This window comes from Nostocoides sp. (genome assembly GCF_037045025.1).
GTDB lineage: Bacteria > Actinomycetota > Actinomycetes > Actinomycetales > Dermatophilaceae > Nostocoides_A.
The window spans coordinates 114,313-227,585 of sequence record NZ_JBAOHM010000007.1; the positions used below are offsets into that span (position 1 = coordinate 114,313).

At 69.1% G+C, this 113,273-nt stretch carries 110 protein-coding genes and 3 pseudogenes (2 of these 113 only partly in view); 57 read left to right on the forward strand and 56 right to left on the reverse strand.

What is annotated here, in order from left to right; all coding sequences use genetic code 11:
- Together V9G19_RS05155 and V9G19_RS05160 are read left to right on the forward strand one after the other, a co-directional pair.
- A protein-coding gene (locus V9G19_RS05155; protein WP_462284421.1) for a PIN domain-containing protein crosses the window boundary here: on the forward strand, positions 1-127 show its 3' end. Its footprint begins 296 nt before the window's first position; only the last 127 of its 423 coding nucleotides appear in the window; the start codon falls outside the window, past its left edge; the stop codon is at positions 125-127.
- 284 nt (positions 128-411) lie between these two features.
- Positions 412-900 (forward strand): 2-phosphosulfolactate phosphatase, encoded by a 489-nt coding sequence (locus tag V9G19_RS05160; protein WP_462284422.1) that lies wholly within the window; start codon positions 412-414, stop codon positions 898-900.
- 221 nt (positions 901-1,121) lie between these two features.
- On the opposite strand, the gene V9G19_RS05165 is transcribed toward V9G19_RS05160, so the two are convergent.
- The 4 genes and pseudogenes from V9G19_RS05165 to V9G19_RS05180 form a co-directional block, all read right to left on the reverse strand.
- The gene (locus V9G19_RS05165) at positions 1,122-1,514 is read right to left on the reverse strand and encodes a hypothetical protein (protein ID WP_462284423.1); all 393 of its coding nucleotides are present in this window, start codon (positions 1,512-1,514) and stop codon (positions 1,122-1,124) included.
- Positions 1,515-1,764: 250 nt separating this feature from the next.
- Positions 1,765-2,067, reverse strand: coding sequence for a hypothetical protein (locus tag V9G19_RS05170; protein WP_462284424.1), 303 nt, complete (start codon positions 2,065-2,067; stop codon positions 1,765-1,767).
- A 29-nt stretch (positions 2,068-2,096) separates the two neighbouring features.
- A complete protein-coding gene (locus V9G19_RS05175; protein ID WP_462284425.1) occupies positions 2,097-2,417 on the reverse strand; it encodes a hypothetical protein in 321 nt (106 codons plus the stop codon).
- Between the two features lie 214 nt (positions 2,418-2,631).
- Positions 2,632-3,401: pseudogene (locus tag V9G19_RS05180) on the reverse strand (SDR family oxidoreductase).
- Positions 3,402-3,496: 95 nt separating this feature from the next.
- Here V9G19_RS05180 and V9G19_RS05185 point away from each other — a divergent pair.
- The 3 genes and pseudogenes from V9G19_RS05185 to V9G19_RS05195 form a co-directional block, all read left to right on the forward strand.
- Positions 3,497-3,727: pseudogene (locus tag V9G19_RS05185) on the forward strand (helix-turn-helix domain-containing protein); the annotation flags it as partial.
- The gene (locus V9G19_RS05190; RefSeq protein ID WP_462284426.1) at positions 3,696-4,367 is read left to right on the forward strand and encodes an MmyB family transcriptional regulator; all 672 of its coding nucleotides are present in this window, start codon (positions 3,696-3,698) and stop codon (positions 4,365-4,367) included. The pseudogene V9G19_RS05185 and the gene V9G19_RS05190, both read left to right, overlap by 32 nt.
- Complete coding sequence (locus V9G19_RS05195) at positions 4,364-5,122, forward strand: SDR family NAD(P)-dependent oxidoreductase (protein ID WP_462284427.1); 759 nt, start codon at positions 4,364-4,366, stop codon at positions 5,120-5,122. Before V9G19_RS05190 ends, V9G19_RS05195 begins: the two co-directional genes overlap by 4 nt.
- 53 nt (positions 5,123-5,175) lie before the next feature.
- On the opposite strand, the gene V9G19_RS05200 is transcribed toward V9G19_RS05195, so the two are convergent.
- A complete protein-coding gene (locus V9G19_RS05200; RefSeq protein WP_462284428.1) occupies positions 5,176-5,514 on the reverse strand; it encodes a MerR family transcriptional regulator in 339 nt (112 codons plus the stop codon).
- Positions 5,515-5,575: 61 nt separating this feature from the next.
- On the opposite strand from V9G19_RS05200, the gene V9G19_RS05205 reads away from it, so the two are divergent.
- Positions 5,576-6,769 carry an MFS transporter gene (locus V9G19_RS05205; RefSeq protein ID WP_462284429.1) on the forward strand — a complete coding sequence of 398 codons (1,194 nt, stop codon included), beginning with the start codon at positions 5,576-5,578 and terminating at the stop codon, positions 6,767-6,769.
- Positions 6,770-7,047: 278 nt separating this feature from the next.
- Positions 7,048-8,337 carry an MFS transporter gene (locus V9G19_RS05210; RefSeq protein WP_462284430.1) on the forward strand — a complete coding sequence of 430 codons (1,290 nt, stop codon included), beginning with the start codon at positions 7,048-7,050 and terminating at the stop codon, positions 8,335-8,337.
- Between the two features lie 34 nt (positions 8,338-8,371).
- Here the strand turns inward: V9G19_RS05210 and V9G19_RS05215 are convergent, their stop codons facing one another.
- Complete coding sequence (locus tag V9G19_RS05215) at positions 8,372-9,268, reverse strand: NADP-dependent oxidoreductase (protein ID WP_462284431.1); 897 nt, start codon at positions 9,266-9,268, stop codon at positions 8,372-8,374.
- Positions 9,269-9,365: 97 nt separating this feature from the next.
- Between V9G19_RS05215 and V9G19_RS05220 the strand changes: the two genes are divergently transcribed.
- Together V9G19_RS05220 and V9G19_RS05225 are read left to right on the forward strand one after the other, a co-directional pair.
- The gene (locus V9G19_RS05220) at positions 9,366-9,764 is read left to right on the forward strand and encodes a winged helix-turn-helix transcriptional regulator (RefSeq protein WP_462284432.1); all 399 of its coding nucleotides are present in this window, start codon (positions 9,366-9,368) and stop codon (positions 9,762-9,764) included.
- 183 nt (positions 9,765-9,947) lie between these two features.
- A complete protein-coding gene (locus V9G19_RS05225; RefSeq protein ID WP_462284433.1) occupies positions 9,948-10,382 on the forward strand; it encodes a nuclear transport factor 2 family protein in 435 nt (144 codons plus the stop codon).
- A 233-nt stretch (positions 10,383-10,615) separates the two neighbouring features.
- On the opposite strand, the gene V9G19_RS05230 is transcribed toward V9G19_RS05225, so the two are convergent.
- Positions 10,616-11,800 (reverse strand): MFS transporter, encoded by a 1,185-nt coding sequence (locus V9G19_RS05230; RefSeq protein ID WP_462284434.1) that lies wholly within the window; start codon positions 11,798-11,800, stop codon positions 10,616-10,618.
- Positions 11,801-11,904: 104 nt separating this feature from the next.
- On the opposite strand from V9G19_RS05230, the gene V9G19_RS05235 reads away from it, so the two are divergent.
- A complete protein-coding gene (locus V9G19_RS05235) occupies positions 11,905-12,219 on the forward strand; it encodes an ArsR/SmtB family transcription factor (protein ID WP_462284435.1) in 315 nt (104 codons plus the stop codon).
- 74 nt (positions 12,220-12,293) lie between these two features.
- Here the strand turns inward: V9G19_RS05235 and V9G19_RS05240 are convergent, their stop codons facing one another.
- The gene (locus V9G19_RS05240; protein WP_462284436.1) at positions 12,294-13,658 is read right to left on the reverse strand and encodes an MFS transporter; all 1,365 of its coding nucleotides are present in this window, start codon (positions 13,656-13,658) and stop codon (positions 12,294-12,296) included.
- Between the two features lie 109 nt (positions 13,659-13,767).
- Here V9G19_RS05240 and V9G19_RS05245 point away from each other — a divergent pair, with 109 nt between their 5' ends.
- The 3 genes from V9G19_RS05245 (at position 13,768) to V9G19_RS05255 (ending at position 15,715) form a co-directional block, all read left to right on the forward strand.
- A complete protein-coding gene (locus V9G19_RS05245; protein ID WP_462284437.1) occupies positions 13,768-14,310 on the forward strand; it encodes a TetR/AcrR family transcriptional regulator in 543 nt (180 codons plus the stop codon).
- A 327-nt stretch (positions 14,311-14,637) separates the two neighbouring features.
- On the forward strand, positions 14,638-15,474 hold the full coding sequence (locus V9G19_RS05250) for an oxygen-binding di-iron domain-containing protein (RefSeq protein WP_462284438.1): 837 nt from the start codon (positions 14,638-14,640) through the stop codon (positions 15,472-15,474).
- A gap of 16 nt (positions 15,475-15,490) precedes the next feature.
- The gene (locus tag V9G19_RS05255) at positions 15,491-15,715 is read left to right on the forward strand and encodes a hypothetical protein (RefSeq protein WP_462284439.1); all 225 of its coding nucleotides are present in this window, start codon (positions 15,491-15,493) and stop codon (positions 15,713-15,715) included.
- 216 nt (positions 15,716-15,931) lie between these two features.
- Here the strand turns inward: V9G19_RS05255 and V9G19_RS05260 are convergent, their stop codons facing one another.
- From V9G19_RS05260 to V9G19_RS05280, 5 genes are all read right to left on the reverse strand, one after another.
- Positions 15,932-17,251 (reverse strand): MFS transporter, encoded by a 1,320-nt coding sequence (locus V9G19_RS05260; RefSeq protein ID WP_462284440.1) that lies wholly within the window; start codon positions 17,249-17,251, stop codon positions 15,932-15,934.
- Positions 17,252-17,435: 184 nt separating this feature from the next.
- Positions 17,436-20,075, reverse strand: a complete 2,640-nt coding sequence (locus V9G19_RS05265; RefSeq protein ID WP_462284441.1) for an ATP-binding protein — start codon at positions 20,073-20,075, stop codon at positions 17,436-17,438.
- Positions 20,072-20,653, reverse strand: a complete 582-nt coding sequence (locus V9G19_RS05270; RefSeq protein ID WP_462284442.1) for a dihydrofolate reductase family protein — start codon at positions 20,651-20,653, stop codon at positions 20,072-20,074. The genes V9G19_RS05265 and V9G19_RS05270 overlap by 4 nt, the downstream gene beginning before the upstream one ends.
- Entirely contained in the window at positions 20,650-21,228 is a 579-nt protein-coding gene (locus V9G19_RS05275) for a pyridoxamine 5'-phosphate oxidase family protein (protein WP_462284443.1), read from the reverse strand. Before V9G19_RS05275 ends, V9G19_RS05270 begins: the two co-directional genes overlap by 4 nt.
- Positions 21,225-21,659: a DoxX family protein gene (locus V9G19_RS05280; RefSeq protein WP_462284444.1), complete on the reverse strand. Its 435-nt coding sequence runs from the start codon at positions 21,657-21,659 to the stop codon at positions 21,225-21,227. Before V9G19_RS05280 ends, V9G19_RS05275 begins: the two co-directional genes overlap by 4 nt.
- Before the next feature lie 218 nt (positions 21,660-21,877).
- On the opposite strand from V9G19_RS05280, the gene V9G19_RS05285 reads away from it, so the two are divergent.
- Positions 21,878-22,456, forward strand: coding sequence for a dihydrofolate reductase family protein (locus V9G19_RS05285; protein WP_462284445.1), 579 nt, complete (start codon positions 21,878-21,880; stop codon positions 22,454-22,456).
- 66 nt (positions 22,457-22,522) lie between these two features.
- Here V9G19_RS05285 and V9G19_RS05290 read toward each other — a convergent pair whose 3' ends face one another.
- Both V9G19_RS05290 and pdxR read right to left on the reverse strand, forming a co-directional pair.
- Positions 22,523-23,167, reverse strand: coding sequence for a hypothetical protein (locus V9G19_RS05290; RefSeq protein ID WP_462284446.1), 645 nt, complete (start codon positions 23,165-23,167; stop codon positions 22,523-22,525).
- 85 nt (positions 23,168-23,252) lie between these two features.
- Positions 23,253-24,653: a MocR-like pyridoxine biosynthesis transcription factor PdxR gene (pdxR, locus tag V9G19_RS05295; protein ID WP_462284447.1), complete on the reverse strand. Its 1,401-nt coding sequence runs from the start codon at positions 24,651-24,653 to the stop codon at positions 23,253-23,255.
- A gap of 202 nt (positions 24,654-24,855) precedes the next feature.
- Between pdxR and V9G19_RS05300 the strand changes: the two genes are divergently transcribed.
- Entirely contained in the window at positions 24,856-25,449 is a 594-nt protein-coding gene (locus V9G19_RS05300; protein ID WP_462284448.1) for a hypothetical protein, read from the forward strand.
- Between the two features lie 140 nt (positions 25,450-25,589).
- Here V9G19_RS05300 and V9G19_RS05305 read toward each other — a convergent pair whose 3' ends face one another.
- Positions 25,590-26,225 (reverse strand): NADPH-dependent F420 reductase, encoded by a 636-nt coding sequence (locus V9G19_RS05305; RefSeq protein ID WP_462284449.1) that lies wholly within the window; start codon positions 26,223-26,225, stop codon positions 25,590-25,592.
- Between the two features lie 559 nt (positions 26,226-26,784).
- Here V9G19_RS05305 and V9G19_RS05310 point away from each other — a divergent pair.
- The gene (locus V9G19_RS05310) at positions 26,785-27,108 is read left to right on the forward strand and encodes a hypothetical protein (RefSeq protein WP_462284450.1); all 324 of its coding nucleotides are present in this window, start codon (positions 26,785-26,787) and stop codon (positions 27,106-27,108) included.
- 417 nt (positions 27,109-27,525) lie between these two features.
- Here V9G19_RS05310 and V9G19_RS05315 read toward each other — a convergent pair whose 3' ends face one another.
- The 4 genes from V9G19_RS05315 to V9G19_RS05330 all read right to left on the reverse strand — a co-directional run bounded on the left by V9G19_RS05315 (position 27,526) and on the right by V9G19_RS05330 (position 35,632).
- Complete coding sequence (locus tag V9G19_RS05315; RefSeq protein WP_462284451.1) at positions 27,526-29,340, reverse strand: SIR2 family protein; 1,815 nt, start codon at positions 29,338-29,340, stop codon at positions 27,526-27,528.
- Between the two features lie 142 nt (positions 29,341-29,482).
- Complete coding sequence (locus V9G19_RS05320; RefSeq protein ID WP_462284452.1) at positions 29,483-32,935, reverse strand: DEAD/DEAH box helicase; 3,453 nt, start codon at positions 32,933-32,935, stop codon at positions 29,483-29,485.
- Positions 32,936-33,020: 85 nt separating this feature from the next.
- Positions 33,021-33,515, reverse strand: coding sequence for a hypothetical protein (locus V9G19_RS05325; protein ID WP_462284453.1), 495 nt, complete (start codon positions 33,513-33,515; stop codon positions 33,021-33,023).
- Between the two features lie 611 nt (positions 33,516-34,126).
- Positions 34,127-35,632 carry an IS1380 family transposase gene (locus V9G19_RS05330; protein WP_462284454.1) on the reverse strand — a complete coding sequence of 502 codons (1,506 nt, stop codon included), beginning with the start codon at positions 35,630-35,632 and terminating at the stop codon, positions 34,127-34,129.
- Positions 35,633-35,841: 209 nt separating this feature from the next.
- Here V9G19_RS05330 and V9G19_RS05335 point away from each other — a divergent pair, with 209 nt between their 5' ends.
- The 4 genes from V9G19_RS05335 (at position 35,842) to V9G19_RS05350 (ending at position 39,085) form a co-directional block, all read left to right on the forward strand.
- On the forward strand, positions 35,842-36,450 hold the full coding sequence (locus V9G19_RS05335; RefSeq protein ID WP_462284455.1) for a dihydrofolate reductase family protein: 609 nt from the start codon (positions 35,842-35,844) through the stop codon (positions 36,448-36,450).
- Between the two features lie 141 nt (positions 36,451-36,591).
- Entirely contained in the window at positions 36,592-37,398 is an 807-nt protein-coding gene (locus V9G19_RS05340) for a MerR family transcriptional regulator (RefSeq protein WP_462284456.1), read from the forward strand.
- Entirely contained in the window at positions 37,395-38,300 is a 906-nt protein-coding gene (locus V9G19_RS05345) for an ABC transporter ATP-binding protein (protein ID WP_462284457.1), read from the forward strand. Before V9G19_RS05340 ends, V9G19_RS05345 begins: the two co-directional genes overlap by 4 nt.
- Entirely contained in the window at positions 38,297-39,085 is a 789-nt protein-coding gene (locus V9G19_RS05350) for an ABC transporter permease subunit (RefSeq protein WP_462284458.1), read from the forward strand. The genes V9G19_RS05345 and V9G19_RS05350 overlap by 4 nt, the downstream gene beginning before the upstream one ends.
- A 25-nt stretch (positions 39,086-39,110) precedes the next feature.
- Here the strand turns inward: V9G19_RS05350 and V9G19_RS05355 are convergent, their stop codons facing one another.
- The gene (locus V9G19_RS05355; RefSeq protein ID WP_462284459.1) at positions 39,111-39,554 is read right to left on the reverse strand and encodes an ester cyclase; all 444 of its coding nucleotides are present in this window, start codon (positions 39,552-39,554) and stop codon (positions 39,111-39,113) included.
- Positions 39,551-40,159 carry a class I SAM-dependent methyltransferase gene (locus tag V9G19_RS05360; protein WP_462284460.1) on the reverse strand — a complete coding sequence of 203 codons (609 nt, stop codon included), beginning with the start codon at positions 40,157-40,159 and terminating at the stop codon, positions 39,551-39,553. Before V9G19_RS05360 ends, V9G19_RS05355 begins: the two co-directional genes overlap by 4 nt.
- Positions 40,160-40,229: 70 nt before the next feature.
- Between V9G19_RS05360 and V9G19_RS05365 the strand changes: the two genes are divergently transcribed.
- Positions 40,230-40,862 (forward strand): TetR family transcriptional regulator, encoded by a 633-nt coding sequence (locus V9G19_RS05365; RefSeq protein WP_462284461.1) that lies wholly within the window; start codon positions 40,230-40,232, stop codon positions 40,860-40,862.
- Positions 40,863-41,033: 171 nt separating this feature from the next.
- On the opposite strand, the gene V9G19_RS05370 is transcribed toward V9G19_RS05365, so the two are convergent.
- The 10 genes and pseudogenes from V9G19_RS05370 to V9G19_RS05415 form a co-directional block, all read right to left on the reverse strand.
- A complete protein-coding gene (locus V9G19_RS05370; protein WP_462284462.1) occupies positions 41,034-42,146 on the reverse strand; it encodes an alpha/beta hydrolase in 1,113 nt (370 codons plus the stop codon).
- A 133-nt stretch (positions 42,147-42,279) separates the two neighbouring features.
- Positions 42,280-43,068 carry an SMP-30/gluconolactonase/LRE family protein gene (locus V9G19_RS05375; protein ID WP_462285028.1) on the reverse strand — a complete coding sequence of 263 codons (789 nt, stop codon included), beginning with the start codon at positions 43,066-43,068 and terminating at the stop codon, positions 42,280-42,282.
- A gap of 30 nt (positions 43,069-43,098) precedes the next feature.
- Complete coding sequence (locus V9G19_RS05380) at positions 43,099-44,214, reverse strand: DUF6058 family natural product biosynthesis protein (RefSeq protein WP_462284463.1); 1,116 nt, start codon at positions 44,212-44,214, stop codon at positions 43,099-43,101.
- Between the two features lie 61 nt (positions 44,215-44,275).
- On the reverse strand, positions 44,276-44,656 hold the full coding sequence (locus V9G19_RS05385; RefSeq protein ID WP_462284464.1) for a hypothetical protein: 381 nt from the start codon (positions 44,654-44,656) through the stop codon (positions 44,276-44,278).
- Positions 44,656-45,774: a hypothetical protein gene (locus V9G19_RS05390; protein WP_462285055.1), complete on the reverse strand. Its 1,119-nt coding sequence runs from the start codon at positions 45,772-45,774 to the stop codon at positions 44,656-44,658. Before V9G19_RS05390 ends, V9G19_RS05385 begins: the two co-directional genes overlap by 1 nt.
- A gap of 1 nt (position 45,775) precedes the next feature.
- Positions 45,776-46,156 (reverse strand): annotated as a pseudogene (locus tag V9G19_RS05395) (TniQ family protein); the annotation flags it as partial.
- A complete protein-coding gene (locus V9G19_RS05400; protein ID WP_462284465.1) occupies positions 46,153-47,493 on the reverse strand; it encodes a TniQ family protein in 1,341 nt (446 codons plus the stop codon). The gene V9G19_RS05400 and the pseudogene V9G19_RS05395, both read right to left, overlap by 4 nt.
- Positions 47,490-48,548 (reverse strand): hypothetical protein, encoded by a 1,059-nt coding sequence (locus V9G19_RS05405; RefSeq protein ID WP_462284466.1) that lies wholly within the window; start codon positions 48,546-48,548, stop codon positions 47,490-47,492. Before V9G19_RS05405 ends, V9G19_RS05400 begins: the two co-directional genes overlap by 4 nt.
- Complete coding sequence (locus tag V9G19_RS05410) at positions 48,545-50,743, reverse strand: Mu transposase C-terminal domain-containing protein (protein WP_462284467.1); 2,199 nt, start codon at positions 50,741-50,743, stop codon at positions 48,545-48,547. Before V9G19_RS05410 ends, V9G19_RS05405 begins: the two co-directional genes overlap by 4 nt.
- Complete coding sequence (locus V9G19_RS05415; RefSeq protein ID WP_462284468.1) at positions 50,725-51,441, reverse strand: hypothetical protein; 717 nt, start codon at positions 51,439-51,441, stop codon at positions 50,725-50,727. Before V9G19_RS05415 ends, V9G19_RS05410 begins: the two co-directional genes overlap by 19 nt.
- 654 nt (positions 51,442-52,095) lie before the next feature.
- Here V9G19_RS05415 and V9G19_RS05420 point away from each other — a divergent pair.
- A complete protein-coding gene (locus V9G19_RS05420) occupies positions 52,096-52,629 on the forward strand; it encodes a hypothetical protein (RefSeq protein WP_462284469.1) in 534 nt (177 codons plus the stop codon).
- Here the strand turns inward: V9G19_RS05420 and V9G19_RS05425 are convergent.
- Positions 52,617-53,669, reverse strand: a complete 1,053-nt coding sequence (locus V9G19_RS05425) for a DUF4238 domain-containing protein (RefSeq protein ID WP_462284470.1) — start codon at positions 53,667-53,669, stop codon at positions 52,617-52,619. The genes V9G19_RS05420 and V9G19_RS05425 overlap by 13 nt on opposite strands.
- Before the next feature lie 480 nt (positions 53,670-54,149).
- Here V9G19_RS05425 and V9G19_RS05430 point away from each other — a divergent pair, with 480 nt between their 5' ends.
- From V9G19_RS05430 to V9G19_RS05455, 6 genes are all read left to right on the forward strand, one after another.
- Complete coding sequence (locus tag V9G19_RS05430) at positions 54,150-54,314, forward strand: hypothetical protein (protein ID WP_462284471.1); 165 nt, start codon at positions 54,150-54,152, stop codon at positions 54,312-54,314.
- Between the two features lie 600 nt (positions 54,315-54,914).
- A complete protein-coding gene (locus tag V9G19_RS05435; RefSeq protein WP_462284472.1) occupies positions 54,915-55,409 on the forward strand; it encodes a hypothetical protein in 495 nt (164 codons plus the stop codon).
- A 75-nt stretch (positions 55,410-55,484) separates the two neighbouring features.
- Positions 55,485-55,784: a hypothetical protein gene (locus V9G19_RS05440; protein WP_462284473.1), complete on the forward strand. Its 300-nt coding sequence runs from the start codon at positions 55,485-55,487 to the stop codon at positions 55,782-55,784.
- Between the two features lie 240 nt (positions 55,785-56,024).
- Positions 56,025-56,795 carry a methyltransferase domain-containing protein gene (locus V9G19_RS05445; protein WP_462284474.1) on the forward strand — a complete coding sequence of 257 codons (771 nt, stop codon included), beginning with the start codon at positions 56,025-56,027 and terminating at the stop codon, positions 56,793-56,795.
- Between the two features lie 51 nt (positions 56,796-56,846).
- Complete coding sequence (gene dinB, locus V9G19_RS05450; RefSeq protein WP_462284475.1) at positions 56,847-58,106, forward strand: DNA polymerase IV; 1,260 nt, start codon at positions 56,847-56,849, stop codon at positions 58,104-58,106.
- A gap of 128 nt (positions 58,107-58,234) precedes the next feature.
- Positions 58,235-58,654 carry a DUF3040 domain-containing protein gene (locus V9G19_RS05455; RefSeq protein WP_462284476.1) on the forward strand — a complete coding sequence of 140 codons (420 nt, stop codon included), beginning with the start codon at positions 58,235-58,237 and terminating at the stop codon, positions 58,652-58,654.
- A gap of 3 nt (positions 58,655-58,657) precedes the next feature.
- Here the strand turns inward: V9G19_RS05455 and V9G19_RS05460 are convergent, their stop codons facing one another.
- Complete coding sequence (locus V9G19_RS05460; RefSeq protein WP_462284477.1) at positions 58,658-59,170, reverse strand: DUF456 domain-containing protein; 513 nt, start codon at positions 59,168-59,170, stop codon at positions 58,658-58,660.
- 13 nt (positions 59,171-59,183) lie between these two features.
- Positions 59,184-59,402, reverse strand: coding sequence for a DUF7455 domain-containing protein (locus V9G19_RS05465; RefSeq protein WP_462284478.1), 219 nt, complete (start codon positions 59,400-59,402; stop codon positions 59,184-59,186).
- A gap of 193 nt (positions 59,403-59,595) precedes the next feature.
- Here V9G19_RS05465 and V9G19_RS05470 point away from each other — a divergent pair, with 193 nt between their 5' ends.
- Entirely contained in the window at positions 59,596-61,710 is a 2,115-nt protein-coding gene (locus tag V9G19_RS05470) for a DNA gyrase/topoisomerase IV subunit B (RefSeq protein ID WP_462285029.1), read from the forward strand.
- A gap of 149 nt (positions 61,711-61,859) precedes the next feature.
- Entirely contained in the window at positions 61,860-63,305 is a 1,446-nt protein-coding gene (locus V9G19_RS05475; RefSeq protein ID WP_462284479.1) for an APC family permease, read from the forward strand.
- 16 nt (positions 63,306-63,321) lie between these two features.
- On the opposite strand, the gene V9G19_RS05480 is transcribed toward V9G19_RS05475, so the two are convergent.
- From V9G19_RS05480 to V9G19_RS05490, 3 genes are read right to left on the reverse strand one after another with little or no spacing between them, the layout of a single operon-like run.
- Positions 63,322-64,356 carry a LacI family DNA-binding transcriptional regulator gene (locus tag V9G19_RS05480; protein WP_462284480.1) on the reverse strand — a complete coding sequence of 345 codons (1,035 nt, stop codon included), beginning with the start codon at positions 64,354-64,356 and terminating at the stop codon, positions 63,322-63,324.
- Entirely contained in the window at positions 64,353-66,803 is a 2,451-nt protein-coding gene (locus tag V9G19_RS05485) for a DNA gyrase/topoisomerase IV subunit A (protein ID WP_462284481.1), read from the reverse strand. Before V9G19_RS05485 ends, V9G19_RS05480 begins: the two co-directional genes overlap by 4 nt.
- A 6-nt stretch (positions 66,804-66,809) precedes the next feature.
- Positions 66,810-67,493, reverse strand: a complete 684-nt coding sequence (locus tag V9G19_RS05490; protein WP_462284482.1) for a nitroreductase family protein — start codon at positions 67,491-67,493, stop codon at positions 66,810-66,812.
- 102 nt (positions 67,494-67,595) lie between these two features.
- Between V9G19_RS05490 and V9G19_RS05495 the strand changes: the two genes are divergently transcribed.
- The 4 genes from V9G19_RS05495 to V9G19_RS05510 are packed head-to-tail and all read left to right on the forward strand — an operon-like array spanning position 67,596 to position 72,867.
- Positions 67,596-70,307: a bifunctional acetate--CoA ligase family protein/GNAT family N-acetyltransferase gene (locus V9G19_RS05495; protein WP_462284483.1), complete on the forward strand. Its 2,712-nt coding sequence runs from the start codon at positions 67,596-67,598 to the stop codon at positions 70,305-70,307.
- Between the two features lie 39 nt (positions 70,308-70,346).
- Entirely contained in the window at positions 70,347-70,952 is a 606-nt protein-coding gene (locus V9G19_RS05500; protein WP_462284484.1) for a DUF5998 family protein, read from the forward strand.
- Positions 70,953-70,961: 9 nt separating this feature from the next.
- Positions 70,962-72,119 carry an alkaline phosphatase family protein gene (locus tag V9G19_RS05505; protein ID WP_462284485.1) on the forward strand — a complete coding sequence of 386 codons (1,158 nt, stop codon included), beginning with the start codon at positions 70,962-70,964 and terminating at the stop codon, positions 72,117-72,119.
- A 52-nt stretch (positions 72,120-72,171) separates the two neighbouring features.
- On the forward strand, positions 72,172-72,867 hold the full coding sequence (locus V9G19_RS05510; protein ID WP_462284486.1) for a thymidine kinase: 696 nt from the start codon (positions 72,172-72,174) through the stop codon (positions 72,865-72,867).
- Positions 72,868-72,996: 129 nt separating this feature from the next.
- On the opposite strand, the gene sepH is transcribed toward V9G19_RS05510, so the two are convergent.
- Positions 72,997-74,256, reverse strand: a complete 1,260-nt coding sequence (sepH, locus tag V9G19_RS05515; RefSeq protein ID WP_462284487.1) for a septation protein SepH — start codon at positions 74,254-74,256, stop codon at positions 72,997-72,999.
- Between the two features lie 121 nt (positions 74,257-74,377).
- Between sepH and V9G19_RS05520 the strand changes: the two genes are divergently transcribed.
- The 7 genes from V9G19_RS05520 to V9G19_RS05550 all read left to right on the forward strand — a co-directional run bounded on the left by V9G19_RS05520 (position 74,378) and on the right by V9G19_RS05550 (position 79,076).
- Positions 74,378-75,448 (forward strand): ferrochelatase, encoded by a 1,071-nt coding sequence (locus V9G19_RS05520; RefSeq protein ID WP_462284488.1) that lies wholly within the window; start codon positions 74,378-74,380, stop codon positions 75,446-75,448.
- Positions 75,445-76,329: an inositol monophosphatase family protein gene (locus V9G19_RS05525; protein WP_462284489.1), complete on the forward strand. Its 885-nt coding sequence runs from the start codon at positions 75,445-75,447 to the stop codon at positions 76,327-76,329. The genes V9G19_RS05520 and V9G19_RS05525 overlap by 4 nt, the downstream gene beginning before the upstream one ends.
- Positions 76,330-76,465: 136 nt before the next feature.
- Positions 76,466-76,765, forward strand: a complete 300-nt coding sequence (locus V9G19_RS05530) for a DUF4193 domain-containing protein (protein ID WP_462284490.1) — start codon at positions 76,466-76,468, stop codon at positions 76,763-76,765.
- Positions 76,762-77,256 carry a dUTP diphosphatase gene (gene dut, locus V9G19_RS05535; protein WP_462285030.1) on the forward strand — a complete coding sequence of 165 codons (495 nt, stop codon included), beginning with the start codon at positions 76,762-76,764 and terminating at the stop codon, positions 77,254-77,256. Before V9G19_RS05530 ends, dut begins: the two co-directional genes overlap by 4 nt.
- Positions 77,257-77,298: 42 nt before the next feature.
- Entirely contained in the window at positions 77,299-78,036 is a 738-nt protein-coding gene (locus tag V9G19_RS05540; RefSeq protein WP_462284491.1) for a DUF3710 domain-containing protein, read from the forward strand.
- Positions 78,037-78,417 carry an OB-fold nucleic acid binding domain-containing protein gene (locus V9G19_RS05545; protein WP_462284492.1) on the forward strand — a complete coding sequence of 127 codons (381 nt, stop codon included), beginning with the start codon at positions 78,037-78,039 and terminating at the stop codon, positions 78,415-78,417. It abuts the gene before it with no gap.
- The gene (locus tag V9G19_RS05550) at positions 78,414-79,076 is read left to right on the forward strand and encodes a DUF3159 domain-containing protein (RefSeq protein WP_462284493.1); all 663 of its coding nucleotides are present in this window, start codon (positions 78,414-78,416) and stop codon (positions 79,074-79,076) included. Before V9G19_RS05545 ends, V9G19_RS05550 begins: the two co-directional genes overlap by 4 nt.
- A gap of 8 nt (positions 79,077-79,084) precedes the next feature.
- On the opposite strand, the gene V9G19_RS05555 is transcribed toward V9G19_RS05550, so the two are convergent.
- Both V9G19_RS05555 and V9G19_RS05560 read right to left on the reverse strand, forming a co-directional pair.
- On the reverse strand, positions 79,085-79,768 hold the full coding sequence (locus V9G19_RS05555) for a potassium channel family protein (RefSeq protein WP_462284494.1): 684 nt from the start codon (positions 79,766-79,768) through the stop codon (positions 79,085-79,087).
- A 15-nt stretch (positions 79,769-79,783) separates the two neighbouring features.
- Positions 79,784-80,449 carry a potassium channel family protein gene (locus V9G19_RS05560; RefSeq protein WP_462284495.1) on the reverse strand — a complete coding sequence of 222 codons (666 nt, stop codon included), beginning with the start codon at positions 80,447-80,449 and terminating at the stop codon, positions 79,784-79,786.
- A gap of 103 nt (positions 80,450-80,552) precedes the next feature.
- On the opposite strand from V9G19_RS05560, the gene V9G19_RS05565 reads away from it, so the two are divergent.
- The 7 genes from V9G19_RS05565 (at position 80,553) to V9G19_RS05595 (ending at position 91,586) form a co-directional block, all read left to right on the forward strand.
- Positions 80,553-82,508: an APC family permease gene (locus V9G19_RS05565; RefSeq protein WP_462285031.1), complete on the forward strand. Its 1,956-nt coding sequence runs from the start codon at positions 80,553-80,555 to the stop codon at positions 82,506-82,508.
- A complete protein-coding gene (locus V9G19_RS05570; RefSeq protein ID WP_462284496.1) occupies positions 82,505-83,704 on the forward strand; it encodes a class I SAM-dependent RNA methyltransferase in 1,200 nt (399 codons plus the stop codon). The genes V9G19_RS05565 and V9G19_RS05570 overlap by 4 nt, the downstream gene beginning before the upstream one ends.
- A 71-nt stretch (positions 83,705-83,775) precedes the next feature.
- Positions 83,776-84,777 carry a helix-turn-helix transcriptional regulator gene (locus V9G19_RS05575; protein WP_462284497.1) on the forward strand — a complete coding sequence of 334 codons (1,002 nt, stop codon included), beginning with the start codon at positions 83,776-83,778 and terminating at the stop codon, positions 84,775-84,777.
- Between the two features lie 143 nt (positions 84,778-84,920).
- Positions 84,921-87,755, forward strand: coding sequence for a S8 family serine peptidase (locus V9G19_RS05580; RefSeq protein ID WP_462284498.1), 2,835 nt, complete (start codon positions 84,921-84,923; stop codon positions 87,753-87,755).
- Positions 87,756-87,965: 210 nt separating this feature from the next.
- Positions 87,966-90,632, forward strand: coding sequence for an aconitate hydratase AcnA (gene acnA / locus V9G19_RS05585; protein WP_462284499.1), 2,667 nt, complete (start codon positions 87,966-87,968; stop codon positions 90,630-90,632).
- A gap of 132 nt (positions 90,633-90,764) precedes the next feature.
- Complete coding sequence (locus V9G19_RS05590) at positions 90,765-91,067, forward strand: hypothetical protein (protein ID WP_462284500.1); 303 nt, start codon at positions 90,765-90,767, stop codon at positions 91,065-91,067.
- A 195-nt stretch (positions 91,068-91,262) separates the two neighbouring features.
- Positions 91,263-91,586, forward strand: coding sequence for a hypothetical protein (locus V9G19_RS05595; RefSeq protein ID WP_462284501.1), 324 nt, complete (start codon positions 91,263-91,265; stop codon positions 91,584-91,586).
- 78 nt (positions 91,587-91,664) lie between these two features.
- Here V9G19_RS05595 and V9G19_RS05600 read toward each other — a convergent pair whose 3' ends face one another.
- The 4 genes from V9G19_RS05600 to V9G19_RS05615 form a co-directional block, all read right to left on the reverse strand.
- Complete coding sequence (locus V9G19_RS05600; RefSeq protein WP_462284502.1) at positions 91,665-92,231, reverse strand: RNA polymerase sigma factor; 567 nt, start codon at positions 92,229-92,231, stop codon at positions 91,665-91,667.
- Between the two features lie 116 nt (positions 92,232-92,347).
- Positions 92,348-92,596, reverse strand: a complete 249-nt coding sequence (locus V9G19_RS05605; protein WP_462284503.1) for a hypothetical protein — start codon at positions 92,594-92,596, stop codon at positions 92,348-92,350.
- Positions 92,597-92,625: 29 nt separating this feature from the next.
- Complete coding sequence (locus V9G19_RS05610; RefSeq protein WP_462284504.1) at positions 92,626-92,808, reverse strand: hypothetical protein; 183 nt, start codon at positions 92,806-92,808, stop codon at positions 92,626-92,628.
- A 67-nt stretch (positions 92,809-92,875) separates the two neighbouring features.
- Positions 92,876-93,619: a GAF and ANTAR domain-containing protein gene (locus V9G19_RS05615; protein WP_462284505.1), complete on the reverse strand. Its 744-nt coding sequence runs from the start codon at positions 93,617-93,619 to the stop codon at positions 92,876-92,878.
- A gap of 107 nt (positions 93,620-93,726) precedes the next feature.
- On the opposite strand from V9G19_RS05615, the gene V9G19_RS05620 reads away from it, so the two are divergent.
- On the forward strand, positions 93,727-94,122 hold the full coding sequence (locus tag V9G19_RS05620) for a nitroreductase family deazaflavin-dependent oxidoreductase (protein WP_462284506.1): 396 nt from the start codon (positions 93,727-93,729) through the stop codon (positions 94,120-94,122).
- Between the two features lie 55 nt (positions 94,123-94,177).
- Positions 94,178-94,774, forward strand: a complete 597-nt coding sequence (locus V9G19_RS05625) for a dienelactone hydrolase family protein (RefSeq protein WP_462284507.1) — start codon at positions 94,178-94,180, stop codon at positions 94,772-94,774.
- Positions 94,775-94,790: 16 nt separating this feature from the next.
- On the opposite strand, the gene V9G19_RS05630 is transcribed toward V9G19_RS05625, so the two are convergent.
- Genes V9G19_RS05630 through V9G19_RS05645 form a run of 4 tightly spaced genes read right to left on the reverse strand, consistent with a single transcriptional unit; the run spans position 94,791 to position 98,993 of the window.
- The gene (locus tag V9G19_RS05630) at positions 94,791-95,624 is read right to left on the reverse strand and encodes a carbohydrate ABC transporter permease (protein ID WP_462284508.1); all 834 of its coding nucleotides are present in this window, start codon (positions 95,622-95,624) and stop codon (positions 94,791-94,793) included.
- A complete protein-coding gene (locus tag V9G19_RS05635; RefSeq protein WP_462284509.1) occupies positions 95,621-96,658 on the reverse strand; it encodes a carbohydrate ABC transporter permease in 1,038 nt (345 codons plus the stop codon). The genes V9G19_RS05630 and V9G19_RS05635 overlap by 4 nt, the downstream gene beginning before the upstream one ends.
- A gap of 20 nt (positions 96,659-96,678) precedes the next feature.
- Positions 96,679-97,938 carry an extracellular solute-binding protein gene (locus tag V9G19_RS05640; RefSeq protein ID WP_462284510.1) on the reverse strand — a complete coding sequence of 420 codons (1,260 nt, stop codon included), beginning with the start codon at positions 97,936-97,938 and terminating at the stop codon, positions 96,679-96,681.
- Positions 97,939-97,976: 38 nt separating this feature from the next.
- Positions 97,977-98,993: a LacI family DNA-binding transcriptional regulator gene (locus V9G19_RS05645; protein ID WP_462284511.1), complete on the reverse strand. Its 1,017-nt coding sequence runs from the start codon at positions 98,991-98,993 to the stop codon at positions 97,977-97,979.
- A 270-nt stretch (positions 98,994-99,263) separates the two neighbouring features.
- Here V9G19_RS05645 and V9G19_RS05650 point away from each other — a divergent pair, with 270 nt between their 5' ends.
- The 4 genes from V9G19_RS05650 (at position 99,264) to V9G19_RS05665 (ending at position 103,079) form a co-directional block, all read left to right on the forward strand.
- A complete protein-coding gene (locus tag V9G19_RS05650) occupies positions 99,264-99,857 on the forward strand; it encodes a hypothetical protein (protein WP_462284512.1) in 594 nt (197 codons plus the stop codon).
- A 71-nt stretch (positions 99,858-99,928) separates the two neighbouring features.
- Entirely contained in the window at positions 99,929-100,309 is a 381-nt protein-coding gene (locus tag V9G19_RS05655; RefSeq protein ID WP_462284513.1) for a hypothetical protein, read from the forward strand.
- A gap of 153 nt (positions 100,310-100,462) precedes the next feature.
- Complete coding sequence (gene dxs, locus V9G19_RS05660; RefSeq protein WP_462284514.1) at positions 100,463-102,325, forward strand: 1-deoxy-D-xylulose-5-phosphate synthase; 1,863 nt, start codon at positions 100,463-100,465, stop codon at positions 102,323-102,325.
- 25 nt (positions 102,326-102,350) lie between these two features.
- A complete protein-coding gene (locus tag V9G19_RS05665) occupies positions 102,351-103,079 on the forward strand; it encodes a lysophospholipid acyltransferase family protein (RefSeq protein WP_462284515.1) in 729 nt (242 codons plus the stop codon).
- Here the strand turns inward: V9G19_RS05665 and V9G19_RS05670 are convergent.
- The 7 genes from V9G19_RS05670 to V9G19_RS05700 form a co-directional block, all read right to left on the reverse strand.
- The gene (locus V9G19_RS05670; protein WP_462284516.1) at positions 103,064-103,522 is read right to left on the reverse strand and encodes an SRPBCC family protein; all 459 of its coding nucleotides are present in this window, start codon (positions 103,520-103,522) and stop codon (positions 103,064-103,066) included. The genes V9G19_RS05665 and V9G19_RS05670 overlap by 16 nt on opposite strands.
- A 42-nt stretch (positions 103,523-103,564) precedes the next feature.
- Positions 103,565-103,936 (reverse strand): ArsR/SmtB family transcription factor, encoded by a 372-nt coding sequence (locus V9G19_RS05675; RefSeq protein ID WP_462284517.1) that lies wholly within the window; start codon positions 103,934-103,936, stop codon positions 103,565-103,567.
- A gap of 66 nt (positions 103,937-104,002) precedes the next feature.
- Entirely contained in the window at positions 104,003-105,535 is a 1,533-nt protein-coding gene (locus tag V9G19_RS05680; protein ID WP_462284518.1) for a helix-turn-helix domain-containing protein, read from the reverse strand.
- A 51-nt stretch (positions 105,536-105,586) separates the two neighbouring features.
- Complete coding sequence (locus V9G19_RS05685) at positions 105,587-107,701, reverse strand: 3-hydroxyacyl-CoA dehydrogenase NAD-binding domain-containing protein (RefSeq protein WP_462284519.1); 2,115 nt, start codon at positions 107,699-107,701, stop codon at positions 105,587-105,589.
- A gap of 3 nt (positions 107,702-107,704) precedes the next feature.
- Positions 107,705-108,916, reverse strand: a complete 1,212-nt coding sequence (locus V9G19_RS05690; protein WP_462284520.1) for a thiolase family protein — start codon at positions 108,914-108,916, stop codon at positions 107,705-107,707.
- 99 nt (positions 108,917-109,015) lie between these two features.
- Positions 109,016-110,227: an HRDC domain-containing protein gene (locus V9G19_RS05695; protein ID WP_462284521.1), complete on the reverse strand. Its 1,212-nt coding sequence runs from the start codon at positions 110,225-110,227 to the stop codon at positions 109,016-109,018.
- Positions 110,228-110,232: 5 nt separating this feature from the next.
- Complete coding sequence (locus V9G19_RS05700) at positions 110,233-110,814, reverse strand: DUF3000 domain-containing protein (protein WP_462284522.1); 582 nt, start codon at positions 110,812-110,814, stop codon at positions 110,233-110,235.
- 100 nt (positions 110,815-110,914) lie between these two features.
- On the opposite strand from V9G19_RS05700, the gene V9G19_RS05705 reads away from it, so the two are divergent.
- The 3 genes from V9G19_RS05705 to V9G19_RS05715 form a co-directional block, all read left to right on the forward strand.
- Positions 110,915-111,748, forward strand: coding sequence for an EamA family transporter (locus V9G19_RS05705; protein ID WP_462284523.1), 834 nt, complete (start codon positions 110,915-110,917; stop codon positions 111,746-111,748).
- Between the two features lie 206 nt (positions 111,749-111,954).
- Complete coding sequence (gene hemE, locus V9G19_RS05710) at positions 111,955-112,992, forward strand: uroporphyrinogen decarboxylase (protein ID WP_462285032.1); 1,038 nt, start codon at positions 111,955-111,957, stop codon at positions 112,990-112,992.
- A gap of 52 nt (positions 112,993-113,044) precedes the next feature.
- Positions 113,045-113,273 carry the 5' portion of a type II toxin-antitoxin system Phd/YefM family antitoxin gene (locus V9G19_RS05715; RefSeq protein ID WP_462284524.1) on the forward strand. 17 nt of this gene lie beyond the right edge of the window, so 229 of the gene's 246 nt are visible here — the first part of the coding sequence; it begins with the start codon at positions 113,045-113,047; its stop codon lies beyond the right edge, outside the window.

Here is a 113,273-nt window from a genome sequence, read left to right on the forward strand (position 1 = left end):
GGCTACCTACGACGGGTTGGTGGCACTTGCGGCTCGGGAGCACGACCTCCTCCTGGCCACCCGGGATGCCCGCGCCCGCCCCACCTATGAGGCGATCGGCGTCCGTGTGGAGATCGTCACCGGCTAGGGAACGCTGATCAACGGGAAGTTCGTGTCCGGGGCGTGATCGCGGCCGCTCACCGGCCGCCGGAGCCCAAACCTCGCCGTCGAGAGGAGCCGGCCGGCACGGTTTTCGCCGCCAGGCGTACCGGGAAGCTTCTCTCGACGTGACCGGGCGGCCGATCACCTCCGCTCGAGGACACCCACCGTGTCGCGCCCGACGCATCGCGAAATCCGAGCATCGTGGAAATCGGAGCGTTGCGGAAATCGGAGCGTTGCGGAAACCACAGCGCGCTTTCATAGCCTTCCGGCATGGGCGTTCGGATCAGTCACATTCGCGACCTCGGGGAGGAGCTCTCGGGTGGCGATTGGGATGTCGTTGTCGTCATCGATGTGATCCGGGCCTTCACGGTCGCGCCGTGGGTCCTGCGGCAGGGGGCGCGCCGATTGCTGCTGGCAGCGAATGCCGAGGCCGCCGTGTCCGCACGCGATGCGCGCTTCCCGGAGGCACTGCTGCTCAAGGACGGGGCTCCCGACCCGCGCTTTGACCTTCCCAACGCTCCGGGCCGGATCGCCTTGGTGAATCTATCCGGGCGAATCGTCATCCAGGCCACCGGAAACGGCACTCGGGCGGCTCACGAGGTGAGCGAGGCGCCGCAGGTGTTGTGCGCATCGTTCGTCAACGCGGGTGCGACGGCGGCGGTTTTGGCGGGCCACGAGCGGATTCTCCTCGTCCCCACCGAGGGGGATGAGGATCACGCTCTCGCGGACTATGTCGCTGTCCGCCTCGAGCGAAAATGAGACTCAGCCGTGCTCCGTGCGAGGACTTTGAGACGGGTCTTGGACGAAGACTCTGAGACTGGCAATTCGGAGCAGCGGAGGACCGTCGTATGAGTTCCCCGGGGTGGTGGGCTTTGAGGTCATCGATGCCGACCGGTTACCCTCCGTGAGCTGCTGATGGTGTGCGTCTGCCCTGTCTTGCAGATCTTGGCCCCGGGGTGGGCGGGGGGAACTGCTGATCTTCAGCCGGATCCGTGATCTCTCCCGAGTGTGTTCTCGGGCGTGGCGCCGGGACGAGTCCATTGTGCGGTGGGACGACTGGTCGGACCCCATGTCGCAACCCCGTCGGCGTCCGTCCGCCAATACCAACAGCTTTCGGCTCCCTCGGGCCAGCCGTCTGGACTGTTCTCCCAGCCCTCGCGGCGACCATAGGGGGTCATGTCGAGCAGTTTGCGTCGGAGTCGGTGGGCCACCGTGACCGCAATTGTCGGGTCGCCACCGGTTCCGTCCCGATGTACCCCGGCGTAGTGCACGACGACGGTGGCGCCGCGTCTCGCGAGCCCGTGCGCATAGGCTCGCCCGAGCCCACCTCCCGCGCCGGTCACGACGACGATCTGCTCGTCGAACCGGATCATTACGCCTCCTCGAAAGGGTGTGGCGTCGTCGACCCCGGTGCGCCGGGAAGAGCAGGGGTACCCCACTCTGCCTGCGGGCATCTGGTCGCTCTCGGCCGGACGGAGGGCCGGCAGCGCTCACCCACCGGCCCGTGGGGCGTCCCTCGGAGGAAGAGCGAGCCCAATGGTGCCGGCGGGTCGCGACGTCCGGGCGTGTCCGCCCGCACGCGTCTCGCACGTCGTATGCGTGATGACCCGACGCTTAGCGCTCTCACACGGTTCGGCGTGCCCAGAGGGTCGCGTGCGCGGGGTACCTGTAGGTGTAGGCGCAGGCGTAGGTGCTGATCTTGCCGTGCGCGCGAAGGTAGCGGGCGTACTCGTCGCATTTGGCACAGGCGGTGCCCTTGCTTGCGTGGAACGTGCCGAGGGGAACGGATCCGCTGACGGGTCGCACCGACGTGCACCAGTCACCGGACGCGGTCGCAACCCGTGGCTCAGCAGGTGCCCTCGGCGTGCTGGTCAGTAGCGTTCCGAGCATCAACAGCACGGCCGTGATGATGCGTCGCTGTGTCATGGAGGTTCCTTCGGTGTGAGGTCGTGACGTCATCGCCGCAGGGCGGCCAGGAGCTCGGTGTGGCCGGTGTATCGGATGCAGGTGAAGTCGTCGATGCGACCGTGGGCCACGAGGTAGCGGCCGTACTCCATGCACTTCGCGCAGGCCGTTCGTTCCGGGCCCCAGTAGGTTTCCTTGACAAATCTCCAACTGGTGCTGTGCGACCCGGCGCACAGGTGCGGCTCGGCGAGCAGGGCAGAGTTCGAGGCCGGGGCCGAGCCGACGGCCGCTGCGGCAGAGCCAGCATTCGCGTGCGCGGGTGCGAAACCGAACAGCGCGAGCGCGAGGGTGATGACTGCGGTAAGTCGCATTTTTCTGATCTCCTTGGGGTTGATTCGGGGAACAGGGCAGGCTCAGGTCAGACCGTTGCCCAAGCATTGAGAGCCGGAGAACCGTCGGGCCGTAACGACGCTACGGAGGCATCCGGGTGATTTGGGAGGGCCGGACACTCGGGGACTGCACTGGGCCGGTGACGCAGCGGCGCCGCCGGGGCTAGGGACGGCAGATGACCAAGCCGCTCGGTGCCTAGACCTGCTCGGTGGGCAGGACCACGACGTGTCGGAGGTTCACGTGCGGGGGCCGGGTCACGATGAACTCCACGAGGTCGGCCACGTCCCCGGCGGTCATCGGCGGGATGGTGGCAAGCATGTCCTGCAGTTCCGCTCGGAGGCGTGGGTTGTCTATGTGGGTCCCCAGGTCGGTGTCGGTGAGCCCGGGTTCGACGTTGGTGACGCGCACCCCGTGCCTGCCGATCTCGCTGGGCTGCATCGCTGACAGGGTGGTGACTGCGGCCTTGGTCGCGGCGTACACGGCGTAGTCCGGGAACGGGACGTGCGCGGCGATGGAGGAGATGTTCACGATGTCCGTGACTGGTTTGCCTGCGTGAGAGATCAGGTCCGGCAGGAATGTCTTGGTCACGCGCAGGACCCGGTCAGGTTCGTGCTGATCATGGTGGCCCACTGGTCACTGCGTGCATCGACCAGTGGGTTGGGCAGCATCACCCCTGCGGCGTTGACCAGCACGTCCACCTTTCCCAATTGGTCATGGATGCGCGCCAGTGCGGCCTGGACCTCGTCATCGGAGGTGATGTCTGCACTGACTGGGAGAATTCGGCCATGCGGCGCGTCGCTGGCGAGGCGTCGCAGTTCGTCGCTGCGCCGGCCGAGCGCGTCGGCGCCCGCGCTGGCGAGGCGTTCGGCGATGGCTGAGCCGATTCCGCTGCTGGCGCCGGTCACAACCGCGACGCGGCCGGCCACGGACTGCTTGCTGCTGGTTGTGTCGTTCATGGGTGTCATCGTGTTCCGGTGCACCGTGGGGCGGCAGTGCCCTGCTGATCCTGGGTCTGGCAGGGCTACCCCGCAGCACGGTTGGGTTCGCGGATACTGAGGGGATGGCTTCGGATATCGGTGAGTTCCTGCGCGTCAAGCGTGCGCGGTTGTCCCCCCGCGACTGCCAGCTGCCTCAGGTGGGCCAGCGACGAGTGCCCGGTCTGCGGCGTGAGGAAGTCGCTCTGTTGTCCGGGGTGAGCCCGGACTACTACATGCGTCTGGAGCAGGGTCGCGCGCGTTCGGTCTCGGCTCAGGTGCTGGATGCGATCGCCCGTTCGCTCCGCCTTGATCCGGTGGAGACCCGAGCACCTGCATCGTCTGGCCCATCCCGAGGCAGCCGTGGGACCTGGTTCGGTGTCGCCAGGGCGCGCACGTCACGGTTTGCGTGCCCTTCTCGAGGCGATGGATGTGCCCGCGTTCGTCCTGAGCACCTGCATGGATGTCGTTGCGGCCAACGGGCTCGCGGATGCGGTCCTGGCCGTGCCTCCCGGATCGGCTTCGCGGAATGCCGCCAAGCAGGTCTTTCTGGACCCGGCGGCTCGCGCGCTCTACCCGGACTGGGCGAAGGTGGCCGGCGACACTGTGGCCCACCTGCGACTGATGACCGGACGGCATCCTCACGATCGTGCGCTGTTCGCTCTAATCGGAGAGCTCACGATCGGCAGCGATGACTTCGTGCGACTGTGGTCCCGACAGGAGGTGATGGTCAAGTCGCATGGCACGAAGCTGCTCGCCCATCCCAGCGCTGGTCGGCTCGGTTTCGCGTACGAAACCTTCGTACTGCCGGAGGACCTCGACCAGATCCTGGTGACGTACACACCAACGGATCCTGAGACGCATGCCGCCCTGTCCGTGCTTGCATTGGGAGACCGGGCCGCGGTCCACGCATCGGCGCCCGCCGCTGCGCTTCCCACGGTTAGGGTCGCCGAATGAGGTTGCGGGCGAAGCGGTGTCTGGTCGTCGGGGGCGGCGGTGAGGGGATCGGACGGGCCATCACGCGCGCTTTCGGGCAGGAGGGAGCCCGCGTCGTCGTCGCGGATCTCGATGGCGACCGGGCGGTCGAGGCGGCCCGCGAGCTGGCTGATCGTGGCTTGCCGTTGACTGTGGACGTGCGGTCCCGGGCCGAGCTGACCGGCCTGGTCGATCAGGCCGTGCGGTGGCTCGGCGGCCTTGATGTCGTGGTCACCGTCGTTGGCGGTCAGATGGCACATGTTCCTGCTGTGACGCTGCACGACATCGAGGACCAGGACTGGGACACGATGTACGAGCTGAACCTCCGCTACGTCGCCCGCCTGCTGCGGCTGGTCCTGCCCGTCCTTCAGCGTCAGGGCCGCGGGGGCGTGATCGTGAGCGTCGGATCGGTCGCGGGCGTGATGGCGGCACCGCACCAAGCCGGGTACGGCGCGATGAAGGCGGGCCTGTTGAGTTTGGCGCGGACGGTCGCGGCGGAGTACGCGCACGCCTCCATCCGGATGAACGTCATCGTCGCAGGGGCCATCGCAACGGCCGCGTCGTCGAACGAGCCCACCGACGAGTGGATCGCGGAGGTGCCGTTGGGGCGTTACGGCACGAGCGCAGAGGTGGCTGCGGCCGCCGTGTACCTGGCGTCGGACGACGCGAGGTACATGACCGGTCAGCAGTTGGTCCTGGACGGTGGCGTCTCGGTTCGAGGCCCATTCTCCTCATAGTCCCCGAGGATCATGCTCGTCGGAGTTCACGTCTCCCGACGGCGGCGGACGGGTCAGGTTGTGCTCTCGAGCAGTTCGTCCAGGGTGGCCCGGGCCGAAACCAGTGATGCGATCGTTTCCGTCATCCTGGCGCGCTCTGTCAGGAGGCGTTCTCGGCAGTCGACGAGTAGCAGCTCCTCGCCTGCCATGCATGTCAGGATCTGGCGGATGAGGTCGAGGTTCAGGCCAGCGCGAAGCAGTGTCTGCACCAGGTGCACCACGCGCAGGTCGTCGTCACTGTAGACGCGGTACCCGCTAGGGGTTCGTTGGGGTCTCAGCACGCCAGCGTCCTCGTAGTGGCGCAGGGCCCGCGGGCTGGCTCCGGTCCGGCGGGCGGCTTCGCCGATCCTCATCCTGGGGCCCTCCGCTCAATCGCTTGACCTTCACGTTGACGTGAGACTTTACCGTTCCTGCATGTCACGCGTTCTACCGTTGGGGTTCTGCGTCTTCGCGATCACGTCCGGAGAGTTCGTCGCCGCTGGGCTCCTGCCGGTTGTGGCTGGCGACCTCGCCGTGTCGCCCGGTGTCGCGGGCCTGATCGTGACCGCCTACGCCCTCGGGATGATCATCGGCGGCCCGATCCTGACCGCCCTGGTGGCACGCACCGACCGACAGCACGTCCTGCTAGGCCTGTTGGCCGTGGCCTTGGTGGGCAACATCGCGTCCGCGGTCGCCTCGACGTTTTCGATGCTCCTGGGTGCGCGGTTCGTGTCCGGGTTGGTCACCTCGACTTTCTTCGCCCATGCCCTGGTCATCGCCGTCGAGCACGGCCCGCCGGACAGGGCGGCGACCACCGTTTCACGACTAACGTTGGGCATGAACTTGGCGATGGTCGTGGGGGCACCGGCGGGAACGGTTCTCGGTGGCCTGGGGGGCTGGCGCGTCACCTACGCCCTGATCGCCGCCGGGTGCGCCGTCGGCTTCCTGTGGATCGCACTCCGTGTTCCACGCCAGCCGGTACAGCGCCGCGGATCGGCGCTGACCGAGCTTTGGGCCCTGCGCGACCCGCGGGTTGTTCGCGCCCTCGCCACGACTGCGGTCGCCAACTGTGGTGCCTTGATGGTGTTCGTCTTCCTGGGCCCGTTCCTGGGACGCGTCGCGGGGGTGGCGGGCGACCAACTGCCGGCGGTGATCCTCACCTTCGGACTGGGAGGAGTGGCCGGGAACCTGATCGGCGGGCGCCTGTTCGATCGTCATGGTCGCGGCTACCAGGTCGCCGCGCTCACAACGCTGGCTTTCGTCCTGGTCCTGTTCTGGGTCGCCGTGGCGGTGCCGTGGGTCGGCCTCGTGATGACCGGCGTGTTGGGAGCAGCCTCGTTCTCGGTCATCCCCGGGATGCAGGCCACCGTCATGGCGGCCGCCGCCAAGGCACCGACGCTGTCGCTGGCGGTCAACGCATCTGGCTACCAGGTGGCGGCGTTCAGTGCCGGGATCGTGGGTGGTGCGATCGTCGACTCCGCCACGGGTCCACGCCCCCTTCCCGTTGTGGGGGCGATCCTGACGCTCGCCGGCCTGGCCCTGTATGTCACCGGTGCCGCGGCTCGGGCCACCACGCAGGAGGCGTCACGTGCTGATGGCCACGCGCGACCACCTCGACCCGGTGCCTGAGCCTGCTTCCGACCGTGCTCATGCTTGAGATGACCGGTGGGAGCGAGTGGCGGGTCGTTGTGGCCCACCACGAAAGGGACTGAACTGGGTCTCTTCGTGCCCCGTCGATCTCCCCTACCGTTGGGTTTGCGGTCAGGAGAGACCGCTGGCCCTTGGACATGCTCTCAGGGGTCGCCGCACGCGCGAGAGGGAGGCACGCACAATGACCGTGCCACATCGCCGGCGGTGACGGGCACGCTCGCAGCTGGGGACCGCACCCCTGCCGTCGTGCCGCGACGGTGAAAGGGGACCGGCATCGCCCACCGCCGGGGATCCGGCGGCGGGCGTGGCCGGATGCCAATTTCCGTCGCCTGTGGGTCGGGTCCAGCGCCTCCTGGTTCGGAGCCGAGATTGGAGAACTCGCCCTGCCACTGCTGGCGTTGATCACCTTGTCAGCAACCCCTGGCGAACTGGGTCTGCTGCGCGTGCTGCAGTTCCTGCCGTTCCTGCTGTTCACCTTGCCCTTCGGCGTCGTCGTCGACCGCTGCCGCAAGCGTCCCCTGATGATCGGCGCCGATCTGGGGCGGTTCGTGCTCGTCGCGGCCATCCCTGTCGGGATCTGGCTGGGTGCCGGGCGGATCGAGCTGGTGTATGCGATTGTCTTCGCCGCGTCGGTCCTGACCGTTCTCTACCAGCTGTGCGACTTCGCCTTCCTTCCCCACGTCGTGGAGAGCGGAGTCCTGCTGGATGCCAACAGCAAGCTGACCGCAACCCAGTCGGCCGCGGAGATCGGCGGTAAGGGCCTCGGGGGCCTCTTGGTCCAGGCCTTTACCGCGCCGTTCGCTGTCCTGGTCAATGCGACCGGCTATCTCGCCTCCGCGATCGCGATCGCGCGCATCGACGCAACCGAACCGCCGCGGCGGGCCCCCGCCCGCCCCGCGTGGCGCGACGTCGCGGATGGTATCCGCGTCGCAGCGCGCGACAAGTACCTGCGTCCCTTGGTCGCGGAGTCCACGACGTTCAACTTCTTCTTCGAGCTCTTCCTGGTCGGTCTCATGGCGTACGCAGTCCGAGACCTCGCGATGAGTCCGGCCTTGATCGGTCTGGCATTCACGATCGGAGCGTGCGGGACCTTCCTCGGTGCCTGGTTCGGGGCACGGGCGACGGGCCGCTACGGATACGGCCGTGTCCTACTCGTCACGATCCTGGTCGGCAACTCGGCATCGGTCCTGTTGATCCTGTTCACGGACCGGTCCACGGCGATGGCGGTCCTTTCGCCGGTCTTCTTCCTCATGGGACTGGGAACGGGGGTCGCCAACGTGCACGCCACGAGCCTTCGCCAGACGGTGGTCCCCAACGCGCTCCAAGGGCGCGTCAATGCTGCCTACCGGATGGTGTCCTGGGGTGCCGTCCCGCTCGGGGCTGGTCTCGGAGGCACCATCGCCGCCCAGACCGGGTCCCATGCAGCGATGCTGGTCGGCGCGTTGGGCATACCGACCGGCACGATATGGATTGCGATGTCGGCGATCCCGCGCCTTCGCACCATCGAGGACGCAGCCATCACGCCGACGAGCGGGGAGCCGGCGTAGGCCCGCGGTCGGGGGCTGCGCTAACGGGGCCCGCTCAGGGGATCAGCATCCACCGTCCGCGCTGGCCACCGCCTGCTACGCGCTGGTAGCCGCGCGCCGCTTCGCTGAGAGGGGCCCGGCCGGCTATTCGGGGCAGCAGGTCGCCAGTGACGGTCATAGCCAGGAGCGCTTCGAGCAGGTCCCCGTCCTCCTGGACGAACAGGGACTCGACCGTGACCGACCGTTGAGGGGTGATCGGTGCGGCCGGAGCGACGCCGACGATGACACCCCGGTCGCGGACAGCCGCGATGGCGTCATCCGGCAGGACGGCTGCGTCGAGGACGGCGTCGTAGGACGTCGCCTCGATACTGGTCGCCAGGGTGGCCCCGCTGCGCGTCACGAACTCCTCGTCGGCTTCCCTGGCGAGACCCGTGACCACCCAGCCCGCGCGCCGAGCGAGCGAGAGCGCGTGCCCGCCGAGTGCCCCGGCGGCGCCGGTCACAAGCAGGGAGCGCCCCTCACCGGGACCCAGGAGCGCCACAGCCTGGTACGCAGACAGCGCGGTCAACGGCATGGATGCGGCATCCACCAGGTCGAGCGTCGCCGGGACCCGGGCGACCGCCTGTCGTGGCAGGACGGTCGAGTCCGCGTGGGTCCCGACGCCTGGCTTGCGGGCAATCACGTTCAGCATGCCCGCGACCCTGTCCCCGACCTCCAGGTCGGTGACAGCGCGGCCGACCTCGGCGATCGTGCCGCTGACGTCCCAGCCCAGCCCGATCGGCTCGGGAAGGTCAACTGCCGCGCGAACGGGTCCGGCGACGATGCCGACGTCGACGGGGTTGATCGCCGCGGCCGCAACGCGGATGCGGACATCGGTGGGTCCGAGACCCGGCTCCTGGACGTGGTCGAGAACCGGTGAAGTGCTGGTGGAGTAGGCGACCAGAGCGCGCATGAAGACCTCCTGTGTTGTGGTGATCTCAGCATCCGTGAGCTACTCTCTAATGGGAAGTAGGCACCTGATTGTGCGGTAGAGCCTTGGAGGAGAGCGCGTGGCGACCCAGACGGCGCAGCAACGACGCGACGACGCCAAACTGCGATTCGACGCCTACCTTGCGGGGTGTCCGAGCCGGCGCCTGCTGGACCGGATCGCCGACAAGTGGGTCGCGCTTGTTCTCAAGTCGTTGGCTGCGGGACCCCAGCGCTACTCCGACCTCGCCCGGCAGCTGGCCGGTGTCAGCCAGAAGATGCTGACGCAGACACTGCGGAATCTGGAGCGCGACGGCCTCCTCACCCGCACTGTGACTGCGGAGGTCCCCGTGCGGGTCGACTATGAGCTCACCCCATTGGGGTCCTCCCTCGGACAGCTCCTCGGCGACCTGAAGTCGTGGGCAGAGGAACACATGCCTGACGTCGACGAGGCCAGGCAGCGCTACGACCGTCGCACCTAGGGTCCAGTCCCGGCAGATCGGGCAGACCTCCGAGTCGGGTGCGGCCGCCCGCTGGCGGGGCCCGGATACCCGACATCGGGCGTCGTGGCGTCCCCAATGGGCAGCACGGGGTTTCTGGTCGCCTGAATGGCATCACCAGCTGCCTTGGGGGCCCTGGTCGGGTTCTGCCCGCACAGTTGCGCGTTGCGCGCGGTTCGGGCGACGGGTCAGCATGGTGGCGTGAGTGATGAGGTGGACCGGATCCACATCCACGAGACCATCAACCGCCATGGGCACATCGTGGACGTGGGTGCGTTCGATAGCCTGGCCGAGGTCTTCACCGAGGACGTCGTCTACGACGTGTCGGCGCTGGGCGGCGGTGTGCTGTCCGGGCCGGACGCGGTTGCCCGCGCGGGCTTGGCTCTGGGTGACCGCAACCCCTTGGGCCATCACGTCACGAACATCGTGGTCCTCGAGATCGGGCTCGACCGAGCGCACGCACACAGCAAGGGCCTGGCGGTGATGTCGGACGGAACCACGGGCAGCGTGGTGTACGAGGACGAGCCACGCCGAACCGACAAGGGATGGCGCATCGCGGTACGACGCGTGCTGCCCCGTCGGCAGCCACTGTCTCCGTGACGCAGCCGCCGGCTCATGACAGGCTCGACACCCCGGACCAACGCTCTCGTCGGCTGCGAGCCGTGGGCCCCGTACTCGATGAGCGCGCCAGCCTGGCGTGGGGAGAACCCGCTTGGGCCTCCATCAGTCACGGCGGTCCCGTGGTGATCGGGAGCGTAGTCGCGAGGGACACCACCCACCGGGGTGACCCGGCTTCGCCCTGAGCGAGCGAACCGCCGAGCCTGTTTCCACCCTCACCGCACAGGGTCCGCGCCGGCAACGCAGGTCGCAGTGGTGCTCGGTCGTGGGTTCGATCGGCGTGAGGTAACGAGGGTGAGCGGGAGGGCCATGGCCGTGAGTGCTGCTGCCGGCAGGCCGAGGGCCGACGCCGGGAACCAAGCTTGCGCGAGGCCACCCAAGGCAGCACCCGCGGCGATGCCGAGGTAGATCGCAGACGAGTTGAGACCCAACAGCACCGGGGACGCGGCGGGCGCGAATGTGACGAGCTGTTGCTGTTGCGGCACGGTGGGCAAGCCGACCGCGACACCCCACGCCACTATCCAGATGAATGTCGGCGGCAGACCGTGCACCATCATGGGGCTGGCGCCCAGAGTCGCCGTGAGTGCGACCAGGGCCCCGGCCACGACGGTCTGCGGGGGAAAGCGATCGGCGAGGCGCCCAGCCAACACAGTCCCCGCCAGGACTCCGACACCCCACGCGAACAGGAGCAGAGTGAGGGTCCAGGGCGAAGGCCCGATGGTGCCGCGCAGGGCGGCCCCGATGTAGGTGTAGAGCAGGTATGGCCCCGCCATCGACATCAGCGTCACCATGAGGACCCGCAGCACTCGGGCGTCACGCAGCGGCGTCAGCCTCCCTCGGAATCCGGTCCCGGGCAGTCGAACCAGAGGAACACCAAGGGCAACGCCGACGGCGGCCACCGTCCCGACTGCTCCGACCGCCCAGAGGGTCAACCGCCAGTCCGCGCGTCCGATCAACGTGCCCAGCGGGAGCCCGGTGGTGGTCGCTAGCGTGAGACCACTGAGCACCAGGGCAAGCGCGCGGCCACGGCGAGCCGGATCTGCTAGGGCCACGGCGGTGCTCGAGGCCGAAGAGGTGATCGTGGCCGCCCCCAAAGCCGTGAGCATCCTGGCCGCGAGCACGAGCGCGAATACGGGGGCGAGTGCTGTCAGGGCATTTCCCACGACGAAGACCACCAAGGCGCCGAGCAGCGCCGTACGACGGTCAAGACCACTGGTGACCCAACTCAGTACCGGTGCGCCGACGGCGAACGTCACCGCGAACGCTGTGACGAGCTGTCCTGCGGTGGCGACGGACACTCCCAAGTCAGCCCCGATCGCGGGCAAGAGCCCGGCGATCACGAAGCCATCAGTTCCCACGGCGAAGGTGGCCAATGCGAGCGGCCACATGTGACGCGACACGTGAGCCTCCCTTCCAGTCAAGTACAGTTAGACACTGGTCAAACTAACTCGATGGTTGGATGGGTGTCCAACTGTTGATCACCATGCGAGCCGGGAGGCGTGTAATGGGTGAGCCCTGGCAGCCCGCAACGGAAGACATCGGTCTGGTCGGCCTGCTGCAGGCCTTCGCCGACCCGATCCGGATCGCGATCATCGCGACCCTCGACGAGGTCGGTACCGAGACGTGCTCGGCCATCGGGGAGGGCCTGGAGCTGCACAAGTCGACGCTGTCGCACCACTATCGTGTGCTGCGCGAAGCGGGCGTGACGTTCACCGAGGTGCGAGGTCGGACTCGGTTCGTCCGCCTGCGGCGCGACGACCTCGATACTCGATTCCCAGGCCTTCTCGAGCGTGTGCTGACCGCGGCGCGCATCGATTAGGGCGGTAGATGACCGAGCCGGGACCGAGGAGGTCAAGGTGAAAGGGTCTGGCTCGCGTTGGTTCCTGTCATCCGCTACGGGGGTCCTGGTGAGTTCAATTGGGTTCTCGGTTTCCGGAGCAGGTACGCCGCGCAGACCGTGACGGCGACGCTGAGGACAGTGCCCCAGCTCACGGTGGTCGCCAGCGCGCGAGCCAGAACCGGTTGGGTCCGGCCGGTCTCGGTGAGGACTCCGACGAGGATCGCCACTCCGAGAGCGGATCCGGTGTACTGGGCGGCTTGGAGGACTCCGGACGCGGACCCGGCCAGGTCTGGGGGTACCTCGGCGAGGATGATGCTGGACAAGGGGACGAAGGTCAAGCCTCCTCCGACACCGAGGACGACCATGGGTGCGAGCATCTCAGTCAGGTAGCTCGAGGCACCGTCGAGGCGACCGAGCCACAGCATGGCGGCGCTCATCAGGAGCGTTCCTGCGAGTACGAGCTCGTGCGCTCTTAGGCGTTTCATGGCGTGCGGAACAAGGCGGGCCAGGACCAACTGGGGGATCATCACGGCCAGGAACGCCAGTCCAGCGTGAATTGCGTCGAACCGCAGCACCAACTGCAGGAACTGAGTGAGCAGGAAGAAGGTGCCGAACATCGCGCCGCTGGCCAGGAGGGCCGCCAGGTAGCCGGCACCCCGGCGTGGATGTGCCAGAAGGCGCAGGGGAACCAGGGGCCGGGCAGCGCGTCGTTCGATGAGGGTGAACGTAGTGAGCAGGGTCGTGGCGGCGACCAACGGCAGGACGGCTGTCGAAGCGGTCCAGCCGCCCGAAGCGGCGTTGGTGAGCCCGAGGACCAGGCATGCCAAGCCGATCGCCGAGGTCCCGATCCCGGCAAGGTCGACCGGTCCGTCCTGCCGCTCGGTCTCGGGCAGCGCACCGGGGGCGAGCAGGCACAGGATCAACCCGACGGGGACGTTGATCAGCAGGCCCCACCGCCAACTGGCCGCTGCGGTGAGCACCGCACCTAGGATCAGTCCGAGCGACGCTCCGGTGCCGAGCACGGCGGAATAGACGCCCAGGGCGTGGTTGCGCAGGGGCCCGGCCGGATGGGTCAGCATGAGCAGCGCCATGGTGTTCGGGCCAGCCAACCCCGCCCCGGCCCCCTGGAGGACCCTGCAGCCGATGAGCCAGGCGCCGGCAGGCGCCAACCCTCCGGCCAGCGAGGCGACGGTAAATAGCGCCACGCCGGTCATGAGCATTCGGCGACGTCCCACGACGTCCCCGAGCCGGCTACCCAGGAGCAGGAATCCACCGAGCGTGACGACGTATGCCGTTTGAACCCAGGCCTGTCCCACCAGGCCCAGATCCAGGTCTCGCCCGATGCTGGGCAGGGCGACGGTCACCACGGTGGCGTCGATGCCGAACATCAACTGGGCGGCGACGATCAGAATGAGCACTCTTCGCACACTGAACCTCCGACTTTCCCTGGATCTGAACCGGAGGTAGACTCCGGTTCAGATTGGAATATACGGAGACAGGCTCCGTTTAGTCAAGGAGGTCAGCGCTGTGCGTTCCGACGCCCGCCGTAATCGGGAGTGTCTGCTCGCAACCGCGAGGGATGTGTTCGCTGAGCGCGGCCCGGACGCGTCGTTGGATCAGATCGCCAAGCGGGCTGGGGTGGGGGTGGGCACCCTCTATCGGCACTTCCCAACCCGAGAGGCGCTGCTGCAGGAGGCTTACCGTGACGCGGTCGTGGAGCTCGCGGCTCGTGGCGCGTCCGCTGCTGACACGCTGACGCCGAAGGAGGCTGTCCGTGCGTGGCTCGCCTTGCTCGTCGAGCACATGCGCGAGCGGAAGGCTCTTTCTACGGCCGTGGTCGCGGCGATGGGACAGGACCATGACGTGTTCGCGGAGAGCCACGCTCCCCTGTACGACGTTGGGATCCGGATCCTGGCCGGGGGTGTCGAGGCTGGCGTAGTCCGCCAGGACGTCGACGAACGAGACCTGCTGTGGCTGGCCCACGGCATCTCGCAGGCCACCGACGGCACCGGTGACGCGAAGCGCGCCGACCGGCTGCTCGATGTGGTCCTTCAGGGGCTCTGGACGTGACACCCGAGGTGTCGCTGCGGCGTGCGGAGCCGGCACCTCGCTCGTGCCCATGAGGCGGACGCTCTCGTGGCCTCTCGGTCTGTTCGCCCTCCGGGACCGCACCGTGGGGTCAGCGATGAGTGGATCGACGCGACGGACGAGCCGGCCCTGACGTCGAGGATCTCACCGCCGGCATCCTCTTCGGCTTCACGATGTTCGAGCAGACCCGGCGCCGCGTTGGCCCAACTGAACAGGGGTCGTTCTGGCCCGTTATTTCGGCACGTGTGATTCCTACGGTCGAGGACGGGCTTTCCGCCACCCGACCACCGACCGTCAAGGACTTCGATCATGACCTTCGAACCGGCTGCACCGACCATCATCCGTCGCCCCGAGCGGATCGCGGATGAGACGTGGTTGATCCACCAGGTCCAAGAGGCTCTGGGGGCGCCGCTGCGCGTCTACCTCAACTCCATGGTGATTCGAGGGCCCGAGCCCGTCATCATCGATACCGGCACCGTGGCCAACCGGGCCCAGTGGCTCGAGGACGTGTTCGGTCTGGTCGAACCCAAGGATGTGCGTTACGTCTTCATCTCCCACGATGACGTGGACCACACCGGCAATCTCGCCCAGGTGATGGAGCAGTGCCCGAACGCGACTCTGCTGGCGTCGTGGGCGCTGGTCGAGCGATTCTCCAACGCGTTCGAGTTCCCGCTGGAGCGTTGCCGCTGGGTGGATGACGGTTCGCATCTGGACCTCGCCGATCGGCGATTGCACTTCGTGCGGCCACCGTTGTGGGACTCGCCCACCACGCGTGGGGTCTTCGACCCCGCAACCAAGGTGTACTGGGCGGTCGACGCGTTCGCTGCCCCCTGTTCGACGGAGGTCGAGGAGTCCGTCGACCAGCTCGACCCGGAGGCGTGGCGGACCGGCATGGCCACCTTCGCCCGGCACGCGGTGGCCCCGTGGTTGTCCTTGGTCGACGGGGCTCGCTACCGTGACAACGTCGAAGGAGTGCGGGCATTGGGTGCCACGACGATCGCGTCCGCCCACAGCCCACTGATCAGTGGCGCCATGATCGAGCCTGCCTTCGACCTGCTGGCAGACCTGCCGAATGTCACCGTCCCTGCGGCGCCAGACCAAAGCGTCCTTGACGCCATCATCGCCGACACCGCCGGTGGCGAGTGACTCAAGAGGCAAGTCTGTGGCCGCCTACCTGATCTCGGAAGTCCACGTGCTCGACGAGGAGCTTGGCCAGCGATACCGCGACCTCGCCGCGTGTTCGATCGAACAGCCATGGTGGAAGTTATCTCACGCCCGCGCAGGTTCCCGGGAGTTGTCGAAGGCGACAGGGTTCAAGGCCGCCAACTCGTCGTGGTGGGTTCCCAACGTGGCAGGGCGGCGGGCGTGGTACGACTCGGCCGACTAGCCGCGGCGCGCAGGGTGGCCAGCGAGGCTCTGACGCGGCGAGTGCTGTTCGTCGAAGGACCCTGATCACGACACCCCGGGCACGGCTGGCCCTACACCGCATAGTGCCACGTCGATGGGCTCTCGCGTCCCGCTGAGTAGGTCCGCGATCGGCGTGTGTCTTCGAATGTGCGCGCAGCGGTCACACGCCCGTGCGACCCGCACGGTGTGGGTGGAGCTATCCGGTCTTGGGTCCCTCGAGGGAGTACCGCAGCCCGAGGATGCCTCCCGCGGCAAGGGCCGCGACGGCGGAGGTGGCCAGCCACGGGACCGCTGGAGCCCAGCCATAGGTCAGCGCGAAGACGCCCGGTGCAGCCATCGTCGCCACGGCGAAGGAGTACTGGAACCACGACAGGTAGACGGCTCGAACTGCGGCGGGAGCCGCGTCGGCGGCTAGGCTCATCGAGAAGGGTGCGTGGAGCAGCTCGGCGATCGAGTAGAGGATCACCGTCAGGACCAGTCCGGGTATCGCCACCCAGAGGGTGGCCAGGGTCAGTGAGGCCGTCGCTACTCCCCAGGCGAACCATAGGAGCCCAGAGACGGCGAGCATCGTCACCCTGCCGAACCGTGCGGTCCTGCGGACGGCCAGACCTTGACAGGTCGCGCCAAGGAGAGTGTTTAGGGCGAGCAGGGGCCCGATCAGCCAGCCGGGCGCTTCCAAGCCGTCCACGACGAACAGGGGCAGTCCGACCCCGAGGATGGTGCTGCAGAATGCGAAGAGCGTGTTGACCAGGATGAACATCATGTACGGCAGGGCCCGATGGATCCGGACCTCGGGGGTACCCCGGTGATTGGTCGCGGGGTGGCCCGGGTCGCGGGCGACGAGCAGTCCGGAGACTGTAAAGCCTGCGGCACCGGCCGCCATCCCGATCAGGTAGGACCCAGGTCCCGGCGCGATCAGGAGGGCACCTCCGAGCAGGGCTCCCACGCTGAACCCTGCGCCCTGCAACATGCCGGCGAGGGCGAACCACTCGTCGGTGGATCCGCGACCGGTGTCTCCGCCCGGCCGGGTCGAGGTGGGGTCTGCGGCATCGGCGATCAGCGCGAAGATCGAGGACCAGAACGCGCGTTGGCCCAGGCCCAGCAGCAGGCAGCAGGCCGCCAGCACCGCGGTGTGGGCGTGGTCCGGGAGGCCGGCCAAGGCCAGACCCGCTGCACCGCACGCTTGGAGGGCTTGTGCGGCGACGACGACCGTGCGGGCCCCGAAGCGGCGCGAGGCGCTACCGGCTATGACGGGAACGGTCAGGGCGATCAGGCCCGAGGCGGTCATCAGCGCCCCCGCGTCGCGGAGGGCGAGCCCCGCGACCTTGGTCAGGTAGAGCAGCAGCAGCGGGCCTGCTACGCCGGCGCCGACGGCGCCGCAACCGATGGCGAGGACGAGAGGTCCGTGTCCTCGAAGCGGCGGAATCCCTAGGGCGCGACCCCAAGGGCCGTCAGAGGCGAGGGTGATTTTGGGCAGCAACAGACGGCGCACGTGGATGCTTCCGTTGGTGCCCACTCGCCGCTTGTCGTGGACGCCATGGGGGCGTACTCGGACGAGACCACTCCACCGGGCCGTGGCCGCGGCTACAGTTGGGGCTGCGAGTGATCCATGTTACACGCCCGTCGAGCCCGTCCCTACCGCGGTGTCGCGGGTCGCTGGGCGGTCGGCCCGGTTGAGGTTGACCTCACCCCACCCTCACTCAGCCCTGGATGACGCTGCGGGTGGTGTCAGCCTCGAAGGTGGCGCCGATGCGGGTCCAGAGCGCGAGTGACGCGTTGGCGGGTCCGGGATCGCGGTTGAGGCGGGCCTGACAGCGCAGGAGCGTGGCGTCGACCCAGTCGGATTGGTCGGCGTACGGCCGCACCTGCTGTAGCAGCCTGGACCGGTTGTTGAGTTCGGCGGCGACGGCGAGCTCGGTCCCGGCGCATCGGGCGAACCCTTGGTACCAGCGGTCGGGGAACGAGGCGTGGCAGGCGCGGACGATCCGCTCGGCGTCATCGTGGTCGCGGCGGTGGACGGCGAGGCGGGCGTCGACGTAGGCGGACACGGCAGCCAAGGTGGGGGACTGGTCAGGGCGGTCGACGCCGGCGAGGCGCAGAGCCCGTTCCCGCCACTGGTGTTCGTCGGCGCCGTTCAGCCCGGCGGCCAGGGCGGCGAGGGCGGCGGCGGTGGACATCCACGTCCGAGGCGGCGATCCGTCGCCGAGCCAACGGGCCCACATGACCTCGGCTGTCTGGAGGGCTTCGGGGAACCTGCCCAGCATGGTGAGTGCTCGGACTTCGCGGGGGAGGTTGGCGCCGTGGTGGGTGAGGTCGGGGCGCAGGTCGTCGACGGTCAGGGCCTCCTGCACCTGGCCGGTGACCAGCGCCGTGGTGGCGGCGGCGTGCAGCAGGTCGGTGGCCTCCTCGATGGCTCTGGGCGTGGTGGCCGGCCAGGCGCGCAGCAGTGAGATCCGGCGGTGTGCGGCACGGTAGGCATCACGGAGCCGGTGTGCATTCGCGCAGGCTGTGACGTAGGCGTCGAGGGCGGCGGCTACTCGCACGGGGTCGTGTGTGGCCTCTGCCGCGTTCACGGCGTGGGTTGCAGCGTCGATCGTGCCGTGGTGCCAAGCCGCTGCGGCCGCGCAGGCGGCCATGGCGCTGTGGTCGGTGCCCGCGGCGGTGGTGGCTGCGGCGAGGAGGTGGTCGATGTTCTCCCCCGGTGGGGCGGGTGCGGCGGGGTTGTTCGGGTAGCGGTACCAGCCGATGATCGACTGGGCCACTGCGTGGCTGCGGATGCTTGCGTCGCCTGCGTCGTGGGCCCGCTCCCGTGCCTGTCGCAGCAGACGGTGCGTCCCGTCATCCCCGTACAGGGCGGCCGAGATGCTGGCCGCGTCGAGAAGGTTGGTCACCGCGCTGCTGGCATCGGGCGCGGCGCCGGCTGCTTGCACGAGGCAGGCGATGGCGTCGTTGAGGCTTCCGATTCGTGCGCACAGCGCACCCATCGCGTCAGCCAGCAGGTAAAGGGCAGGGTCGGGGCCACCGACCGGCGGCTGGAGCGTTGTGTCGATGAGATCGGGCAGGTCCGGCGACATGACGGTGACCGCTTGGGCGAGCAGCTCGTGGCAGCGGGTCGTTGCCCACGCGGCCACACGTTCGGCATGGCCAGCGGGTGGGGCGGAGCCCAGGGCCACTTGTCGGACCATTTCCAGCATCCGCCACCGGGGGGTATCCGGCTCACCTGCCGGTTGCAGGAGGCTCCGCTCGGTCAGGCGGGTCAGGGTGGCACGTGCCGCGTCGAGCCCGAGGTTGCCGATAGCGCTGGCGGTCGCGAGGTCGAAGGCGTGCGTGAGAGTGGCCACCTGTCGCAGCAGCCGCCGCTCGTCCAGAGGGAGCAGCGCCAGACTCCAGGACACGGTGGCGGCGGCGGAGCGGTGCCGCGGGTCGGGATCGCGGCCACCGGACAGCGCCGGAAGGCGGGCACCCAGGCCCGCCCGGACCCCGGTCAGTCCGAGGGCGCCGACCCTGGCGGCGGCGAGCTCGATCGACAGCGGAATCCCTTCAAGGGCGGCGACGACGCCATCCAGGTCCGGGCTGGGTGGCATGCCTGAACGGTCACGGAACAGGCGGATCGCGTCGCCGCCGGGGTCAACGTCCAGGGCGGGAACGCGAATGACCCACTCTTCGGGGACCCGCAACGGTTCGCGGCTGGTGGTGACCACCGTCGTGTGTGGACACCCGCGGTGGACGCGACCGACGAGATCAGCCACCTCTCCCAAGAGGTGTTCGGCGTTGTCGAGAAGCAGCAGTACGTGTCGCGCGCCGATAGCCCGGACGACGGTGGCTGCGGCGGGCACGTCGGCCTGCAGGGGCGCCGCGAACACGGCGGCGACGGTGGCAGCGACCCGACCCGGGCGCACTGGCAGGAGGTCGACTGCGACCAGCGGGTCCCAGGTGTCGTCGGCTCGCACCAAGGTCTCGTGGGCTAGGCGCGTCTTGCCGATCCCTCCGGGCCCGATCAGGCTGACCACCCGCCGGCGTGTCAACGCCGCCTCGATGCGGCCGGTCAGGTCATCGCGACCGACAAACGTGCTGTCGAACGTGCGCAGCCCAACCCTCTCGGGTGCGGCGGCCAGGAGTTCGGCCAGCCGGGCCAGTTCGCGCCGGTCCGCGGCACCGGCCTTGCGCAGCAGCGCCGAGACGTGGGTTTCCACGGTGCGCACCGAGATGTACAGGTCGTCGGCGATCTGGGCGTTGGTGGCGTGCCCCCGGACGCCGGCGAGGACGTCGGCCTCCCGGGGGGTAACCGTGGACCACCATGGTGTGGTCACGTGCTTCGCGGGTGGGACGGCATGGGTCAACGATGCACCGTGTAGCGCAGGTGGACTGCCCGTGGCGCGGGGACGGCTTCGATCAGCTCCAGTTGCACGTGCTGGTCGGGCAGGTTGTCGAACATGCGGGTCCCTTGACCGAATAGGACGGGGACGACGTGCAAGGAGACTTCGTCGATGAGTCCGGCGGCGAGGAATGCCTGCCCGAGCCGGGCGCCGCCCATGACGGTGACGTCGTGGCCCTGCGCGAGGTGGACGGCGGTGTCGACCGCGGCCTGCAGCCCTCCGGTCTCGAAGGTGTACACGCCGTGTGCGGGTGCGTCCGTCGGGGGTGTGTGGGTGACCACGACCACCGGGAGTCGACGCTGACCGGTCGGCCCGTCCGCGCCCCACCAGGGAAGGGAGTCGTCGTAGTTCGCCCGTCCGGTGATCACGGCACCGTTGGCCTGGGAGACCCGGGTGAAGTAGTCCAGGCTCGTCGTGTCGTCGCCGAAGAGCCACTGGTGCAGCTGCTCTCCGTTCCGGCCCAGCGGCTGTTCGGGGGTTCGGTGCGCGGCGGCGATGTAGCCGTCCAGGGACTGGCTGATGTCGAAGACGATCTCGCTCATGGGAGGGTTCCTTTCGCGGGTGCTGTCGGGTGGGTGAGGCGGGTGTCGCAGGGTTCGGTGTGCTGTGCGTCGAGTGTCCGCTGCGAGGACCCTGTGTCGACGCGGATGCGCCGGTCGGGTCCGTCGCCGGTGGCCAGGATCCACAGGGCCGTCACTTGGGCTCGGTACAGGCGCAGCTCGGAGGGGCCGGTAACATCCAAGGCGGTCCAGGCCCGGACCTGGTCGTCTATGGACCGCTTCGAGTAGAGGTGCACCTCGTCAGCTGCCAGCTCCGATGAACATTCTTGCGCCCAGGCTTCGGCGTACACCGCGGAGGCGTGACCGACGGGAACGCTGGAGTCGAAGATGGTGATGGCCACCTGTGGGTTGGCAGCGATCAGGCGGGAGTGGCGCGTCGAGGGGCGCGACACCCACCACAGGGTGTCCAGCCCCTGGTGCGCGAAGTAGACCGACGTCACCCATGGCGCGGCACCAGGAGTCGCCGTGGCCACGACCAGGTACCGGTTCGAGGTCAGGATCTGCCGCGCTTGCTCGGCAGGTGTGGCCGCTTGCCCGCGCAGCTCGGCGGAGGTCATCGCGCGTCTGCCGCGGCCTGCTGGTGACCTGCGGGCGTTGCCCGTGACCTGAGCTGAGCCAACTGGGACCGGCGGGCGTACGCGATCGTCGAGGCCAAGGCCAGGAAGACCAGGGGCGGCAGCGGCGACGCGTGCAGGATCAGCAGGTCGGTGACGGTAGCACCGAGGAGCACCCCGGACAGGCCGAGTGCGGCCAGGCCCCAGATGCGGGGTGTCAGCACGCCGACCGCGCCCAAGATCTCCAGGGTCCCGACGACCACCCTCAGCCACTGTCCGGCCCCGATGTCGTGGAACATGTCGACCATGGTGGGGTCGCCGAGCACCTTCTGGATCCCGCCGACCCCGATGGGCACGGCGAGCAGGACGTGGACCGCGCCCAAGGCCGCCGTGGCTCGCCGAGGCCGCCGCGATTTCCGTGTGGGGGTGTTCATGATGGTTCTCCTTCGTCGTGGGGACCTCACCGTCTCAACGGCCGACCCGGGCAGGGATCCGTGGTCAGCACGGAGATTTCCTCCCCGCCTGCATCCGGCAATGGAGGTGGCCCAGTCCGACAGGCCCGGATGTGGCCCGCGCGGTGGCCGGGATCAGCCTCGTACCGTCGGGTGTCAGGGCAGCCGCCCTGGTCGAGATCAGGCAAGAGGAGTATTCGATGGGCAAGGTCGTCTTCGACATCAGCATGTCGCTGGATGGTTTCGTGACCGCCTCCGGTCGCAGCGCGGAGCAGCCCACCGGGCTCGGCGGGGAGCAGCTGACCCAGTGGGCCTTCGGGCAGGACGAGCGCAACCGGTCCTTCCTGGCGGACGCCGTGGCGGACCTGGGTGCGGTCATCGCGGGCCGAGAGACCTATGACACCTCACTGCCATGGTGGGGCACCGACGGCCCATCGGGGGAGGCGCGCCGCCCGGTGTTCGTCGTGACCCACCGGGAGGGAACCCCACCGGAGGGCGGGGTGTACCAGTTCGTGACCGGTGGCATCGAGCAGGCGCTGCAGCGGGCGCAGGACGCGGCCGCTGACCAGGTGGTCTGCATCATGGGGGGCGCGGAGATGGGACAGCAGTACCTCGAGGCCGGTCTCTTGGACGAGATCTCCCTTCACGTCGTCCCGGTCCTCTTCGGGTCCGGAACCCGCCTGTTCGACAACGTGCCATCGCGTCACGTCCAACTCGCCCTCGCGGACAGTCTCTCCACACCTGACGCGGTCCACCTCCGGTATCAGGTCGCCAAGTGACCCGGGGCGGGGCTGCGTGGTCGTAGCCCCACCCCCGGCGGGCGCATCTGCCGGCTCCGTGGGCGCTCAAGAACGGCGATGATGGCCACCGGGCCTCCCGCCTGCCTCAGATGCGGGGCTCAGGCGAGGGCGGTCGGTGCGTTGGCGGACGCCGAGGATGCGCTCGAGGCAGCCACCCTGAAGAGTGTCCGGGCCTGGCGCAACGGTCCGCACACAGCGCCACCACACGCCGGGATAGAGGCTGGCCCATAGCTGGGCCTGTTGGCAGGCGTCCCAGTCCAGGGTCGCCGACGCGGCCGCTGTAGCCGCCAGTTCGGTGGCGTGGGTGAGCTGGTCCAGTGCGTGTAACCCGATCGCATGGGTGACGGGCACGACGCCGACGGCCGGGAGTGCGGCCAGTTTGCTGAGGCGTGGCCTGGCGGAGGCGGCCGCGACCACTCGGCGCGCGGATTCCCACCAGTGTGGTCGGGGGTCGAGGCCAAGGTCCAGACCCTCCCACACGCTCACGTCCGGGGCTCGACCCTCCAGTTGAACCGCCAGCCCGCGGTTGAGGCCGATCATGTGCCGCAGGACATGGCGGACGCTGACCGCCTGCCCCGGCAACGTGGCGTCCAAGGCCTGCCTGCTGACATCGCGCACGACGAGGTCGGCGGCGTACAGCGCCGCCCACTGCAGCCCACGAGAGTCTTCCCGGGCCCGGACATCAGTCACGAGGTGACGGTATGCCGGTCTCCGCGGAGACGGCAGGAGCCACAGGACAAGCAACAGCGGTGGGCCAGTACTTCGCGTACTGGGCTCAGTCGAGGATCGCAGCCTGCAGGGCATGCATCGCCGCAGGAACGCGATCCTCCCCGAGGGCTCCGAAGCCGAGGACCAGCCCCGGCATCGTCGGCCGGACCGCGAAGTCGGCCACGGTGTGCAGGAGGAGCCCGAGCCGCCTGGCGTTCTCAACCCACCGGTCGACGTCGGCGGTCTCGGAGCGGGCCCACGCGGCCAGGTGCAGGCCCGCATGCGACGGGATGCGGGCCAAGGCCCCGGCCAGGTGTTCGTCGAGGATGCGGGCCAGGGCGTCCTTGCGGGCGGCGTACCGGTGCCGCATTCGTCGGATGTGTCGATCGAGTCGCCCCTCGTCGATGAACGCCGCCAAGGCCGCCTGCAACGAGGTCGGGCTGTGCCAGTCGGTCGCGAACTTGGCCCGGCGCATCGCCTCGACGAGGCCCGGAGGGGTGACGCAATAGCCCAGCCGCAGGGACGGCATCATCGTCTTGGAGAACGAACCGACGTAGATCACCCGGCCGGCCCGGTCGAGGCTATGCAGGGTCTCGATAGGGGGTGCGGTGAACCGGAAGTCGGTGTCGTAGTCGTCCTCGATGATGGCGGCGTCGTGGCGGCTGGCCCACTCCAACAGCTCGAAACGGCGGGCCAGGGGCATTCGGCCACCGAGCGGGAACTGGTGCGCCGGTGTCACGTAAACCAGGCGGGCGTCCTCGGGCAGCTGCGAGACGACCAACCCGTCTCCGTCCACCGGGACCGGGACCGCTTCGGCGCGGGCAGCCTGGAACGCCCGCCGTGCGGGTGGGTAGCCCGGATCCTCGAAGGCTGCGACGGTGCCGGGGCCGAGCAACACCTGAGCCAACAGAGCCAGCGCCTGCTGGACACCGTTGGTGACAACGACCTCGCTGGATCGGATCCGCAGGCCGCGGCTGACCGCCAGATGGCGGCTGATGGCTTCACGCAGAACAGAGAGTCCCTGCGGATCGGCGTACCGCCCATGTTCGGTGGAGCGGCGACTGGCGTCGTCGAGGAGTCGACGCCACGTAGGGAACGGGAAATCCTTGACGTCGGGTAAGCCGGTGCGCAGGTCGAACGGACCGTCGAGAGCAGACATGTCCGGGGGCGCCCAGTCCTCCAGCCACGCACGGTTGGGACGCAGCGCCGACGGCGGAACGATGCCGTGGCGGACGGCGTGGACGTCGGCACTGACGAACGTGCCGACTCCCGCTTGGGTCCTAAGGTACCCCTCCGCCCGCAGGTGGTCGAACGCGACGGCGACAGTGTTGCGTGCTACCCCCAGAGTGAGCGCCAGGTCGCGGGTGGAGGGGAGGGCGTCGCCGGCGCGGAGCCGGCCATCGACGATGGCGTCACGGATCTGGTCGAACAGCTGCCGGGCGATCGGGGCCCCGGGCTGAAGGGTCACGTGCACGTCCATGTCAGCGTCGCCATCCCCGCGCTGGCCAGATCGTCATGGATCCCACCGTACGGTCCGTGTCCCACCGGCCCCCAAACCTCGTTCGTGGCCCAGTGCAATCCCCTTCGCCCTGGCCCTGCCCCGGCCAGACGCCGGTTTCTACCGTCGAGACCGCCACCCATCGGGCCGCTTGTCATCAGGGAGCAGGATCATGATCACCTTCGTCCGAACGTTCGCTACCGCCATGGCTCTGACGGCGACCTTCAGCGCCGGCACCGCCTCGGCCACCGCTGCGAACCGAACGCCGACAGCCAGATCCGAGGCCGCCGCACGCTCCACTGGCGAGTTTCGCGATCTGATCACCTTGGCGCTCACCACCGCCCCCTTCCACGACGTGGACAACGCCTTGCGGGCCGGATGGACCGAGCAGCCGATGTGCATGACCTACCCAGAGGGATTCCACGGGGAAGAGCCCGGCACCATGGGCAACCACTTCTACAACGTCGCCTACCTCACCGACGGCGGACACGTCGAGGCATCACAGCCCGAACTGCTCCTGTACGAAAAGCGCAAGGACGGCAGTTGGCGACTCAACGCCGTGGAGTACGTCATCCCCGCTGGGGATCTACCCGGTACGGCGACCCCGCCGGAATTGTTCGGGCAGAAGTTCACGTTCTACCCGGAGGTCGGCGCAGCCGGCATCTGGGGCCTTCACGTGTGGCTGTGGCGGCACAACCCTCGAGGCATGTACGTCAACCTCCACCCCACCGTCACCTGCGCATACGCCGACATCGTCGGGCCCTAATCGCGGGACAAGTCCGGCCCTGCGATGCCCGGTCTCTGTTGAGGCGGGGCATCGCAAGGCCGTGTGCTGTGAGTCCGGTGCTGTCCGTGTCTCCTGACCGCTGTGCAGGCTGCGCCGGGTGCGTCGCTCATTGTGTTGAGTCACCGACGCACGTCAGGGATCGCGAAGCGTGGATTGGCTCCGGATGCGACGATACGCATGACGAAGGCGGCAGTCTCTTCGGCCTGTCGGGCGGTGGCCAGACCTCCGAGCACCGCCGTTCGTGCGCCCAGATCGTGAACGAGCTCTGCAGTCGTGTCGAGTGCGGTTGCGTCGTCCCCGCTCAGGGCCACCACGGGTGAGCTGCCTGGGTCCCCGATGTACGGCCACGTCGCGCCGGAGAACAGGTGCAGGGCCTTGACCACGTTCGCCCCCAGAGCTGCCGCCGCAACGACGTCGGCAGCCGACCCGGCAGAGGGGATGAGGCGACCGGTGGCGGAGTCGACAGCGTTGGTGCAGTCGATGACGGTCTTGTCGGAGAGCGAGCCATCAGGGCCACCGACCAGTGTCAACGCCTCCGTCAGGCCGTCCCAGGACACGGCAACGACGACGACGTCTGCCTGTTCCGCGAAACGATCCGGCGGGACGGTGGTCACCCCGGGAAACCCGATCTTCTCGATGGCGGCTGCGGCATGCTCCCGGCTTCTCCCGGTGACCGTGATCGCGTGCGCCTTCGCCGCCCAAGCGCGCCCCAGAGCTGTGGCGAGATTGCCCGTTCCCAATAGGCCGACCTTCATGTATGACTCCTTCGTGTGCATGGGTTTACGTGTGCCCGGTCCGGTTTGCTGTGCCCGCCAAGCAGGCACCCTTCGACGCTAGAGCGAGGTCTCCGGTCTCCGGGAGGGCCAGATCAAGACGCACTCGGCTGGGCCACAGCAGGTGTTGTCGGACCAAGAGTTCTGCTTGGTCGTCTGATGCGGTGTGTCATGGCTTGGCTGGGACGGACCGGTCTGCAGGCGTTGCTGAGGCTGCTGCGGGCGGGATGTGGCAGGCAACCAGGTGGTCCTCCCTGGCGATCCAGGGAATCAAGGGGCGCTTGCGAGCGGGCCACACCCACCGACCCGCGCCCCGCACCTGTGCCTGGAACGCCGAGCGCGCGACCCGGGTCGCGCCAGGAGCAGCTACCGACGGGCGGTTTGCCGGGACCACCGTTTGCCTTAGGAGTCGGCGGGGCGACGACCTCGGCGCAGACCCATGAAGTCCGGCGTGTGCGTCGGAACGGCTGACTCACTGACTGCCCAGCCTGTGGTTCGATGCCGCTGGCCAAAATCATGACGAATTCGTCATGATACTGATGTGACTGAGACCGCCGAGGAACCGACCATCGCCCCGTTGGAATGGAACGCCGACTACGTCGAACTCCCTATCACCACCACAGAGCTGAACCAGCTCGTCCGACACGTGACATGGGAACTGTCTCGATACGGTGGAGTCGACGAAGCCGCCATAATGGGCCTCCTCCCCATGGAGCCCACGCCGCCTCTAGCAGTGGCCCTGCGCAACCTCACACCGGGCCCCCATCCTGACGATCCCAAGGTGGACGCCTCCGAGCACGCATTTCGGAGCGCGACGGCCCAATTCCATGAAGGACGCCGACGATACCGTCGACTCTACCCGTGACGACGCCTCGCCCGAAACCCTCGTCGGCCCGCTGCGCACCTTGATCGACCCGGCTTACAGGAGAGGCGATGGCTGGGTTCGCGTTGCCCGGCCTTTACTCGGGGACCCGACGGCTTGTGCATGGGCGCCGTTGAGCTCGCTGGGACGGGATGCAGAGTTCCTGCGACTCGCGCCCAAGCCCCAAGGAAACGCTCTCTCAGATTCCACGCGCGGGGGCATCGAGCGCTCTCACAAACTCTCAAAATGAGCGCCGAGCTCTCGATTTCACTTGTGTCGGACACTGACAGGACGGCTCTGGTGTCTAGCTCGATCGATTCTGAGACCAAGGCAAGGGTGCAAGCGGCGATTTGAGACTGGGCCTGGCCGAGCATTCTGAGACCCGACTTTCATGCGCGTCGTCCGAGCTGCTGAGGCGAATCAGGTGTGGTCGGCCGGCAACCATGTTCCGGAGGGGAGAGTTCCGCCGCCGTGCTTCCACGCCGCTCGGTCAGCCAAATTGTGCAGTGCGGCGTCTGTGGCGTCGATCGCCTTTTCGACCGCATCGCTAAGACCCAGGTTTCTGATCCACTCCCCCCGCGGGTCTTCGAGGAGTCGGTGGGCCCAGATAGTCGGGACGGGCAGGTACTCGCGACGTTCAAGGTCCGTGACTCGGATGAATGGCCCCAGGTCCAGCCGGTGCCTCCCCCGGACCAGCGCCGCAACGATGTCCAGGTAGGCGAACTTCTCCCACCCGTCCCGGACTGCGTTCGGGTTGAGGGCGAGATGTTCTTGGCAGACACGACAGACGAAGTCGTGAATCGTACGACCGGCTTCTGCGCCGAGGGCCTGGGTTGGGATGAGGATGTCGGCGATGTTCGCAGTGGCGCTCGTGTATATGTCGGTTGCGTGGAGGTCGGTCAGCAGGGAGGTGACGAGATCCCAGCGGCCTGCAGCGGCGGCGGCCGCCCCGGCTGTGTAGAAGAGCAATGTCGCCGGAGCCATGGCGAGCCCGATCAGGGCTGTGGATCCCCCGACATGCGGATGAACGGCGAGGTTCTCCAAATCGTGCTTCCACCAAGGATCTGTCCCGGGCGTGCCCCAATACGCCAACGTGGCGACCAGTGCAGCCACGGTATCCGTATCGGCCAGAACGATGGCGCGCCGACGGTCGACCTCCGCTGGAACGTTCTGAGAGTCCCACGCTTCAGGGTTGAGGACCTTGGACGTCTCGACCTTGGCGAGTTCGGCCCGCAAGAGGTCGTGGGCGCGGATGGGTGTGGGTTCAGTGGCCAAGAGCTTCTTGGTCAGGTTCACGGCTGCTGCTGTTGTGGCCGGGTGGCGGATGCCGGCTTCAGCAATGCTCTCGACGGCATCGGCAGTTCGGGTAAGGAAGCTGTCGGCGTGATCGATGACCACGACCACTCCACGCCGGGTTGCCAGGTCGTTCGCGACATCGCCGAGTGGGTAGGGGTCGACCCAGAACGACGCGAACCTGCGGTTCGCCGCGCGACTCCACGCCTCGCGCAAGGCGACGTCGTAGTTGGCAGACCACCCGAGGATGACCATGCCATGCTCGTCAAAGACCCGGTCGAGGAACGCGTTGACTTGCTTGGGGTACTCGCCGAGCTCCTCGGGGGTGTTCAAGAGGGTATCGGCGCGAACGTAGTCGCCATGCAGGTGGACCACGAGGCAGCGCATCGTGTGAAGCGGGGCAAGACCGGCCAGATCGGCCGCACTGCTGGCGACCACCGGCTCAATACCAATCGCCCGTAGCGCGGTCTCGACGAGGTGGTCGAAGTTCGTTGTGAGAACAACGCGGATGTGACCTAGGGCCACGAGGCGAGCCAGGGCATGGTGCACGGCGGTGGGCTGCCGCGCACCGTCGCCGCCTGTCGGGTCGGGCTCGAAGTAGCCACGCAGGAGCTGCTGTCGCGTGTCTGGGGTGTGGGTAAGCGAGTCAAGAAGCGCGTCGTAGCTCGAGTCGGTCCCGTAGCGCTCCCGGTACCACGAGAATGGATCTTCGGGCTTGGCTCCTTGGGCCGCTGCAAGTTTGCTGATCAGATCTTGTTGGATTTCCCAGGCGGCGTAGATGCCTGCCGCGGTCGAGGTACCAGCTCCGAGCATGGCGACATGCGAACCCGGGGAGCTGTGCAAGGCAAAAGCCAAGGACAGGTGCGGTTCAACGACGGTCATCTCATCGGCCTCGCTAGCGGTCGCCTCAAGGAGTGAACTTACGGTGATCGCCATTGCCATCATGATGACGAAACCCCTAGTTCCGAGCGAGCGACACTACCGCTCCGCGCCGTCATTGCGTCGACCACGGTGATCAGGACGAGCGCCCACTGGCTGAACTCAGGGCCACAGGTCTGATCAGGTGTCTGGTGCCGCAGCTCGGTTAGTTCCCACGCGAGCTGACTGCAAGAGCCTGCGGTCCCCGGTAGTGGACTTCGATGCCAACGCCGCTCGGGGAACGACGTGCTGCCATGACACCCTCTGGGATGGCGCCGAATGGGACCGTGGCTTGCCCTAGCCGCTCGAAGCCGGCTGTCCAGATGTGGACCTGTTGGGGTCCCGCATCCGTCAGGCGTAGCCATGTGCCGGCCGGCGGTGCGTCCCCAAACCACATCACGTCATCGATCCGCAGGGTGCGGCGACGCCATTGGCGTACACGGCGGCGCCCGGCCCGGTTGACGAACGTGGCCCACGCATCGTGTGACTCGGCTGTCGGCCAGTCCGGTGAGTCGGACAAGGCCGGATCGAGCTCGCGGATCCAGGTCCGCATGTCACTGGTCGATTCGAAGGTTGCAGAGGTCTGTTCGACGGCCGAGATGGCTGCTGAGCGGTGGTCGAACCCCGACCTGATGAGGGTGGCTGCCGCGACGTTGAACGTGCCGGTTTCTATGGCTGTCAGCGCCGTCCCCAGAAGTACGTCCGCCTCTTGGTTGCCTTGTGCACTCTCGTAGACGCAGCATGCCTCCATGCCCCAGACGAGGCGGTAGATCAGGTCGGCTTCGACGAACTGCGCGACAGCGACGCGATCCTGCGTTCGCTCGACATCCCGGTCGCCCAAGGGGCGACCGTTGACCCAGTCTTCGAGAATCTCCGGCCAGTTGCTCAGGCGGGTCTCGGGTTGGAAAGTCTGTGTCGCGAACAGGATCTGCGCCACCTCTTGGAGTCGGCCGGTGGCGCTCCGAAGATTGCCCTCGGCGATGGCCAACTCTGCGGCCGCGGTCAGGTCGATCACCTCGCTGGAGACCCCGGCGAGTTCGACGCCGGCGTTCGCACCCAGACCGGCCAGGTACCAGCCCCGCCGCTGGCTGGGCGTCGACGTGCTCCAGATGTGCTGTGCACGGCGTGCGACGACCTCATGCAAGGCCTCTGCAGAATCCTCGCCCAAACGCTTCAGTTGTCGATCAAAGAGGGAGTCCCGCAGCCCGTCGATCATGACCTGCGTGATCTCGTCCGGGTCACAGTCCACGTCGCCGACGACACTGAGGATGGCCGTGTCAAGCAAGGCCAAGTTCCCGTTCCAAGACTGGTCCGCGTCGAGGCGGTCCTGGTCGGACTCGGCGGGCACGACAGGCAGTGCCCAGTCGGCGCCCCCAGTGAGGTAGTCAAGGAGCGGTTCGAGGTGATCGGATCCCGTTGACTCGATGATCCGAAGGATCAGTGCAATGCCGACCGTGATCATTCCGGAGCGCAGCGCCTTGCCCGCGTCGCCGGTGGTCAGGCGCATCCATTCGCGCCGGCGCCATTCTGCGGGTTCGAAGACGGGGTACAGCACGAGCCCCTCGGTGTCGACGAAGGCGCGTCCGGCGCGTCCGATGACGTTCGAGAATTCGGCACCTGTGAGCGGCGTCTGGCCGCGTCGCAGTCCGTGAAAGAGCACGACCGACGCTGAGAGGTTGAGACCCTGTGCCAGCGTGGGCGAGGCGACGGTCACCCTGATGGCTCCCTCGTGGAGCAGTCTCTCCACCTCACGGCGAAACGGGCCAGGCAGGGCGCCGTGGTGAATGGCGACGCCCAGACTGAGGCACTGCAGGATCGGATGATCGTCGCCGAACCATTCCGCGCCAACGGCCAGTGCATCGGCAATGTCGACGTGATCGGCCAGCACGGATTCGATCAGGCCTTGTCGGTGGAGTCGGATCACCTCTCGCGCGTAGGGCTCCACGGAGTTGCGCTGCGGACAAAAGATCAGGACCGTCTGACCTTCTTGGACGAGCGTCCATGCCGTCGCGATCACGAGTTCTCGACTGTCGTTCGGGAACGGATTGCGTCGCGGCTTTCGAGGTTTCTTTGCCTCGAGGAAGCGGGGGATGAAGGGCTGATCCTGACCGAGGGTCATCGTGAGTCGGGCGTGGTCGCCACGCCACTCCACGAGACCAAAGCGCTGGTGCGTGGGGCGCCATTCCTCCCGGTGCAGGCCGTCGGAGGTGTCGTCGGTCACCCAGGCGACAAAGTCGTCCAGATCCTGCCCGGAGGGGAACACCGCCGACAGACAGACGATCCGGCGGGAGGGTGCGTCCGGCCGTCGCAATAGCCGTTGGATCTGGGCTTCGTAGCGGACTTCGCGTTCGGAGGGTCCGATCATGTGACCCTCGTCGAGCACCACCAAGCCGACATCGTCGAGAACGCTGGCGTCGGAACGCAGCGCGAAATCGAGTTTCTCCGGTGTTGCGACCACGATCTGACTTGTACGCAGCGCGTCGTCGTCGACGTGGCTGACCCCCATGCTGCCGTACAGGGACGAGACACGCACACCCAGTGCCGCGAAGGTCCGGTCGAGAATGTGTTCGGTCTGGGCTGACAGGGCGCGCAGCGGAGTGACGTAAACGACGCGCCGATCCTGGGCCAGACACGCGAGGATGCACAGTTCGGCGATCCTGGTCTTTCCTGCACTCGTGGGGAGTGCGACCACCAAGTCCTGGGTGCTGCCGAAGATGCGCTCAACCACGTGAAGTTGCGAGGGCCACAAGTCGATTTCCGAGCGCCCGCGCGCGAACAGCGACGCGACGAACGTGCGCCGAAGGTAGCGCCACCGACGGCGTTGCGTCGTCGTGGGGGCGGATGGAGGGTCGGCTCTGGCGGCGGGCGGGGTGGTCTTGGGGATGTTGGTGCGGATGCTGCTGTGGTCCAGGTCTTGGACGAGGCGCCGAGTGAGGCGGTACACCCACCACGGTCCGGGAACACGGATGTCCTGAGACGCCTCCTGTCCCTCTGCGAGATCCTCCAGTGCGGCGGCAAGGGCCTGCGGCAGCCCGTCCGCCAGCGCGAAGAGCGACTGCGATACCGCGGCCACATAATTCTCCGTGAGCAGCAGGCCAACCGGCCCAAGCATCTCTGACCACTCGTCACGGTCGATGTCCTCGGCAGCGGTGCTGTCCGGATCAAGCAGTTCGATGAGCAGGGTCTCGTCCGACACACTTGAGGACGATCGCAAACTCTGGGCCAGCTGTTCAATGCCGTCCAGGTCGCGCGTGATCAGGTCGGCAAGGGTGAGTTCCATGGGCGTCAGCCGGCCCGACTCGAGGCTCGCCTGAACCAATGAGTAGGCGCGGGCTCCATACCCGGCGAGGTGACTGGCCGCACCGGCGATCAGCCGGTGAAACGCGAGGTCGTCCGTGACCGAGGCATTCCTGGTCGCAGCCTCGATGGCGTACGAGGCGTGGATAAAGCCTTGCCGCAACAGGTCCTCATTGTCAGATTCGGACGCATCGTTGTCGTCATCCTCGATCATCCGAAGGCTCGTCGAGAGGAGCCCATACCCGTATCCCAGCAGGTCCTCGTCCAAAGTTGCTGCGAAGTTGGGGGCGTCGACGGGAAGTTCTCCGTCGCGGCGGATCATGGACTTAGCCTGCCCTTGCGCCAAGAGCCGACCGCGGAACTGAGGCGCAGTCGCGGCTTGCAGGTGGTGGCGGAGTTGTGTGACGTCACGCATCTGGGTCGATCGCCTTCTCGAAGGTGGCGGCGATGAACTCCGGGTGCGCACCCACCTGCACGATCATCGCTCGCTGCGCGCTTTCGCCGGCATAGGCGAGCAGATCGTCGATGACGTGTGGGCTTGGGTCGTTTCCGGCGAAGAGGAACATCAGATGTGTCACTCCCGCGGCTCGCACTCCTTTGTCGATCTCAAGCTCCAGAATGGCCTCGCCCAGCGCATCGTCTTCGGTTCCCAGGAGTCGCTCAGCGAACTGAATCAACGAATGCGGCGAGGGCAGCCCGCCCGTGCGCTGCAGGCCATCACGGGCCTCTCTGACGGTGCTGGCGTAGGCGCGTTCCCGGCTCTTGGCCTCGCCTTTGACCAAGGACACCGTGGAGGCCGAGTCGAATCGTGCGCCGAGGACGTCGTCCCCTCGCATGGCCCACTCCTGGTGATCGCGCTGGATGAGTCGGCTCGGACCCACCACATAACCGGAGATCTTCACGGAGGTAAGCCGTCGCAAGGATCTCGCCGACGTCGCCAGATCGCGCACCCGGCGTGCCGGGAAACTTCTGACGCAGGAACTCGGACACGCCGGGTTTTCCGCGCCGGGCTGCGATCCTGACCAAAGGGCTTCAGCGTCAGCCTTAACCGCAACGGGGAGATCTATATCGGGTACTTGAAGTACCGCTCCTGCTGATCACAGTTGCGTACCCTGCACCGACCTCCGAACGGCGCACCCGTCTGAAGGATTAGGCCCCTCTGTCGCACAATGCCCGTCGCGCTGTCGCAATTCTCACGACTCCCATCGTCCGCGTCTCACGCGTCTCGTTTGGCGCCGCCCGGTCTCACTTTCGCTGATCATGGACAGCTGTCCGGCGCGCGGGAAAATGAGACTGAGTCGTGCGCCGGGCGCGGATTTTGAGACTGCTTCTGAACGAGGAATCTGACCCGGATCCGCGAGTAGCTTGCGTGTGGGTTGGGCGGCCAGTGAACGGCGGATAGATTTTGTGTTGTGGCAGTGTGTTTTTGGGTGCGGGCAGCGCGGATGGCCCGGTGGCGCTCGGGTGGGCGGGTCTTCGGGGTCCTGGGTCGTCGGGGCAGGGGCGCGGCGGGTTAGGCCGCGGTGGGTAAGGCCCGGATCCGGGCCAGGACGGTGGGCAGGAGCTGGCGGTCGGGCGGCAGCCGCAGGATCAGCTGGCGGCCGTGGCGGACTATGCGGGCTGGGACGCAGAGCAGTTCGTGGCGTAGGCGGGCGCCGTGGGCGCGGTGACGCTGGTCGATCCCGGTCAGGGCTTGCAGCAGAACGGAGATGTTCCCGGCGAGCAGGGCAGCCCACATCCACACCGTGTTGATGGCGTGGTCGCCCGACGGCAGATGCCGCAGCGCGGCCCCGAGTTTGGCTTCCCGGATCCGGTCCTCAATGTCGGTGCGGCGGCGGAACCAGGACTCGACCTGCGTGATCGAGGCAACCGGTGCGGCCGCCTCACCCGGCTCCGCCGGCTCCGCCGGCTCGGCCGGCTCGGCCGGCTCGGTGGGGTTGGCCGGGTGGTCGTTGGCGGGGATATTGGTGACGATGAAGGAGACCGCGTGGGCGTGGGTGGCCGCGCCCTCCAAGGCGAGGGTGAGTTGGTTCTTCTCGATGGTGCGTCGACGCCGTGAGCGGGGGTCGTCGGAGATGTCCTCGGCCTCGATGCGGACCCGGCGCACGATGGTGTACGTGTGCGGCGGCCACCCCTGCGGGGCGTAGTCGACCGCGGCGACCTGCGCGCCGGGCATCCCCTCCGCCGCACCCCAGGCGTCCTCGGGGATGGCGGCGTAGGCGCGCCACATCGCGGTGTTCCGTTTCGCGGCGATGGCGAAGTCACACCCGGCCTCCACCGCGGCGTGGGCCAGGTCGGCGGTGAAGTAGCCGGCATCCGCGCGCACCCGCAACCGATCCCAGTCGGCCGCGGCCGAGCGGATGTCCTCGGGGATCCCGGCCAGGGTGCGGCGCAGCAGGTCAGCGGCCCGGGGCCTCACATCCTCATTCCCCGCGAGCAACTCCGCGGCCAGGGTCAGCCCGGCCTCGGCCCAGGTCCCCAGATGCGGACGGCCCGCGCGCTGACCGTGATAGTTGTAGGCCACGCCCTGCTTCGTCGGCCCGTACACCTCCACATCGGTGGAATCCAAGTCCACCGTCACCGCCGCGGCCAGCACCGCCCGGCGGGACGCCGGCAACAACCCGACCGCATGACCGGTCAGGTCCGCGACCGCACCCTCCAGGCCGGCCAGCTGCGCCGGCCCGAACCGGCGGGCCAACCCCGCCGCCGTGCTCGAGGCCAACACCGGCACCGCCGACAACGCGGACCCGGCCACATCCTGGCGCTGCCGGTCCAACGCGGCCAGCACATCCCCGCCGAGCAGCTGGCACTGCGCCAGCGACACCAGCACCTGCCCGGCCGTCGCGCCCCGCTCCCGCTCCTTGATCGCACCGATCCCCCGGTCCAGGCGCCCGACCAGATCCAGTTTCTCGATGAACTCCGCGAGCGCTGCCACCCCCGAGGTCCCGGTCAACGACGGATCCGGCGCGCCGATCCGCACCCGCTTCCGCACCCGGCCACGACCACGTACTCTCTTCACCGACAAGGTGCTTCTCCTCGCTGGCCAATCGAAGGCTTCGTAACCCCGATTCTCCCAGTAGGACAAGCACCTTCGTCACATCACACGCCGATCACCCCACCACTACTCGCGGATCCGGGTCTGAGACTGCGGATCTCGCCGCCGGCCGTCCGAATTCTTGAGCGGTAGTGACTGTGGTGGATTCGCGACGAGAGGCTGGTCCAACCCGCATGACTGTCATCAGCGCCATGGCCATGTCCCTCGACGGGTTCGTCGCTCTGCCGGATGACGACCCGGGCCCCATCTTCGACTTCTACGACGCCGGCGATGTGGAGCTCAGCGTCGCGGACGGCTGGCCCACCTTCCACATGTTCGAGCCGAGCGCGAGTTACTTCCTCGGCCAAGTGCGACGAACCGGCTGCCACGTGGTCGGGCGCAGGCTGTACGACCTGACGACCGGCTGGGACGGGCACCCCGGCAACGAAGCCCCGATCGTCGTGCTCACGCACACTCCACCAGACGACCATCCGCGCGGCGGCGTCGACTATCACTTCGTCTCCGGCATCCACGAAGCCATCACCATCGCGACCGCCCTTGCGGCAGAGCTGGATGTCGCGGTCGCTGGAGCCACCGCGGGCCGTGCCGCTCTCGACGCTGGGCTCCTCGACGTCATCGACGTCGCTCTCGTGCCCGTGATCCTCGGTGACGGCATCCCATGGTTCGCAGGCTCGAAAGGCCCGGTAGGACTGTCTGACCCGATCGTGACGCAGTCGCGCGGCGTCGTTCACCTGCGTTACGAGGTCCTGCGACGCGCCATCGATCCTGGTCGACAGGCGTGAGAGCAGGGCCGCACCCCAACTCGCATCGCGTCGCACAGGCCTCGCAGACGGGCTCGAGGTCCAGCTCCACGTGCTGACGGCGGAGGCGATCTCACGCTGCCTCTTGACTGTGACGTCACGTCACACCCGACGATGGTCGCTATGCGCGCGAAGGACCTCGCGGAACTGTCCGACACCACGGTGCGGACGATCCGGTACTACCACCAGTTGGGGTTGCTGTCAGTCCCCGAGCCTGGGACGACCTGGCGTTCCTACGGATTCGCACACCTGACCCGGCTCATGCGGATCAGGTGGTTGGTCGAGTCCGGCGTGCCGCTGGCCGAGGTGCGGCACATGCTCAGGCCGCCCGACGGTGACGACGAGCGCACCCTGGTCCTCGAGGACCTCCACACCGTCCTGGGCTCCATCGATGAGCGGATCACCGCGCTGCGCTCCCAGAGGGCGCGGGTCGAGACCCTCCTGGCCCGGGTCACCGAGCACGGCCGACTCTCGCCCCTTCCGCCGCCGCTCGTCCGGATGTATGCCGCGCTGCTTGACCGCCCGTTGTCGCCGGCGGTCGTCCACGCGGTCACCAAGGAGCGTGACCTGCTCGAGCTGGCCGCCTACCGTGACGCCCTGCCAGGGGATCTGCTGGTCCTCGTGGATGCGTTGTCCGACGGCGACATCGTCACCTTGTGCGATCTCTGGGAGCAGATCCTTCGGCTGGACGAGGAGACGAGCGGTGACTTGACGGGTGACCTGCGAGCCCGCATCCGTGACCTCGCCGCCCGCACCGTCGCCGTCGCCGAGGACGCGGACCCGGTGGCGACCCGTCGCCTCCTGGAACGGGCCGCCCGGCTGCAGGGATCCCGTGCCCGCGCCATCCTCGACCTCGCCTTCCCGTCGCCGATCTACCGGGCCCTCCTGCGCGACATCGCCGCCATCGCCGACGAACGAGGTGTCCGATGAGCACGCCCCCGATCAGCCTCGACCGGCTGACCAAGGCCTTCGGTTCCCGCCGGGCCGTCGATGAGGTGTCGATGACCGTGCCGGAGGGACAGGTGTTCGGATTCCTCGGGCCAAACGGCGCCGGCAAGTCGACGACGATTCGGTGCCTGCTCGGCCTCTACCGCCCCACCAGCGGCACCGCCCGGGTGCTCGGCAGCGACCCGGCGACGCGCAGTGCGGCCTTCCGGCGAGATGTGGGCTATCTGCCGGGCGAGCTGCACCTGCCCGATCGGCTCGACGGCGCTAACCTACTCGCGCGTTTCGGCCGGATCCGCGGCCTGCGCGACACGGCATACCGGGACTCCCTCGTCGACCGGTTCGGTGCCGACCTGACCCGCCCGCTCGGGGTCCTGTCGAAGGGCAACAAGCAGAAGCTCGGCCTCGTCCTGGCCTTCATGGCCCGGCCCCGGCTCCTCATCCTCGACGAGCCGACGTCCGGCCTGGACCCGTTGCTGCAGGACGAGTTCGACACCCTGCTCAAGGAGACGGTCGCCGACGGGCGCACCGTCCTGCTGTCCTCACACGACCTCAACGAGGTGCAACGGGTCGCCGATCGCGTCGCCATCATCCGGGCGGGACGGGTCGTCGTCGACGACACCATCGAGTCGTTGCGCGCGCGTGTCCCGCACACCATGGAGGCGACCTTCGACCACGACGTCGACACCTCCTGCCTCGCCGACGTCCCTGGGGTCACCGTCACCTCGACGGCACCACGAACGGTGCGGCTGGGCTGGTCCGGCCCTGTCGGCCCGCTCCTGTCCGCTGTCTCCGCGCTCGGGCCGCAGGACGTCGTCGCCCGGCCGGCCGACCTCGACCAGCTCTTCCACGACTACTACCGAGACACCGACGGAGACGCCGCATGAGCACAGAACTGGCTCGGCTCGACCTGCGGCTGCGACGCCGGATGCTCATCGGCACCGCCGTTGGTGCGGCCGCCTACCTCCTCGTCGTGGTCGCGGCATACCCGGCCTTCAAGGACGACACCAGCCTCAGCGACATGCTGCAGTCCAACCCAGCGGCCGCAGCCGCGTTCGGCATCAACGGCTCGATCACCTCACCCGCCGGCTGGCTCAACGCCAACATGTACGCCAACTTCGGGCCGCTCCTCGCGCTCATGCTCACCATCGGCTACGGCGCCACCGCGATCGCCGGACAGGCCGGGGACGGACTGCTCGGCCTCACCGCCACCCAGCCCGTCACCCGAGGAGCCCTGCTGCGACAGAAGACGTTCGCGCTCGCCCTGACGGCGGTCGTCGTCCCGGTCGTCTCCTATGCCGTGTGCCTCGCCGGCCCCCAGTTCGACCTGACCCCCGACTGGGCCCACCTCGCCGCCGTCACGGTGTCCACATCCCTGCTCGCCTTCGACTTCGGGGCCGTCGCCCTGCTCGTCGGGGCGCTGACCGGCAGCAAGGGGGCCGCGCTCGGCGTCGCGAGCGGACTGGCCGCGGCGGCCTACCTCGTCAGCTCACTGGCGCCGACCATCGATGTGGTCCACCGATTCCGGTGGGCCTCACCGTTCTACTGGGCCGTCGGCGACGGGCAGATCACCACTGGCGTGACCTGGGCGGATCTGCTCGTCCTCGTGGCCATCGCCGGCATCCTCACGGCCGCGCCACTGCCCAGCTTCCGTCGCCTCGACATTCCCTGACCTTCGCGTTCGTTCGGGGCTCCGCCTAGGTCGTCCTCGGCCCGGGCGAGAACGAGAAGTGCCCGAGCTGGAGGAGCAGGCCGAAGCGGTCGGGCACACCCCAGTGCTCGACCATCAAGCCGTCGACGAACCGGGCGATGTCGATGACCGTGATCTCGAAGGGCCGACCGGTCGGTGCCCGACCGAGCTGGCCGCCGGTGTCGGTGCCGGTGGCCCGCAACCGGGCCCAGACGACGTCACCAGAGACGCTCGAGTCCTCGATGGCGAGGTGGAAGTCGGCCCCACCGGAGCGCAGCTCGGTGATGATCCGCACGAGACCGCTCGTCCCGACAACCGGCGCCGGCCGGCCCGGTCGCTCGAACTGGTGCTCCACGCATTCGGGGTCGACGACCTCGTCAAGAACGCTCAGGTCCCCGCTGTTGAAGCCCTGCTCGATCAGGCGGGTGAACTGGCCCAGCGGCGTGCTCACGACGTCGCTCCGGGTCCATCGTGCGCGGTGCGGGTGAGCGTCACCCAGCGGAAGGGAACACCCCGCAGCGGGCCGCCGCCGTCCGTCGTCGAGGGTGACGACACGAGGGTCCACCCCGGCCCGAAGGCGTCCCGAATGCCGTCGTCGTCGACGCCCTTGGGCCCCGGACCGCGCCGTGGCCCCACGACATGGAGCAGGACGACCGCGCCGGGCTGGCAGCGAGGGATGACCGCGGTCGCGAAGGCGGCGCGGCCCGACGGGCTCAGGCCGTGGAAGCAGCCCAGGTCGAGGACGAGGTCGAGGTCCCCGGGCGGCAGCACCTCGTCGAGCCTGGTCACGTCCCCCACGAGGAAGGTGGCGCGATCGGAGACGCCCGCCCGGCTGGCCCGATCGCGAGCCCGTGCCAGGGCCCGGGGAACCCCGTCGACGCCCGTCACCGTCCACCCCTGCTGGGCGAGGGCCACGGCATGGCGTCCGGTGCCGCACCCGGCGTCGAGCGCACGCCCCGGCGGGCGGTCGCCGAGGATCGCCCCCAGAGGACCCGTGTCCTCGTTGCGCTCCCACGGGGTCAGGCCGAGGCGGTAGAGCAGTCCGTACATCGACATCTCGTCTCCTTCACCGTCGCCGCACTCAGTGCAGTGAATCTGCAATGAATGCACTGCTACTGTGGCCCTCGTGTCCTCTCCTGTCAAGCCCTCCCTGACCTACCGCCAGGAGCAGGCCGCGGCGACACGCACCCGCATCGCGGCCGCGGCTCGACGGCTCTTCGGGGTGTCGGGCTACCAGATGACCTCCGTCGCGGCGATCGCCGCGGAGGCCGGGGTCGCCGAACGGACCGTGTATGCGGCATACGGGGCCAAACGCGAGATCCTCTCGGCGATCTGCGACGCGTGGCTCGAAGAAGCACACGCCCGAGAGCTCGTGCAGGCGGCCGTGACGGAGACCGACCCGGAGCGAACCGTCGCGCTGGCGGCGCGCTTCCTGCGATCGCTCTTCGAGACCGGGTTCGACGTCATGGTCCTGTTCGAGGCGGCCTCGGCGGAGGACCCGGAGACCAGGGCGATGCTGCGGGCCAAGCTCGCCGGCCGCAACCACGTCCAGAACCTCATCGTCGAGTCCATCCGCGACCACATCGTCATCCCGGTCGGGGCCGCCCAGGCGATCTACCGAGCCCTCGCCGCGGTTGGCGTCTATCAAGAGCTTGTCGTCGAGTCCGGCTGGTCCATCGACGCCTATGAACAATGGATCCTCGGCCAGCTCCGGACCCAGCTCCTCGGGCGACCGCCGGCGGCGCGGGGTGAGTCTTGACCATCTGGGCGGGGACCGTGGGCGCCCATCAGTGGTGAGGAGGGGCGGAGATCCGGTCGTTGGCGCAGTGGGCCGGGGCGACGCCCTCGATGAGCCGGAACGCGTCGCTCGCTGCGTGCACGCGATTCGGGTCCCTCGGGTGCGCGCGAGAGATCCAGCGCTGCAGCGCCTTCAGCAGGGCCCCGCCGACGCCCGAGGCCGGTCACCTGGTGTCGGCTGGCGCGCTTCGGCGTTGCCGACCGGCGAGACCCCAGAGCAGCTGCGGACCCAGGCGCAGAAGGCCTCGACACCGTCGACGGTCAGGCTGCCACGGACCGAGTTGAGCAGGTCGAAGGTGTGCTGCGCGCCGGGCAGCTCGGCATACACCACCGGCCCTCGCCATCCCGCCCGGAGCCGCCTGGCGAAGGAGCGCGCCCACGCGACCGGGACGTTCGAGTCGTGGTCGCCGTGGACCAGCATGATCGGCGGGGCGTCCGGGTGGAGGTGGTCCGCCGGGCTGGAGCCGACCAGTGAGGAGTCCGTGCGGCCGTAGTACCCGTAGAGGCCGACGGCCGCGCTGACGGAGGTGTCGGCGTCCTCGAACCCGGGTTGGTAGGCCGGGTCGCCCGGGGTAAGCGCCGCGGTGACGGCGAGGTGCCCGCCGGCGGAGTCGCCGGCCACGACAAGCATCTCCGGCGCCGCACCAAACTCCCCACCGTGCTCGCGCACCCATGCGATCACCCGCTTGACGTCGACGAGGTGGTCGGGGAAGTCGACGTGGCGGCCGATGCGGTAGTTGGCGCTGATGCACAGCCACCCCTGGGAGGCGAACCGGTGGATCAGCGGGAGCGACTCGTGGTCCTTGCGGCCGGACACGAAGGCGCCGCCGTGCAGGTGGATCAGCACGGGCGCCCCGGCAGGGTGGGAGCGGTGACGGTAGACGTCTAGACGGTTGTGGCGGCCGTGGGGTCCGTAGGAGAGGTTGCGCCGGTGCTCAACATCGCGACGCCGGCGCCGCAGCCGGAGCAGCAAGGTGCGCACCCAGCTGGTCCTGCTGCGCGGCTGGCGACGCAGCTCCGGGTCGATCTGCGCGCGCCAGTCGGCCCCGAGACCTGCATCCAGGGCTCGGTCGAGGGCGTCCCGGGATCGCCGGGCGCGCAGGGTGAGCCCCACGAGCGCGACGATCGTCAGGCCAGCTGCAACGGCCCCGACCATGCCACCGGGGGTGGTCAGATCCCCCTGCGCGAGCGCGACGATCGTCGACGCGGTGAGTCCGGCCATGGCATACAAGGGCACTTCGTTCACGACCATCGTGGCGAGGTACTGGACGGTCGCGCCCGGGCCTCGTCGACGGGGCACCAGAAGCTGGCTCCGGTGCAGCACGCGACGATGCCGACACCGACGAGGTAGCCGACCGGCATGGACCCGATCATGCGGGCTACCTCGCTGCGCGGACGTTGAGCCGGATCGAGAGCAAGGCGTTGCTTGCGGTGACGAACAGGACGTTGCCCTGGGTCCCGCCGAAGGTGAGGTTCGAGCACACCTCGGGCAGGCGCAGCTTGCCGAGCAACGTGCCGTCGGGGTCGAAACAGTGCAGCCCGTCGTGGGCCGCGACCCACAGCCGGCCGAGCTCGTCGACCCTCAGGCCGCCGAAGCTCCCCGCGTCACAGGTCGCGAGCACCTCGCCCCCGCGCAGACGGCCCGCGGGCCCGACGTCGAATCGCCGGACGTGGGCGCGTCCGGTGTCGACGACGTACAGCTGGCGCTCATCGGCGGCGAAGGCCAGCCCGTTCGGCTTGTCGAAGTCGTCGGCGACCCGCTGCACGGTGCCCCCGGGGTCGACCCGGTACACGTGGCATCCCTCCTGCTCCCGCTCGGCACGATGCCCTTCGTAGTCGCTCGCGACGCCGTAGTCCGGGTCGGTGAACCACAGGGAGCCGTCGGAGTGCTCCACGACGTCGTTCGGACTGTTGAGCCGGCGCCCGTCCCAGGAGTCGGCCATGGCGGTGACCCTGCCGTCCGGTTCGATGCGCGTGACCGAGCGGGACCCCTGCTCGCAGGACACGATACGGCCGGCCCGGTCGAGGATGCGGCCGTTGGCGAATGCCGCGGGGCTGCGCCAGACGCTGACCTCGCCGGTCACTTCGTCCCAACGCAGGATGCGGTCGTTCGGGATGTCGCTGACGAGGAGGCAGCGCCACACCGGCGAGTAGGCGGGGCCCTCCAGCCAACGTCCGCCGTCGAAGAGTCACACCAGTCACAGCAGTATCAACTTTGAACTGACCCTGGGGGTCAGTTCGGTCGGCTCGTACGTTGCGACGTCATGGCCCTTGATCTGGTCCATGATCGCGTCGAGATCGAGCTCGAGGGCGGCTCGTTGCAGCGTGGCGGAGGTGTCGCCGATCGGCCGTCGGGCGCGGGACTGGACCGTGATGGTCTTTGCGATGGAGAAGAGCGAGAGCTTGCCGATCCCCTTGCGTCCCATCACGGGTCGGTTGCGCATCGTGCTGCTGGCGGCCACGTTGTGTTGGTCCTCGCGGCGCCGGTATCCGACGTTGAGGTAGCGCTGGTTGATCTCGCGTCGGGTCATCCCGATTCCATTGTCGCTGACGGTGACGATGTCGTTCTTGGGGTCGATGTCGATGTCGACCCGGGTCGCGTCGGCGTCCCAAGCGTTCGCGACGGCCTCGGACAAGACAGCCGGGAGGTTGCTGTAGAGGTTGATACCCAGGTGGTTGAGGACGTTGAGGCTCAGCGACATCCGGTACGAGTCGTCGTCCTGGAGGTACGTGGAGCGGACGCGATCGATCTGGGACTCTCGGACCAGCGGGCCGTCAAACCGCTGGCGGTCGTATCCGGTCATCGGGAGGAGTATCAGGTCCAGTTGGTCGACCGCGGACCTCAGCGCAGCGCGCGCATCGGCGTCCTCGGGGTCGTCGTCGAGGCGCTGGGTGAGCTCGGCGATGGCAGCGGTCGACCGTGCCATTGTTTGGATGTTCTTCGGTGTCACCTCCCGCAGACACACGTACTGGCCGGACTGGAAGGCGTCCCACTCTGCGGCGGCCACGGCCTGCTCGTTCTCCTCCCAGTGTCCTAGGAACCACGCGCGCAACTTGTCCGCTCCGCCGGCGGTGGCGATCTGGCCTGCGAGGTCGGGGTACACCATCATCGTGGCTCCGTCAGCGAGGACGTATGACGGCAGGGGAATCTGCTCGGCGCGAATTGCCTGAAGGGCTTCGACGCGACTGAGGTCGGTGATGTCGCCGAGCTCAGCGAAGAGCCGCCGGGCGTACTCATCGTCGACCGGCTGCATTTCGTGGGTCCCGTTGACTTTCAGGTACTCCTCGAGCACTGCCTTACCGGGGTCGGTCATCGCAAATCCTCGCTCTTGGGCGGACAACTCGACCATAGGGGCTTTCGGGCGGTGGCTTTGCTCAGTTTGGTTCGGCGACCCATACCGCGGTGACGGCTAACGAGGCAGTTCTCTCGCCCAGGTCGCCCTGTCGAGGCCCCCGCTGCATCTCGAGAGCGGCCTCAGCACCCTCACGGGTCGAATGAACGCCGAGCAGCTGCTGTCCCTCCCAGACGAGCCAGACTTGCACCGGAAGTTCAACGGCCTGTCGGCGGAGGGACTCGTGCGGTGACTCCTCGACGGTCACGCCGGCCGCGATCTGTGCGGGGCCGAGGTCGGGGGCTTGGTCTCGGATCCGGTGGATGAGTTGTTGGCGGTAGTGGGCGGCGTCGGGGGTGTAGACGAAGCGGGCCATGCATTGGTCGGCGACGTAGACGGCGTAGTCCAGCGGTGGAGTGATCATCAGGTTCTCCTTGGGTGGGTGCATGGGCACCAGGGGCTGTCGGGGTCCTCGAGCCGACACGCGGGCTGTTGTGCCTCGTTAAGGGCGAGGACGCCGTAGCCAGCTAGGGCTGGCCGGGCTACCCACGTGTGCCGCGTGCTCTGCTGGGCCAGGAGACGCTGGAGGTTCACCGCCGCCCGCAGGAGGGGCACCTTCAATCCCCATCGCCCCGCGTAGACGTGCCGAGCCCATGTGCGAGCCTTCGCTGGCGGCATTCCGAGGGCAACGCCGGCGCTGGCCCAGTCGGGCACTTCGACGCGCCAGCGAACCAAGGTGAGGGCGAGGACGGCGCGCAGGAACCGCTGGTCGGGTCGGGTATGTCGCCGCAATGGTTCGGGGAGGGCGCACCGCCAGACCAGTTGTGGGAGGTCATCGAGGTCCCAGTCCGGCGCGGCGATGGCGGTGCCATCGCCGTGGGTGAGTCGCCGCTGGATGAGGGTGTGGGCGCGGCCGTGGCGCAGGAGGAGCTCGTCGATGATGGGTTGGAGGGCGGCGCTGGGTTGGGTGATCCGGTTGAAGGTGCCGGCGTGGGGGGTGGTGATTCCGGCTCTCGCGCACCACGTCTGCAGGACGTCGGCTGCCTCGGTCGGGGTCTGTGCGTCGATGAGCGGTTGGACGGCCTCGTGAAGGCTGTCGAGCAGGTCGGGGTCGCGGGGTGGGTTGCCCCAGCGGTGGGTTCGGCCCCAGTCGCCGGCGTCAACGACCCCGAGGCGGACTGCGATGCCGATGGCGCACTGCCACCCGCGCAGGGCTTGCAGGGACGTGTAGCTGGTACCGGAGATGGTCCCGCGATGACCCTTGAGCAGGGCGGTGAAGCGTTCACTGCGGGCGAGACGGGAAGCGGATGCTGGGGAGGTCGGGGCGCTGCTCAGGTCAGCACCGCAGACCCCTCCGGAGGCGGCTGTCTGGGTGCATCGACGGCCGTCTGGGGCAACGAGGAGGCGGGTGGGGGCGCTGGTGTGAAACTGGTTGCCGAGACCGGGGACGCCGTCGCAGGTGGGGCAGGTTCCGAGGAGGTTTGACCTGGTGAATCGGACAGCTGGTGATCCACGGCAACCGCCAGGGGAGGCACCACGCACCGTCGGATTGGGCGAGGCAGGGCGGGCAGAAACTTGATCCGGCTAGCCACACCCAGGCTGCGTGGACGGTTGCGCGGGCGGCGTCGATGGCGTGGGGTTTGCTCAGTCCGGTCAAATCGATCGCGAGCTGGTCGTAGCGGGCCAGGTGCATCTGCTCGACCTGGGTCGGGGTGAGTCGTAGTTGGGCGGCGACCCTGTCGCGGGTGGTGGGGTCGATGGTGACGCCGTACCAGCCGGGCCAGCGGCCACGGGGGCCGCGCAGGGCGAGGTGGTCTGCGAGGAGTGCGACGGTGCAGTGGTGTTGGGCGGCGCGGCGGGTGAGGTAGGAGGGCCAGGTCTCCTCGGGGAGCGGGTCGAGGGTGAGCGGCAACGCAGCGGTCACGCGGCCTCCCGGTTAAGGATTGTTTCGAGGGCTGCGGTGATGGCGGGGCCGTGTTCCCGGTCGTAGTTCTCGAGGCGGCCGTCGCGGGAGGTGGTGCGTTCTCGGCTGCTGGTGTAGGTGCAGGCCCATTGGTCGACCAGCCATGACTTGGCCATTCCGGAGGCGACGATGACGATCTGGTTGGCGACGGCTATGAGGTCTGGGCGGCTCGCGTGTAGGGCGCGCTGGGGGTAGTCGATCTGTTCACCCAGCAGGGCATGGCTGGCGCGGCCGGTGGCGTCGAGGAAGTGGCCGAGTCGGCCCTGGCTTTGTAGCCGGCGCAACGTGTGGTGGATGGCGGCTGGTGTGGTGGGGCGTTGTCCCAGGACGCTGCAGGCGGCTGTGGCGCTCTCCCCGGTCAGGCTCATCCGGGCGGCGCAGGCCGCGACCTCACGAGCCCGGCGGATGGGAAGCGGGTAGAGCAGGTCGGCCAGGTGGGGGATGAGGTGGCGGGTGGGTAGCAGGGGTGGGATCCAGCGGGGGTCGACTGGTTCGGTGCTGATCCGGGGGAGGGTGATGTGGCCGAGCCTGTTGGTGGTGTCGAGGGCGTAGCTGAGAGCGATGCTCGGGTCGGGGTCGGCCGCGAGTGGGACCACTTCCGGCAGTGCCTCGGCGAGGCTGGTCGTCTTGGCGTTGAGCCGGTGGGGTCGGCCTTGGGCGACGCGAGCGGTCAGGATGAGCTCGAGGGTGGTGAAGAAGCGCCTGTTCTCTGGGTGGGGCGTGAGTCGCTGCAGGATGAGGGCTTGTGCGTCGATGGTGTTCGTGTCGGCGGGGATCGGTGTGTGTCGGTCGAGCGGAACGTGCAGCAGGCCGTGGTGGACACAGGCGACATGGAAGGTGAGATGCCAGCTGAGGGGTCGGTGGTCAGGTCGGCCTCGGAGGCAGTCGGGGCACCCCCTCGGTTTGCGCACGGAGACGAGTCGCCCGATGGACCCCAGCGAGGCGTTGGCAGGGTCGGTCTCGGTGCTCAGTGGATCCAGGGCGAGGGTCAGTTGCGCAGGGAAGTCGAGGGCAGACCCGTGGTAGCGACTGAGGTGCATGTCGGCGACCTCGCTGGGCTCGAGACGGAAGAACGCGGCGAAGGTTTCGCGCGTGGGGGTTGTTGCGGCATACCCGGCGAGGCGGGGCATGTGCCAGTACCGCAGCGAGTGAGGGTCGTTGAGGATGAGGTGGCGCATGAGGGTCCGCCAGGGCAGGTGGTAGAAGGCGGCGACCCGGTGGGTGTAGCCGAGCCATGACTCTCCGTCGACTGGGGGGATTCGGATCGGGAGCCGGTCGAGGCGAGCCGGATCGGTCATCGGGGGCCTCCACGGCGTGGGTTGGCGGGAGCGACCGTGGTAGCTGGTGGGCTGGTGGGCGCGGTGGCCAGGAGCGTCTCCAACCCGAGGGTGCTGTCGGTCATGGCCGCCAGGGCGGCTGCTTCCTTGACCCACACGATCGCTGAGCCGGGCAGGCCGGCGGTGCGTTCGTACAGCAGGGTGTTGACTCTGCGGCGGTTGAGTTGGATCTGGCGGGCACCGCGGGGCATGACGAGTTTGCCAATGAGGTCGTACATCATCCGTTCCCACGCTCCGGGTACGCCAGCGGGCGCGGGAAGGGGTTTGAGGTGGACGATAGTGGCCCTGGTAAGTAGTTGTTGCGTTGCCGAGGGCGCGTTGTGGCCATCGATCAGAGGCGTCCCCGGGATGGCTGTGAGGACGACGGTGAGTGGCAGTGAAGTCACCATCGCCTTCAGGACCCCGGCGAGGTCGATGATCTGGTTGCCGTGCACATTCATCGAGCCCAGGTCGTCGATGTGGACTCCGACGATGCCGAGCGGTCCGATCAACGACCGGTAACGCTGCAGCAGAGTGCTGGTCGTGTCCGTGGTCCGGGACTGTGGGATGGAGTGGAAGCCGCAGATCCCGGCGAGCATGGCGCGTCCCAGCCCCTCACCGTCCATCAGACCCCACGTCCAGGGCAGGTAGGGATCGACGCCCGGTGGCGCGGTGGGCAGCAGCCGGCGGTAGTCGGCGAGCAGCGCCTGAAGGACGGCGAAGGATTTCCCGATGTGGGATGGGCCAAGGACGATGACGCAGCGGCGGCCCCCGGGCGGGGCGTGCCGGTTGTATAGGACCGCGCGATCGATCGCGCGAGCGACCATGACCAGGTCGGGTAGTTCGACGAGGACAGCGTGGTTGTGCTGAATGAACCGGCGAGCGACGCTGTCGGCGACCGACCCCGTGACCGGCTGCGGCGGGGGAGGCGCGGCAGAAGCCATCAGACCCCAGTCGAGTGGACACTGGGGTTCCAGGACCCGTTCAACCGCGCCGTCCAGGTCCTCGGACAGCGACAGGTGCTCGGTACGCGTCACGACGCGGCCTGGTCCTGGCCGGACAGGTTCTCGTCACGGTCGCCGAAGATCTCGTCGTAGTCCAGGATGTCGTCCTCAGGTTCGGGATCCTCGCCGTAGCTGACTTCCTCGGGGTCCACCGGATCTGGGTAGGCCACGGCGCGGAACTCAGCGTCAGTGTCAGCCAAGTCGTGGGCCAGGCTGTGCGCACGACTGGCCTCGATCGCGGCCATGCGGGCGTCGCGGCGACCGGTGAACGCGCCGTACCCCCAGGCCAGGTGAAACTTGACTTCTGCGTGATGGATGGCCTCGGGTGTGAGCGGTTGGGCGTCGGTCTGCTGTTGGACGGCGAGCCGTGTTAGGAGGTCGCTGTACGGCGGCAGGGCGGTGGTGGAGGCACCGGCGCGGGGGATGACCATCCAGTCGCCGGTGATGACGTGGCGCAGGTAGATCCGCGAGACGTCGTAACGGTCGAAGTACGCCGTCAGGACCCGGCTCTTGAGGCCGATGCCGCGTTGGACGTACTGGCGCAGCTCGACCAGTTCGGGGCAGTTGTAGCGGCGCCGGTCGATCGTGATGCCTCCGTCTTGGATGGTGACCTCCCGTGTCTCCAGCGCGTGGACGAAGGACCACGGGTCCGTGGGGACGTCCAGGGTGCCGCCGTCGAGGAGGTACTCCTCGAGGATCATCGCGGGAGTGACCGGGCCGGTGCGGCCATGTGCTTCGCGCAACCCGTCGTGGGGGGTGTGCATGTAGATGTCGAGCAGGTAGGTCCAAAAGATGTCGTGCAGGTCCCCTGCGGTCATGACGACGTTGCCTTCGACGTCGCGGGGCCGATTGGTGGGGCGGTTCCCGGTGAATTGCGGTCCGCCGAGGAGAGCCTCAATGTGCGCGTAGGTCAGGTGGAGGCGCTCGACGATGCCCTTGTGGTGCGGACCGGCGGGGGGGCAGAACAGCACGTCAGTACCCATCCGGGCGGCGGCCCCGAGGAAGTGCGCGCTGGTGAACTCAGACCCGTGGTCCAGGATGACCAGCGCAATGATGCCCGCCAGTTTCATGCCGATGGTGGGGTCGAGGGCTGCGTCGGCCGCGCTGATCGAGGGGACGTGCACCAGGTGGGGTATGCCGTGGTGGTAGCGCATCTCGTAGGGCCAACCGGCCCGAGTGATCGCGGGCCGACCGATGTCCCACAGGAGGCCGGCTGCGTCACGGGCGGTGACTCCGGTACCGGTGGAGGGCAGGACGCGCAGCGCGAGGGGTGCATGAGTGTAGACGTCGACTGCCGTGAGGATGGTGGCGGTGGACCAACCGGCCTCGGCCGACCACAGCGCGATCCCGGTACGGTAACCGTCGATCTGCACGTGATCACACGGGCCTGCGACGCGCCAACGGTCATAGGCGAGCAGGGGCTTCTTGGCGTCAGTGCGCCGCCCGGCGGCGTCCTTGTGCAGACCGCGGCCGCGGGTGAGGTCGCCGAGCAGTCGGCGGACTCCGTAGCCGGTCAGGTCCTGACCCAGGTCGTGGCGGTGGAGCTCGCCGTGCAATTGGACGGCGAGGGCACGTTGGTCTACGCGCGCCTCGGTGGCGTGGCGGTCGACGAAACCGCGCCCGAGTTCGACGACGCGCGGGTCGTGCCGGGCCAGGCGGTCGCGGCCCAGTACCCGGTTGCCGTGGACGAAGCCAGTCATGCCCTCCGTGGCGAGGGTGGCCAGCCCACGATAGATCGAGGCAGGTGAGTGCGGCCTGTGGCCTGCGGCGCGCAACTCGGCCGACTTGGCCTTGACTCGCCCGGTGAGGGTTGTGGTCAGCGGGTCGTAGCGGGGATCGACGCGGCCGGTGGTCCGGTCCAGCTCTGGTGTGCCGTTCAGGCTGCCGGTGTCGACCTGCAGCAGGTGTCGTACGTAGGCGAGGATGCGCTCTCGTGCGGCGGGGGGCAGTTCCTCGAACTCCGGGGTGGAGGGCGGAAGGAGGCGAGGGTCGGCCGGCGGCACGGTGGGTCCGTCGAGCGTGAGGCGTGTCATCAGGTCATTCAGGGTGAGACGTTCGACGTGGTCGCCGTGGTCGAGGAGCGCGCAGAGCGCGCCGTAGGCATCCCGGGTCCAGCACAGCAGTTTGGCCGTGCCGTCGCCTCCGACGTGCATCAGTTCGTTCGGACCGACTGGTGTTCGGTGAGGATCGAGATCGGGGTTGTAGACGGCTAGAGGGGAACGAGCCATGCGGGGTCGCCTTTCGCGAGCTGCGGTTGCTGGTGGATGGACGTGTCGGGCTCGAGTGGTTGATCTAGGTCCACGAACAGGGCACGGGCGGCGATCAGCTGGTAAAGGCGAGTCAGGCCGGCGGGTAGTCCGCCGAGACGCTGTACGACGGTGTGGGCCTGGGCGGGGAATCGCAGGTCCCCAAGGACATCCGCCGCGAGGGCTGTCTCGGGCGGACTCAGGCGGTGCCGACGAAGCGCGTCTAGGTTCGCGACACGCTGCTGAGGGAGTTCGGTTCGAAGCTGGTAGTGCCACCCAGCGGCTGCGGCCGTCGCGGCAGTCAGCGCGAACACGGCGAGGGCGCCGGTGTCGGCGAGCTTGTGGCGGGTAGTCACGTCGATGAGGGTTCGGGGGCCACCATCGAGATCCACCAGCGCATCGGGGTAGTGATGGCGACTGCCGTCGCTTAGTGCCCAGGTCACGCGCATCGGCTGGGTGGCCATCGCGGTGGCAGGCCCGCATAGGACGAGGTCTCTCAGGTGCGTCAGCTCGTTGCGGGACTCGAACCACACCGACCGCGACCGGAAGGTGACCGTCGGCGCTTCCATCCGCCCGATGTAGCTACGCATCCCGACATAGGAGGTAGGACGGCGAACCTCCAGCAGCAGATCGGGATGGAGTCGTGGGAGGTCGGCGACAGGGTGGCTATCGATGCTCACGGCGCCCGTGACCGGATCGATCCGCCGGGTGGTCAGCCACGCGTCGCCTGCGACTGCCGCACATGCATCGGTGTCCGCAGCTGTCTCAATCGTCGCCGCCCAGGAAGCGACCCGACCTGTCGGCGGCGGTATCAGCAGAGTCCGCCGACCTCGGCGGTGGGGTACGGCGGTGGGAGGGGCGTCCATGCCAGGGACTGAGATCTACGGTGCCAGCCGTCGCCCGCTTGTCCCACCTGATGGGCAGGAGCCTCCACGCAGGTAGGCGACAGCGTGTGTGGCGGCAGATAGCATGGCCATCAGGTAGTCCTTCGAGCTTCTTGGACGACGTTCGTATCAGGACCTACCGCTGGGGCGTCGCTTTGCAGAGCGGCGCCCCTTCCTTGCGTCCGGGGCCCCAGGGTGTCCAGTGCGACGATAGCGGCAAACCGTGGCCTGCGCCATCATTTCGTCTCTTCTCGCGCCCCGACGGTGCGAAACGGAAGATATGTCACGCTGCTAACTACAGCAAGCAAACCTCGGCACTCGCGCGTCTCCCTGTACCGGGAGCGGGGAATCGCGTGGGTGCCAAGAGAAGTCCCGCCCCACCAGCGGACGCCGCTGACCTCGATGAACGTTTTGATTGCACGACACTAGTCAATGTGGGACCGTGGCCACATGAAGCCGCCGAGACGACTCACCGAAGAACAGTTCGAGGCGTACGCGGCCGACACAGCGGCCGTGGCCACGTGCCTAAACCCTGACTGCCGAAAGACCTGCACGTACGAGAACAACGGTCGCGGACGAAGGCGGCGCTTCTGCACCGAGCACTGCCGCCGGCACTACTTCCAGGCCAGGCAACGTCTTGCTCGTCGATGGGCCGACATCACGTGGACCCTCACGTTTGATGACCTGCCAGCACGGCGAGAGAAACTCGTCAGTCTTCAACGCCGACTCGAATGGCTACTGGATCGGTACGGCGGCATCACGGAGGACCTGCTGCCAACGATCCCCGCATCTCCGCACCTCCCGCTCGGGCTGGCTCTGCACAACTTGGCGGCAGGACCCGAGCTCAACGAGGCTGAAGTCGCTGAGCTCTGGCGGCTCTTTCGTGACCGCATGGACTCCTATCTGGAGGGCAGGTCGCCGAACGCCCAGCAGCGCCACGAGGAGCTCCCATTTCACCGCCGCGTCCAGCCCTACGAGAACTGACCGCTCTCCTCCGTCGGGGAAGCCTCCACGGACTGCCTTGGCACGGGGAGTCTCCGGTGTACCCACAGTTCTCGGCGTTCGAAAGTGGACTCCTGCACGGCGACGAGTTCGTCGGCCCACTCGGTCCTCGGCGCCAGGGTCAGGCTGTCAAGCGGATGGTCAGAGGGGTGGTGGACGATCCACCGGTGGCTCTGACCGGCGACCAAGCCGTTGACCAACCTGACAAGGTCGTCACGGCCGCGAGGTGAGTTGTCCGGCAATCCCAGCGATTCCGGGGTTTCATCGTCCACCACCAGCTGAAGGATGCGCCTGGGTCCGAGCGGCACCCACACCACCGGAGCCGTGGCATATCCGATGGGTCCATCTCCTGGACCCCACCAACACACGGGTTCGTCACTACTGAGCACCGCCCCTCGGCTCTCGATGACGCTCCAGCGCCGTCCCGAGGCCAAGAGATCGCTCAAGGTGGTGAGGGCAAACCTCATGCTCTCTTGGACATAGAACTCCTGAGGCGGCAGGAGCCGGGGGCGGGCGTCACCCAGAAGGCTTTCCCGGAAGACCGCTACCGCGGGCGGGTCACTCGGATCTCCTCGCTGCTCGAGCCATGCTCGGATCCGGTCCTCGGTGGCACATTGCCCCAGGTACGTCCGCATGGCCTGATTCGCTGCCGCATCGAGGTCTTCACGGAACCTGTTGCCGCGCACGGTCTGTAGCGCGATGAAGTGGATCAGGTGGTACCAGTCGTCCTGGGTGATGTCCGCCATGCCTGTGTGGTTGAGCTTGTACAGACTGGGCGCGGCGCGTGCTTCGAAGCCGCCGAGGTAAGCCTCGATGACTTCGGGTTCAGGGGGTGTGTGGCCCGGTGGCACCTCGAACGCCTCGGGGTCCACCCGATAGAAGCCCACCTCAGCGCAGGCATTGCGGACAGAGGTGACCTGCGAAGCCGCGAAATCATCCCGCGCCACCAGGCGGACGCGGCGAGCATCGTCGGCGAAGAAGCGCAGGTACACCTGAGGCACGGTGTGATGGCGGGGCGTCACCAGGCGATCCTCTCAACTGCCCGCGGTGCACCGTCACTTGTGGGCGCGCCGGGCTGCGCTAACCGGGTGCCGAAATGACCGACGTCACGCCACGTCCAGCCACAAGGTTCACGAGCATCAGACGAGGGACCGATCCGGAGTGTGCCATCAGGACCGCCGACGGTCCGCTCGCCTCGTTGCGAGGGACTGCATCATTTGGGCCCCATCAAGTAGGCCGACAGAGCCGCTCTTGGGTGAGCTCGCGCCGAGGGAGATCCGTGAACTGACTTGGTCGCCGACCGGCTCCAACTGGTCGGCAGCGGCCGCCCGCGTGCTGAGTCTCCTGACGGCTCCCGCACTCTCAAAGTGGCCGTGCAGGCGCGCCTCTACTCTCACCGACTCTCAGAGTCCTCGTCCCACTCTCATTTTTCGACGCGGCCGACAGTCGCTGCTCTGATCGGCGGCGAGACCCCGGACCCGGGCCCATATCTGGAGCGTGTCGTGGCCAGTGCGGCAGGTGTCGAGTGCCGTGTGCGCGGCGACGATCCGGCCTTCCCGGGGGTCCACGCCGACGATCTCGACCGGTGTCGGGAAATCAACGGTTTCGACCACGCCCTGCGCCTGGTCCCCGACGGCGAGCTTCTCGAGGTCCGGCCGGTTCGTTAGGTTGGGGAAGGCGGGTTTCCTCAGCGCGTTGGGGGCGGTGGTTCGGTGTCTGGCCGAGCGCGGATCACCGGCCCGCCCGGCTGGTCGAGAGGACCTTTCCGGCACGCCTGGTCGGCGAGCACCGTGCCGACATGCTTCTCTCGAGCTGCCCAGCACCGCCTCGGACCTGGTCACCTCGCCGCGTGCGGGACGGCGGGTCAAGCCAGCGACAGGGTGTCCTGCAACAGGTGAGGTATACGGCACCTTCTGCAGGACGGCGACGCTTGCCAACGAGGGGGTGACCTGCAACAGGTGAGGTATACGGCACCTCCTGCAGGACGGCGACGCTTGCCACTGCGGGCGATGATCCGGGTGGGGGACATGACCTGCGCCACGCCGTGGGGGGTCATCGCACCGGCCAGATCGGGCTGGCGGCAGCCGCTCATCCGCCAGAGTTGCCGCCCACCAGGCAGTCCCGAAGTCGGATTTTCGGTGTCGTCGAACCCACGGTGTCGTCGAACCCACGATGTCGTCGAACCCGCTTTCGCACCCCCGCCAGGCGACCGAGGACGGCGCAACGTCGAAGCCCGGTTGCACCACCCGGCCAGGTGGTACTTCGACGTGCTGCGCTGCCTCGACGCCCTGCGTGTTGCCGAGGTGGAACTCGATCCCCGGATGGAGCCGGCGCTCGAGATCGTCCGTGGACGGCACCGACGCGACCCGAACCCGGGCATGGTGTGCCCGGTTGGAGCGGCAATTGAACCCGCCGGCCGGCAACTCCTCACGCAACAGGAAATCGACGACCGACGACAGCGAGCCGATGTCCGCGCCGAAGTAGGCGGCACCGTCTGCCCCGCGCGCGGCGAGCAGCGTCGCTCCCTCGCCCTCGGCGCCGATCCGCGCCCGAAGGTCGGGGCGCACCTGACCGACCAGGTCGCGGCGCGCCTGGAACTGCACCGCCACGTCGCCCCTGAGAAGCCAGTCGAGCACGGCGTCGTCGGTCCCCATGCGGTCCATCGTCTCGTATGCCGCTCGCTAGGAATGCTGCTGGCTTGGAATGCTGCTGGCTCGCCGGAGACCCCGCACGGCGCTCCGGATGAGACTACCGGAGAGTAGGTCCAGCAAAGGTGCACCCCAGCGCACCTTTTGCTGGACCTAACCAGTCGGGCGGGCGTGGGCATACTGGCGGACATGACGCTCGACGAGATCGACGCCATCGCGAGCGCGCTGGCCGGCTGCAGGCGCAAGGGTCACCCCGGACGGGCCGCGTGGTATGTCGACAACCGGCTGGTCGTGCGTCAGGACGAGCCGGGCACGCTGATGGTGCGGGTCGACTTCCCTGACCGCGAACAGTTGCTCACGGAAGACCCGGACACCTTCGGCCTGCCGCCGCGCTGGGAGAAACACCGCAAGCTCCAAGCCGACCTCGACGGGGATCCGCGCGCCATCGCGCGCGCCATCCGGTTGGCGTGGCAGCACCAACGGCGGTGACCCATGAGGCGTCGGCGCAAGGCAGAGGCGGCCGAGCGGGGATGGTGGCAGAGCGGAGATTCTGGCCAGCGGGAGGGTGCCCTGCAACAGGTGAGGTATACGGCACCTTCTGCAGGACGGCGACTGTGGCCCACCACCACAAACCTGACCGCACACAAACCCGACGCACACTCAAACCTGACGCACACCCCTGGGGAGCGTGAGCGGGCCGTTGTCGGGGGCACCGCATACAGTTTGAGTATGACCAGCGAGCGGCGCCGGGCGCGGCGAGGCGTCGAGACCGAGCTGCGCACGGCAGCGGTCTGGGAGACCGTCGCCACCTTGACCGAGCAGCGGCGACGCGAGCTGGCCCGGCCGCTGCGGGTGCTCGACCTCGGCGGCGGCACCGGGGGGCTGGCCGTCCCGCTCGCCCGGGCCGGGCACGAGGTGATCGTCGTCGATCCCAGCCCCGACGCGTTGGCCGCCCTGCGCCGGCGCGTCGGCGAGGCCGGTGTCGAGGACAACCTGCGCTCCACCCAAGGCGACGCCGATGATCTGCGCTCGATCCTCAAGGCGCGGGTTGACCTGGTCTGCCTGCACGGCACCTTGGAGGTCGTCGACAACCCGCGCCACACCCTGGCAAAGATCGCCGACGTCGTCACCCCTGGCGGCCACCTGTCGGTCGTCACCGCCCAGCGGATGGCGGCGGTCTTGGCGCGCACCCTGGCCGGCCACTTCGCCCAGGCGCGCGCGGCATTGGAGAGTCCCGACGGGCGATGGGGGCCGGCCGATCCGCTGCCGCGCCGCTTCGACCAGTCCCAGCTGGAGGCGCTCGTGATCGCCGCCGGCTTCGATGTCACCTCCAGCCACGGCGTGCGCCTGTTCAGCGACCTGGTCCCCTCGGCAGCGATCGATACCGACGCCGACCGGGCCGCGCTGCTGGAGCTGGAGCAGGCGCTCGCCACCCACCCGGAGTTCTCGGTCCTCGGCCAGATCGGCTCGGCGATCCATGTGGTTGCCCGCCGCCACTAGCGCCGGCCCCGCCGCCACTAGCGCCGGCCCCGGTCAGCTGGGAGGCAAGCGGTGACCCGCCGCCAGTTCAAACCGCCGCCCCGCGCCGGCGACGGCCCACCCGACGACACCGGCTGCACGGTCTTGCACGTCGACATGGACGCCTTCTTTGCCTCCGCGTCACTCTTGTCCCGCCCCGAACTCGTCGGCACCCCGGTCATCATCGGCGGGGCCGGCAACCGGGGCGTGGTCCTCTCGGCGACCTACGAGGCGCGCGCGTGTGGCGTCACCTCGGCGATGCCGATGGGCCGGGCCCGACGGCTGTGCCCTCAGGCCACGGTGATCTCGCCCGATCACGACCTCTACTCGCGCATCTCCGACGCCGTGATGGAGACCTTCGCGAGCATCACCCCGATCGTCGAGCCGCTCAGCCTCGATGAGGCCTTCCTGGACATCGCCGGGGCGATCCGCCGCCTCGGCTCCCCGGCCCACATCGCCCAGCAGATCCGCGACACCGTCCACGACGAGCAGGGCGTCACCTGCTCGGTCGGGGTGGCGCCCAGCAAGTTCGTCGCCAAGCTCGCCTCCAGCCTGTGCAAACCCGACGGCCTGCTCGTCGTCCCGGTCGCCGAGGTCGTCACCTTCGTCCAGCAACTGCCGGTGGGGGCGCTGTGGGGAGTGGGGGAGAAGACCGAGGAGCACCTCGCTCGGCTCGGGCTGGCCACCGTCGCCGACATCGCGCACACCCCGCGCGACACCCTGCGCCGGGCCCTCGGCGAGGCCACCGGTGCGCATCTGCACGACCTGGCGTGGGGACGCGATCCCCGCCACGTCGAGCCGGTCCACCGCGAGCGCTCGATCGGCGCCGACGAGACCTTCCCCGTCGACGTCGACGATGCCGACTACATCCACCGCGAGCTGCTGCGGCTGGCCGTCAAGACCACCCGCCGGATGCGTGCCGCCGGCCTGGTCGGCCGCACCGTCTCGATCAAGGTGCGCTTCGCCGATTTCACGACGATCACCCGCAGCCGCACCCTGCGCGATCCCACCGACGTCAGCACCGAGGTCTTCGCCACGGCCCGCTCGCTGTATGACGCTCTCGGCCTGCAACGTGCCCGGCTGCGGCTGGTGGGGGTGCGCGTCGAACACCTCATCCCGGTCGGCCGCGCGAGCGTCCAGCCGACGCTCGACGAGCCCGAATTCGGTTGGCGAGAAGCCGATCGCGCCATCGATCGGGCCGCCGCCCGCTTCGGGAGCGGCAGTGTACGCCCGGCCACCCTGCTGCGCGGGGAGCGACACCCTTCCCCGCAGGCGCCGCGCGAATTATCCTGAGATTGGACGATCACCGTCGCACGGCAAGAAGATGCAACCTTTTCCCTGCACGGGGCGTTGATCGGACATACGATTCCACTGAACCGGGCTCGCTGGCCCGGGCCATCAGCTCTCGGAGGAGGTCGGCGATGCCGCTGTCAGACCACGAGCAGCGCCTCCTGGACCAGATGGAGCAGGCGCTGTATGCCGAAGACCCCCGGTTCGCCACCCAGATGCAAGGGGCGGCGCGGCCGTCCCACAAGCGGCATGTCATCGGTGCCGTCGGTGCGCTTGCCGGGCTCGGCCTGGTCATCGTGGGCATCAGCACGACCTGGATTGTCGGTGCGGTCGGCTTCGCGTTGATGGTGGCGGCGCTGGCCTATGCCTTTGCCCCGCCCCGGGCCGCCAAAGCAGCGCTGCGCGTCGTGCGTGACGGCGGCGGCGGATCGGGAGCCACGCGACGAATCCCCGGTGGCAAACGGTCCCGTCGGGCAGGCTCGAGCGGGTCGTCGGGAAGTTTTATGCAGCGGATGGAAGCACGCTGGGAGAAGCGCCGCAACGGCTGGTAGTTCTCAGGTCGCGATCACACCGATGACCCAGGTGGTCAAGATGGCCAGGCCGGCGAGCAGTTCGATGCCCATGCTGTGCAGCACGCCACGCAACGCCGCCTTCGTGGAGGTCCACGCCCGGGCCTTGTCCTGGGAGCGGCTCAGCTCCACCAAATAGATCCCGAGAACGAATCCGAGCGGGCCACCGATCACCGGGACGACGAAGAAGCCGACGATCCCGACGAGCAGCCCGATCAACAGCGTCGAGTTCGCGACCCCGGCGGCCTTCATCCGCCGGCCCGGGATGAGGAACTGCAAGGTCAGGCCCGCGGCATACAGCAGCACGCAGATCGCAAAGACGATCCAGCCGCCGGTGGAGCCCTGATCGAGCGCCCAGATCAAGACGCCCAGCAGGGCGACGATCAAGCCGGGGATGACCGGGACGATGACGCCGAGGATCCCGGCGATGATGATCAGCCCGGGGACCCAGGTCGCGGCCGCGGAGTCACCGAAGACGTCCAACCCGACCAGCTGCACGAGGGCGCGCGCCTCAGTTCTGTGGCCCGGTGAACGCCGGCGTCTCGATCAGGCGAGCGGTCTCGTCGTCTATCTCGGCGAGGTCGCGCAGCTTGGGCAGGTGCTCCTTGGAGTGGTGCAGGCAAAAGAGCAGCTCGCCGCCGGCGTGCAGGCGCGCGCGGACATAGGCCTGGGCGCCACAACGGTCGCAGCGGTCCGCCGCGGTCAGGGGGGTGTCCAACACCGGTGTCACGTCACTACCTTCTCTCGCTCGATCGTCTCGGGCGCTCGTGTCTTCCTCGGTTGCAACAGTCAAGCACGTCGGAAGCTTCCCGGGCGCCATTTAACGGATGACAAGACGGTGACGCCTTCGCCCGCGAGCCTGGGAGGTGCTGTCGGTGGCACGGGTTACGGTGGCGCTGACCATCGATGAGAGGACCCCCCGGGTGCCGCCAAGCGGACGTGAGACCAGTTACACCGCCCACCACCTGCAGGTGTTGGAGGGCTTGGAAGCCGTCCGCAAACGGCCGGGGATGTATGTCGGGTCCACCGACGGCCGCGGCCTCATGCACTGCGTATGGGAGATCATCGACAACGCCGTCGACGAGGCTCTAGGCGGTCACTGCGACCGCATCGAGGTGACCCTGCACGCCGATGGGTCGGTCGAGATCGCCGACAACGGCCGGGGGGTCCCGGTCGACATCGAGCCGCGGACCGGTCTGACCGGGGTCGAGGTCGTCTATACCAAGCTCCACGCCGGCGGGAAGTTCGGCGGCGGCTCCTATACCGCCTCCGGCGGCCTGCACGGCGTCGGTGCCTCGGTCGTCAACGCGCTCTCGGCTCGCCTGGACGTGCACGTCGAGCGCTCCGGCAGGGTGCACGCGATGAGCTTCCGCCGCGGCGAGCCCGGCCTGTATGCCGACCCGCCCGAGGGGCCGGACCCGGACGCGCCGTTCACCGCCTTCGAGGAGACCCCGACCCTGGCGATCGTCGGCCGGGCCCCGCGGGGCCGCACGGGCACCCGGGTGCGCTACTGGGCCGATCGGCAAATCTTTGTCAGCGACGCCCAGTTCGACGACGAGGCGCTGCGCTCCCGGGCCCGGCAAACCTCCTTCCTCGTGCCCGGGCTGACGATCATCCTGCGCGACGAGCGGCAGCGGCCGGGCACGCCCGGCGTGGACGGCCCACACGAGGAGGTCTTCGTCCACGAGGGCGGCATCGGCGAGTTCGTCGAGTTCCTCGCCACCGACTCACCCGTGACCGATGTGTGGCGGCTGCAAGGCATGCATACCTTCACCGAGACCGTGCCGGTTCTCGATGGTCGCGGCCATATGACGCCCACCGAGGTGACCCGGGAGTGCGGCGTCGACATCGCGTTGCGCTGGGGCAGCGGATTCGACACGGTGATCTCCAGCTTCGTCAATATCATCGCCACCCCCAAGGGCGGCACCCACATCATGGGCTTCGAGGCGGCCCTCCTCAAGGTCTTCCGCCGCCAGTTGGAGGCCAACGCCCGTCGCCTGAAGGTGGGCAACGACAAGGTCGACAAGGACGACATCCTCGCCGGGCTGACCGCGGTGGTCACCGTCCGGCTCGCCGAGCCACAGTTTGAGGGACAGACCAAGGAGGTGCTCGGCACCCCCGCGGTGCGGGCCATCGTCGCCAAGGTGGTCGAGCAGGAGCTCACCGAGCGGTTCGAGCGGCCCAAGCGCGGCGACAAGCAGCCGGCGCTGCTCCTGGAGAAGGTCGTCGCCGAGATGAAGTCGCGGATCAGCGCCCGGCTGCACCGCGAGACCCAACGCGCCAAGAACGCGCTCGAATCCTCCTCGCTGCCGGCCAAACTCGCCGACTGCCGCAGCCACGACGTCGGGCGCACCGAGTTGTTCATCGTCGAGGGCGACAGCGCCCTCGGCACCGCCAAGCTGGCCCGATCCAGCGAGTTCCAGGCGCTGCTGCCGATCCGCGGCAAGATCCTCAACGTCCAAAAGGCCTCCGTCGCCGACACCCTCAAGAACGCCGAGTGCGCCGCGATCCTCCAGGTCATCGGCGCCGGCTCGGGTCGCACCTTCGATCTCGATGCCGCCCGCTACGGCAAGGTCATCATCATGACCGACGCCGATGTCGACGGCGCCCACATCCGCACGCTGCTGATCACCTTGTTCTTCCGCTACATGCGCCCGCTGGTCGAGGCCGGCCGGCTGTATGCCGCCGTCCCGCCACTGCACCGCATCGAGGTGGTCAACCCGGGCAGCAAACCCAACGAGCTGATCTACACCTACTCCGAGGCCCAGATGCGACGGGCGGTGGCCGGGCTGACCAAGCGGGGGCGCACGATCAAACAGCCGCTGCAACGCTACAAGGGGCTCGGCGAGATGGATGCTGACCAGCTGGCCGAGACCACCATGGACCCGGCCCGGCGCACGCTGCGGCGGGTCACCGTCGAGGACGCCGCCAACGCCGGGCTGACCTTCGAACTGCTTATGGGCAATGAGGTGGCCCCGCGGCGCGACTTCATCGTTGCCGGGGCCGCCCGGCTCGACCGGGAGCGCATCGACGCCTGACCTCGGCATACGACGTCGGCAACGATTTTAGAAAGGTCCCGTGTCCAGGGACGCTCCCCGGGCTGTGACCTGCAACACTGCCCGTTGGCGCGTCCAACACTGCCCCTGGCACGACGGCGTGCCGTCCCGGATCCGTTCAGGAGGACCTCATGACTCAGACCGTGGATCACGATCGCCTGCCGGGCGAGGAAGAAACCGAACTCAGGCGGGTCATGGGGCCCAAGCTGCTCCTGCTCTTCATTGTCGGCGACATCCTCGGCACCGGGGTCTATGCCCTCACCGGCCAGGTGGCCAACGAGGTCGGTGGTGCGGCCTGGGTGCCGTTCATCGTCGCCTTCGCCATTGCGATGGTGACCGCCTTCTCCTATCTGGAGTTGGTCACCAAATACCCCCAGGCGGCCGGCGCCGCCCTCTATACGCACAAGGCGTTCGGGATCCACTTCCTGACGTTCATCGTCGCCTTCACCGTCATGTGCTCCGGCATCACCTCCGCATCGACCGCCTCCCGCGCCTTCGCCGCCAACCTGGTCAAGGGCTTCGGGATGGACAGCGACAACACCAATCTGGTGATGCTCATCGCGTTGGGGTTCATGGCGCTGTGCGCGGCCGTCAACTTCCGCGGCGTGGGGGAGAGCGTCAAGGCGAACATCGTCCTCACCTGCGTCGAGCTCTCCGGTCTGCTCCTGGTGATCTTCGTCGGCTTCTTCGCCCTCTTCCAGGGCAAGACCGACTTCTCCCAGACGATGGTCTTCGACAGCCCGAGCGACAAGAGCGCCTTCTTCGCCGTCACCGCCGCCACCTCGCTCGCCTTCTTTGCCATGGTCGGCTTCGAGGACTCGGTCAACATGGCCGAAGAGACCCACGACCCGGTCAAGAACTTCCCCAAGATGATGATCACCGGCATCGGGGTGACCGGGCTGATCTATGTTCTCGTCGCCCTCTTCGCGGTCGCCATCGTGCCGGTCGGCGAGCTGGGTGATAGCGAGACGCCGCTGGTCAAGGTCGTCGAGACCGCTGCGCCAGGCATCCCGATCGAGAAGCTGCTGCCGTTCATCTCGATGTTCGCCGTCGCCAACTCCGCACTGATCAACATGCTGATGGCCTCCCGCCTCCTCTATGGCATGTCCCGCCAGGAAGTCCTGCCCCCGATCCTCGGCCGGGTCCACAAGGGCCGCCAGACCCCGTATGCGTCCATCCTGTTCACCACCTTGATCGCCTTCGGCCTGATCATCGTCGTGACTCAGCGCGCCGAGGGGAAGATCATCGCCGCCCTTGGGGGCACCACCGCGCTGCTCCTGCTCGGCGTGTTCACGATCGTCAACATCTGCGTGCTCATCCTGCGCAAGGACCGGATCAACCGGCGCCACTTCGTGGCGCCGTCGGTGCTGCCGATCATTGGCGCCATCGCGTGCGCCTTCTTCGTCGGGCCGTGGACCGGACGCGACACGCTGCAATACACGATCGCCGGCTGGCTGCTCGCCCTGGGCGTCGTGTTGTGGGCGCTGACCTGGATGGCCAACCGGGGTCTGCGAGCCAAGAAGACCTACATCCGCGATCCGGAGGAGCTCGGCAGCGACCACGACGTCGTGAATTAAGCCACCCGGACCAGGGCTACCCCCCTGGGGGCGCGGTTGTCTCGGGGTGCGCGGTTGTCTCTCGGGCGATCAGGTAGGTCGGCACCTCCACGGTCCGAGCCACGGTCCGATCGGCGGGTGCGGCCTCGGCGCGCAGGTCGTCCAGCAGCATCGACACGGCAAGGCGTCCCTGGGCACGCACATCCTGATGAATCGTCGACAGCCCCAAGACGGCCGCGAAGGTGTGGTCGTCGATCCCCATGACCGACAGGTCCTCGGGCACGCGCAGGCCGATCCAGCGCGCTGCCCCGAGGACGCCGATGGCCATCTCGTCCGAGCCCGCGAGAATGGCCGTCGGCCGCTGCTCCGCTCGCAACATCGGCTCGACCTTGCGGGCGGCCGCATCGGCGGTCCAATCCGAATCGACCGCCCACTCCGGCCGCACGCTCAGACCCGCCTCTCGCAGGGCCGCCCGGAAGGCCGCCGACCGCTCTCCGGGGGTGGACATATGCGCCACCGAGGTGTCGGTTGTCCCGACATACCCGATCTCGCGGTGCCCGAGTCCGATCAGGTGGGTGATCGCGGTGCGCACCGCGGCGGCATCGTCGATGTGCACCCGGGGCCAGCGATCCAAGGCCATGCCGACGGCGACGACGGGCACACCGAGGCGATGCAACATCGCCAGATCGGCGTCGGTGGCCGGCACATTGAGAGCAATGATCCCGTCGACGCGTTTGGCGAACATCTCGTACTGCAGCCCGGAGTCCGCCGCCTGGCCGTCGAGGGTGATGAGCAGCAGGTGGTAGCCCGCTGCGCGCAACTCCTGCTCGATCGCGGTGACGACGGTGGCAAAGAACCACCGGCTCATCAGTGGGGCGACGACAGCAACGACGTGGGTGCGCCCGGACGCCAACGACGTCGCGGTCGGGGAGGCGACATAGTCCAGCTCGGCCGCAGCCGCCAGGACTCGCTCTCGGGTGCGCGGGTCGACCCTCGAGCTGCCGTGCAAGGTGCGTGAGACGGTCGCGACCGAGACCCCCGCCAGCGCGGCGACGTCGGCGATCGTCGTCACGAGCGCACCGGCCCGGCGATCGCGGCGATTACCGCCGCGGCGGGGACCCCGGAACCGTCCCGGCGTCCGGTGGCGGCGGGCAGGTCGAGAGGCGCGCCGCTGGCGGCGCAGGCGCGCGCCGGGGTCGCGCCCGCCCAGGCCAGCACCAGCGTGTCCTCGCCCTTGAGGAAGCGATGCGCGCGCACGCCGCCGGTGCCGCGTCCCTTAGGCGGGTATTCGGCATACGGAGTGACCTTGAGCGCTCCCGGCTGGGTCCCGGGCAGCGCGCCCGACGCACCCGCCGAGGTGACGACGATGGCGTCGCTGCCCGGATCGACCGCCCCGAAGAAGAGCGCCGAGTCGCCCGGGTCGAGCCGGATCCCCGCCATGCCGCCCGCGGCGCGCCCCTGCGGGCGCACGGCGCCGGCCGGGAAGCGCAGCAACTGCGCCTGCGCGGTGATAAATACCAGATCATCGCTCGCGGAGGTCAGCTCCACCGCGCCGACGACCTCGTCACCGGGGCGCAACGCGATGACCTCCCAATCGGTGCGGCCGAGGGGATAGTCGGCCACCACCCGCTTGACGACACCGGCCGCCGTCCCCAGAGCCAGGCTCGGCGCGTCGGCTCCGATCGCCGCGATCGTCACGACGCGTTCACCCTTGCCGAGATCGACGTATGCCGCGATCGGCGCCCCGCCGGACAGATTCGGTGCGTCGTTGGTCGCCGGAAGGGTGGGCAGCTCCAGCGCTGTCAGCCGCAGCATCCGGCCCCGCGAGGTGACCGCCGCCAGCGACCCCCGCGCGGTGGTCCGCACCGCGCCCACGATCGTGTCGTGTTTGGCGCGCCGCCCCTCGCGGGGCACCGGGTCGGCGCCGGCCGTGCGGGCCAGCAGCCCGGTCGCCGACAGCAGCACCCAGCACGGATCGTCGGCGACCTCCAACGGGGCGCTGGCCGCCGCGGGGGCGCCCGCAGACTCCAGCAGGATCGTGCGCCGCGGGGTGCCGTGGGCCTTGGCGACCTCGGCCAACTCGGTGGAGACCAGCTTGTGCAGCAGCTTCTCGTCGCTGAGCAGCGCTCGTAGCTGGTCAATGTCACTCGTGAGCTGGTCGCGTTCCTTCTCCAATTCCAGGCGGGAGAACTTCGTCAACCGGCCCAGCTGCAGCTCCAGGATGTACTCGGCCTGAGCCTCGCTCAGGTCGAAAACCGAGATCAGCCGCTGCCGGGCCTCGGCGCGGTTGTCCGAGGAGCGGATCAGCTGGATGACTTCGTCGATGTCGAGGATGGCGATGAGCAGGCCCAAAACCAGATGGAGCCGCTCCTCGCGCCGGGCCAGCCGATAGGCGGTGCGGCGGCGCACGACCTCGATCCGGAAGTCGACGAACACCCGCAGCAAGTCCTTCAGCCCGAGCGTGCGGGGCTGGCCGTCGACGAGCGCGACGTTGTTGATGCCGAAGGAGTCTTCCAACGGCGTGAGGCGATAGAGCTGTTCCAACACGGCCTCGGGATTGAAGCCGTTCTTGACCTCCACGACCAGCCGGGTGCCGTTCTTGCGGTCGGTCAGGTCGACGAGGTTGCTGATCCCGGTCAGCCTCGCGGGCTTGGCCTGCACCAGGTCCTTGACCTTGTCGATGACCTTCTCGACGCCGACGAGGTAGGGCAGCTCGGTGATGACGATGCCCATCTTGCGGGGGGTCAGCTTCTCGATCTTGGCGCTCGCCCGGGTGCGGAAGCTGCCCCGCCCGGTCAGATAGGCATCCCGGATGCCGTCGAGTCCGACGATCCGCCCACCCTCGGGGAAGTCCGGGCCGGGCACGAAGCGCATCAGGTCATCGAGCGTGCAGTCCGGGTGGGCGATCAGGTGGCGGGCCGCGCCGATCACCTCGATGAGGTTGTGCGGCGGCATCGAGGTGGCCATGCCGACGGCGATGCCGCTCGCCCCGTTGACCAGCAGGTTGGGATAGGCCGCCGGCAACACCGAGGGCTGGGTGAACTGATCGTCGTAGTTGGGGACGAGGTCGACGGTCTCCTCATCGAGGCCGGTGACGAGCAGCATCGCCGCCTGCGCGAGCCGGGCCTCGGTGTAGCGGGCCGCTGCCGGCCCGGCGTCGAGGGAGCCGAAATTGCCGTGTCCGTCGATGAGCGGCATCCGCAACGTGAACGGCTGGGCCAGCCGCACCAGCGCGTCATAGATCGCCTGGTCACCGTGCGGGTGGTATTTGCCCATGACATCGCCGACGACCCGGCTGGACTTGACGTGGCCGCGATCGGGTCGCAGCCCGAGCTCGTGCATCGAAAACAAGATCCGGCGCTGCACGGGTTTGAGTCCGTCGCGGGCATCCGGTAGCGCCCGCGAGTGGATGACCGACACCGAGTACTCGAGGAAGGCGTTGCGCATCTCCTCGCTGACATCGATGTCGACGATCTGTTCCTCACCCCCGTCGGGGTCCCCGGGTCCCGGGCGCGCCATGGGCGGTCAGCCTCCTTCAGCCGGTACCGGCATTGTCTCGCTGGGCATTGTCTCCCGGGCCACCGCGTCCTCGCCTGCGGAAACGCCGAAGGCCCCCCAATGGAGCACGTCCGGGCCGCGCCGGCGGGGCCGCGCCAGGGACGGGCTAGGCACCCGCCGCTGCTCGTGGCCGAGGGCGATCACCCCCACGATGCCGCGATCAGCCGGTATGCCGAATGCCGCCCGGACGCGGGCATGTCCCGGCCCGGGAACACCGAAGAAGAGCGCCCCCAGCCCCGCGTCGACCGCGCCGAGCAAAATCGTCATCGCCCCCATCGCGACGTCGGTGTGCCAATAGGGAATCGGCCAGTCCTGCTCGGCCGGCTCGCCGCGGCCGCGCGCGGCCTTGTCCGGCTCGGCATACCGCCGCCGATAGGCGTCCTCGTTGCTGAGGCACACGATCAGGGTCGGGGCGGCGCTCACCCCGCTCAGCCAGGCGCTTTCGGCGCCCACCGGGCTGGCCGCCCGCCAAAACGCCGCCCGCTCGGCTTCGGTCTGGAGCACGAGATAGTCGCCACCTTGGGTGTTGCCGGCGCTCGGCGCCCGCGAGGCGAGATCCACCAACTCGCTCACCAGGGGTTTTGGCACCTGGGGCGAGTCCGCGAACCGCCGCGTCATCCGGCGTGAGCGGACCAGATCGGCATACGACATCGAGCAAGTGTGCGCCATGACCGAGGCAGCCGGCCAAGCGTGGCCGAGGTCACCGGTGCGGGGTGTGCCGGGACACAGCCGCCTGGATGAGAGCATTGCGCCATGGCACAGACAGCCCTGGCCAGACCGTATCCCGTCGAATGGGAGGCCGACGTCGTCCTGCGGGACGGCGCTGTGGCGCACATCCGCCCGATCCGGCCCGAGGACGCCGACGGCCTGCAGAAGTTCCACCTGAGCCAGTCGGACGAGTCGATCTATCTGCGGTTCTTCGCCCCGATCAAGCAGCTGAGCGAGCGCGACCTTTACCGCTTCACTCACGTCGACCACCACGAGCGGGTTGCCCTCGTCGCGACTCACCGGGGCGACATCATCGGCGTGGGCCGCTACGACCGGCTCACCGACACCGACGCCGAGGTGGCGTTCAACATCTCCGATCGCCATCAGGGCAAGGGGATCGGCTCGGTGCTGCTGGAGCACCTGGCGGCGATCGGCCGTGAGGAGGGCCTGACCAGCTTCTCGGCCGAGGTGCTGCCGCAAAACAGCAAGATGCTCAAGGTGTTCGCCGACGCGGGCTACACCGTCTCGCGCCGGGTCGAGGACGGCATCGTGCTCGTCCACTTCGACATCGAGCCCACCGAGAAGTCCGAACTCGTCCGGCTATCGCGCGAGCACCGCGCCGAGTCGGTGAGCATCTCGCGGCTGCTCAACCCCCAGACCATCGCCGTTGTCGGCGCGAGCCGGACCCCGGGCGAGATGGGCTACGAGCTGCTGCGCCATGTTCACGAGGGTGGATTCACCGGCCAGGTGTTCGCGGTCAACCCCAACGCGAGCGAGGTCCTCGGGCTGGCGAGCTATCCCCGGGTCATCGATATCCCCGTGCAGGTCGACCTGGTGATCATCGCCGTGCCGGCCGAACGGGTTCAGAAGGTCGTCGAGGATTGCGCCGACGCCAACGTGCACGGCCTCGTCGTGATCTCGGCGGGCTTCGCCGAGTCCAATGCGGCCGGCTTGAAGCGGGAGAAGCACCTACTGCGCCTGGCGCGCGACAGCGGCATGCGGGTCGTAGGCCCGACGTCCTTCGGTCTGATCAATACCGCGGCCGAGGTGTCCATGAACGCCTCGCTCGCGCCGAGCCTGCCTCCCGGCGGTCACTTCGGGCTGTTTGCGCAAAGCGGTCCGCTCGGGATCGCCGTGCTCCAATCCGCCGGCCGGCGCCATTTGGGCCTTTCGGTCTTCTGCTCGGCAGGCAACCGGCTCGATGTGTCCAGCAACGACATGATGCAGTTCTTCATCGACGATGTCCGCACTCATGCCGTTGGCCTGTATCTGGAGTCGATGGGTAATCCCCGCAAGTTCTCGCGGATTGCGCGACGGTTGTCGATGGTCAAGCCGGTGATCGTCATCAAGCCGCACCTGTCCCGATATGGCGCACCTCCGGGCCACCGGGTCCGAGAGACCCAGGTGCCTGCCGAGGCGTTCACCGCGATGATGACCCAGGCCGGCGTCATCCACGTCGAGAGCATCCACCAGATGTTCGACATCGCCCAGGTCCTCATCTATCAGCCGGAACCGCTCGGCAACCGTGTGGGGATCGTCGGCAATTCCGCTCAGCTGTGCCGGATCGCCGCCGAGACCGCCGCCGGATCGGGCCTGAGCGTCGAACTCGACCCCGTCACGGTGGCGCCCAACGCCGACCTCGCCGACTTCGCCGACGCCGTCCGGGAGATGTCCGAGGTCGAAGACATCGACTCGGTTCTGATGTGCTTCACCCCGCCGATCGAGCCGGTCCGGCCCGAGGCCATCGACCGGATCCGGGATGTCGTCGCCGGCTCGGCCAAGACGTGCGTGGCCACGACCGTGGGCATGGTCGGCCTGACCACGGGCGGGACGCGCTTCGAGCTTCCCGTCCGGCGCCAGCTCGATGAGGACGCTGTTGCCGCCCCAGGCATCGAGCGACCCGCCCGCGAGCTGCCGCTCTATTCCACTCCCGAGGATGCGGTGCGCGCGCTGGCGGCCGCCACGCACTATGCGAACTGGCGCAACCGGGACAAGGGCTTGCTGTTGCCGCGGCGCGGGCTGGACCGCCTGGCCGCGGAGGAACTGATCGAGGAGGTGCTCGCCGAGACGCCCCACGGGCGCGACCTGACCCAGGGCGAGGCGGAGCGCCTGCTCGCGGCATACGGAATCGAGTTGTGGACGCGCGAGCCGGTGACGAGCCCGCAGGAGGCGGCGGCTGCGGCCACCCGACTCGGATACCCGGTCGTGCTGAAATCGACGTCACCATTTGTCCGGGCGCAGTCGGTGTTGACCGGCGTGCGCATCGATCTGAAGGACGCGGCCGCGGTCGAGTCGGCGTTCGCGTCCCTGGACGAGGCGCTGGCCCCGTTCGACGCCAATCACCTGGTTGTTCAGCGGATGGCTCGTGCGGGTGTCTCGTGCGTGGTGGCCTGCTCGGAGGACCCGCTGTTCGGTCCGGTGGTGCGCTTCAGCCTGGCCGGGCTGCCCACCGAGATCCTCGGCGACATCGGCTACCGGATCCCGCCGCTGACCGATATCGACGTTGCCGAGCTGATGGGCTCGATCAAGGGCGCCCCGCTGCTCGACGGCTATCGGGGCGCGCCGGCGGTCAACAAGGCCGCGCTCGCCGACGTCATCGGGCGGGTCTCGATGCTCGCCGATGACATGGCCGAGATCGGCTCGCTCGTCCTCGATCCGGTCGTCGCGCACCCGGGGGGTGTGCAGGTGCTGGGGGCGGCGGTGACGATCACCAAGCGGGCTCGGCGCAAAGACCCCAGCCGGCGTACGCTGACCTGACGTCGCGCGCCCCAAGGCGCGTCGGGGGCCTGGGGCACAATGGTCGGCATGCCTTCGCGTCCTTCCACACCGGCGCTGCCGGTTTTGCCGGCGCCCTTGCGTGCCGCGATCGAACAAGCCGGCTACTACCCTCAGCTCGTCGCTGACGTCATCGGGGCCGCCCTGGGACCCGAAGAAGTGCGCTCGCACCTTGTCCATCAGGAGACGACCTTCGACCAGGACGCGATCCGTCGGCATGTGACCGTGCTCGTCTTGACCCCGACACGCCTGATCATCGCCCACGCCGACGACTACACCGACGACCCCCAAGGCCGCGAGGACCTCGCCACGGCAACGACCGAGTCGATCCCCTTGCGGGTAGTGCGCGGCGTGATGCTCACGCACGTTGTCGCCGATCCCAGCCGCTATCGGGGCGGCAGCCTGGGACGGGAGTTGACGTTGACCTTGGGATGGGGGACGGTCAGCCGGGTCGACTTGGTGCCCGCCGGGTGCGGTGACGCCAACTGCGAGGCCGATCACGGCTACGAGGGGACGATCGCCTCCGACGATCTCGTGCTGCGCATCAGCGCCGACGCCGATGGCAGCGCCGCCCTGTCCGCGGCACTCGCGTTCGCCAACGCGCTCTCGGCCAGCATCGGCCGCTGATTCTTTCGTATGCCGCTCGCACCCGCCCCGCCGCCGTTGCATCCGCCCAGCTATCGGCACGGTGCGTTGCCGGATGTGCTGCCCTCGGTCCTGGCCGCTCTCGGCCACCCGTTGGCGGATCGACCCGCCTCGCTGGTGTTGCCGCCGGCGCGGCGCAGCGTGGTGGTTCTGCTCGACGGGCTCGGGGCACAACTGCTGGGCCGCCGGGCGGGGCATGCGCCCTTCCTGCGCAGCCTGCTCGGCGATGGGCAGGTGCTGGCGAGCGGGTTTCCGGCCACAACAGCAACGTCTACGGCGTCGTTCGGCACGGGTCTGGCGCCCGGCGAGCACGGCCTGCTCGGCTATCAGAGCAAGATCCCCGAGACCGGCGCCGTCTTTGACCACCTGTCGTGGGAGGGGGGACCGGACCCACGGCGCTGGCAGCCCGAGGCCACCGTCTTCGAGCTGGCCGCAGCGCAGGGCCTGGCGGTAGCCCGGGTCGGGCTGCCGCGCTTCGACGGATCAGGGCTGACCGTCGCCGCGTTGCGCGGCGGGCGCTTCCTCGGGGCCACCACTCTCCAGCGCGGCGTCGCCGCGACCGTGCGGTTCCTCCGCGATCATGACCAGGCACTCGTCTATGTGTATTGGGGCGATATCGACAAGGCCGGCCACGAGTCGGGGTGCGACTCGCCCGCCTGGATCTCGGCCTTGGAGCATGCCGACGAGCAGCTGCGGCGCTTGGCCGAGCAGCTGCCCGCGCACACCAGCCTGCACATCACCGCCGATCACGGCATGGTCGATGTCCCCTTTGACCAGCGCATTGATCTGGCGGTCGACAGGGAACTCGACGCCGGGATTGTCGCCACGGCTGGGGAGCCGCGGGCCCCGCACCTCTACTGCCGTCCCGGTGCCGCCGCCGAGGTCGCCGCGACGTGGAGTTCCCGGTTCGGGCAGTCCGCGCTGGTGCGGGTGCGCGAGCAGGCGATTGCCGACGGCTGGTTCGGGCCGACGGCCGAGCGCAATGTTGCCCGGATCGGCGACGTCGTGGTCGCCTTTGGTGCCGGTCTGGCGGTGGAGGACTCCCGCACCTCCAAACCGATCCTGCTCACCCTGCTCGGGATGCACGGGTCGATGACCCTGGAGGAGACCGCCGTCCCGCTGCTGACCCTGTCCGCCCGCGCCGCCTGAGCGCTGGGCCGCAGGCCCGATCGCGGGAGCCGGTGACTTAGGGTTGGCGGTCGTGGCGGAACTGGTCTTCTTCTCCGGGACGATGGACTGCGGCAAGTCGACCCTCGCCCTGCAGATGGACCACAATCATCGGGCGCGAGGGCGGGGAGGGTTGATCTTCACCCGGCTAGACCGGGCGGGCGAAGCCGTGCTTTCCTCCCGGCTCGGTTTGGCCACGGGGGCGATCGAGGTGACCGACGCGATGGACCTGTGGGATGTCGTGGTCGCCCACCGCACGGGCGGTCACCGGGTCGACTACGTCATCTGCGACGAGGCCCAGTTTTATACCCCCACGCAGGTCGAGCAGCTGGCCCGGCTGGTCGACGATATGGAGGTCGATGTCTTCGCGTTCGGGATCACCGCGGACTTCCGCCCCCAGCTATTCCCGGGCTCGCGGCGGCTGATCGAGCTCGCCGACCGAGTTCAGGTGCCGCAGGTCGAGGCGCTGTGCTGGTGCGGACGGCGGGCCACTCACAATGCTCGGATCGTCGACGGAGTGATGGTGGTCGAGGGGGAGCAGGTGGTCGTCGGCGATACCTCGGGGACGGCGGCCGGCGAGGTCGAATATGAGGTGCTCTGCCGCCGCCACTTCATGCGACGCATGAACAGCCGGGCGGCACGAGCGGCTGCCCTATCGGCCGACGTCCTGCCGCTGGAGCTGGCGGCCTGCGCCCTGCCGGCCCCCGGCGACGACCCGCACGGTGGGTGAGCTGCGCGGCCGGGGAAAGAGCGGCCGGGGAAGAGGGGGGCTGTGCCGCGCGTGAAGTGTGGGCTGCGCGGCGAGTGACTGTGCCGATGCTGAACCGTTCCAGCCGCCCTTCGCGAGGGCTGTCTAGGTCTAGGGCGCGTCGGCGCCGCGCGACGGGCCGAACATCACGTCGTTCCAGTCGGGCACCCCGACCCGGCCGCGGCGGCGGGTGGTGCGTTTTCGTGGGGTGGCCTCGGCCTCTGGCGGAGCCGGCAGCGGCGCCGACGAGTCCTCCTCGCGGTTTCGGTCGTCGACCGACTCGCTGTCCGCAGCGGCGCTGTCGACAGGGCTTGTGAACGGTTTGTCGCCATGCGCGCTGTCCATGGCTGCGGTGTCGGTGTCTGCGGTGTCGGTGTCTGCGGTGTCGGTGTCTGCGGTGTCGGTCTCCGCGCTATCCGTGGTCGGCTGCAGTGCGACGAGCACCAGCTCCTCGTTGTTGTCCAAGGCGTCCTGGACCGGTTCCTCATCGGGATCGACCGGGTCCGCCGGTGTCTCGACCGCCAGATCCTCGATCGGCAACTCCTGCGCGCCCACCATGGTGGCCGGGTTGTCTAGTTGCCTGCCGTCGCCCGCCGCCCGGCCTGCGGTGTTTTGGGGCAGCTCGCTCGGCCGGTCTTCGCCGCGCGAGCGCGGACGTACCCGCCGGGCGCGTCCGCGCCGCTCGCCGGCGTGCGAATGCTCCCGGATGGCGGTCATCAGGCTTTCGTCAGCCCCGAGGCCGCCGGCGGCGTCGACGTCATACACCACCTCACCACCCAGCCGCGGCGCGCTCGCCGACCCGGCCGCGCTGTCCTCCTCCGAGAGCCAGCGGGCCTCGTCGTCGAGTGCCTCCAACATGCCGCTCGCGTGCTCGAAGCGCCAGCTCGCCTGCCGTTCGCGGCCGCCGGCGGGAAAGACGACGTGGACCTGCCAGCGGCCGGTCTCGGGCCGGGTGGCGTCCCATTCGGCTTGCTCGCCGCTCACGCCGCGCCCGGCCAGGCGTCGCTCCACACGCGCAGAGAGGAGCTCGCCCTCGCCGGAATCGACCCGGCTGCGAAGGCGGGTGTTCATGGCGAGGCCGGCCACATAGCCGCGCTCGGCGAGGATGGGCGCCTCAAAGACGGCCACCTTGCGCACCGGCCAGCCCGCCCGCTCGGCGACCTCATCGGTGCTGTGCCCGGCCCGAATCAGCGTCTGGACATCACGCGCGGTCAGCGCCGGCTCGGTGGGTCCGGCACTCGCCGCGCCGGCCCGCCGGGCCGCCGCGCGCAGCCCGTCATCGATCGCCAACCGGTAGCGGCCACCGGATTCGTCGGCGAGCAGGACATGGCTGCCGTCCTCGTGGACGCCGACAAAACGCAGCTCCTGCATGGGTGTCTGACTCCCTGAGCCGGGGGCGGGGTCGCCGACGCGGCGACATGGTGGACTCCGAACTCTGCCATGCCGAACCGGCCAACGGGAGAGGGCCACGCCGCGAGGGTAGGTTTGGGGCGTGCCAACGCATCCGCTTGCCCCCTATGACGCGCTCGTCGTGTTGTCTTTCGGCGGGCCGGAAGCCCCGGATGAGGTCATGCCCTTCCTGCGCCGGGTGACCGCCGGGCGGGGCATACCAGATGATCGGCTGACCGAGGTCGCCGAGCACTACCTGCTCTTCGGCGGCGTCAGCCCGATCAACGCCCAGAATCGGGCGCTGGTGGCGGCGCTCGCGGCCGAGTTGCAGGCGCGTCACGCCAGCGTGCCGGTGCACCTGGCCAACCGCAACACCCAGCCGTTCGCCGAGGAGGTCCTGGCCGGCCTGACACCGGGCCGGATTCTCGTGATCTTGACCAGCGGCCTGCGCTCCTATTCCTCCTGCCGCCAATACCGGGAGGATCTCGCTCGGGCCGCGGACGCCGGCTTGATCGTCGACAAGATCGCCTCGTATGCCGAACATCCTGCCGTGCTCGACGCCACCACCCACCTAACCGCGACCGCGCTCGCCCCGATTCTCGCCGACGACCCCGCCGGGCACGTCTTGACGGTCGCGCACAGCCTTCCGCTGCAGATGGACGCCTCGTCCGGGCCGGCGCAGGAGGGCGGCCACGCCTACTCCGCGGCCCTGGCCCGGGTCAGTGCGCACCTCCACAGTCGGCTGAGCGAGCGCTTTGGTCGGCCGGTGCCGGTCGACCTCACCTATTGCTCTCGCTCGGGCCCGCCCCGCGTGCCGTGGCTCGGGCCCGGGGTGGGGGAGCGCCTAGAACAGCTGGCGGATGCCGGGGTCACGACGGTCCTGCTCGCGCCGATTGGCTTCGTCAGCGACCACATGGAGGTCCGCTACGACCTCGACACCGAGGCCCGCGCACAGGCCGAGGCGCTCGGCATACGACTCGAACGGGCCCCGACGCTGGGAATCGACCCACGCTTTGTGTCTGCCCTGGCCGATCTGGCATTCGCCCGGGCCGCCGAGGCGCGCGGGGAGTCGTCGAGCGTGCCGCAATGCCCTCCGCCGACCTGCCCCGCCGACTGCTGCCCCAATCCCCGCGGCGAGCTGGCGACCCGGTGTGCGGCGGACGTGGCCGCATGACCCTTCACACCGTCCCGGACCCCGTGCTGCGCGACCTGGAGCGCATCGCGCTGGGCGTCGCGTCCGAGGCGGCGTTGCTTGTCGGCGGGCGTGACAGCGCCCAGGTATGCGCCACCAAGTCGACACCAACCGATGTCGTCACCGAGACCGACCGCCGGTCCCAGGAGCTGATCGCGCATCGGCTGAGGGCCCTTCGCCCCGACGACGCCTTCTATGCCGAAGAGGACGGAGCGCTGTCCGGAACGAGCGGGCTGACCTGGGTCGTCGACCCGATCGACGGGACGGTCAACTACGTCTACGACATCCCCGCGTATGCCGTTTCCGTCGCCGCCGTCGTCGGCAATCCGCGCGCACCCGGTCAGTGGGCGCCGGTCGCGGGCGCGGTCGTCAACCCGGTCTCGGGGGAGCGCTTCTGGGCGCGCACCCGCGGTGGCGCCTGGCGCCAGCGTGGCCGGCTGCCGGCCACCCGCCTGCAGGCCTCCGACCGCAGTGAGCTCGGGCTGGCCCTGATCGGAACCGGCTTCGGCTACGCGGCCAACGTCCGCTCCTGGCAGGCGCGGGTGTTGACGCCGCTGCTGCCGCAGGTGCGCGACATCCGGCGCGTGGGCAGCGCGGCCCTCGACCTGTGCCACGTCGCCGACGCCAGCCTGGATGGCTTCTATGAGCGCGGCCTCAACCCGTGGGATCTCGCGGCCGGGTGGGTGATCGTCACCGAGGCCGGCGGGACCGTGTGCGGCCTCGCCGAGTCCGATCCCAGCGCCGCGATGACCATCGCCGCGGGCGCGGTCGCGCCGGCTCTGCGTGAGGCGTTGGTCACGATTGTCGATCAGGTGGGCCCGCTGGACGAGGCAACCATCTCGTCCGCCGAGCCTGGGACGTGACTAATCGGCGTTCGTAGGGCACAATCCCCGCCGCAGGGCACAAAAAGGCGAGGTCGAGCGTTGTCTGGGGCGCTGGAGCCGAGCCCGCACAGGGTGCCGGCGCCAACGCGGGTTCTGGGATGGAATGAGGATATCGATGGCCACCGACTACGACGCACCACGCAAGACCGATGACGAAATCTCCGAGGACTCGATCGAGGAACTCAAGGCCCGACGAGTCGATAAGTCGACCTCGAGCGTCGACGTCGATGAGACCGAGCAGGCCGAGGGGTTCGAGCTGCCCGGAGCCGACCTATCCGGTGAGGAACTGTCGGTGCGGGTCATTCCCCGCCAGGCCGACGAGTTCACCTGCTCCCGTTGCTTCCTCGTCCACCATCGCAGCCAGCTTGCGTCCGATAAGGCCGGCGTGTTCATCTGTTCGGAGTGCGCCGCCTGAGCACGACAACCCGGCCAATCGTCCCCGTCCGCCTGCTGCACCCGGCAGCCGTGCTGCCGAGCTATGCCCACGAGGGTGACGCGGGCGCCGATCTGACGGCGACCGTCGAGCTGACCTTGGGGCCGGGGGAGCGGGCACTCGTGCCGACAGGAGTGGCGCTGGCCATACCCGAAGGATGGGTCGGGCTGGTCCACCCGCGCTCGGGGTTGGCGGCGCGGCATGGCATCACGATCGTCAACGCGCCGGGCACGATTGACGCCGGCTACCGCGGCGAGATCCTCGTCAACTTGGTCAACACCGACCGCACCGAGCCGTTCACGGTTCACTCGGGCGACCGGATCGCCCAGCTGGTCCTCCAGGAGGTGGCGCGGGCGCACTTCGCGGCCGCCGATTCGCTTCCGGACACCGCCCGGGGGGAGACTGGGCACGGCTCCACCGGCGGTTTCGGCCGAGCCGGCGCCAGCCCGTCCGACCACGACACCATCACCTAGGCGAGGCCGCCCACCTTCGCCACGAGCAGCAAAGGATCCACCGTGAGCCTGTTCCGCCGCCGCGCCGCCGCGCCACTTTCGGAACCCGACCCCACTGACAACACCGACACCGACCAGGGCGAGCAGCAGCCGACCACGGTGGAGGAGGCTGGGCCCACCCCGCGCCCGACCGGGCCGTTCGACGCCGACGAGGTCGACGGCCGCGGTGACCGCTTCGATCTTGGGGCGTTGTGGGTGGCCCCCTATCCCGACCTCGAGGTGCGCGTCGAGATCGACCAGCAGGCCGATGCCCTCACCGGGCTGCAGTTGCTTGTCGGCGACTCGACAGCGCAGGTGCAGGCCTTCGCCGCGCCGCGATCGGGCGGGCTTTGGGCCGAAATCCGCGAGGAGTTGGCCGCGTCGATCACCAGCGCGGGCGGCAGCGCGGAGGAGTCCACGGGCGAGTACGGCACCGAGCTGACCGTGAACCTGCCGCAGCAGGGCCCCGATGGCCAAACGGTCTTTGCCCCCGCCCGCTTCCTCGGCATCGACGGGCCGCGGTGGTTCCTCCGGATCGTCTTGTCGGGCCGGGCCGCCGCCGAACCGGACGCCCCCAGTCCCATCCTGGAGGCCGTCCGCGGATTGGTCGTGGTGCGCGGCGACACCCCGATGGCGCCGCGCGAGTTGCTGCCGCTGCGGTTGCCGGAGCCGGAGGACACCGCGCCGGCCGAGCCGGAACCGCCGCAGCAGCCGGACCTCAACCCATTCGAGCGCGGACCAGAGATCACCGAGGTCCGCTGAGTGGGCAAGGGGCCCGGCGCCATGCTTCGGCGCCTCGGCGAGCGGCTGACCAAGTCAACGGACGAGTTGCACGCCGACAAGGTCCGCGAGCAAACCCGCTCGCGGGGAACGATCGCGATCGACACGCTCGCCGACCGGCAGATCGCGACCGTCTCGGGCACGATTCGTTCGGTGTCCCTGCAGCCGCAGTCAAGCGCCCTCGCCCTGGTCGCCGAGCTCTTCGACGGCAGCACCCTCTTGGTGCTGATTTGGCTGGGCCGGCGCCGGATCCGAGGCATCGAGCCGGGCGTGAACATCCAGGTGACGGGACGGGTGTGTCATCGGGAGGGCCGACCGACCATCTTCAACCCCGCCTACGACCTCCTTCCCCGGCCGTCATGAGCGAGGCGGCACCGGCGGCCGAGACGGTCGAGGCGATCATCCGACACCGGCTCTCGAGCGCCGTCGGCGGGTGGCGCGGCTCGGTGGAGACGGCGTTGCCGACGATCGCCTTCGTCATCGGGTGGACGATCACCACGTCGTTGCGCCCCAGCCTGATCGCGGCGGGCGTGGCCGCCGTGGTCCTGGCCGGCTTGCGGCTGGCCCAGCGCCAAAGCCTGCAATACGTCCTCTCCGCGGTGTTCGCCACGGCGATCGCTGCCTTCTTTGCGTTGCGCAGCGGCCGCGCGCAGGACGTCTTCTTGCCCGGGATCCTGATCAATCTCGCGTATGCCGCGGCCACCCTCGTCTCGGTTCTCGCCAAGTGGCCGTTCATCGGCTTCCTGGTCGGGGCGGGGGATCCGGAGGCCAAGACCGACCCGCTGCGCTGGCGTCGCGACCCCTCGATGGTCGCCGTGTGCTCGCGGCTGACCCTCGTGACGACCGCGATGTTCGCCCTCCGCGTCGCGATCATGTATCCGCTCTATCTCGCCGGTAACGTCGCGGCGCTCGGCGTCGCCAAGATCGCCCTCGGCTGGCCGTTGTGGGCGGCCGCGATCGCCGTCATGGGTGGCATGCTCATGCGCGGCGCGACCCCGCACACGCCGCTCCCCGAGCGGTAGCCGGGCGGCTACTCTCGGGGTCGTTTGACCCGCGCGGACGGGCTGAGGGTGTTCTCCAACTCGTCCTCGGACTCGGGGGTGGTGAGGAACAGCAGCTCGTCGTGCGCCTCGAGGCTGTCATCGGGGCTGGGCGCGATCGGCATCTGGTCACGAATGATCCCGACCAGCACGGTGTCGGGCGGCAATTCGAGGTCCCCGACCCGCTCGCCGACGTGGGGGGAGTCGCTCGGCAGGGTCATCTCCACCATCGAGGCATGACCCTTGCGGAATTCGAAGATGCGCACGAGGTCGCCAACCGTGACCGCCTCCTCGACCAAGGCGGTCATATAACGCGGCGTCGAAACCGCCACGTCCACGCCCCACGCCTCGTCGAACATCCACTCGTTCTTGGGGTTGTTGACGCGCGCCACCGTGCGCGGCACACCGAACTCGGTCTTGGCAAGCAGGGAGACGACGAGGTTGACCTTGTCGTCACCGGTCGCCGCGACGACGACATCGCAATCGGCCAGGCCGGCCTCGTTGAGGGCGTCGATCTCACAGGCGTCGGCGGCGAGCCAACTGGCCTCCGGCACGCGACGAATCGTCACCTCGTTGGCGGCCTTGTCGATCAGGAGCACCTGGTGGTTGTTGTAGAGCAGGTCCCGGGCAATGGACCGGCCGACGCTGCCAGCCCCGGCGATGACGACACGCATGACGGCTCCTCCGGGTCACTCGTGGGTGGGGGGTGGCCCGTCGAGGGTGCGCTCGATGTCGGCCAGCTCGTCCCGGTTGGCGGACAGGTGGACGAAATCGCCCTCCTGGTAAATGGTGTCCGGCTGCGGGAGCAGGCCCTCGCCCAGCCGGGTGACATAGGCGACACGCGTGCCGGTCGCGTTCTCGATCGCGTTCAGCGGCAACCCGATCCAGCGAGAGTCGACCGGCACCTCGGCGATGACGATGCGCCCGGAAGGATCGGTCAACTCCGGCAGGTGCCCTTGGGGCAGCAGCCGGCGCAGCATTTGGTCGCTGGTCCACTTGACGGTCGCGACCGTCGGTATGCCGAGCCGCTGATAGATCTCGGCGCGACCGGGGTCGTAAATCCGGGCCACGACGTGCTCGACACCAAAAGTCTCCCGGGCAACCCGGGCGGAGAGGATGTTGGAGTTGTCGCCGCTGGAGACGGCGGCGAACGCATACGCCTGCTCCACCCCGGCCTCCATCAGCGTGTCGCGGTCGAAGCCAACGCCGGTGACCGTGCGGCCCTCGAAGGTCGGGCCGAGACGGGTGAACGCGGACTCGTCCTGGTCGATGACGGCCACGTCATGGCCGCGGCGGTGCAACGCCCGGCCCAGTGAGGCCCCCACGCGACCGCATCCCATGATGACGAAGTGCACGAGGCGACGCTAACACCGCCACTGGCGCGGCGCCGCCGCGGCCGTAGACTTGCCGCTCGTGGCAGTCGGGCGCGTCCTGAAGCGCATCATCCTCGGCCAGGCGATGAGCAGCGACAAGCTGCACGAGACCCTGCTGCCGAAACGCATCGCGCTTCCCATCTTCGCCAGCGACGCGCTGTCCTCGGTCGCCTATGCCCCCGACGAGATCTTCTTGACCCTGGGGATGGCGGGCGGCACCCTCGCGCTGACCCACTCGTGGATGATCGCGCTCGCGGTCGTGTTCGTCATGCTCGTGGTGGTCGCGTCCTACCGCCAGAATGTGCATGCCTACCCCTCGGGCGGCGGCGACTACGAGGTCGCGACGGTCAACCTCGGCCCGCGGGCGGGGTTGATGGTCGCCAGCGCGTTGCTCGTCGACTACGTCCTGACCGTCGCCGTCTCGATCTCTTCGGGGATCCAAAACGCCGCGACGGCGCTCGGTTTCATCCGCGGCCACGAGGCGGCATACGCGGTCGCCCTGGTCGTCCTGCTGACGGCGATGAACCTGCGCGGCGTGCGCGAATCGGGCAATGCCTTCGCCCTGCCCACCTATGCGTTCATGCTCGGCGTGATCGGCATGGGCGCCGTTGGCGCGTTCCGGCATTTCCGCGGCACGTTGCCCAACGCCGAGAGCGCGGACTTCGAGCTGGTCGCCGAGCACGGCTACGAATCGCTCGGCGGGCTGGCGCTGGCGTTCTTGCTGCTGCGGGCCTTCTCCTCCGGCTGTGCGGCGCTCACCGGTGTCGAGGCGATCTCCAACGGGGTTCCGGCCTTCCAGAAGCCGAAGAGCAAGAACGCCGCGACGACCTTGTTGATGATGGGGTTGATCGCCATCACGATGCTGTTGTCGATGATCAGCCTGGCCCGCTGGACCGGGGTGAAGTTCGCCGACGACGAGGCAGTGCAGCTGCTGCGGGAGGGTGTGCCGGTCGGCGACAGTTATGTCCAGGATCCGGTGATGGGCCAGGTCGCCAAGGCCGTGTTCAGCGACTTCCATGCCGGCGTGGTGTTCATCTCGATCGTCACCGGGATCATCTTGATCTTGGCGGCCAACACCGCCTTCAACGGCTTCCCCGTCCTCGGGTCGATTCTTGCCCGGGACGGGTTTTTGCCTCGCCAGCTGCACTCGCGCGGGGACCGGCTGGCCTTCTCCAACGGCATCCTCATCCTCGCCAGCGCCGCGGCCCTGCTCATCGTCATCTTCGACGCCGACGTCACCCGGCTGATCCAGCTCTATATCGTCGGGGTCTTCGTCTCGTTCACGCTCAGCCAGATCGGCATGGTGCGGCACTGGAATGGGTTGCTGCGCCTGGAGCGGGACCCGCGCGAGCGTGCCCGGATGATCCGCAGCCGGGTCATCAACACCATCGGTGCGGCCATGTCGGGCACGGTGCTCGTCGTGGTCCTGGCCACCAAGTTCATCCACGGTGCCGGCTACGCGATCGCCGCGATGGCGGTGATCTATCTGATCATGACCGCGATCAACAAGCACTACGCGATGGTCGCCAAGGAGTTGGAGGTCGTGGACGCGACCGCCCAGTTGCTCCCGGCCCGCGTGCACGCGATCGTGCTGGTCTCCAAGCTGCACAAGCCGACGCTGCGAGCGTTGGCGTATGCCCGCGCCACCCGCCCGCAGAGCCTGGAGGCCCTCACGGTCAACGTCGATCCCGAGGAGACCCGCGAGTTGCAGGAGGAGTGGGAGGCCCGCGCCATCCCGGTCACCCTCAAGGCGCTGGACAGCCCCTACCGCGAGATCACCAACCCGATCGTCAACTACGTCAAGGGCATGCGCCGCGAGTCTCCGCGCGAGATCGTCGTCGTCTACATCCCGGAATACGTCGTCGGTCACTGGTGGGAGCAGTTGCTCCACAACCAGAGCGCGTTGCGCCTGCGAGCCCGGCTGCACTTCACGCCCGGTGTCATGGTCGCCTCGGTCCCCTGGCAGCTGCGCAGCTCCGAGGGCCAGGAGGACCGTCTCGACTCCGGGGCGGTCCCCGGCTCGGTCCGGATGGGCCAGTGACCGGCCTTGCGGTCGGGGACGAGGTCGAGGTCGAGATCGGGCCGATCGGCCACGGGGGCCACTGGATCGCCCGCCACGACGGTCAGGTGCTCTTCGTGCGTCATACGGCGACCGGGGAGCGCGTCCGCGCCCGGGTGACCGAGCTCGGACCCGGAGGCCGGTTCGTGCGTGCCGATGCGGTGGCCGTGCTCGAGGCCTCGCCCGATCGCGTTGCACCCCCGTGTCCGTATGCCGGCACGTGCGGCGGCTGCGACTTCCAGCACCTCGCGCTCCCGGCTCAGCGTAAGCTGAAAACCCTTGTCGTGCAAGAACAGTTCCGCCGCCTCGCGGGTCTCGAGGTCGACGTCGATGTCGCCGCGCTGGATCCTCGCGAGGACGGCTTGCGCTGGCGTAGCCGCTGCGAGTTCACCGTCGACGCCGCGGGGCGGGCGGGAATGCGGGCGCACCGGTCCGAGGCGATCGTGCCCCTGGACGACTGCCTGATCGCGTCGCAGCGTGTGGTCGGAACCGGTGTGCTGCAACGGGAATGGCCCCCCGGATCGACCCTCGACGTCGTCGCCCCGAGCGCCGGTGAGCCGGTCGTGTGCGTGCTGCCGGGCACGGACCCGGTCCCGACGGTCACCGAGCGGGTCGGAGCGGCCGGTTTCGCGCACGACTTCGCCGTCTCCGCTCGCGGTTTCTGGCAGGTGCATCCGCGGGCTCCGCACATATTCGTCGAGCGGGTTCTCGCCGAGGTGGTGCCGCGGCCGGGGGAGCGCGCCCTGGATTTGTATGCCGGAGTAGGCCTTTTCGCCGCTGCCCTCGCCGACGCGGTCGGTCCCGAGGGCCAGGTGCTCACCGTCGAGTCCGACGCCGTCGCGGGCGCCCTCGCCCGGAGCAACCTGACTCCGTGGCCACACGCCGTCGCGGTGGCGAATCGGGTGGACGACTTCCTCGGCGTCGCCCGGCCCGCGAGGCGCGGTCCCGACCGGCGCCGCGCCTCGCGGCCGCGGCGTCCGCGACCTTCGCCGCTGCTGCCGCCGAGTGCGGACGTGGTGGTTCTCGATCCGCCACGGACGGGAGCGGGTCCGAAGGTGGTCGAGGCGGTTGCTGGGCTGCGGCCAAGGTGGATCGCCTATGTCGCGTGCGACCCCGCCGCGCTGGCGCGGGACACGGTGGCGCTCGGGGGCTGGCGGCATACGACGCCTTCCCGATGACTCACCACGTCGAGTGCATCGCGACGTTCACCCCCTCCCCCTGAGCCTCCCGTCGGGTGGTAGGCATGGGCATGGACCCGCAAGAACCCCCGGCGCTGACCGCCATCGCCGCCGCGGTCTATCGCCAGACCGCCCGCGCGCCGCTCACGGCGGCCGACCTCGCCGCCCGGTTGGGCGCCGACCCCGGCGACATCGCGGGAGCCGTGGGCGAATTGACCGGGTTCGGGCTCGTTACGCGCGACGGCGCGACGATTCGCGCGCTCGCACCGGCCGCCTTCGACCGCGAGATCGACCGCCAGGATCGCCGGCTGCGGGAACTGCGGCGGACGGCGGCGGACCTCGACGCGGCGTGGATCACCCGCGGATCGACCGGCGCGGTCGACGTCATCGAGGGCGGCCTCGAGGCCAAGGTGCTCATCGACGAACTCGTGGCGACCGCCCGGGAGGAGATCGTCGCCCTGAGCATCGGCACCGTCGTGCCGGTGGATCCGCCCCTGCCGAAGGCCGTGCCGTCTCCGGTCAGCACGGTCGACGGGGAGCGGGCGGCGCTCGCCCGTGGCGTGCGGATCCGCGGCGTCTATGACCTGGGCCTGCTCGCCGACCCGATCGCGCTGTCCGCGGTCCAGGAGTGCGTGCGGATCGGGGAGGAGGCCCGCGTCGTGCCCGGCCTGCCGATCCGCCTGTTCGTCTTCGACGGCGAGGTCGCGACGGTGTCGGCGCCCGGGGTCGGCGGCGACCGCCGCCACCTTCTCGTGACGCGGCACCGGGGGTTCGTCTCGGTCTTCGCCAATGTCTTCGAGACGTTCTGGCGGATGGGCGTGTCGCTGCCCGCCGGGCCCGGTCACACCTCCGACCGGCCGGATGCCGCCGCACCGGTCGACGATCGTCCCGACGCCGAGTCCCGGCGCCTGCTCGCCCACCTCGCCGTGGGACTGACGGACGAGGCGATCGGGCGCGACCTCGGGGTGAGCGGACGGACCGTCGGGCGGCGGATCGCCCACCTCCAGGCCCGCCTCGGCGCGAGCAGCCGCTTCCAGTTGGCCGTCCAGGCCGGGCGGCGCGGCTGGATCTGAAGCCCGCGGGTTGGCAGGGACTGACACTGACGGTTTCGGTCAGCCGCAACGGTGTCGCACCTACCCGGCCGGCTCCTACTGTGCGTGACGGGAGACGACGGGGTCTCCCCGCCCACGTTCGGGCCCGCAGGAGGAGTAAAGGGATGTCCGCACGACCGACCAGACGCGCCGGCTGGCGCACGATCGCCGTCACCGCCACCACCGCCCTCGCCGTCGGCTCGGCCGGCGCCGCCGCCTCGGGCGCGCAACCGCCGGGGCCGCTCGGCGCGGACCAGCTCAACGCGGTCGCCGAGGCGCAGATCGGGGCGGCGCAGCAGATCAAGGAGAGCCTGACGCCGGCCGAGCGCAAGCTCGGCAGCAGTCTCGTCGTCGCCCTGCGGCGCGACGCCGACCCGGCCCTGCGCCGGGCGCTGCCCGGATTCCGCGCCGGGCTGACCCGCTCCTCGGCCGGCGTGCTCGTCGACATCCAAGGCCGGGTGACCGACGCACTGGTGACCCGCCTTCGCTCGGTGCGGGCGACGGTCGTCCACGCCTCCCCGACGGTGGGCGAGGTGCGTGCGTACGTGCCGGCGGGCAGCATACGGACCGTGGCGGGGTGGGCGGAGGTCACCCGCGTCCTGCCGGCGGACCCGGCCATTTCCGGGACCACGCCGGCCCGGCGCCCGCCCGCCACCGCCCCGGCCGTCGCCGTCGGGTCGGCCCTGCGCGCCGCCCTCGCGTCCGGGAGCCAGGGCTCGGTCGTCAGCGAGGGCGACAAGGCACACGGCGCCGACCTCGCGCGCCGCAACCAACGGGTCAGCGGCGTCGGGGTCAAGGTCTGCGCCCTCTCCGACGGCGTCGACTCCCTCTCGACGTCGCAGGCGAGCGGCGACCTTCCGGCCGTCGACGTCCTGCCAGGGCAGGAGGGCCAGGGGGACGAGGGCACCGCAATGCTCGAGATCATCCACGACCTCGCCCCCAACGCCCAGCTTGGGTTCGCCAGCGCGTTCAACGGCGCGGGGGCATTCGCCGACAACATCCGAGCGCTCCAATCCGCCGGGTGCACGATCATCGTCGACGACGTCCTCTATCCGCGCGAATCGCCGTTCCAGGACTCCCCGATCGCCCAGGCGGTGATCGACGTGACCCGCAAGGGCGTCGTCTACTTCAGCTCCGCCGGCAACGCCGGCAACGTCCGGTCGGGGACGTCGGGCAACTACGAGGGGATGTTCGCCGACTCCGGCCGGGGCGTCGGCAAGATGAAGGGCACCGCCCACGACTTCGACCCCGGCACCCGGAAGCAGATCTTCGAGCCGGTCAGCTACGACGACTTCTCCGGCGCCCCGGCGATCCTCCACTGGGCCGACCCGCTCGGGCGGGCCACGGACGACTACGACCTGTATCTCCTCGACGCCGACGGCAATATCGTCGGGATGTCGCAGGATGTCCAGGACGGCACCCAGGACCCGATCGAGGGGCTCATGGTGGGCGGTTCCGACTTGCGGCTCGCCGTCGTGAAGTACCGCGGCGCCGCGAAATACTTCCAGCTCAGCACGATGCGTGGCCGCTACCGCGACAGCGGCTCTCTCAAGGCCTTCGTCCGGCCCGGTATGCTGCGCGGCCACACCTCCGTCCCCGCCGCGTTCTCCATCGCCGCGGCGCCGGCCGACGAGCCGTTCTTCGGCGGCCAGCCCGGCGACCCCGATTCGCCGTCCGGCCCCTATCCGGGCGTCTTCCGGGCGAGCCAGAAGCCGGAGATCTTCACCTCCGACGGTCCGCGCCGGGTCTTCTTCGCCCCCGACGGCTCCCCGGCGCCCGCCGTGCGGAAGAAGCCCGACTTCACCGCGGCCGACGGTGTATCGACGAGCCTGTCCGACTACTCGCCGTTCTATGGCACGTCCGCCGCGGCCCCGCATGCCGCCGCGATCGCCGCGCTCGTCCTGTCCGGGAACCCCGGCAAGGGCGCAGCTTTCGTCCGCAACGCCTTCAAGGCCACCGCCCTCGACCTCGCGCCCGCAGGCTGGGACGAGCGCACCGGCTCCGGCATCCTGCGCGCCGACCTCATCCTGCGCCGCACCGGAGCGACGCCTCAGCCCTATGTGACGACCGGGTCCGCGACGGTGGTCACGACGAGCGACGGGGACGCCTACCTCGAGCCCGGCGAGACGGGGACGGTGTCGGTCGCGGTGACCAACAGCGGCGACGGTCCGGCGACCTCGGTCGCTCTCGCGCTGCGGGGCGCCGATGCCGGCGTCACGGTGACGCCCGCCCGGCGCAGCCTCGGCGCCCTGGCCCCCGGCGCGACCAAGCGCGCCACGTTCACCGTGGGCCTCCCCGCGTCCTGGGTCAACGGGACAGTCGCCCATCTCGGCGCCACGGTCACCTTCGCCGGACGGCTGTCGCCGACGACGTCGGTCGTCGAGGTCCCGACGGGCAAGCGCACGCCGCCACGGACCTTCGCGTATGCCGGGCCGGCCGTCCCGATCCCCGACGGCGACCCCGCCGGCCTCACCGTGCCGATCACCGTCTCCGGCGTGGGATCCGTCGCCGAGGTGCGGTTCTCGGTCGACGGGACGGCCTGCTCGAGCGAGGAGGGGTCGACGACGGTCGGGGTCGACCACACGTGGGTCGGCGACCTGAGCGGGACGCTGACCTCGCCCTCCGGCCGGACCGTACGGCTCTGGGATGGCGGCGGCAGCAGCGGCAACAACCTCTGCCAGGTCGTCTTCACCGACACCGCCATGCGTCCGTTCTCCAGCGCGGCGTATGCCGAGGCCCCCTTCACCGGCTCCTGGGTGCCGTCGCAGCCCCTGTCCGCCTTCGCCGGCGAGCCGACTCCGAACGGGACGTGGACCTTCACCATCGCCGACGACGGGTCCGGGGACACCGGCACCCTGCGCGCCGTCTCGCTCCACATCGTCGGGATCGAGGCAAAGCCCGGCGGCCGGTGTGCACCACCGTCGCGCGGACGTCCTGGCGCCGTGACGCGCGTGCGGTGACCCGCCCACGTGCGGCCGTGCGCCCCCGGACCCGAGAGCGGGCCGGGGGCGCGCGGCGGACGACCTCGTCAGTGGTGACGGCGGACCAGGTTCGTCAAGGCGCCGCCTGCGGACGCGGCGATGGTGAGAGGATCGACAAGACCCGGTGAGCTAAGATATCTTGACGTCAAGACATCTCGGTCGAGGACGCGCGGGCGTCGAGAGGAGCCAATGGTGGCCAGCAAGAACAGTTTCGGAGCACAAGGACAGCTGCTGGTCGGCGACAACAGCTACGAGATCTTCCGGATCAACACCGTCGACGGCCACGAGTCCCTGCCCTACAGCTTGAAGGTTCTGCTGGAGAATCTGCTGCGCACCGAGGACGGCGCCAACGTCACGGCCGACCAGATCGGCGCCCTCGGCGGCTGGGATCAGGACGCCGAGCCCGACACCGAGATCCAGTTCACGCCGGCCCGGGTGATCATGCAGGACTTCACCGGTGTGCCCTGCGTCGTCGACCTGGCCACCATGCGCGAGGCGGTCGCCGACCTCGGCGGCGACCCGGCCAAGATCAACCCGCTCGCGCCGGCCGAGCTGGTCATCGACCACTCCGTCCAGATCGACGTCTTCGGCCGCGCCGACGCCTTCGAGCGCAATGTCGAGATCGAATACGAGCGCAACGGCGAGCGCTACAAGTTCCTGCGCTGGGGCCAGACCGCGTTCGACGACTTCAAGGTCGTGCCGCCGGGCACCGGCATCGTCCACCAGGTCAACATCGAGCGCCTCGCCCGCGTGACGATGACCCGCGACGGCGTCGCCTATCCGGACACCTGCGTCGGCACCGACTCCCACACGACGATGGTCAACGGGCTCGGCGTGCTGGGCTGGGGCGTCGGCGGCATCGAGGCGGAGGCGGCCATGCTCGGCCAGCCGGTCTCGATGCTCATCCCGCGCGTCGTTGGCTTCAAGCTGACCGGTGCGATGAAGCCGGGGGTCACGGCGACCGACGTCGTGCTGACGATCACCGACCTGCTGCGCAAGCACGGCGTCGTCGGCAAGTTCGTCGAGTTCTATGGCGCCGGCGTCGCCGCGCTGCCGCTGGCCAACCGCGCGACGATCGGCAATATGAGCCCCGAGTTCGGTTCGACCTGCGCGATCTTCCCGATCGACGACATCACGCTCGACTACCTGCGCCTGACCGGCCGCAGCGACGAGAACGTCGCCCTCGTCGAGGCCTATGCCAAGGAGCAGGGCATGTGGCTCGACCCGGCCGCCGAGCCGCGCTTCTCCGAGAAACTCGAACTCGACCTGGGCACCGTCGTCCCGTCGATCGCCGGCCCGAAGCGCCCGCAGGACCGGATCGTGCTCTCCGACGCCAAGATGCAGTTCGGCATCGACGTCAAGAACTACGGCGTCGACGGCGAGTTGCGGGAGCAGCCGGTCGATGGCGAGAGCGGTGCCTACGGCCTCAAGGACGGCGCCGTCGTGATCGCCTCGATCACTTCGTGCACCAACACCTCCAACCCGAGCGTGATGATGGCCGCGGGCATGCTCGCCAAGAATGCCGTCGAGAAGGGCCTCACCCGCAAGCCGTGGGTCAAGACCTCCATGGCGCCCGGGTCCAAGGTCGTCACCGGCTACTACAAGGCGGCCGGCCTGTGGCCCTACCTCGACAAGCTCGGCTACAACCTCGTCGGCTACGGCTGCGCCACCTGCATTGGCAACTCCGGCCCGCTGCCGGAGGAGGTCTCGGCCGCGATCAACGCGGGCGACCTCGCGGTGACCGCGGTGCTGTCCGGCAACCGGAACTTCGAGGGCCGGATCAACCCCGACGTCAAGATGAATTACCTCGCCTCGCCGCCGCTCGTCATCGCCTATGCCCTGGCCGGGACGATGGACTTCGACTTCGACCTCGAGCCGCTCGGGCAGGACGAGGGCGGCAACGACGTCTTCCTCAAGGACATCTGGCCGGCGCCCGAGGACGTCGAGGCGACGATCGCCTCCTCGATCTCTCGGGAGCTGTTCGAGAAGGACTACGCCGACGTCTTCGCCGGCGACCAGCGGTGGCAGTCGCTGCCGACGCCGGAGGGCAACACCTTCGCCTGGGATGCCGACTCCACCTATGTCCGCAAACCCACCTACTTCGACGGGATGGCGATGGAGCTGACCCCCGTCACCGACGTCCAGGGCGCTCGCGTCCTGGCCAAGCTCGGCGACTCGGTCACCACCGACCACATCAGCCCGGCCGGCTCGATCAAGGCCGACAGCCCGGCAGGCCGCTACCTCGCCGACCACGGCGTGGGCCCGCGCGACTTCAACTCCTACGGCTCCCGCCGCGGCAACCACGAGGTGATGATCCGCGGCACCTTCGCCAACATCCGGCTGCGCAACCAGCTGCTGACCGACGTCGAGGGCGGCTTCACCCGCGACTTCACCCAGCCCGATGCCCCGCAGACGACGATCTACGACGCGTCCGCGGCATACCAGGCAGCGGGCATCCCGCTCGTGGTCCTGGCGGGCAAGGAATACGGCTCGGGTTCCTCGCGCGACTGGGCGGCCAAGGGCACCGCACTGCTTGGGGTCAAGGCGGTCATCGCCGAGTCCTACGAGCGCATCCACCGCTCCAACCTCATCGGGATGGGCGTGCTGCCCCTGCAGTACCCGAAGGGCCAAAACGCCGAGTCGCTCGGCCTCGCGGGCACCGAGACCTTCACGATCACCGGGGTGACCGCCCTCAACGACGCCACCACGCCCAAGACGGTCAAGGTCGTCGCCACCCGCGAGGACGGCTTGGCCTGCGAGTTCGACGCCGTCGTGCGCATCGACACCCCCGGAGAGGCCGACTATTACCGCAACGGCGGCATCCTGCAATACGTCCTGCGCTCGCTGGTGAGCTAGCCGACCCAGCCCCTGCGGGCCGCCTCCAGCGTCGCAGCGCCCCTTGGCGCCGACCTGGTCCTCGATGCGCGCCACGACGCGGCGCACGGTGCGGGCCGACTGCCCGGTGGCCCTTGCGATCGAGTCGTCCTTGTGGCCCGCGGCGAGCATCCGCAGGATGTGCATCTCCATCTCGGAGAGCCCCGGCTGCGCGGTTTCGTCCTCGCCGCCGTCGCCGGCGAATGGTGTCGCCGCGACCCAATAGCGCTCGAAGAGGTCGATCAACAGGCCGACGACCGGCTCACCGGAGACGAGCAGGGCACCGCGGCTGGGGTCGGCCGGGTCGACGGCGACAATCGCGTGCCGTTGTTCGAAGATGATCAATCGCCGCGGCAGCGTCGGCGTGGTCCGGACCTCGATTCCGTTGTCGAGACTGTCCTGCAAGGCCTTGCGTGACTGCTTGCCGCGGCGGAAGGAGTCGAGGCAGATGCAGCGCATGGACACCCCTCGGTCGGCCGCACGCGAGTCGATCGGGCGGGCCTGCTCCAAGGCTGTGGGGGTGGGCTTGTTGGTCATGAAGATCCGCAGCTCGGACTCGACCGTCGCCGTGAGCCGAGAGATCGTCATCAACACCTCGTCGCGGTCGGTCAGGTGCGTGATGGCGTCGCGGGCGCCGCTGCCCGCGGCATACATCGGCTCGAGACGGGCGAGCAGGGCCCGGTTTTCGGCGAGCGAGTCGAAGGCCCGACTCAACGCAAGCTCCTGCGCCTGGAGGGCGCTGCCGAGGACCAGTGCCGGGCTCAGCGGCCGCCAGTCCTTCGGAGTGACCTGGGAGGGCTGGACGAGATCCAGCGCCGCCAGCTCGGCGAGCGACCGGGCGACGTCCTCGGTCGTGGCGTGGGGGTGCGCGACGATGGCTTTGAAGAGCCGCTCACCGCGCTTGTCCACTGCCGCCCCTCGCACCGTTTCGACTAACGTCTGCTAGCACAAGTTAGTCGGCCTCCCCCTAGGTTGCTGCCTATGGGGAGGCCGACTAACTGCTGCTAGCAGAAGTTAGGGGGAGCGGGCAGGAGTTAGGGGGAGCGGGCAGGTCAGGCTGCGGCGGTCTCGACGACCCCGAAGTTGGGCGGCAAGCGCCGCCCGCCCACGGTGCAGGCGCGCCTTGATCGTGCTGGCCGGGACGCCGAGTTCCTCGGCGATCTGACCGATCGATCGATCGCAGATGTAGTAGAGACACAGGGTTTCGCGCAGCGCCTCCGGGACGCGGGCCAGGGCGGCCCGAACAGCGATCGTGTCGGTCGAGCTGTCGCGGGGGTCGTTCACGCGCCCGGGATCGATGGTCCGCACCTGGTCGAGGGCCCGTTGCTCGGCCTGCCTGCGGCGCCAACCCGAGATCGCCAGTCGCCTGGCGACCGTGCGGATCCACGCGAGCGGCTCGTCGCAGCGAGAGACGTCTTCCCAGCGCTGCCATGCCCGGACATAAGCTTCCTGGGCGCAGTCCTGCGCGAGGGTGAGATCACCGGTGCTCGCATAGATGCAGTGGATGACCTTGGCCACCGTCCGGCGGTAGAAGGCGTCGAACTCCGCCTCCGCGACATTCCAACCGGCTTCGCTTGCCATGACCCCTGCTCCCTTCGCGTGCACCCGGACGCTCTCGACGCTAGGGAGCGCGGAGCCGCTTCGGGAGGGGGTTGCGTTGTCCTAGTTGGCCATGACCGCTTGCTGACACTGCACGGTCAGTTGGCGAACAGCTCGAGGTGGCCACACGCGTCGCAGCGCTGTCCGATGATGTCGAGGCGTGGACGGCCCATGCGGGCGGCGCCACCGAAGATCCCCTTCTCCAGCTCGCCGACGATCCACTTGGTATAGCCCTGGGCGGCCTGGTCGTCCAAGAACCCCGGTGTGAAGGCGGTCCCGCCACACACGATGCACCGGCGTGGTCCGGGAGCATCCTGGGGGATCGGTATTTGGGGGTATCCGTCCATGCCCGTCAGCCTAGAGACCCCGGGCAGGGTTAGGCGGTGGGCCGGCGCCGGCGGCGGCTCGCTCTGCGCCGCTTGCGGGATGCGGCAGGTGGTGGGTGGGGCGGCTCGATCAGCGGCTCCAGCGGCTCGGTGTGAGCCAGCCACCGGGCGAACAGATCCGCGTCGTTCGGCGCGTGGTTGAAATGCGTTCCCCTGGGCGTCACCTGAGTCATCAGCCATCTCCCTCGGTGTCGGTCGCCGGGGTCCGGGGCGGTGATCGCTTGCTTCGAGGATACGCGGTTACCCGTCCGCCCGTGCCGAGGGGAGGCGCAGATCACGCGTCGCGGTGGTGCGCGCGATCTCGGTGGCAACCTCGGTGAGCGGCCGTCGCGTTGACCGGGCGCGGCTGCGGATCTGCTCGAAGGCAGTCGCCACGTCCACACCGGCCCGTTCGGCGATGATCCCCTTGGCCTGCTCGATGACCACGCGGCTGTCCAGGGCGGTCTGCAGTTGCTCGGCGATCACCTCCTGCTCGCGCAAGTGACGGCGGCCGAGGATCGCGATCATCGCGACGCTCGTCATCACCCGGGCGACCTGCAGCTGCTCCGGGGTGAGTGTCCTGGCCTCGGCGAAGAACAGGTTCAGCGCGCCGATCGTCCTCCCCCGAAGCCGCAGCGGGAGCGCGTAGGCCGCGAGTATGCCTTCGCTCAGGGCGGCCGGAGTGAAGCGCGGCCAGCTCTCGCGGCAGGCGGTGAGGTCCGGTGCGCTCACGACTTCTCCGGTGGCGATCGCCTCCGGGCAGGGCCCGTCGGCATTTTGCACCTCGAGGAGGTCTAAGTGGCGTGCCTCCTCGCTGGAGGACGCGAGCACGCGCAGGGCGCCCGACTGGTCGACCGCGAGGAAGCCGACGGCCGCCGCCGAGCACAGGCTGCTGCACGCCGAGACCAAGCGGTCGAGGAGTTCGGCGATGTCGAAGTCCTCCACGAGCGACTCGACCATATAGGCGAGGCTGGTGCAGAACTGCTCACCCGTGTTCGCGTCCACCGCCCGCATCCTCTCCGGCCCTTTCCATCGTCGCGCGTCCGCACCGGGCTGTCACCGCAGCGCCGACGTGAGGCCGGTCCCAGTGCTGATAGATGGTCCCGGGGCTGATGGATACTGCACACGTGCCCTGGCCGATGTGGATGGGTCGATTCCACCGCACCCGAAACCGGCTCGCGCTGCACCTGGCCGGCCGCGCCGGATCGCTCGTGGATCTTGAGCACGTCGGGCGGCGCTCCGGAGTGACGCGACACACTCCCGTGCGGGCCTTTCGGCGCGACTCGACGGTCGCAATCGGAGCGAACTTCGGCGGCACGTCCGACTGGGTTCGCAACATCCTGGCCGCGGACGAGTGCTGGCTGACGATGCGCGGCACCCGGATACACCTCGTGGGGCCACGGCTGGTGGGGCTGGAGGAGGCGGCCTGGGCCTTCCCATGGTGGTTCCGCACGATCTTGCGACGCCTGGTGCGCACGGAGCAGTGCCTGGTGCTCTCCGTCGCCTAGCAAGAACTCCGCCGGGCGACAACGGCTTAGGGCAGGGACCGATAGCGTTGGGTCCATGACTCAGGTGTTGCTCATCCATTCCGCGCTCGGCCTGCGGCCGGCCGTCCTCGACCTTGCCGAGCGGCTGCGCGCGTCCGGCCACGCCGTCCTGGCCCCGGACCTCTACGAGGGCAAGACCTTCGACGGCAGCGAGGAAGGATACGCGGCAGCGATCGCCTTCTCGACGGAGAACGACGCAGCGATCGAGGAACGGGCCGATGCGGCATACGAGCAACTGAGCGGGCCGCGGGTCGTGATGGGATTCTCGCGCGGAGCCAGCACCGCGCAGCGCTGGGTTCAAGAAGGCCGTCCCGAGGCCGTCGGCGCGCTGCTGATCGCCGGCGGCGGTCACTGGGAGGGCTTCACCCCGGCCACCTGGCCGGCCGGCGTGCCGGTGGCCTTCCACCACGCCATCGATGATCCGTATGGCGATTTGCCGGAGATCGCCCAGCTCGTCGCCATCGTGACGCGCGCCGGCTCCGACGTCAGCGACTACGTCTATCCGGGCAGGGGACACCTGTTCTTCGACAAGGAGCTGACCGACGAATACGACGCCGCCAACACCGAGTTGTTGCTCACCCGGCTGCAGGGCTTCTTGACCCGCTTCCCCTGATCACCTCGGTCGAGGTTCACCCCTTGTCGGCGCCGGCATTGGCGCCGCGAGTGAAGAAGCGCTGGAAGACGACGAACACGGCGGCGGTCGGGAGGGTCATGATCAGTGCGGCGGCCATCTTGACCGGGAACTGCGTGCCCGAGCCGAGGCCCCCGCTGGTGAAGCCGGCGACCCCGCGGGTGAGCGTATAAAGGTCCTCTCGGTTGCTCGCGATAATGAAGTGCCCCAACTCATTCCAGGATCCTTGGAAGGACAGGATCGTCAATGTGACGAGCGCGGGCTTGGCCATCGGCAGCACCACCGACCACAACGTGCGAATCGGCCCGGCGCCGTCGATCCGGGCGGCCTCCTCTACCGACCGAGGGATGGACTCGAAGAACTGTTTCATGATGAACACGCCGGCGGCGTCGCACATGAGCGGGACGACCAAGGCGGCCGGTGAGTTATAGATCCCGTAGTACTTGAGCGCGAGGAACTTCGGCAGCAGCAGCACGACGCCGGGCACGGACATGACCGCCAAGAGGGCCGAGAACAGCGCGCGCCGCCCGCGAAACTCCAATCGGGCCAAGGCGTATCCCGCCAGCGAGCAGAAGACGACCCGGGCCGCGGTGACGGTCACGGCAACCCAAAGGGAGTTGACGAACCAGCGGGGAAAGCGGGTGTCGGCCAGGGTCGCGAATGCCGCCGTCGTGACCGGGTGCGGGACCAATCCCACCGGATTGTTGGCGGCATCCGACTGCGTCTTGACCGAGGTCACCAGCTGAACGACGAAGGGAATGACGTACAGCAGCGCGAGCAGGACGAGCACCGCATAGCCGGCGGCTCTGCTGAGCCGGTTTCGTCCGGTCATACCGGATCCCGGTCGCGCAGGACGCGCCGCTGCAGTAGGGTCAGGCCAAAGATCAGCACAAAGAGCAGGAACGCCATGGCAGCGCCCTGGCCCCACTTCTGCTGCCCGAAGGCGGCGTCGTAGGACAGATAGGCCGGGGTCAACGTCGTCTTGCCGGGCTTGCCCTGGCTCATGACATACATCTGGTCGAAAACCTGCCAGGTGCCGATGGTCCCCAACGTCACGACGAGCAGGATCGTCGGGCGCAGGTGGGGGATCGTGACATGCCGGAAGCGTTGGCGGGCGGTAGCGCCGTCAACCAGCGCCGCCTCGTCCAGCTCGGTCGGCAGATCCTGCAGGGCCGCGATGAAGATGAGCATGAAGGTCCCGGCCGTGGTCCAGATGACCTGCAGCATGATCGCGCTGAGCGCGACGCTCGGCCCGGCGATCCATTCCCACATCGACAGATTGACGACCGACGTGTTCGTCAACGCCGCAGGCGGATGCGCGCTGTCCCACAGGCCGAGTCCGTCGCCGGCCAAGTGAATCAAGCCGCGTGGGTCGGCGAACCAGTTGGGGCCGTGGATGCCGAGCCAGGCGAGCACCGCGTTGACGGCGCCGGAGCCGGCGAAGAGGAAGAGGAAAACGAGCGAGATGGCCACCGAGGAGACCACCGAGGGGAAGTAGAACGCCGCCCGGAAGATGCTGCGGCCCTTAAGCCACCGCTGGTTGACGAGGACGGCGAGCAGCAGGGCCAGCGCCGTCTGCAGCGGGACCACGCCGAGCACATAGAAGCAGGTGTTGCGCAACGACGTCATGAAGTCCCGCCGCGCCAGACCCGGTGTCGTGAGCAGGTCCGCGTAGTTCCGGGCGCCCACGAAGTCGGTGGCCCCACCGAACGGCGTGCCTCGCCCGGTCCAGTTGCTGACCGAGACCCACAGCGCCATCCCGATCGGGACCAGCAAGAAGAGCCCGAGGATGACGATCATTGGCGTCACGAACAGCCAGCCGGCGACGGGTTGCCGTAGGGGATCGCCGGATCTGCTGCGCGCCATGCCGTTTCCCCTCGGGCCGATCAGCCGCCCAAGGCGGCCGCGGCGTTGGCGTCGAAGGCCTTCATCGCGCCGGGCAGGTCGACGGTGGCCATCGACTCCAAGCGACTGTTCAGCTCGGCGACGACCTCCCCGAGGCCGGGAACGGTGATCGGGCCATGGCCGTACTGGCCACCGGCAACGAAGGCGGCGTCCTCGGGATGCCGGCTCGCGTATTCTGCGGCCGCGTCGGTTCGCGAGGGCATGACCCCGAAGGCGTCGGCGAACGCCAGCTGCTGCTGCGGTGTCGTCAACGCCGCGATGAGGTCCTTGGCGAGATCCTTATGGGCTGAGTCGGCGGCCAACCCCCAGCACTGGGTGAACATCAACGTCCCCTTGCCGGCCGGACCCGCGGGCATCTCGACCACCCGATAGTCGATGCCCGGGTAATCGTTCCGGAGCGCACCGGTGATCCAATTGCCCTCGATCGTCATCGCCGCCTGCTTCTTGCCGAAGGCTTCGCCGCCCCACCCGGCGCCAAGGTCATTGGACATCGCGAAGCTGCCGGCGACGACATTGTCCTGGACGTATTTCAGCGCGCCGACGACCAAGGGATCGGCGGCCGTGCCGGCGCTCCCGTCGGCGTTGACCCACCAGCCGCCGTTCTCGACGACGAAGGCACCGAGCCGGTCGATACCGACCCCGATGCCGAGTCCGACGACGCCGCCGGAGGTGAGCTTGGTGGCCACCGCGGACAGCTCATCCCACGTCCGCGGAATGTCCGCATCGGTCAGTCCGGCCGCTTTCCACATCGCCGTGTTGATGATCAGCGCAAGCGTGGAGAAGTCCTTGGGCACGCAGTACTGCTTGCCCGCGTAGGTGAAGGTCCGGCGCAGCGATTCGAAGTAGGCGTCGTTCCCAGGGAAGTCATCGGCATACGGCTCAAGCGAGCCCTGCTTGGCAAAGGTGGCGAACTTGGCGGCGTCCATGTAGATGATGTCCGCCGGGTTGCCGCCGGCAAACCCCTGGGCGAGCTCCTGGTCCATATTGGCGGCGGCGGTGACCTCGACGGTGTTGCCGGTCTTGCTGCCCCAGGCGCTGGTGGCCGCCTTGACCGCCGCGGTTTCGGCGGCACCGGAGGATGCGATCAGCAGGCGCAAGGCAACGCCGCGGGGGAGGGATCCGGAGGCGGGCGCCGAGGTGGACGAAGTGGCCTCGAAGCTCTCGCCGCTGCAGGCACCGAGGCTCGTGAAGCTCACGGCGATCACGGCCAGCGCGGCGAGCCGGCGAGGGGAGCGAGTCATCGGCATACCTCCTGGGATCGGCCGGGGTCTGCTCGTGGTCACGTCCGGCGGGTCGTGCTGGAGCGCGCGAGCAGCGCGGGGCGAAAGAGGGTTCCCTGCTCGGGGGCGGGGCCACCCTCGAGGCGGGTGTGGACCAGGCCGAGCAGGAAGTCGGCGATCTCGCTCAACGGTTGGGCGACGGTGGTCAGGCCGAGCATGTGCGCCATACCGGAGTCGTCGAAGCCGGCGATGCCGATGTCGGGTCCGGGGCGCCAACCGCGCTCTCGGACGGCCCGCTCGACCCCGATGGCGAGCAAGTCGGAGGCACAGGCGATCGCCCCGCCGCGCCCGACCTGATCGAGCAGCCCGTATGCCGCGGTGGTCGCCTGCGAGAGGTCCTGCTCGCAACTCGCGTGGGCACCGGGGGTCCGGCCGGCCGCTGCGAGCGTCTCGACCCAGCCGCGGCGGCGGTCGTCGCCGACGGCCGAGCCGTCCGGCCAGCCCAGGAAGCCGATCGACTCATAGCCGGCCGTCAGCAGGTGCGCGGTGACGCCCGCCAGGCCCGCGGCGCCGTCGACATCGGCCCAGGAGGTGATGTCGGGGCGGCCCCAGAGCCGTCCGAACGCGGCATACGGGACCCGGACGGAGTCGAGATAGTCGGGGCGCGGGTCGCCGGGGTGGGTGTCGGCAAGAATGAACGCATCGACAAGTTGGGAGCGGACCATGTCGGCATACCCGTCGACGAGCGACCCGGCGCCCAGGCTGCTGAAGGTGACGATGTGACAGGAGTGGCCGATGGCCATCTCGCCCAAGGCCACCGTGAACGGATAGATGACCTCGTTGCGGGCCTTGGCACCATGCGAGATCAACTCGAAGCCCACCGCGCCGGTGCGTTGCGAGCGCAGCGATTGGGCGGCGTTGGAGGGCCGGTAGCCGAGTTCGTCGATGACCGCGTGAACCCGCTCCAGCGTCGGAGCCCGCAGTCGCTCCGGGTGAATCAGGGCGTTGGAGACGGTCTGGCGCGAGACCCCCGCGGCGGCGGCGACCTCACGAATCGTGACCCGGTCGGCTGTCATACCGCTTCCACCCATCGACCTGACGACATTGACGTGACAGTCCATCATGCACCAGGTTGAGAGGTGTGGTCTGACCGTTCAAACGCGTCGAGGCAGGTTTGAACGGTCAGAGTGCGTCCACGGTGAAGGATGGGACGATGCCATGTCAAATTCGAGCCGACCGTGCGCGAGATCGGACGTGAGGTGGCCGTGACCTCCGGCCACGCCGCGACGCCGCGCGGCTGCGTGGCAGCCGCGACAAGCAGCGCCGGTGACCACGTCGGAGCAGGTGTGGATACGAGCGATTTCCGGCGCATCTTTGAACCGGATGTGCGGTGCCTCGTGGATTGGCCCCGCCTGGAGGAACACTGCCACGTCTCCTTGGAATTGATCACCGCACCGGAAGAACTCGGCGCGTTGAGCACGGTCTGGTATGTACGCGACGACGACCGGCTCGGTGGCTGGCAGGATCAACACGCGGTGCGCGTCACGGTGAATGACGCGGCGCGCAGGACGGACTTCCCGTCCCGAGAAAGTGCCGGCTATGTCGAGAGAATTCAGCGCGGGATCTTGGCCGGTGACCATCCGCGCGTGTGGGTAACGCCGGCATTTCGAACGCAGACGGGTGAAACGATCATCCTGGACGGGAACCACCGGGCCGTGGCCCTATTGATGTCCGGCGCGCCGATAGCGCTCTTTGTCGCGGTCGCTCAGGGCCTCGATGATGCGCGTGTCTTCCCCGACCTGCTGCACGAGCGAGCGGATCGGCTGACCGCCACCGAGTGGGGGAGCGAGGTTCGAGTGCTCCGGCGACACTTCGGGCTCGCCGATTCGGGCAGTCCAGGAGCGGGCGGTCGGCACGTGGGGGCGCACGAGACCGGTTGAGGGGGCGGGTCTGGCCCGCGGGAGCGAGGGGGGTCTGGCCCGAGGGAGCGAGAGGGCGTATCCTCGAATCTGTGTTCGAAAGTAGGCCGAGCGCCGGGCCGCCGGGCTGGCCGGGCGCGGTCCCGCCGCCGCAGGTCCCGGGATGGGAAGTGCCAGCCGTCTCCTGGCTGCTCGACCACTGCCCGGCAGACTATCGCTCCTATGCCGGCTGGCGGCGCCACCCCGTGGCCCTGGCCTGGTTGACCGCCCGCCATGTCGACGCCCAACTGGTGGCGATGCGCCAGGCCTATCGGGAGGCCCGTGTGGAGATGGCCGACTACGTCCCACCCGAGGGCATCGCCGAGCTGATGAGCGGTTTGGAGCACGAGGGGGTGCGGCTCGTGGCGGCCGCGCGTGGGGCGCGCCTGATCCATGAGGCTCTCCAGGGCAAGACCTTCGTGCCAAAGCTGTGAGACCCAAAGCTGTGACGACATGGTGAGAGGTCGCCGGTGGCGCCGTGGCGTGGGCCGTGGAGGACGCCCGGGGAATTAGACTGGTGTGATGCCCAGCGGTGACCCGGACCGAGCCGACGCCGCCTGTCAGGATGCGAAGGGACCGGGCGCCACGTGAATGTCTTGGACCGAATCGGTGGCCCGGCGGACCTGAAGGCGCTCCCGGCCGAGCAGTTGCCGGCGCTCGCGCAGGAGATCCGGGACTTCCTCGTGCAGGCGGTCTCGCGCACCGGTGGGCACCTCGGTCCCAACCTGGGTGTCGTCGAGCTGACGATCGCGCTGCACCGCATCTTCGACTCACCGCGCGACGCGCTCGTCTTCGACACCGGGCACCAGTCCTACGTGCACAAGGTGCTGACCGGGCGCCGCGACTTCTCCGCCCTGCGGGCGCGCGGCGGCCTGTCCGGCTATCCGAGCCGCGCCGAATCCGAGCACGACATCGTCGAGAACTCCCATGCCTCGACCTCTCTGTCCTGGGCCCACGGAATCGCCAAGGGGCGGGCGATTGCCGGGCGCGGCAGCGGCCATACCGTTGCGGTGATCGGTGATGGCGCGCTGACCGGCGGCATGGCGTGGGAAGCGTTGAACAATATCGCCGCCGACAAGCACCTGCCGCTGGTCATCGTCGTCAACGACAACGAGCGCTCCTACGCCCCGACGATCGGCGGCCTCGCCGACCACCTGGCCGTGCTGCGGACGACCCAGGGCTACGAACAATTCCTCGACTGGGGCAAGACGACGCTGCGCCGCGCTCCGGTCGTCGGCGGCGCGGTCGAGCGGGCGCTGCACGGGGTCAAGAAGGGCATCAAGGACATGGTGGCGCCCCAGGGTCTCTTCGAAGACCTGGGCCTGAAGTATGTCGGCCCCATCGATGGCCACGACGAGGCCGCGTTGGAGGCGGCGCTGCGCCGGGCCAAGTCCTTCGGCGGGCCGGTGCTGGTGCACGCGCTGACCCAAAAGGGCCGCGGCTACGAGCCGGCGCGCCAGAACGAGGCCGACCAGTTCCACGCCGTCGGGGTGATCAACCCCGAGACCGGGCTGCCGTTCGAGGTCGCCGGCCGCACCTGGACCGAGGAGTTCGCCGACGAGATGGTCGCCGTCGGCGCCGATCGCCCCGATGTCGTCGCGGTGAGCGCCGCGATGACGATTCCGGTCGGGCTGGGCGCGTTTGCCGCTGCCTATCCCGAGCGGATCATCGACGTCGGCATCGCCGAGCAACACGCCGTGACGATGGCCGCCGGCCTCGCGTATGCCGGGCTGCACCCCGTCGTCGCGGTCTATGCCACCTTCCTCAACCGGGCCTTCGACCAACTCCTCATGGACGCCGCGCTGCACCGGGCCGGGATCACGCTCGTCCTGGACCGGGCCGGCATCACCGGCCCCGACGGCGCCTCCCACCACGGGATGTGGGACCTGTCGATCTGCGGCATCATCCCGGGCTTGCGTCTGAACGCGCCGCGCGACGGCCAGTCGGTGCGCCGAGCCTTGCGCGAGGCGCTCGACGTGGGGGATGCACCGACGGTCATCCGCTTCCCCAAGGGCAACGTCGGCGCCCCGATCGAAGCGATCGCGACAATCGGCGCGATCGACGTCGTGGCCGACACGACCGAGGGGCAGGCCCCGCACCTGCTGATCGTCGGTGTCGGGGCGATGGTCGCGACGGCGATCACCGTGGCCGAGAAGCTCGCCGCCGACGGCGTGCGTTCCCAAGTGATCGACCCGCGGTGGGTGGCACCCGTGCCAGAGGGTCTGGTCGACCTCGCTCGCGCGGCCGAGCGGGTCGCGGTCATCGAGGACAATGTCGAGACGGGGGGAGTGGGCGATCGGGTGGCGCTCGCCCTGCGCCGGGCCGGCGTGCCGACTCCCGTGCAGACCTTCGGGATTCCACGCCGCTTCCTCGACCACGCGGCGCGCGGGCAGGTGCTCGACGCGGTCGGCCTGACCCCCGAATCGATCGCCGCAGCGCTATCCGGTTGAGCTGCAGGCAGGAGGAGCAGTCGCGATGTGGTACTGGTTCTTCAAGTTCGTCGCCCTCGGGCCGATCGCCCGCTGGTATCTCCGGCTGCGCTGGATCGGCCGGGAGAACCTGCCCCGGCGCGGACCCTTCGTCGTGGCATCGAACCATCTGACCTATCTCGACCCGGTCGGGATCAGCGTTGGCGTCCCCCACAAGGTCATCTATGTCGCCAAGCAGAAGTACTTCGGGGGCACCGGTTTCGCCGGCCGGGCACTGAGCTGGTTCTTGACGGCGATCGGCCAGGTGCCGATCGACACCCGCAGCAAGGACACCGCCGACCCGGCGATGGACACCGCGCGCCGCATCCTGGCCGACGGCGGAGTCGTCGCGATCTTCCCCGAGGGCACCCGCTCGCCCGACGGCAAGCTCTATCGCGGACGCACGGGCGCTGCCCGGCTCACCTTGCCGACCCGCGTCCCGCTGATCCCGGCCGGCGTGATCGGGACCCGCGAGGTGCGGTTGCCGCTCCAAAGCAACCCTCGCCGCGGCCGGGTCACGGTCAGCTATGGCCGGCCGCTCGACCTCAGCCCGTGGTATGGCCGCGAGGACGACCCGCAGGCATGGCGCGAGGTCACCGACCTACTGATGACCCAGATCGCGGCCCTGAGTGGCCAGGAGCGTGACGATCGTTATCCGACGGCCACCGAGCTGGCGGGACGCACCGAGACCTGGCTCTCCCACGACGATCCCGGCGGATCTCAGCCGGCTCCCTGAGGGGCGTGGCTGCCGGCGAGGTGTCCCGGCAGCCGGTCGAGACAATCGATCCACCCCTGCTCGGCACCGCCGCCCTCGACATGCTCGGTCGAGGTATGCCGCACGGTCACCTCGGTGCCCTCCGCGACCGGCGTGAACGTGACGACCACCTCGTCGATGACGCTGCCGTCGCCGCTGCCGCCCTCCCAGATCCAGGTCATTGCCAGCCGGCGCCCGGGCTCGACCGCGGTGAACTCGCCGCGGGCGCCCTGGCCCAGCTGCGCGCTGTGGATGTGGAACCGGCCGCCAACCCGCACCTCCAGCTCGTATGCCGTGTCGGCGAACTGCGGCCACCACCACTGCGCGAGCTGCTCCGGCTCGGTCCAGGCGGCGAAGGCGGCCGCCCGTGAGGCCGGGACGGTGCGGGAGATCGTGATCGTGCTCGTTGGTGCTCCGGTGTTCATGGTGCTCCTTTGGTCAGGCGGGACGGTGTGGGCTGCCAGGCGTCAGCCAGGGCGGGACATCGGCGGGGGAGTTCGTGTCCTCGCTGCCTCGTCGGCGGCAGGGCTCAGATAGGCGACCAGCCGGTCCAGACGGGTCGACCAGACCAGCCGGGTGGACGTCGCCCACTCCTGCAGCGGCTCCAGGCTGCCGGGGACCAACTCGACGGTGACCGTCCGGCCGCGCTTGGCGCGGTGGACGAGCTGGGCGTCGAGCAGCACCTCCAGGTGCTTGGTCACCCCGGCCAGTGAGACCCCGAGCAGGTCGGCGAGCTGCGACATCGTCGCCGGACCCTCGGCCAGCCGCTCCAGGATTGTCCGCCGCGGGGCGGAGGCGATCGCCACGGCGATGGCGTCGAGACGATCCGATTCACGCACGACCACAGCCTACGGCATACTTCACTAATTGGTAAAGTATCCGGCCTGTGGCGGCTCGTCTGCGGGTCAGATGTCGCGGAAGGTCTCCACCCGGGCGCCGAGCTTGTTCAGGCGCTCGGCCAGATCCTCATACCCGCGGTGAATCACATAGACATTGCGCAGCACCGAGGTGCCCGGGGCGGCGAGCATGGCGAGCAGGATGACCACACCGGGCCGCAGGGCCGGCGGGCAGACGACCTCGGCGGCTCGCCACTTCGGGGTGGGGCCGTTGATCAGCACCCGGTGGGGATCGAGCAGCTGCACCTGGGCGCCGACCTTGGTCAGCTCGGTGAGATAAATCGCACGATTCTCATAGACCCAGTCGTGGATCATCGTGCGGCCATCGGCCTTGGCGGCGATCAGCGCAAAGAACGGCAGGTTGTCGATATTGAGGCCGGGGAAGGGCATCGGGTGGATCTTGTCCACCGGCGCCCGGAGCGGGCCGGGGATCGTCGTCAGGTCGACCAGCCGGGTGTGCCCGTTCGCCGAGGCGTATTCGGGGGTGATGTCGTATTTCATCCCCATCGTCTCCAGCGTCGCCAACTCGATCTCGAGGAACTCGATCGGCACCCGGTTGATCGTGATCGAGGAGTCGGTGACGACCGCGGCGGCGAGCAGGCTCATCGCCTCGATCGGGTCCTCGGAGGGCTGGTAGTCGACGTCGACGTTGATCTGCGAAACGCCGTGGATCGTCAGCGTGGTCGTCCCGATGCCCTCGATCCGCACCCCGAGCTTCTGCAGGAAAAAGCAGAGGTCTTGGACCATGTAGTTCGATGAGGCATTGCGCACCACGGTGACACCCGGGTGCAGCGCCGCGGCCATCAGGACATTCTCGGTGACCGTGTCGCCGCGCTCGGTCAAGATGATCGGCCGGTCCGGGCCGACGCCCGCGGTGACCCTCGCCTCATAGAAACCGTGCGTCGCCATCACGTTAAGACCGAAGTGGCGCAACGCGATCAGGTGCGGCTCGATGGTGCGAGTGCCGAGGTCGCAGCCGCCGGCATACGGCAGCAGGAACTCGGGAATCTGGTGCAGCAACGGGCCGAGGAACATGATGACCGTGCGGGTGCGCCGGGCGGCGTCGACGTCGATCGCGTCCAGGTCGAGCTGCGCCGGCGGCACGATCTCCAGGTCGCTGGTCCCCGGCAGCCAGCGGGTCTTGACGCCGATCGAGCCGAGGACCTCGATGATCCGGTTGACCTCCTCGATGCGGGCCAGGCTGCGCAAGGTCGTGCGGCCCTTGTTGAGCAGCGCGGCGCAGAGCAGCGCCACCGCGGCGTTCTTGGAGGTCTTGACGTCGATCGAGCCGGACAGCTGGGCGCCGCCGACGACCCGTAGGTGCTGCGGCTGGCTCGGGCCGAGCGAGACGAACTCGCGATCGAGCGCCTCGCCGATCCGGGCGAGCATCTCCAGGCTCAAGTTCTGCCCGCCCTGCTCGATGCGCGCGACCGCGCTCTGGCTGGTGGCGAGCGCGGTCGCGAGATCGGTTTGGGTCATGCCCTTGTGACGCCGGGCATCCCGGATGAGGTTGCCGATTCGCGCGCGATAATCGTCAGACACAAGCGACCAGCATACCTCATATGTGAGATATCGCGGCTCCGGGCGCGGTGATCACTCCGGGACGCTGGCGGCTCCTGCGGGCAGCAACCGGCGGCCGAGGACCTTCTCGGAGATGCCTTCGCGATCGAGCAGGGGGCAGATGCCGCCATTCCAGAACTGGAAGCCGGCACCGGTGATCATCGCCAGGTCGATGTCCATCGGCGCCTGCGCGACCCCGTCCTTGAGCATCAGCTCGACCTCCTCGGCGATCGCGCTTAGCACCCGCTCGCGGGCCTGTTCGACGGTCAGCTCGACCGGGTTTTCCGGAGTGATTTGCACCGCCGGGTCGTATGCCGCCTTGCCCGCCGCGACGAGCGCCTGCATCGTCGGGGAGACATAGAACCGGTCCCCGAAGGCGCGGTGGAGGGTCTCGGAGTTGTGCAGCGCGATCGCCGGCCCGACCAGCCCGAGCAGGACATAGGGCGGCATCGGCGCCATCCCGGCGACGGCCTTGTCGGCGACCGCGGACGGGGTGCCCTCATCGACGATCTGGCTGTAGGCGCCCATGAACCGCCCGAGCAACCGGTTGACGATGAAGCTGGCGGTGTCCTTGCACAGGATCGTCGTCTTGCGCAGCGCCTTGCCGACGGCGAATGCCGTTGCGAGAGCGGCGTCGTCGGTCTTCTCGCCGGGAATGATCTCCAACAGGGGCATCACGGCGACCGGGTTGAAGAAGTGGAAGCCGACCACCCGCTCGGGGTGCTGCAGGTCGGCGGCCATCTCGGTGATCGACAGCGAGGAGGTGTTGGAGGCGAGCACGCACTCGGGCGAGACGACCGCCTCGACCTCGGCGAAGACCTGCTTCTTGACCGAGATCTCCTCAAAGACCGCCTCGATGACGAACTCGGCGTCGGCGAAGCCGTCCTTGCTCGTCGCGCCGGTGACCAGCGCGGTGATCTTGTTCACGATGTCGTCGTTCAGGCGCCCCTTCTTCTTCTGCTCGGCGAGCTGGGTGGCGACATAGGCCAGACCCTTGTCGACCCGCTCCTGATCGAGGTCGGTCATCACGACCGGGACCTCCATCAGCCGGGCAAAGAGCAGTGCCAGCTGGGCGGCCATCAACCCGGCGCCGACGATCCCGATCTTGGTGACCGGCCGGGCGAGCGCCTTGTCCGGGGCGCCGGCGGGCCGCTTGGCGCGCTTTTGCACCAGGTCGAAGGAGTAGAGCCCGGCGCGCAGTTGGTCGCCCATGAGTAGGTCGGCGAGCGCCTCGTCCTCGGCGGCGAAGGCGGCTTCCCGCTCGGCCGTGCGGGCGGCGGTGACCAGCTCGAGCGCGCGGTAGGGCGCGGGCGAGGCGCCGCCGGTCTTGACGTCGACCAAGCCCTTGGCCATGCCGACCGCGCCGGTCCACGCCTTGTCGTCCGCGGTGTCGACCGGGGCCCGCTCGACGGTGACCGCGCCGGAGACCACACCGGCGGCCCAGGCGATCGAGTGCTCGAGGAAGTCGGCCGGCGCGAACATCGCGTCGGCCAGGCCGAGCTTGACCGCCTGCGGCCCCTTGAGCATCTTGTTGGTGTTCATCGGGTTCTCGATGATCACCGTCAGCGCCTTGGCGACGCCGACCAGGCGGGGCAGCAGATAGCAGCCGCCCCAGCCGGGCACCAGGCCGAGGAAGGTCTCGGGCAGCGCCACCGCCGGCACGCCGGCCGAGATCGTGCGATAGTCGCAGGCGAGCGCGATCTCGACGCCGCCGCCCATGGCGGCACCGTTGACGAACGCGAAGGTCGGCACCGGCAGGTCCATGATCGCCGCGTATGCCGCATGGCCGGCCCGCGCGATCTCCAGCGCCTGCTCGCGCGAGCGGACGAAGGGGACGCCGCTCAGGTCGGCTCCGACGGCGAAGATGAACGGCTTACCGGTGATCGCGACGGCCTGGATCTCGCCCGCCTCGCTGCGCGCCCGCAGGGCGTCGACGGCCGCGTGGATCCCGGCGATCGAGGCCGGCCCGAAGGTGTTGGGCTTGGTGTGGTCGAAGCCGTTGTCCAGGGTGATCAGCGCGAGCACGCCGGCGCCGTCGGGCATCGTGACATCCTGCACGATCGCCTTGGTCACGACCTCGGCATCGAATGCCGGTGCGGCAGTGGTGGTTTCGGTCGCGGTTGGTTCAGTGACAGTCGTGTCGGTCATGGCTTAGGCCACCTTCCCGTAGTCGGCGTGGTGGGGATTCTCGAAGATCACGGCGCCGCCCATGCCGATGCCGATGCACATCGCGGTCATGCCATAACGCACCTCGGGGTGCTCCTCGAACTGGCGGGCGAGCTGGATCATCAGCCGCACGCCGCTGGAAGCGAGCGGGTGGCCGGTGGCGATGGCACCGCCATACCGGTTGACCCGGGGGTCGTCGTCGGGGATCCCGAAGTGGTCGAGGAAGGCGATGACCTGCACGGCGAAGGCCTCGTTAAGCTCGAACAGGCCGATGTCGTCGATGCTCAGGCCGGCCTTGGCGAGCGCCTTCTCGCCGGCGGGCACGGGGCCGATGCCCATGACTTCGGGCTCGACGCCGACGAACGCGAAGTCGACCAGGCGCATCTTGATCGGCAGCCCGAGGTCGGTGGCGGTGTCCTCGGCGGCGAGGATGCACGCGGTGGCGCCGTCGTTGAGGCCGGCCGCGTTGCCCGCGGTGACCCGGCCGTGGGGGCGGAAGGGGGTCTTGAGCGTCGCCAGGTCGGCGACCGTCGTCCCCGGGCGGGGCGGCTCGTCGGCGGTGGCCAGGCCATAGCCGCGTTCCTTGTTGCGGGTGGCCATCGCCACCAGGTCGGGCTGGATCTGCCGCTTCTCGTATGCCGCGGCGAGCTTGTCCTGGGAGGCGACGGCATAGGCGTCGCAGCGCTCCTTGGTCAGCTGCGGGTAGCGGTCGTGCAGGTTCTCGGCGGTCTTGCCCATGATCAGCGCCGAGGGGTCGACGAGCTTCTCGGCGACGATCCGCGGGTTGGGGTCGACGCCTTCACCCATCGGGTGGCGACCCATGTGCTCGACGCCGCCGGCGATCGCGATGTCGATGGCGCCGAAGCTGATCGCCCCGGCGGCGCTCGTGACCGCGGTCATCGCGCCGGCGCACATCCGGTCGATCGAATAGCCCGGGGTGGTCTTGGGCAGCCCGGACAGCAGCGCGGCGATCCGGCCCAGCGTCAGGCCCTGGTCGCCGATCTGGGTGGTCGCGGCGATCGCGACCTCCTCGACCCGCTCCGGCGGCAATTGCGGGTTGCGGCGCAACAACTCTCGGATGCACCGGACGACCAGATCATCGGCCCGGGTCTCGGCATAGATCCCCTTCGGCCCGGCCTTCCCAAAGGGTGTCCGGACGCCGTCGACGAAGACGACTTCGCGCGGGCTGCGCGGCATACCTGCCTCCTTGGGCGTGAGTGAGGGGCGGCGCTCGCCGCCTCAGCCACTGTAACTAAGCGCTCGCTTAGTGGAGGGGGCTTGGCCGGGTGAGGCCGCTCACGCGGTCGTGGTGCGGTCCCAATAGTGCTGCAGCAGGGGGATGACGATCTCGCGCTGCCAGGGCCGCACGTCGGCGGCCGTGAGCGCCGCGTCGAAGGCCTCGGTCTCGGGGGCACCGTCGGGCGGCGACCAGATCACCCGGCGCAGCGGGTCGGGCGAGATGACGTTCTCGACGGGGACACTGTGCTCGCCGGAGAAGCGCGCGAGCGCCTCGCGGACCGCGGTCAGGCGGCGCGCGGCCACCGGGTTCTTCTCCACCCAGGCACGCGGCGGTGGCGGGCCATCGTTGGGCAAGGTGGCCGGCGGCAGGGCAGCGGCCGGCAGCGCGGCGGCGCGGGCGAGCGCGGCCAGCCACTCGCGCCGGTAACGCCCGATCACCCGGCTGCCCGGCGGCAGCGTGTGCGGGTCGTTCTGGGCGTGCTGGGCGATCTCGACCAGCACGCTGTCGGGTGTGAGCCGACCCGGCGCGATGTCGCGAGCGGCTGCCATCCGCTCCCGCTCCAGCCACAGCTCGCGGACATAGGCCAGGCCGCGAGCGCCGCGCACCCGGTGCATGCCGGAAGTACGCCGCCACGGATCGACGCGCGGCGTGGCGCTCCAGTCGAGCAGAGCGCTGAACTCCTGCCGGGCCCACTCCGACTTGCCGGCGCGGGCCAAGTCGACCCCCATGAGGTTGCGGATCTCGCCGAGCACCTCGACATCGAGCGCCGCATAGCGCAACCACGACGACGGCAGCGGGCGCATCGACCAGTCGACCGCCGAGTGCTCCTTGGCCAGGCCCAGCCCGAGATAGTGCTCGACGACGGCGGCCAGGCCGACCCGCGGCAGGCCGAGCAGCCGGCCGGCCAGCTCGGTGTCGAACAGTTGGCGCGGGCGCAGCCCCACCTCGGCGAGGCAGGCGAGGTCTTGGGTGGCGGCGTGCAGGATCCACTCGGCGCCGCCGATCGCCGCGTCGATCGGGCTCAGGTCCGGGACGGCGACCGGATCGAACAGCCACGTGCCGGCCCCGTCGCGACGCACCTGGACGAGATAGGCGCGCTGGCCGTAGCGGTAGCCGGAGGCTCGCTCGGCGTCGATGGCGACCGGCCCGCTGCCCGCGGCGATCGCCGTGGCGGCCGCGTCGACTCCGCTCTCGGACGTGACGACATCAGGCACGCCGTCGGCCGGCTGGTCTAGGGGCAGCACCTCGGGGGCGGGCGTTTCGGTCATCGGGGTCAGTGACGTCTCCCGGGCAGGGCGACCACGCCGTCGGGCAGCGGCGGCAGGCCGGCAATCGTGCATAACAGATCGGTCCAGGCCAGCAGGTGCGGGCCGGGGTCGGGCGTGGTCGGCGTCCACGAGGCGCGCACCTCCAGCTCGACCGCGCGGGGCCGGTCGGCCAGGCCGCCGAAGCTCTCCGACACCACGGTCGTCACCGTGCCGGCCTCGGCGCCGAAGCCGGCGTCGTGGGCCTGGAGGGACTCGATCAGCCACGACCACCCGACCTCGCTGAGGAAGGGATCGGTGCCCATCTCCGGCTCAAGTTCGGCGCGCGCGAAGGTCACGACCCGCCACGCCCCGTCCCAGGGCTCGGGGCAGGCCGGATCGTGCAGCAACACGAACCTGCCGGAGGCGAGGTCGTCCTCCTCGTCGGTGCCGAAGACCTCGGCGGTGAGGGCAACGGCATACGGAGCGATGCGGGCCGGCGGGGGCACCTCGGTCAGGTGCACCTCGGGGCGCGTGCGGGCCGCGCGCAGGGCGGCGAGCGCCTCGGCAAAGACGGCCGGCGCGGCTGTCGGGATCGTGCGGCTCGCCACACATGGCAGGTTAGGCCGTATACCGCCCCGGCGCGCGGCATTGCGCGTTTGTGCGGTCGTCGTGTCGGGCGGGCCGGGACGGGTCGGTAGGCTCCCGCGGGTGATCGCCCTCCTTGCGCTGGCGTCCTCGGCGGTGTGGGGGACCTCGGATTTCGCTGCCGGCCTGATCGCCAAGCGCCGCCCCGCGGCGGCGGTCGTCGGGTGGTCGCAGGCGGTCAGCCTGGTGGTGATGAGCGTGCTCGTCGCCTGGCCCGGGCGCGCGTGGCCCGGTGGTGGCTGGCCGGTGTGGGCGGTCGTTGCCGGGTTCTCCGGGGGCAGCGCGCTGGTGTGTTTTTATGGCGCGTTGAGCACCGGCACGATGGGCGTGGTGGCGCCGATCGCCTCGCTCGGTGTCGTGGTCCCGGTCCTCCTCGGAGTGCTGGGCGGCGAGCAGCCGGGTCTGGTGACCTGGGCGGGGATGATCGTCGCCGTGCTCGGCGTGCTGCTGGCGTCGGGACCTGAGCTCGACGGCTCGGTCGGGTTGCGTCCGGTGGTGCTCGCCTGCTGCGCCGGAGCGGGCTTCGGGGTCACGCTCTATTCCCTGGACCGGGGCGCCCGCAGCTCGGTCCTGCACACGCTGTGGGGCATGCGGGCGACGTCGGTCACCTGCTTCGTGCTGGCCGCGCTGCTGTTGCGGCGCCTTGGCGGGATGCAGCGCAGCGACCTCCCGGCGCTGGCGTTCGTCGGCGTCGCGGACCTGTGCGCGAACGCGCTCTTTGCGGTGGCCTCCTCGCGCGGCTATGTGAGCGTCGCCAGCGTCCTCGGCTCGCTCTATCCCGTGGTCACCGCCGGCTGGGCGTATGCCGTCCTCCACGAGCGCCTGCGCGGCGTCCAGAACGCCGGGATTGCGCTCACGATGGCCGGGGTGGCGTTGATCGCCGGCGGCTCCGCATGAGGCAGGGGCCGGACGCATGGCGATCGCCGGTGCCCGGCGTCGAAAGGACGTTTTTCGGCACGGTTTTTTGCGAAAACCGTGCCGACCGGCTCCTCTCGATAAGGCGGCAGGGCGATGATCGCCGGTAGCCGTAGCATCGGCGGGTGAGTTCAGCCGCTGCCGATCCAGTCACCACCGCCGAAGCAGCCGCCGCCAGCTCGCCCCGCCTGGCCGACGCGCCGCTGCTGCGGGCCGCGCGGGGGGAGGCGGTGCGGCATACGCCGGTGTGGTTTATGCGCCAGGCGGGGCGGTCGCTGCCCGAATATCGCCGGGTGCGCGCGGGCGTCGCGATGCTGGACAGCTGCCGCCGGCCCGACCTGGTCACCGAGATCACCCTGCAGCCGGTGCGAAGGCACGGGGTGGACGCGGCGATCTTCTTCTCCGACATCGTGGTTCCGGTCGCGGCGGTCGGCTTCGGGATCGACATCGTCCCGGGCGTCGGGCCGGTGGCCGTCGACCCGGTCCGCACGCTCGCCGACCTCGACCGGCTGCCCGAGCTGACCCCCGAACACATCGAGGACATCGCCGTCTCGGTCCGGCAGATCGTCGCCGAGCTGGGGCCGACGCCGCTGATCGGCTTCGCGGGGGCGCCGTTCACCCTGGCCAGCTATCTGATCGAGGGCGGGCCGAGCAAGAACCACGTTCGCACCAAGGCGCTGATGCACGGCGACCCGCTGCTGTGGGATGCCCTGTGCGCCCGCCTGGCGCAGATCTCGGCGGCCTTCTTGCGGGTGCAGGTTGGGGCCGGGGCGTCGGCGGTCCAGCTGTTCGACTCGTGGGCAGGGGCGTTGTCGCGGGCAGACTACGAGCGGGCGGTGCAGCCGCACTCGGCGGCCGTGCTCGCCGCGGTCGGCGACCTCGGCGTGCCGCGCATCCACTTCGGCGTCGGCACCGGCGAGTTGCTCGCCAGCATGGGCGCCGCCGGGGCCGACGTCGTCGGCGTGGACTATCGGGTCGGCATACCGGATGCGCTGGCGCGCCTCGATGGCCGGTATGCCGTGCAAGGCAACCTCGATCCCGCCCTGCTGTTTGCGCCCTGGGAGGCGTTGGAACGCGGAACTCGCCGCATCCTCGCCGAGGCCGCTCACGCGCCTGGGCACATCTTCAACCTCGGCCACGGTGTGCTGCCCGAGACCGACCCGGACGTCCTGACCCGACTTGTCGATCTCGTCCATAGGGTCTCGGCGAACGCCTCACCCGGCTAGCGTGGCGCCCGGCTAGAGTGGTACAGTCCGGCCGTACCAGTGAGGGGGACATATGTCCATCACCGCCAGCGAGGCCCGCCGGCAGCTTTTCCCGTTGATCGAGAAGGTCAACGACGACCGCGTCGCGGTCGAGATCACATCGCGGCGCGGGAATGCCGTCCTTATCTCTGCGGATGAGTTCGCCGCCCTTGAGGAGACGGCCTACTTACTGCGGGTGCCGGCCAACGCCAAGCGCCTGCTCGAAAGCCTGCACCAGGCCAGGACGGGTCATCGGCACGAAC

Bases quoted from the DNA above. Each gene is read 5' to 3' on its own strand.
- V9G19_RS05455 (WP_462284476.1), top strand. From the start codon at position 58,235: ATGCCGCTGTCAGACCACGAGCAGCGCCTCCTGGACCAGATGGAGCAG.
- V9G19_RS05600 (WP_462284502.1), bottom strand. From the start codon at position 92,231: ATGGCAAGCGAAGCCGGTTGGAATGTCGCGGAGGCGGAGTTCGACGCC.
- V9G19_RS05630 (WP_462284508.1), bottom strand. From the start codon at position 95,624: ATGACCGGACGAAACCGGCTCAGCAGAGCCGCCGGCTATGCGGTGCTC.
- V9G19_RS05500 (WP_462284484.1), top strand. From the start codon at position 70,347: ATGGTCGGCATGCCTTCGCGTCCTTCCACACCGGCGCTGCCGGTTTTG.
- V9G19_RS05200 (WP_462284428.1), bottom strand. From the start codon at position 5,514: ATGAGGATCGGCGAAGCCGCCCGCCGGACCGGAGCCAGCCCGCGGGCC.
- V9G19_RS05605 (WP_462284503.1), bottom strand. From the start codon at position 92,596: ATGGACGGATACCCCCAAATACCGATCCCCCAGGATGCTCCCGGACCA.
- V9G19_RS05665 (WP_462284515.1), top strand. From the start codon at position 102,351: ATGTGGTACTGGTTCTTCAAGTTCGTCGCCCTCGGGCCGATCGCCCGC.
- V9G19_RS05410 (WP_462284467.1), bottom strand. From the start codon at position 50,743: ATGGCTCGTTCCCCTCTAGCCGTCTACAACCCCGATCTCGATCCTCAC.
- V9G19_RS05175 (WP_462284425.1), bottom strand. From the start codon at position 2,417: ATGCGACTTACCGCAGTCATCACCCTCGCGCTCGCGCTGTTCGGTTTC.
- V9G19_RS05320 (WP_462284452.1), bottom strand. From the start codon at position 32,935: ATGATCCGCCGCGACGGAGAACTTCCCGTCGACGCCCCCAACTTCGCA.
- V9G19_RS05270 (WP_462284442.1), bottom strand. From the start codon at position 20,653: ATGAGCGAGATCGTCTTCGACATCAGCCAGTCCCTGGACGGCTACATC.
- V9G19_RS05250 (WP_462284438.1), top strand. From the start codon at position 14,638: ATGACCTTCGAACCGGCTGCACCGACCATCATCCGTCGCCCCGAGCGG.
- V9G19_RS05335 (WP_462284455.1), top strand. From the start codon at position 35,842: ATGACTGTCATCAGCGCCATGGCCATGTCCCTCGACGGGTTCGTCGCT.
- V9G19_RS05385 (WP_462284464.1), bottom strand. From the start codon at position 44,656: ATGATCACTCCACCGCTGGACTACGCCGTCTACGTCGCCGACCAATGC.
- V9G19_RS05640 (WP_462284510.1), bottom strand. From the start codon at position 97,938: ATGACTCGCTCCCCTCGCCGGCTCGCCGCGCTGGCCGTGATCGCCGTG.
- V9G19_RS05190 (WP_462284426.1), top strand. From the start codon at position 3,696: ATGCGATCGCCCGTTCGCTCCGCCTTGATCCGGTGGAGACCCGAGCAC.
- acnA (WP_462284499.1), top strand. From the start codon at position 87,966: ATGGTGGCCAGCAAGAACAGTTTCGGAGCACAAGGACAGCTGCTGGTC.
- V9G19_RS05610 (WP_462284504.1), bottom strand. From the start codon at position 92,808: ATGACTCAGGTGACGCCCAGGGGAACGCATTTCAACCACGCGCCGAAC.
- V9G19_RS05635 (WP_462284509.1), bottom strand. From the start codon at position 96,658: ATGGCGCGCAGCAGATCCGGCGATCCCCTACGGCAACCCGTCGCCGGC.
- V9G19_RS05315 (WP_462284451.1), bottom strand. From the start codon at position 29,340: ATGGCAATGGCGATCACCGTAAGTTCACTCCTTGAGGCGACCGCTAGC.
- V9G19_RS05485 (WP_462284481.1), bottom strand. From the start codon at position 66,803: ATGGCGCGCCCGGGACCCGGGGACCCCGACGGGGGTGAGGAACAGATC.
- V9G19_RS05445 (WP_462284474.1), top strand. From the start codon at position 56,025: ATGACCAGCGAGCGGCGCCGGGCGCGGCGAGGCGTCGAGACCGAGCTG.
- V9G19_RS05625 (WP_462284507.1), top strand. From the start codon at position 94,178: ATGACTCAGGTGTTGCTCATCCATTCCGCGCTCGGCCTGCGGCCGGCC.
- V9G19_RS05555 (WP_462284494.1), bottom strand. From the start codon at position 79,768: ATGCGTGTCGTCATCGCCGGGGCTGGCAGCGTCGGCCGGTCCATTGCC.
- V9G19_RS05645 (WP_462284511.1), bottom strand. From the start codon at position 98,993: ATGACAGCCGACCGGGTCACGATTCGTGAGGTCGCCGCCGCCGCGGGG.
- V9G19_RS05380 (WP_462284463.1), bottom strand. From the start codon at position 44,214: ATGACCGACCCCGGTAAGGCAGTGCTCGAGGAGTACCTGAAAGTCAAC.
- V9G19_RS05565 (WP_462285031.1), top strand. From the start codon at position 80,553: ATGAGCAGCGACAAGCTGCACGAGACCCTGCTGCCGAAACGCATCGCG.
- V9G19_RS05340 (WP_462284456.1), top strand. From the start codon at position 36,592: ATGCGCGCGAAGGACCTCGCGGAACTGTCCGACACCACGGTGCGGACG.
- V9G19_RS05345 (WP_462284457.1), top strand. From the start codon at position 37,395: ATGAGCACGCCCCCGATCAGCCTCGACCGGCTGACCAAGGCCTTCGGT.
- V9G19_RS05420 (WP_462284469.1), top strand. From the start codon at position 52,096: ATGAAGCCGCCGAGACGACTCACCGAAGAACAGTTCGAGGCGTACGCG.
- V9G19_RS05525 (WP_462284489.1), top strand. From the start codon at position 75,445: ATGACCCTTCACACCGTCCCGGACCCCGTGCTGCGCGACCTGGAGCGC.
- V9G19_RS05475 (WP_462284479.1), top strand. From the start codon at position 61,860: ATGACTCAGACCGTGGATCACGATCGCCTGCCGGGCGAGGAAGAAACC.
- V9G19_RS05695 (WP_462284521.1), bottom strand. From the start codon at position 110,227: ATGACCGAAACGCCCGCCCCCGAGGTGCTGCCCCTAGACCAGCCGGCC.
- V9G19_RS05350 (WP_462284458.1), top strand. From the start codon at position 38,297: ATGAGCACAGAACTGGCTCGGCTCGACCTGCGGCTGCGACGCCGGATG.
- V9G19_RS05160 (WP_462284422.1), top strand. From the start codon at position 412: ATGGGCGTTCGGATCAGTCACATTCGCGACCTCGGGGAGGAGCTCTCG.
- V9G19_RS05620 (WP_462284506.1), top strand. From the start codon at position 93,727: ATGGATACTGCACACGTGCCCTGGCCGATGTGGATGGGTCGATTCCAC.
- V9G19_RS05550 (WP_462284493.1), top strand. From the start codon at position 78,414: ATGAGCGAGGCGGCACCGGCGGCCGAGACGGTCGAGGCGATCATCCGA.
- V9G19_RS05280 (WP_462284444.1), bottom strand. From the start codon at position 21,659: ATGAACACCCCCACACGGAAATCGCGGCGGCCTCGGCGAGCCACGGCG.
- V9G19_RS05275 (WP_462284443.1), bottom strand. From the start codon at position 21,228: ATGACCTCCGCCGAGCTGCGCGGGCAAGCGGCCACACCTGCCGAGCAA.
- V9G19_RS05490 (WP_462284482.1), bottom strand. From the start codon at position 67,493: ATGTCGTATGCCGATCTGGTCCGCTCACGCCGGATGACGCGGCGGTTC.
- V9G19_RS05580 (WP_462284498.1), top strand. From the start codon at position 84,921: ATGTCCGCACGACCGACCAGACGCGCCGGCTGGCGCACGATCGCCGTC.
- V9G19_RS05195 (WP_462284427.1), top strand. From the start codon at position 4,364: ATGAGGTTGCGGGCGAAGCGGTGTCTGGTCGTCGGGGGCGGCGGTGAG.
- V9G19_RS05205 (WP_462284429.1), top strand. From the start codon at position 5,576: ATGTCACGCGTTCTACCGTTGGGGTTCTGCGTCTTCGCGATCACGTCC.
- V9G19_RS05530 (WP_462284490.1), top strand. From the start codon at position 76,466: ATGGCCACCGACTACGACGCACCACGCAAGACCGATGACGAAATCTCC.
- V9G19_RS05235 (WP_462284435.1), top strand. From the start codon at position 11,905: ATGGGTGAGCCCTGGCAGCCCGCAACGGAAGACATCGGTCTGGTCGGC.
- sepH (WP_462284487.1), bottom strand. From the start codon at position 74,256: ATGCAGGAGCTGCGTTTTGTCGGCGTCCACGAGGACGGCAGCCATGTC.
- V9G19_RS05690 (WP_462284520.1), bottom strand. From the start codon at position 108,916: ATGCCGCGCAGCCCGCGCGAAGTCGTCTTCGTCGACGGCGTCCGGACA.
- V9G19_RS05400 (WP_462284465.1), bottom strand. From the start codon at position 47,493: ATGACCGATCCGGCTCGCCTCGACCGGCTCCCGATCCGAATCCCCCCA.
- V9G19_RS05300 (WP_462284448.1), top strand. From the start codon at position 24,856: ATGATCACCTTCGTCCGAACGTTCGCTACCGCCATGGCTCTGACGGCG.
- V9G19_RS05575 (WP_462284497.1), top strand. From the start codon at position 83,776: ATGGACCCGCAAGAACCCCCGGCGCTGACCGCCATCGCCGCCGCGGTC.
- V9G19_RS05685 (WP_462284519.1), bottom strand. From the start codon at position 107,701: ATGACCGACACGACTGTCACTGAACCAACCGCGACCGAAACCACCACT.
- V9G19_RS05505 (WP_462284485.1), top strand. From the start codon at position 70,962: ATGCCGCTCGCACCCGCCCCGCCGCCGTTGCATCCGCCCAGCTATCGG.
- V9G19_RS05285 (WP_462284445.1), top strand. From the start codon at position 21,878: ATGGGCAAGGTCGTCTTCGACATCAGCATGTCGCTGGATGGTTTCGTG.
- V9G19_RS05670 (WP_462284516.1), bottom strand. From the start codon at position 103,522: ATGAACACCGGAGCACCAACGAGCACGATCACGATCTCCCGCACCGTC.
- V9G19_RS05360 (WP_462284460.1), bottom strand. From the start codon at position 40,159: ATGTCGATGTACGGACTGCTCTACCGCCTCGGCCTGACCCCGTGGGAG.
- V9G19_RS05440 (WP_462284473.1), top strand. From the start codon at position 55,485: ATGACGCTCGACGAGATCGACGCCATCGCGAGCGCGCTGGCCGGCTGC.
- V9G19_RS05305 (WP_462284449.1), bottom strand. From the start codon at position 26,225: ATGAAGGTCGGCCTATTGGGAACGGGCAATCTCGCCACAGCTCTGGGG.
- V9G19_RS05495 (WP_462284483.1), top strand. From the start codon at position 67,596: ATGGCACAGACAGCCCTGGCCAGACCGTATCCCGTCGAATGGGAGGCC.
- V9G19_RS05170 (WP_462284424.1), bottom strand. From the start codon at position 2,067: ATGACACAGCGACGCATCATCACGGCCGTGCTGTTGATGCTCGGAACG.
- V9G19_RS05165 (WP_462284423.1), bottom strand. From the start codon at position 1,514: ATGATCCGGTTCGACGAGCAGATCGTCGTCGTGACCGGCGCGGGAGGT.
- V9G19_RS05215 (WP_462284431.1), bottom strand. From the start codon at position 9,268: ATGCGCGCTCTGGTCGCCTACTCCACCAGCACTTCACCGGTTCTCGAC.